The following is a 111,585-nucleotide window of genomic DNA, read 5'->3' on the forward strand; positions in this document are numbered from 1 at the left end:
CGTCATCAGCTGAGCCTTGAAGTATATACCGGTTTCCACCTCAAAGTCAAAAATCACGAAGAAATTTTGCTTTTGATCCCATCGCGCCTCCAGAGCGGGGCTTGGCTGCCGTGTCTACCCCTGTAAACAGGCACCCCGCTGACGGCTACCGCCACGACGAGTGGGCTCATGCCTGCTTGCGCGGCAGCGGCGCCAGCAGCCGCGACATCAGCAGTTCGTCGACATACTGGTCTTCGTCACCACGCTTGTACGCAGCACGCAGGCGCCCTTCCAGCTCAAACCCCTGCTTTTCATAGAAAGCGCGTGCCCTGGGGTTGTCCGCCTCCAGCATCAGTTCGACACGCAGCACACCTTCTGCCTGCAAGGTCTGAATGATCTGCTCGATGATCCTTCTGGCCAACCCCGAGCCTTGCGCGTCTGGTGCCACGGTAAACGTTCCTATATATGCCGTATGCGACGCGCGGCCTTCGTGCCGGCTCGCTCTGCAAATGCCCCTGACGCGCCCTTCGGCGTCCCAGACATGGAAGGACTGGCTGCGCACCAGCGCTTCAAACACTGGTTTGAATTCGTCGAGGGACATGGCGTCGCAGCCCAGATAGGGAACGACCGACTCGTGCATATAAATATGCGTGGACGGCGAGCAGATCAGAGCAGAGTGCAGGACGTAGCATGTGGTGGTGTAAATGGAGGTCCAGGCAACGCAGCGCTTGCGAAGCCCGCAGGCCAGATAGCTTATCCTGCCAAAGTACACAGAACCGGCCCAGCATCAGTGGCGCGAGCCACATCTACCTGAACGATGACATACCCTGCCTCACATTCAGAGACACGAACGTACGACAAAGGACTGGTATGGTTCCGGCGTGATTTGCGCGCCGAGGACAACGCCGCGCTGTATCAGGCACTTAAACAGTGCCGCAAGGTGTGGTGTATGTTCGTGTTTGACAAGGACATCCTGGCACCACTGATCGAGCGCGGTTTGCGGGCCGACCGGCGGGTTGAGTTCATCCGGGAGTCTCTGGTCGATCTAGACGAGCAGCTGCGAGCGCTTGGACGGTCCAACGGTGCCGAAGGGGTGGGCCTGATCGTGCGGCATGGGCATGCCGTGGAGGAGATCGCTGCACTGTCCCGCTCGCTTGGCGTGCAGGCGGTGTTTGCCAACCACGACGACGAACCGGCGGCGCAAAACAGGGATGCCAAGGCACTGGGGGCGCTGGCACACCAGGGCATCGTGCTGCGCACGTTCAAAGACCATGTCATTTTCGAACGGCGGGAGGTGTTGACACAGGCTGGAAGACCTTTCAGCGTGTTCACGCCATACCGGAACGCGTGGCTGAAGCAGATCACACCATTTCACCTGAAGGCCTACCCGGTGGAACGTTACGCGGACGCGCTCGCGCCATGCCCGGCGGCACAAGCGACGGCCGTGCCCGGCCTGGAGTCCCTGGGGTTTGAGGCGAGCAACCTGCGCGCCCTGCACATACGCACGGGCAGCCGTGGCGCCCGGGCATTGCTGGAGGATTTCGTCACACGCATCGAGCACTACCACCAGACGCGTGACTTCCCGGCGGTGAAGGGACCCAGCTACCTGAGTGTGCACCTGAGGTTTGGCACCATCAGCATCAGGCAGCTCGCGGGCCTGGCCTACCAGATGCACCTGCAAGGCATGGCGGGCGCAAGCACCTGGTTGAGCGAACTGATCTGGCGGGACTTTTACCACCAGATCCTGGCGAATTTTCCGCATGTGGTGGAAAGTTCCTTCAAACCGGAATACGACCGCATCCGCTGGGAGCACGGCAAGAATGCGCAGGCCTTGTTCCAGGCTTGGTGCGATGGCCGAACGGGCTACCCGCTGGTAGACGCGGCCATGCACCAGCTGAACCAGACGGGCTACATGCACAACCGCCTTCGCATGGTGACAGCCAGCTTCCTGAGCAAGGACCTGGGGTTGGACTGGCGCTGGGGTGAGCAGTACTTTGCCGACAAGCTGATCGATTTCGACCTGGCCGCGAACAATGGCGGGTGGCAATGGGCCAGTTCGAGCGGCTGCGATGCACAGCCCTACTTCCGCATCTTCAACCCGGTGAGCCAGAGCGAGAAGTTCGACCCGCACGGCAAGTTCATCAGGCGCTACCTGCCACAGCTGGCGGGCTTGCCGAACCACGCCTTGCACGCCCCCTGGCTGGCCAAGCCGGTGGAGCTGGATTCGGCAGGGGTCGTGATCGGGCGAGACTACCCCGCGCCCATCGTGGAGCATGCTGCCGCACGCGCAAAAACGCTGGAACGCTACGCGGTGGTCAAGAGCGGTTGATCAACCCGCGGCAGGCGCGAGCCGCGAATAGGCCGCCACCAGGGCAAGCAACTCCTCTTCAGAGTATGGCTTGCCCAGGTAATGGTCGACCCCGAGAGACTGTGCATGTTCGCGGTGCTTGTCGGCCAGCCGGGAGGTGATCATGACCACCGGCAAGTCCATCCAGCGCTGTTCGCCGCGCAGGTGGCGGACGAATTCGAAGCCGTCCATTCGCGGCATTTCAATGTCGCAAAGGACGACCACCGGCGCCTCCTCGCGCAGCCGTTCAAGTGCCTGTTCACCGTCGGTGGCCAGGGCCACGCGGTAGCCTTCACGCTTGAGCAAGCGCTGGGTGACGCGGCGCACGGTGATGGAGTCGTCCACCACGAGGACCAGCGGAGCCTGGCCGGTGCCCGCCTGACCGGCGGAGAGCACCGTGCGCCCCTGCGCCGCCTGAACCCGCTGGGACCGTGCCCACGCGCGGGCGGAATCACCATAGAGAGAAACCAGGGCGACAGGGTTGTAGATCAACGCGACGGCACCGGAAGCCAGCACCGTGGCCCCTGCGAGCCCTGGCAGCCGCGCGAGCTGAGGACCGAGCGGCTTGACAACCACTTCCTGGTGACCCAGGACCTCATCGACGTGCCAGGCCACCCGCTGCCCAGCACTTTGGAATTCCAGCACGGGCCAGCTCCGCGCCTCATGCGCCGCCGGGTCGTTGCTTTCAACCGAGAGTGCCAGCAAGGCACCAGCCCAGAAAAACGGCATGGCTGCATCGTCCGCCCCCCATTGCCCACTGCCGTAGGCTGCGGTCAGTTCGGGGGCATGGGCACGGCGGACCGCCTCGACCCAGGGAGCTGGTACACCGAAGATGAAATCGCCCACGCGCAGGAGCACCACCTGGGTAACTGCCGTGGTCAACGGAACCAGAATGCGGAAGCCCGTACCGCCGCTGGACGGCCGGAAGTATTCGATGCGCCCGCCTAGGCCAAGAACGTCGTTGCGCACGGCGTCCAGACCAATGCCGCGCCCCGCGAGTTCGGTGACGGACTCTGCCGTGCTGACACCAGGGGCGAATATGCAGCGGGAAGCCTCGCTGTCACCCAGCGGGCCATCAGGCAAAGGCACACCAGCCGCCATGGCCTTGACCCGAAGACGGTCCAGGTCCAGACCGGCGCCGTCGTCGGCAAAGGTCAGCTCGAGGTCGTTCCCGCTTTGCCGCAACACGATGCCGACATGCCCTTGGACGGGCTTGCCGGCCTGCTGCCGCTGGTGTGCGGGCTCGATGCCGTGCACGACAGCGTTGCGCAGCAGGTGTTCCAGCGCTGGTGTCAGGCGGTCGAGCACGCCACGGTCCACCTCGATGTCCGCACCTTCAATGTCGAGCTGAGCCTGCTTGCCAAGCGATTCCGCCGTCTGGCGCAGGACACGGTGCAGGCGCTCGGCAAGAGATTCGAATGCGACGAGCCGCGTGCGCAGCAGATCGCGTTGCAGGTCGCGCGTCTGGCGCGCCTGGGTGGCCAGGCTTCCCTCAGCGCCGTCGACGGCACGCTGCAAGTGGTGCTGGACCGTGGCCACGTCGTTGACCGACTCTGCCAGCAAGCGCGTCAACTCCTGCACACGGGTGTAGCGATCGAATTCGAGCGGATCGAACGTGGTCTCGCTTTCACGGCTTTGCACCAGGCGCGACTGCACCTGGGTTTCCGTCTGGATTTCCAGATCGCGCAGCTGGTGGCGCAAGCGTTCGATGTTCGCGCTCATGTCCTTGAAGGACTGACGCAGGGAACGGATGTCTGCCTCCAGGCGGTTGCGCGTGAGCATCACATCGCCCGTCTGGATCATGAGTTGGTCGAGGAGTTCGGCGCGCACGCGCACGGCAGGCTGAGGAACCGTCGCCACCGGCACCACAGGGGACAAAGGCGCTGGCTGATGGGCCACCGCAGGTTCCCTGGGTGCCACGGTGCCTTCCGGCGCCTGCCACAGCACACCTTCCACCCCAGGTGCAGGCGTGTGCTCCGGGGCGGCAAAGGTCGCGCGCAGGTCCTCGAAGCGTTCGACCATGGCGTCAAGCGCGGCCTGCAAGGGTTTGAGCAGCACGCTGTCACCCAGCAGATCGGGCAACGCCAGCACGTCGCTTTCGAGCTGGTGTGCCATGTCACCCAGACGAAGCGCTCCGGCCAGGCGCGCACTGCCTTTGAAGGTATGCAGATTGCGCAGGACCTCGGCGCGGGCGCCGGCGTTGTCCGGACGCCCAATCCACTGGCGCAATGCCGACGCCAGGCGGGGCAGCAGTTCCTGCGCCTCGTCCTCGAACACAGCAAAAAGGTCTGCGTCCAGACGATCGACTGCGGACGGCGCAGGCGCGGGAGGTTCCGGTGCAACCACTGCTGCGGATGGCCGGGGTGCCAACGCCAGCTGTGCCAGCGCATCCAGCGTCTCGGCATGCGGCTCACGCAGGAAGCCCGCAGCGAACTGGTGCAGCAGATGACGCGCCTCCTCTGCCGCCTTGAGCAGCACATCGGTATCTTCCGGCGACAGGCCATGGTGGCTTTGAGCCGATGGATTCGCGGCCATCCGGTCTAACGTGTGCTCGATGGCGCGCGCCAGCGACGACAGGCCGGTGTAGCCCACCGTGGCTGCGCCCCCGGCCAGGGAATGGGCCAGGGCCGATGCATGGTCGGGCAACTCGGCACCTGGTTCCAGCACCCACTCCGAAAGCGTCTGGCTGAGGCGGCGAGACCATTCGTCCGCTTCGTTGAGAAAAACGTTGTAAAGCTCAAGGTCGATGCACAGCGGACCGACGACCTTCACAGCCTCGTCCAACACGGGCGGCTCTGGCTCTGGCTCTGGCTCTGGCTCTGGCTCTGGCTCTGGCTCTGGCTCTGGCTCTGGCTCTGGCTCTGGCTCCGGTTCCGGTTCCGGTTCCGGTTCCGGTTCCGGTTCCGGTTCCGGTTCCGGTTCCGGTTCCGGTTCCGGTTCCGGTTCCGGTTCCGGTTCCGGTTCCGGTTCCGGTTCCGGTTCCGGTTCCGGTTCCGGTTCCGGTTCCGGTAGAACAGCATCCCCGGAAAGCGGCACATACTGCCCCTCCAGGCGCATGGCATCGGCACTGCGGCGGTAGGGCGCTGCCACGCCCGGTTCCGCCTGCCCGGCAGCGAGCGCATCAACCCACGCGGTCATGCCGTTCAACGCCTGGGTACACAAGTCCAGCAGTTGCGGCGTTGCAGCCTTCTGATCAGCAAGCCAGCTGTTGAGCAGTTGCTCCATGGCCCACGCAGCCTCGCCAAAGTCCGCGAGGCCCACCATTCGGGCACTGCCCTTGAGCGTGTGAAAACTTCTGCGTAACGCGGTCAGGTCGGCAAGACTCTGGGGCTCGGCCTGCAACGCACCCACTGCTTCTCGCATCTGGACGAACACGTCGCGAGCCTCGCCCAGGAAGATGTCCAGAAGCTCCAGCGCCTCGTCATCGGCTTGCGCCGCGCCGGCCAGCTCTTGTGGGTCAGCGGACATGGCGGCGTCGGCATGGGCGTTTCCAGCATCTGCCGGGCTCGCGGGCAGTGCAATCGGCTCGGACGCCTCGGACTGGAGCTGGGAGCGCAACAGGCGCGAAGCCTCGTCGAACTGAAACTGCTCGCGCGCCATGGCTGGCTGGCGGACGAAGGTCTCGAACAACCACCCCAAACCACCAAGATTGGTGGCCACGACGGTGGCAGCTTCTTTCAGCTCTTCCGGGGCAGGCGGGGCTGCCAGCGTGAGCCAGGCACGCACCTGGCGGCCGACCTCGTCAAGCGCGCGCGCCGCAGCTTGCAGCCCCAGCATGACCGCCACACCACGCATGGCATCGAGCCGATCCGGCACGTCTTTCAGGGAGCTCAGGGTGCTGGCGCCGGGCTGGCGGAAGAAAGCGTCCAGGATGGCTTCGTTCTCGGCACGCTCGGTCTGCAGCTGGGCGACCAGATGACCCAGCGTATCGCGTTCGCTGAGACTTTGGTAAATCTCTGTCATCCATGGTGCGGGTTCTGGCGCAGCCTGCCCCTCCATGACGCTGGACAGGCGCTGGGCCAGCTCGCAATGCCGCTGCACCAGCGTGGCATCCAGTGGGTCGAAATCGTTGATAGTGGCGCCCAGCACCAGCAGGCTGTTGGCAACTTCCAGCGCCAGAGCGGAAGAGACCAGTCCGCCACTGTCCTGGTCGATCAGCCTGGCCACCTGTTCCCACGCACTGGCCAGCAACTCACTGGGCGCATGCACTGCGCGCAGCGCTGCCGCCAGTTCGCGCAGACCGTTGCCTTGGCCGCGATCCGCCCCCTCGCCCTCCGTCCGAGCCATCCAGGCACGTTGGGCAGCGGCTATGGCATCACGCAAGCGGCCAAGCAACAGGGGATCGAGCGCCCCCAGCAGGGTGGACTGGTAGTCCCACACACCTGCGCGGGTCCAGCCAGATGCCCGCCAGAGCTCACTGAGGCAAGGGGTGAGCTCGTCTGCGCGAGATTCCGGCGGCACGGCCTGCGACGCGAAGAAACGAAGATCGTGCGTCAATTGGGCAAGGCCCTGCAGGTTGCCTTGCGCGAGCGCGGCGTACTGCAGAAGCACGCGCGAGGCTGCTCGCTTGACATAGAGGTCGGCGGGCAGCAGCCCCTGCGCCAGGGCTTCGAAATACGCCGCGGCAGCCAGCCAGAACTGCCGGACGGTGCCTTCGCCAGCGCCCCGGCAAAGACCAGCACTCAACTGCGCCAGGGGCACCGCGGCCTGGCGGTTGGCGTCCTTGACAACGTGCAACACCAGACGGTCCAGATGCGCGCGCACCTGTGTTCCAGGCAGGTAGGCCTTGCCTGCGGGAGGCTCGGCTTCGGCCTGCGGCGCGCCTTCGACCCACAGGTCGGCGGGATGAATACGGTCAGCCCCTGCCAGTGTCTGCCAGTCGCGGTAGGACGGGAACAGGGAAAGCGCAGGCAACGGGCGCTCACGCATCAAGCGTTCGAGGTAGTCACCCAGCGCCCGTGCACCACGCTCGATCTGCGCCGCCGCTTCCGGGGTAGCCGTCGCTGGCTTCTGGGCCATGCGCTGGGTCGCCATTTCAAGGGAGCGCAGCACCTGCGCGGCCTGCCCCAGGTCAACCATCTGCAGCGCGCCTACGGCCTGGTGCAACTGCTGGCGCACGACACGCAGAGAGGTGGTGTCGACCTCCGACAGATCGGTGGCCCGTGCCTGACCGTTGTCCTGCACATAGCGGCGGACCGCCTGCACGGTGGCCTGCAGTGTGCCGCGCAACTCGTCCATCACCCAAGCCAGGGGGCCGAGATCGCGGGAGGCGAAGGGCGCGCTCATGCGGGATCAGGCAATCTTGAAGCGGGCAACCGACTGGCGCAGCTCGTCCGCGACGCGCGCCAGTTCCCGCACCTGCTGAACGGTGGACCGGGTGCCCTCACCCGTTTGCTCGGTGACGGCGAAGATGTGCTGGATATTGCCAGCGGTCTGGCCCGCGAGCTCCGCCTCACGCGAAGCGGAGATGGCAATCTGCTCGATGAGCTCGGCCACCTGCCTGGAAAGGCGATCGATGTCGGCCAGCGCTGCACCCGCGTTGTCTGACAGGCGCGTTCCCTCCACCACCTCGCGGGTGGAGCGCTCCATGGCCAGCACGGCATCCTGGGTATCGGCCTGGATGGCCCGCACCAGGGCGGCGATCTGGCGGGTAGCGTCCCCGGAGCGCTCGGCGAGCCTCTGCACCTCCTCGGCCACGACCGAGAAGCCGCGCCCAGCCTCGCCAGCGGAAGCCGCCTGTATGGCCGCGTTGAGCGCCAGCACGTTGGTCTGTTCTGTGATGTCGGAAATCAGCTCGGTGATCTCGCCGATTTCCTGAGACGACTCGCCAAGCCGCTTGATGCGCTTGGCGGTTTCCTGGATCTGCTCCCGGATGGTGTTCATGCCGCCAATGGCGTCCTGCACGGCGCGCGCGCCCGATTCCGCCGCCTCCAGGGCCTGCCGGGAGGCATCGGCCGCCCCTTGCGCCTGGGCCGACACATGGGTGATGCGGGACGACATGTCCAGCACCGCCTGCCCTGTCTCGCGGATTTCCCGCAGCTGCTCGGTGGACGCGGCCAGGAGTTCGATAGACGTGTTTTCCACACGGCCGGTGGTGTCTGCCACACGTTTGGCAGTGCCCTGAACGTGGCCGACCAGGCTGCGCAGCTCTTCGACGGTGTAGTTGACAGAGTCTGCGATGGCGCCGGTCATGTCCTCGGTGACGGTGGCCTGCTGGGTGAGGTCCCCCTCCGCCACGAGTTGCAGCTCGTTCATGAGACGCAGGATGGCCGCCTGCGTGGCGTCGTTGACCCGTTTGGCCTCTTTCTCCTGTGCAACCGCATCGGCCCGGGCGCGCTCTGCCTCCAGCTGGCGCTGCCGCCCTGCCCGCGCGAAACCACCTGCCAATGCCAGCGCACATGCCAGCGCCAACGCCAGCGGCGCCATAGGGGCCCAAGGCAACCACATCGGCTCGTACCCCAGGCCAAACCACGCCAGCAGCAGTCCGACGGTCAGCAACACGAAGAAAAACACCCCTGCCAGCCACCACCGCTGAGAAGCTGCCAGCCCTGACGCGGTGGCCGTTTGCCCGGCCGAAGGCGCCGAACCAGCGGGCTGGCTTGGCGGCGTCAACGTGGAGGGAGAGGAAAGGCGGTCGCTGCCGTACTCGGACTCGCCCAGCGTGGAGACCATGTCGCTCGAAACAGAGTCGAACGTGGACGCCTGCGCATCCTGGCGAGGGCGCTTCCAGAGACGGCGCAATTGCTCAAACATCGGTGCTCCTCATGCGTGGGCCGGCGTTGCAAAGGCCGGCAGTCGAGGGTCGAGAAACTCGGGGGACTGGGCCATGACGACCAGATCCAGCTCATGCCAGGTCTGCCCTTTGCCATCACGCCACAACTGGCGCACGGCCGGGTGTGCCGGTGCTTGCGCGTCCATGTGGAAATCGGCAGGTCCGTGCAAACCCAGCAGATGGTCGGCGCACAGCGCGGCACCGACACCCAGCAGAGGGTTCAGGCTGACCCAGTAAACGGTTTCCAGTTCGGCCGGGTGCCATGTGTCCTGCGACGTCAGCCCCAGCAGACGCACCCAGTCCACCACCACACTCAAGCCGCCACGCAGGCTGGTCACGCCCAGGACCCATGACTGGGTGTGTGGCAAACGCTGCAAGGCCGAGGGGTTGAAGATTTCCCCGGCATGCGACAGCGGCAGCAACGCGTGCACACCCTGCCAGGCGATGCCCAGCCAGCCAGCGGACATGGGACGCTGCGTGGACTCGGCCAGCTTGCGGGCCAGCTCCGCCTGGAAGTCTGAAAGGGAGATTCGGGCTGCCATGCGCGCCTCAAACCCCGCGGAAACGCCCCGGCAGGGCAAGCGCCGTCCCGGACGGGGGCGGGCACAGCAAACGGGGGGACGGCACCATGTCAGACTATCGCCTCGATCTTGGCCAGCAGTTGCTCAGGGTCGACGGGCTTGGTGATGTACTCTCGCGCGCCCTGCCTCAAGCCCCAGACCCTGTCGGTCTCCAGGCTCTTGCTGGAACAGATGAAAACCGGCACCTTACCGTATTCCGGATGCTTCGCGATGGTGCGGGTCAACTGAAACCCGTTGGTGCCAGGCATGACGATGTCCATCAGGATCAAGTCGGGCAGCTGCATACCGATCTGCTGCAACGCCTGGTCGGCGTTCTCGGCGGTGCGCACACGGTAACCCTTGCGCGTGAGCACGCCCTTGAGAAAGACCAGTTCAGTGCGGGAGTCATCCACCACCAGAATGTCTTTGACAGCGCCCATGGGTATTGCGTCTTTCACGATGTCATGACAACGGGCTCACCCGCAGCCACCCCACCGCGCGCGAAACGGCGCACGGCCTGCAGGAGTTGCTCCTGGGTGAACGGCTTGGTCAGGTGATCGAGCGAGCCGACCATGCGCCCTCGGGCAATGTCGAACACCCCGTCCTTGGAAGAGAGCATCACCACCGGCACATGCGCGTGCCGGGCATTGCGTTTGATGATGGCACAGGTCTGGTAACCGTCCAGACGAGGCATCAATATGTCGCAGAAGACCAGATCCGGCTCGAACTCATGGATCTTGGCCAGGGCATCAAACCCGTCCTCGGCCAGCAGCACTTCGTACCGCTCCTGCTGCAGGAACAGTTGAGCGCTGCGGCGCACGGTCTGGCTGTCATCGACGACCAGAATCTTCAGTGGAGCCGTGTGGTTGTCAGTCATCGCGCTGCTCCTACTGGTGCGTGGATCGTGCCCTGCTGGCTGCGTCAGAGCTGAACCATCTCGAAGTCTTCCTTGCGGGCACCGCACTCGGGGCAGGTCCAGTTCATCGGGACATCCTCCCACTTGGTGCCCGGCGGGATGCCGTGGTCGGGGGCGCCGGCCTCCTCATCGTAGATCCAGCCACAAATCAGGCACATCCAGGTCTTGCTTGCACTCATCTTGGGAAAAACGCTTGTCTTAGAATGGGTTCATTGTATCGGGGCCGCCACGGCCCATCCCGCGAATGACCCCTTCCTTTGACATGCCGCCTCCGGGCGCGCCCGCCGCAGGCGACGCCGCCCCGGCCTCGCTGCCCTGTGTGATGAGCTTCAACGCCAACGACCCCAGCGGCGCGGGCGGTCTGGCAGCGGACCTGACGGCCATGAGCAGCGCCTCATGCCACGTGCTGGCCGTGACAACGGGAACCTATGTGCGCGACACGCGCAGCATTCACCACCACATTGCCCTGGACGAGGACGCCGTGGACGACCAGGCCCGCTGTGTGCTGGAAGACATGAGCGTGCAAGCCTTCAAGGTGGGTTTCGCCGGCAGCGCCGAAAACCTGAGCACCATCGCCGAAATCCTGTCGGACTACAGCGACGCCCCCGTCATCGCCTACATGCCCAACCTGGCCTGGTGGGATGAGGTGGACCTGGAGAACTACCTGGACGCCTACGCGGAGCTGCTGCTGCCGCAGGCCACGGTGCTGGTGGGCAACCACAGCACGCTGTGCCGCTGGCTGCTGCCCGACTGGGCAGAGGACCGCCCCCCAGGGCCCCGCGACGTGGCCCGGGCCGCCGCCGAGCATGGCGTGCCGTACACGCTGGTCACGGGCTTCAACGCCCCGGATCAGTTCCTGGAAAGCCACCTGGCCTCGCCTGAGACTGTGCTGGCCACCGCGCGCTACGAACGCTTCGAGGCCACGTTCACAGGCGCGGGCGACACACTGTCGGCTGCACTGTGCGCGCTGCTTGGCGGGGGTGCCGACCTGCAGACCGCCGTGGCGGAGGCCCTGACCTACCTGGACCAATGCCTGGACGCAGGCTTTCAACCCGGCATGGGCCACGCGGTGCCTGACAGGCTGTTCTGGGCACACGACGAAATCGACGACGACAACGAGCCCCCTGCCGCCGAAGGCATGGGGCATTTCCCCTTGGGTGAGACACCGCATTGACGCGGTACTTGCCGGCAACGACCCGAAAAGCAACACCATGACCGACCGCAACCAGACCCTGTTCGAACGCGCCAAGGCACTTATCCCGGGTGGCGTCAACTCCCCAGTGCGTGCCTTCAAGGCCGTCGGCGGCACGCCTCGCTTCGTGCAACGCGCCCAGGGCGCCCACTTCTGGGACGCCAATGGCCAGCGCTACATCGACTACATCGGCTCCTGGGGGCCGATGATCCTGGGCCATGGCCACCCCGCCGTGCTGGAGGCCGTGCAGAAAGCCGCGCTGGAAGGTTTCAGCTTCGGCGCCCCCACAGAGCGTGAAGTGGAACTGGCCGAAGAGATCGTCAAGCTCGTGCCGAGCATCGACATGGTGCGCCTGGTCAGTTCCGGCACCGAAGCGGGCATGAGCACCATTCGCCTGGCGCGCGGCGCCACGGGGCGCAAGAAGATCATCAAGTTCGAAGGCTGCTACCACGGCCATGCCGACGCGCTGCTGGTCAAGGCCGGCTCGGGCCTGGCCACCTTCGGCAACCCCACCAGCGCAGGCGTGCCGCCCGAGGTGGTGCAGCACACGCTGGTGCTGGAATACAACAACCTTGAACAGCTGGAAGCGGCGTTCAAGGAGCACGGTGACGACATCGCGTGCCTGATCATCGAGCCCATCGCGGGCAACATGAACTTCGTGCGTGCCAGCGTGCCCTTCATGAAGCGCTGCCGCGAACTGTGCACCCAGCACGGCGCCCTGCTGGCCTTTGACGAGGTGATGACGGGCTTCCGCGTGGCGCTGGGCTGCGCCCAGAGCGTTTACGCCGAGCTGATTCCCGGTTTCGAGCCCGACATGACGGTGATGGGCAAGGTGATCGGGGGCGGCATGCCGCTGGCAGCTTTCGGCGCCAAGCGCGCCGTGATGGAGCAGTTGGCACCGCTGGGTGCGGTGTACCAGGCGGGCACGCTGAGCGGCAACCCGGTGGCCACCGCCTGCGGCTTGGCCACTTTGCGCGAAATCCAGAAACCGGGCTTCTTTGATGCGCTCACGGCCCGCACCCAGAGCCTGGTGCAAGGCCTGACCCAGGCTGCCCAGGAAGCCGGTGTGCCCTTCTGCGGCGACAGCCAAGGGGGCATGTTCGGCTTTTTCCTGATGGACACGCTGCCTCAGAACTACGCCACGGTGATGAGCACCGATGGCCCCCGCTTCAACAAGTTCTTCCACGGCATGCTGGACCGTGGCGTGTACTTCGCCCCAGCACTGTACGAAGCAGGCTTTGTGAGCGCAGCGCACTCCGAAGCGGACGTGCAGGCCACTGTGGCAGCCGCACGCGAGGTGTTCGCGACACTCTGACCGCGCGCACAACGCCAACTAAAAACGGGCTGCAGAACAGCCCGTTTTTAGTTCAAGCCGCCACCGGCTCCAGCAAACGCGCCAGCAAGGCGCCCTCTACTGGGCCGCCCAGCGGCACGAACACGCGCACCGGGCTGCCCTGCGCCACCTGCACAGGCTGGCCGTCCAGGTTTTGCATCGCATCAAGCTGAACGATGCGGTTGCCGCTGGGGTGGATCACCTCGATGCGATCACCCACGGCAAAGCGGTTCTTGGTTTCCACCTCGGCCCAGCCGTCAGCACGCACACCGCGCACCTCGCCCACGAAGTGGCTTCGGTGCAGTTCGGAATGGCCGCTGATGTAGTTCTGGTAGTCCTGTGCCGGGCGGCGCTCCAGCAGGCCGCCGGTGTAGCCCCGGTTGGCCAGCCCTTCCAGCTCCATCAGCAGTTCCGGGTTGAAGGGGCGGCCCGCCATGGCGTCGTCGATGGCACGGCGGTACACCTGTGCCGTGCGCGCCACGTAGTACAGGCTCTTGGTACGCCCCTCGATCTTGAGGGAATCGATCCCGATCTTGCACAGCCGCTCCACATGCTCCACGGCACGCAGGTCCTTGCTGTTCATGATGTAGGTGCCGTGCTCGTCTTCCATGATGGGCATCAGCTCGCCGGGGCGGCCCTTTTCCTCGATCAGGTAGACGCGGTCCGCTGCCGGGTGGCGCTGGCCGCCGCCGCAGGTGGAGAAGGCGGTTTCGGCTTCGGTGCGCGCTTCGGCAAAGTTGAAGTCCGAACCCATGCGCTCCACCGGCACGGCTTCGCCGGTCACGGCGTCTTCCGTCGCGGCCTGGGTGCCGTATTCCCAGCGGCAGGCGTTGGTGCAGGTGCCCTGGTTGGGGTCGCGCCGGTTGAAGTAACCGCTGAGCAGGCAGCGCCCGGAATAGGCAATGCACAGCGCCCCGTGCACGAACACCTCCAGCTCCATGTCCGGACACTCGTTGCGGATGGCCTCGACCTCGTCCAGGCTGAGTTCGCGGGAAAGGATGATGCGCGTGACGCCCACCTTCTGCCAGAACTTCACGGTGGCCCAGTTGGTGGTGTTGGCCTGCACGGACAGGTGGATGGGGACTTCCGGCCACTTCTCTCGCACCTGCATGATCAGGCCAGGGTCGGCCATGATGAGCGCGTCGGGTTTGAGTTCGATGATGGGTTCGATGTCACGCAGGTAGGTGCGGACCTTGTCGTTGTGGGCAATGAGGTTGCTGGTAACGAAGAGTTTCTTGCCGCGCGCGTGGGCTTCCTGAATGCCCTGGGCGAGTTGCTCCAGGCGGAATTCGTTGTTGCGCGCGCGCAGGGAGTAGCGCGGCTGGCCGGCGTAGACGGCGTCGGCGCCGAAGTCGTAGGCGGCCCGCATCTTGTCCAGCGAACCGGCGGGCAGCAGCAGTTCTGGGGATTTCATGGCCCGTATTGTCGATGGTTTGGCCGCACAACGCAGGATGGCCCCGCCGCCGTCCTGCCAACACCTTACCCGTGGTAAGGTATTTCGCGTGATGCGGCGCCACACCTTCCTGAAACTTCTGTCGACAACGGCCCTGGCGGGGTACCTGCCCGGGCCTGCGCGGGCCGCTGCGCCTGCGCTCAGGCTGTTCATACCTGCAAACGCAGGCGGCGGCTGGGACACCACCGGACGGGAACTGGGCAGCGCGATGGTCCGCGCGGGGCTCGTTGCGTCGGTGAGTTTTGAGAACCGCGGCGGTGCGGCGGGAACGATCGGGCTGGCGCAGTTCGCCACGAACTACAAGGGGCGCGCCGATGCCCTGATGGTCATGGGCTCTGTCATGCTGGGCGGCATCATCACGGGCCGCCCGCCCGTGGGCCTGGAGCGTGTGCAGCCTCTGGCCCGGCTGACGAACGAATACAACGTGTTCGTCCTGCCTCCCGGCTCTCCCTTTGGCAGCATGAAGGAAGTGCTGCAGCAATTCCAGGCCAACCCTTCCAGCATCAAATGGGGCGGGGGCTCACGCGGTTCCACGGAGCACATTGCCATCCACATGGTGGCGCGTGAACTGGGCGTGGCGGCGAGGCACATCAACTACGTGCCCTTCAGGGGCGGCGGCGAGGCAGCCGCCGCCATCATGGGTGGCCATGTCAGCGTGGGGGGCAGCGGCTACAGCGAATTCATGCCCCATATCCGGTCCGGGCGGATGAAAGCGGTGGCGGTGACCTCACCCCACCGCCAGACGGGCATGGACACGCCCACCTTGAAGGAACTGGGCCTGGACATCGAAATCGGCAACTGGCGCGGCCTTTGCGCGGCCGGAGGCCTGCTCCCCGCCCAGCTGGAGCACCTTCAGCGCCTGGTGGAGCAAACCCTGGCCATGCCGGCATGGCAGGAAGCGGTACGCAGACACGGCTGGCTCCCGGAGCCCCTGATCGGTGCCCCTTTCGAGGCGTTTGTAGCTCGCGAATTCGACGCCATGCGCCAAGTCCTGCAACGGGCCGGTCTGGCCTGAAACGACCACGCCAGCCGTCACGCGGCGGGCGCAAGTGGCAGCGTCACCTGAACTGTCACGCCACAGTCACCGCCCAAGCCGCCGTCGCTCCAGTCGTTCACCCTGATCCTGCCGCCCAGCGCCTCGACAATGTTGTGGCAGATCGCCAGCCCCAGACCGGCTCCCTGCTGACCGCCCGCAGCCACAAAGGGCTCGAACAGGCGTTGGCGCAACGCTTCCGGAATGGACGGACCGTCGTTGCTGACGGCAAATACCGCTTGCTGCCCGCCCCCGCCGGCTGGTGCTGGATGGACAAGCACATGCATGCGTTTTCCCGGTGGCGTGTGTTTGATGGCGTTGTGCAACAGGTTGCGCGCCAGCTCCGTCAGCATCCATTCATGCGCCCGGACGACTGCCCCCTCCGTGGATATCTCGAAATCGATGTCCCGCTCGGCAATCAACGGTGCCAGGTCCAAGGCCACGTTGCGCACACAGACGTCCAGACGGTTGTTCCGTTCCATGGCCTGCTCGCGCAATTGCTCGACCTTGGCCAGCGCCAGCATCTGGTTGGCCATGCGCGTGGCGCGGTCCACCGTATGGAGGATGTCTTTCAGGGCCTGTTCCGGCACCTGGTCCCCACGCATGGCGGACTGCACTTGCGTTTTCAAGACGGCCAATGGCGTTCGCAACTGGTGAGAGGTGTCACGCACAAACCGTTTCTGGTGTTCCAGCAAGTGAGACAACTTGCCCATGACGACATTCGTTGCACGGATCAGTGGCCGCAGTTCGCCCGGCGCGTCGTCGGCCGCCAGCGGGGTCAGATCGTTCTCCGGACGCCCTTCGAGCTGCTCCGACAGGCGGCGCACCGGCCGGGTCACACGCTGAACCACCCAGACCACGACAGCCGCGATGACCAGCACCAGCAAGCCCTGGCGCCAAAGGGTGTCAAACAGGATTTCCCGCGCTAGCGTCTGACGCAACTCCAGGGTCTCCGCCACCTGGATCAGAACGACGCCCCGGCCTTCGGGGCTGGCCACCGGCTGCAGCACCGCCGCCACGCGGACCGGCTGCTCCCGGTAGGTGTCGTTATAGAAGTCGACCAGCGCCGCGTACGCCGGGCGCATGGGAACCTTGCCGGTCCAGGGCGGGAGGTCCTCGTATCCGGAAACAGGCTGTCCCGCCAGCGTGGACACCTTGTAATACAGACGGCTCTGGTTGTCCGTTTCAAAGGCCTCCAGCGCGGCGTAGGGAACCCTCACCCCGAAATGGGCGGCCTCATCGTGGCCATGCACCTCGATCTGCTCACTGATGGCCTTGGCAGACGCCAGCAGCGTGCGGTCGTACGCCGTGTTGACGGCGGCAAGTGCCTCCCGGTAGAGGCTGACCGTGTTGACGGCAATCAGCACCAGGACGGGCAGCATGATGCCCAGCAGCAACTGCTGCCGCAAGGACACGCCGCTGACCAGCCAGCGCATCACGCAGAGGCCTCCTTGAGAATGTAGCCCAGCCCACGCAGGGTCGTCAGCGCCACACCCGTGTCGGCCAGTTTCTTGCGCAAACGGTAAACAACCACCTCGATCGCCTCGTACTGGACATCCTGCTCACCGGGAAACACCAGGGTGAAAAGCTGTTCCTTGGACACGGCCCGCCCTGGCCTTGCCATCAAGGCCTGCAGCAAGGCCAGCTCGCGCGGCGGCAGTTCCAGCACCTGGTCCCGGCAGTAGACTGCGCCGCTGTCGCGGTCCAGCCGGAGTTCGCCCAAGGACGCCGTGAACCCCGTCGTGTCCGGTGCATCCCTGGCTGGCGTGAACCTTCTGGCCAAGGCGCGCAGGCGGGCTTCCAGCTCGTCAAGATCGAACGGTTTGGGCAGGTAGTCGTCGGCACCAGTGTTCAGCCCAATGACCCGGTCCCCCACCGTGCCCCGGGCCGTCAGGATGAGCACCGGAGCGCGCCACCCCCTCTGTCTGGCCCGCTCCAGCACCTGCAGGCCGTCCAGGCCTGGCAGCGTCAGGTCCAAAGCGACAACGTCTGGCTGAACCTGGCTCCAGACATCAAGCGCCTTGCCGCCATCGCCGCAGGTAGTGACGGCAAACCCTCTGCGCGACAGGCTGCGCGTCAGGGTGATCTGCAAGGCAGGGTCGTCTTCGATCAGCAGCAACTTCATCACATCCTCGGGTTTACCCGTATTTCAAGGACAGCCGTTTGACAGGTCGGAGGCCAATCATCGCAGCGTGGCACCGGTACCGTCTGCCATTGAACCGGCAGGGACTTGCATTTTGCTGTCAAGCCTGTGCCAGATTGAAACCTTCCGCTGTCGTGGCGGCAACCCCAAGGAGACCCTGATGGAAACAAAACGTCCTCTTTCCCGCTGGCTTTCGGGCGCAGGCGCAGCCCTCGTCATGGCAGCCGCACCAGCCTGGGCCTTTCAGCCTGGCAACACCGAGTGCATCGCGCCCGCAGGCGCTGGCGGCGGCTGGGACATGACCTGCCGCCTGGTCGGCAAGGCGCTGCAGGACCAGAAGCTGATTCCCGGCACCATGCAAGTGACCAACAAGGCTGGCGGCGGCGGCGGCGCTGCCTACGCGGAAGTGGTCACCAAGCGGAGCACCGAAAACAACCTGATCGTCGCTGCGTCGTCCTCGACGGCAACACGCCTTGGCCAGAACGCCTACCCCGGCAACACCATGGACCAGGTGCGCTGGGTGGCGTCCGTGGGCGCTGACTACGGCATGATCGCCGTGGCCGCCGACTCCCCTATCAAGACCCTTCCCGAACTGCTGGCCAAGGTCAAATCCGACCCCACGTCCGTGGCTTTCGCCGGAGGCTCGGCAGTGGGTGGCTGGGACCACCTGAAGGTGCTGATCGCCGCGAAGAAGGCCGGCATTGCCAACCTGCGTGGTGTGAAGTACGTGGCCTTTGATGGCGGCGGCGAAGCGGTAACCCAACTCCTGGCTGGCAAGGTGCAGGCCTTCACCGGCGACATCTCTGAAGCCAAGGGGTTCGTCGACGCGGGCAAGATCAAGGTCCTGGCCGTGCTGGCCCCGGAACGCCTGAGCGGTGACTTCGCCAAGTTCCCCACCGCCAAAGAACAAGGTCTCGATGCCGTGGGCGCCAACTGGCGCGGTTTCTATGCCCCCGGCAAGATGAGCGACGAGGCGTACAACTACTGGGTCAAGAGCGTCGGCACCGTCTACGACTCCAAGGAGTGGAAGGAAGTCATGGCCAAGAACGGCATGGCTCCGCTGAACCTGCGCGGTGATGCCTTCCAGAAGTTCGTCAAGGAATCCGTGGACGAGATCCAGGCGCTTTCGAAAGAGATCGGCATCATCAAGTAACTTGTGCCGCAAGACAGGCCTGCCCGCGTGAAAGCGAGCAGGCCGTTTTTGCAGCCAGTCACCTTTCGCCATACCGAGGTACACCATGAGCGACCGGATTTTCGGCAGCATTGCATTGGCTGTTGCGCTGATGATGATGTGGGCCACCACACTGATCGAAGAAAGCTTCATACAAGACCCCCTGGGCCCCAAAGCCTTTCCCCTGGTGATTGCGGGCGTCATGGCCATCGCGGGCGTGGTCATGCTCTTCAAGGCCGACGCAGAACCAGAATGGCCTGGGCTGTTCAAGCTGCTCGAACTTCTGGTGACGCTCGGTGTGCTCGTCGCCTATGCGCAACTGCTTCCCATCGCTGGCTTCGTGGTCAGCACGGCATTCCTGTCCGCGTTTCTGTGCTGGCGTCTGGGGGCCACGCCCCGCCAGTCACTGCAAGGCGGCTTGATCATTTCCTTGGGTGTCTATGGGCTCTTCCAGCACCTGCTTGGCCTGAACCTGGCCACCGGCCCCTGGGGCTTTTGAACCCCTGAAAGGACTACACCATGGAAAGTTTGCAAGCACTGGCCGATGGCTTCGCCATCGCCTTGACCTGGCAAAACCTGCTGCTGGCACTCGTCGGCTGCTTCCTCGGCACGATGATCGGCGCGCTGCCCGGCCTGGGGCCGTCGAACGGCGTCGCCATCCTCATACCCGTGGTCTTCAGCATGGGGCTCGGAGCCACACCCGCACTCATTCTGCTCACCAGCGTCTACTACGGCGCCATGTATGGCGGCCGCATTTCGTCGATCCTGCTGAACATTCCCGGGGACGAGCCAGCCCTGATGACCACGCTGGACGGCTACCCCATGGCACGCCAGGGCAAGGCTGGTGAAGCGCTGGCCATCTCCGGCATTGCCTCGTTCGTGGGTGCCTTCTTCGCCACCTGGGGCCTGGTGTTCCTGGCGCCGCAACTGGTGGACGTGGCCCTGCTCTTCGGCCCCGCCGAATACTTTGCGATGTTCACCCTGGCCTTCGCCACCCTCGGCGGCGTCACCAGCGCCAACCAGGCCAAAGCGGCTTTCGCCGCCGCGCTCGGATTGGCCCTGGCCTTCATCGGCGTTGACGGACAGACCGGCGTGCCCCGCTTCACCTTCGGCAACGTGCACTTCTACGACGGCATCGACTTCCTCATCGCCATCGTGGGCATGTTCGCGCTGTCCGAGGTCCTGGTCTTCATCGAAGAACGGGGCAAGGCCAACAGCCACACCACCGCGCCGGTCAGCGACATCGGGAAAGTGCTGCCGCCAGCGAGCATGCTGAAGGAAACCGCGCCGTCGATGGGCCGCGGCACCCTCCTCGGCTTCATCGCAGGCGTGCTTCCCGGCGCAGGTGCGTCGCTGGGCTCCTTCCTGGCTTACACGCTCGAGAAAAAGGTCGTTGGCAAGAAGGGCCGCTTCGGCAAGGGCGATCCGCGTGGCGTGGCCGCCCCGGAAGCCGGCAACAATGCCGCCGCCGGTGGCGCGCTGGTGCCCATGCTGGCGCTGGGTGTGCCTGGCTCCGGGACCACTGCGGTGCTGCTGGCCATGCTGATGTCGCTGGACATCACGCCCGGCCCGCTGCTGTTCACGAACAACCCGGACGTCGTCTGGGGCCTGATCGCGGCGCTTTTCATCGGCAACATCATGCTGCTGGCCTTGAACATCCCCATGGTGGGTCTGTTCACGAAGGTCTTGCGCATACCGGCCTACTACCTGATGCCGGCCGTGGCCGTCATCTCCTTCATCGGCATCTATGCGCTCACCAACTCCACGTTCGACCTGATGCTGATGATCGGGTTTGGTGTGCTGGGCTGGGTTTTCCGCAAACTGAGCATTCCGATGGTGCCCGTGATCCTCGGCATTCTGCTGGGTGAGCTGATGGAGAAGAACCTGCGCCGCGCGCTGACCATCTCCGATGGTGACCTGTCGATCCTGTATGGCTCCCCGCTGGCCGTGAGCTTCCTCGCCCTGGCTGTGCTCGGGTTCGTGCTGCCGATATTCATTGGCAAGTTCGTGCGGCCCAAGCGCGTCGTGGAGGAGGCGCACAACGATGGCACGTCAGATTGATGCCCGGCACGCCATCTGACGGTTGGATGGCTTGAACGTCCCGAAAAAAAACGGCCCCGAGGGGCCGTTTTTGTTTCAGGTCACTGGCGGCATCAAACCGTCACGCCCTTGGCCGTCTCTGCGTACTCTTCGATCTGGTCGAAGTTCATGTACTTGTAGACGTTGGCGGCGTCCTTGTTGATGATGCCCACGGCTTCCTGGTACTCGGCCACGGTCGGAATGCGACCCAGCTTGGAGCACACTGCAGCCAGTTCCGCGCTGGTCAGGAACACATTGGTGTTCTTGCCCAGGCGGTTCGGGAAGTTGCGGGTCGAGGTGGAAACCACGGTTGCCCCCTCGCGCACCTGCGCCTGGTTGCCCATGCACAGCGAGCAGCCCGGCATCTCGGTGCGGGCACCGGCTGCGCCGAAGTTGGCGTAGTGGCCTTCCTTGATCAGCTCGCTCTCGTCCATCTTGGTCGGCGGTGCCACCCACAGCTTGACGGGGATGTCGCGCGCGCCGCCCAGCACCTTGGATGCTGCGCGGAAGTGGCCGATGTTGGTCATGCAGGAACCGATGAAGGCTTCATCGATCTTGGTACCCGCCACTTCAGACAGGAACTTGGCGTCGTCCGGATCGTTCGGGCAGCAGACGATGGGTTCCTTGATCTCGTTCAGGTCGATCTCGATCACGGCCGCGTATTCGGCGTCCTTGTCGGCTTCCAGCAGGTCCGGCTTGGCCAGCCAGGCTTCCACGGCCTTGATGCGGCGCTCCAGCGTGCGCTTGTCCTGGTAACCGTCGGCGATCATGTTCTTCATCAGCACGATGTTGCTGGTGAGGTATTCCTTGATCGGCTCGGGGTTGAGCTTGATGGTGCAGCCCGAAGCGGAACGCTCGGCCGACGCGTCGGACAGCTCGAACGCCTGCTCCACCTTGAGATCAGGCAGACCTTCGATTTCCAGAATGCGGCCCGAGAAGATGTTCTTCTTGCCCGCCTTGGCCACGGTCAGCAAGCCAGCCTTGATGGCGTACAGGGGGATGGCATGCACCAAGTCACGCAGGGTGACGCCAGGCTGCATCTGGCCCTTGAAGCGCACCAGCACCGACTCTGGCATGTCCAGCGGCATCACGCCAGTGGCGGCACCGAAGGCCACCAGGCCAGAGCCTGCGGGGAAGGAAATGCCGATGGGGAAGCGGGTGTGAGAGTCACCACCGGTGCCGACCGTGTCGGGCAGCAGCAGGCGGTTCAGCCAGGAGTGGATCACACCGTCGCCCGGGCGCAGGGCAACACCGCCGCGGTTGCTGATGAAGGCCGGCAGCTCGCGATGGGTTTTCACATCCACGGGCTTGGGGTAGGCAGCAGTGTGGCAGAAGGACTGCATCACCAGATCGGCACTGAAGCCCAGGCAGGCCAGGTCCTTCAGTTCGTCACGGGTCATGGGGCCAGTGGTGTCCTGGCTGCCCACGGTGGTCATCTTGGGCTCGCAGTAGGTACCGGGGCGAATGCCCTTGCCTTCCGGCAGGCCACAGGCACGGCCGACCATCTTCTGAGCCAGCGTGAAGCCCTTGCCGGTGTCCTTGGGAGCCACAGGCAGACGGAACGCGGTGGAAGCGGGCAGGCCAAGGAATTCACGTGCCTTGCCGGTCAGCGAGCGGCCGATGATCAGGTTGATACGGCCACCAGCGCGCACCTCGTCCAGCAGCACGTCGCTCTTCAGAGCAAACTCGGCCACGGTCTGGCCGTTTTTCAGGATCTTGCCTTCGTAGGGCAGCACGTCGATCACGTCGCCCATTTCCAGCTTGCTCACATCCACTTCAATGGGCAATGCACCGGAATCTTCCTGCGTGTTGAAGAAGATGGGAGCGATCTTGCCGCCCAGGGTCACGCCACCGAAGCGCTTGTTCGGCACGAAGGGAATGTCTTCACCGGTTGCCCAGATCACGCTGTTGGTAGCGGACTTGCGGCTGGAACCGGTGCCCACCACGTCGCCAACGTAAGCCACCAGGTGACCCTTTTTCTTCAGGTCCTCGATGAACTGCATCGGGCCGCGCTTACCGTCTTCCTCGGGCTTGAAGGCCGCGTCGGGACGCGTGTTCTTCAGCATGGCCAGGTAGTGCATCGGGATGTCCGGGCGGCTCCAGGCGTCGGGTGCGGGCGACAGGTCGTCGGTGTTGGTCTCGCCAGGCACCTTGAACACGGTCACGGTGATCTTCTTGGCCACTTCCGGGCGGCTCAGGAACCACTCGGCGTCGGCCCAGCTCTGCATCACTTCCTTGGCCTTGGCGTTGCCCGCGTTGACCTTCTCGGCCACGTCGTGGAACGCGTCGAACATCAGCAGGGTCTTCTTCAGACCAGCAGCAGCCACATCGGCCACTTCTGCATCGTCCAGCAGGTCGATCAGGGGCTTGACGTTGTAGCCGCCCACCATGGTGCCCAGCAGTTCGGTGGCCTTGGCCTTGCTGATCAGGGCGACCTGGATGTCGCCATGCGCCACGGCAGCCAGGAAGCTGGCCTTGACTTTGGCGGCGTCGTCCACACCCGGGGGCACGCGGTGCGTCAGCAGGTCCAGCAGAAAAGCTTCCTCGCCAGCGGGCGGGTTCTTGATCAGCTCGATGAGCTCTGCCACCTGCTGTGCGGACAGCGGCAGCGGGGGAATGCCCAGCGCAGCGCGCTCGGCAGCATGTTCACGGTAGGCTTGCAACATCATTGGCTCCAGAAAAAACGAAAGAAATTCAACGCGACGGGCTTTGCGCCACGTCAAGCAAAGACGGTGCCGGGTTGAGTCTGAGCTGCTCGGCGGCGGCCTGCTGCATCGGGCTCATGCATTCATCTGCCAGGCGGCGGCCCTGCTTCTGGTGCATCAGCATCGACTTGTTGAGCAGCTGTATCCACACGGCCCCCTGCAATCTGTCCTCCAGCCGCACGGCGCCTGTACTGGTTTCCACGGGGCGCACCCGGAAGCGCTGGCCCTTGAGCTGCAGATGGAAGTAACCAGGTGCCTGCGGGTCGGGCTGGATGCTCACGGTCTGCCCCAACTCGCAGGGCAGCGCGCCCACGTGCACGTTGGCGGCAATGGCGAGCTCCGCCGGGGACAGGGGCTCCTCTGCCGGCGCCCCCGCCTGCACGGGCGCCACCTTGCGGCCAGCCGACTGCGCTTGCGCTTGGCCGCCCACGGTCAGCAAGGCGGCCGCCAGTAGACACACACCCGGCAAGGGCGGGAAGGAAAAGCGGGTCAACGGGTTGGCAGCCATCTCTGTCTCCTCAATGGGCCGTGGGCTCGAAGTAGGAACGGACACTGTCGGGCATCTTGCAGCCCGTCTGGCGCGCACGCTCCAGCACCTGCCAAAAATAGCGGTAACTGGCCCTGTCGTGCAAATGCCCCTCATGGGATATCGGCGCCCAGTCGGCCTCCACAGCAGCCAGCACGATGGCCGCTGCCTTGTCCACCTCCTGCGCCTCGGGGGCAAAAGCCTCCAGGATCGGCTCGATCTGGTCGGGGTGGATGCTCCACATGCGGGTGTAGCCCAGCTCTCGCGCTGCGCGCTGTGCCGCCTGCCGCAGGGCTGCCGTGTCCTTGAACTCGGTCACCACGCAATGCGAGGGCACCTTGCCATGGGCATGGCACGCGCTGGCAATCTCAAGCTTGGCCCGCAACACCAGCGGGTGGCTGAACTGCCCCGCCACACCCATGCCACCGGAGGGGATGGCCCCGCCGTGGGCCGAGACAAAGTCCATCAGGCCGAAACTCAGCGACTGCACGCGCGGGTGAGCCGCGATATCGAAAGCCCGGTGCACCGCCAGGGGCGATTCGATCAGCACATGCAGGGGCAAGTCGGCACCGCCAGCGGCGTCCAGCGCATGCGCGGCACGCGCCACGTCGTCCACGGACTCGACCTTGGGCACCATCAAGTGCGACAGATGCGGCCCGGCCGTGCCCACAATGTGCGCAACGTCAGCCTCAAAAGCTGGGTGGTCCACCGGGTGAACCCGCACGCCCACGCGCTGGCGCACCGGAGCGTCGGGCTTTACCCCGCGCGCCAGCTCAGCCACCAAGGCAGCATGTTCGGCCTCACCGCCCACGGGCGCGCCGTCCTCGCAGTCCAGTGTCACGTCGAAGACGCACGCACCGAACCGCTCGATGTAACCCGCCTGTAACTCCAGGCTCTTGCGCATGCGCGCCTCCACGCCGCTGTAGTGGTCACACACCGGGAGCGTCACCGCCCCGGCCTGTGCGCCCAGCAACACCTGACGTGGATGCTTGCCCATGCCAGCGGCTTACAGCAGGTGGGCGACGCCAGCCTGCTCGTCGGTCAGCTCTTTCAGGGTCTTGTCGATGCAAGCCTGGCTGAACGCGTCGATTTCCAGGCCTTCGACGACCTTGTACTCACCGTTTTCGCAGGTGACGGGGAAGCCGAACATGACATCCTTGGGAATGCCGTACCATCCCTGGGACGGGATGCCCATGGTGACCCACTTGCCGTTGGTGCCCAGGGCCCAGTCGCGCATGTGGTCGATGGCAGCGTTGGCTGCGGAAGCGGCGGAAGACAGACCGCGCGCCTCGATGATGGCGGCACCACGCTTGCCCACGGTCGGCAGGAACACGGTTTCGTTCCACACTTGGTCGTTGATCATGTCCTTGACGGATTCGCCGTTGATGGTGGCGAAACGGTAGTCGGCGTACATGGTGGGCGAGTGGTTGCCCCACACGCACAGTTTCTCGATGTCCTTGACGGCCTTGCCGGTCTTGGCGGCGATCTGGGAAGCAGCGCGGTTGTGGTCCAGGCGCAGCATGGCGGTGAAGTTGCCCGGCTTCAGGTCCGGTGCGCTCTTCATGGCGATGTAGGCGTTGGTGTTGGCGGGGTTGCCCACCACCAGCACTTTCACGTTGCGCGAAGCCACGGCGTTCAGGGCCTTGCCCTGGGCGGTGAAGATCTGGGCGTTGGCGGCCAGCAGATCGGCGCGCTCCATGCCAGGGCCACGAGGACGGGCGCCGACCAGCAGGGCGTAGTCGGTATCCTTGAACGCGGTCATCGCGTCAGAGTGGGCCTCCATGCCAGCCAGCAGCGGGAAAGCACAGTCTTCCAGCTCCATCATCACGCCCTTGAGCGCCTTCTGGGCCTTTTCGTCAGGAATTTCGAGCAGCTGCAGAATGACCGGCTGGTCCTTGCCCAGCATTTCGCCGGAAGCAATGCGGAACAGCAGGGCATAACCGATTTGACCTGCGGCGCCGGTGACGGCCACGCGAACGGGCTTCTTGCTCATGAAAACACTCCAGAGTGGGTACGGTTGAAAGAAAACAGATCCCGCCAAGTGTACTCTGGTAAACCCTCAAACGTCAATTTGTCTTATGTCTTATATAAGATATGATTGACGCTTACAAATCATGAGCCAGCCCCCCCTCCAATCCAACACCGCGCCTTCCGCCGCCGGGGCCGAAAACCCCGGGCAGGCAGGCGCGCCCACGCCGGCGTTCAGTCCGCTGTACCAGCAGATCAAGACGCTCATCCTGCAGAGCCTGCAGGCCGGCGAATGGAAGCCTGGAGACCTGATACCCAGCGAGCTGGAACTGGCGGCACGCTACCGCGTGAGCCAGGGCACGGTGCGCAAGGCCATTGACGAGCTGGCGGCCGACAACCTACTCGTGCGCCGCCAGGGCAAAGGCACCTTCGTTGCCACCCACGCGGAACAGCACATCCAGTACCGCTTCCTGCGCCTGCACCCCGACGTCGGCTCCCTGGCCAACGAGGGCCCCAGGGAGCGCCGCATCATTGAATGCCGCCGCCTGCGCGCGCCCACCGAAATCACCCACCTGCTCGGGCTGCGCAGCGGCGAGCCGGTGATCCAGGTGCACCGGGTGCTGTCCTTCCAGGGCACCCCCACCATTCTGGAAGACCTGTGGCTCCCGGGCGGGCCGTTCAAGGGCCTGACGCTGGAAACACTGGCCCAGCACCAAGGGCCGATGTATGCCCTGTTTGAAACCCAGTTTGGCGTTCGCATGGTTCGCGCCGAGGAAAAGATCAAGGCCGTGGCCGCCGACGCACAGGCCGCCGAGCGGCTGGGCGTGCCTGCGGGCTTCCCCTTGCTCAGCGTCGAACGCGTGGCCTACACCTACAACGACATCCCCATGGAGTTGCGACGCGGCCTCTACCGAACAGACCACCACCACTACCGCAACGAGCTGAGTTGAGACCTCAAACATTCACCGAACACAGATAGACACATGTTGCGTTGCAATAGAATTCGACAGTTAACCGTCAGGGTCGTGCCGCACAGTTACGCGCCGGTTACCAACCCTCCGTCCTCAAGCCAACCGAAAGTCCTCTCATGACAGAGCTGAGCAAAAAGCGGCCAGAGTTCCGCAACATCAATGCCTTCAAGGACCTCACCACCTACCGCCTCCCTGCGGCCGGGTGGGTGTCCATCCTGCACCGCGCCAGCGGTGGCCTGATGTTCATCCTGCTGCCGTTCATCGTCTGGATGTTCGACACGTCGCTTTCCTCGGAACTGTCGTACGACACCTTCACCTCCGCCTTCAGCGCGGGTATCGGCTTTGTGCCGGGCTGGTTCGTCAAGCTGGTCTGCCTGGGCCTGATCTGGGGCTACCTGCACCACTTCATCGCTGGCGTGCGCCACCTCTACATGGATGCCACCCACTCCGTCACCAAGGAGTTTGGCAAGTCCTCCGCCGTCGTCACCCTGGCTCTCAGCCTGGGTTTGACGGTCGTGCTCGGCGCCAAGCTGTTCGGCCTGTACTGATTCAACCGCCCGGAGTAGAAAAATGTCCGTCAACTACGGCTCCAAGCGCGTCGTCACCGGCGCCCACTACGGCACCCGCGACTGGCTGGTCCAGCGCGTCACCGCCGCCCTCATGGCCCTGTTCACCATCGTGCTGCTGGCACAGGTGATCTTCTCCAGCGGCCCCATCGGCTACGAAACCTGGGCCGGCATCTTCGCCGCCCAGTGGATGAAGTTCCTGACCTTCGCTGTGATCGTCGCCCTGGCATGGCATGCATGGGTGGGCATCCGCGACATCTGGATGGACTATGTCAAGCCCGCCGGCCTGCGCCTGGCACTGCACGTTTTCACTCTGGTCTGGCTGGTGGGTTGCGCCGGTTGGGCATTTCAAGTTCTCTGGAGGCTCTGATTCATGACCACCACCGCATCTCTTCCCAAGCGCAAGTTCGACGTGGTCATCGTCGGAGCCGGCGGCTCCGGCATGCGCGCCTCGCTGCAGCTGGCCCGTGCAGGTCTGAACGTGGCCGTGCTCTCCAAGGTCTTCCCCACCCGCTCGCACACCGTTGCAGCACAGGGCGGCGTGTCCGCTTCCCTGGGCAACATGAGCGAAGACAGCTGGGAATTCCACTTCTATGACACCGTCAAGGGCTCCGACTGGCTGGGTGACCAGGACGCCATCGAATTCATGTGCCGCGAAGCACCGAAGGTCGTCTACGAACTCGAACACTTCGGCATGCCGTTCGACCGCAACCCCGACGGCACGATCTACCAGCGTCCGTTCGGCGGCCACACCGCCAACTACGGCGAAAAGCCCGTGCAACGCGCCTGCGCCGCTGCTGACCGCACCGGCCACGCCATGCTGCACACGCTGTACCAGGCCAACGTGTCGTCGCGCACCACCTTCTTCGTGGAGTGGATGGCTCTGGACCTGATCCGCGACGCCGACGGCGACGTGGTGGGCGTGACCGCCCTGGAAATGGAAACCGGCGACACCTACGTGCTGGAAGCCAAAACCGTGCTGCTGGCCACCGGTGGTGCAGGCCGCATCTACCAGTCGTCCACCAACGCCTTCATCAACACCGGTGATGGCCTGGGCATGGCCGCGCGCGCTGGCATTGCACTGCAAGACATGGAATTCTGGCAGTTCCACCCCACCGGCGTGGCTGGCGCGGGCGTGCTGCTGACCGAAGGCTGCCGTGGCGAAGGCGCGATCCTGCTCAACAGCAACGGCGAACGCTTCATGGAGCGCTACGCGCCCACGCTAAAGGACCTGGCGCCGCGTGACTTCGTGTCCCGCTGCATGGGCCAGGAAATCCTGGAAGGCCGTGGCTGTGGTCCCAACAAGGACTACATCGAGATGAAGCTCTCGCACCTGGGTGCAGAGACCATCCACAAGCGCCTGCCCTCGGTGTTCGAGATCGGTGTGAACTTCGCCAACGTGGACGTGACCCGCGAGAACATCCCCGTGGTGCCCACCATCCACTACCAGATGGGCGGTATCCCCACCAACATCCACGGTCAGGTGGTCGAGCGCGTCAACGGCGAAGACAAGCCCGTCAACGGCCTGTACGCGGTGGGCGAATGCTCCTGCGTGTCGGTGCACGGCGCCAACCGCCTGGGCACCAACTCCCTGCTGGACCTGCTGGTGTTCGGCAAGGCGGCGGGCAACCACATCATCGCCAACGTCAACCCCAAGCAGGAACACAAGGCCCTGCCCAAGGACGCCGCAGACAAGACGCTGGCGCGCCTGGCACGCCTGGACAACTGCAAGGACGGCGAGTACGCCCAGAACGTGGCCAACGACATGCGCGCCATCATGCAGGCGCACGCTGGTGTGTTCCGCAGCCAGGAGGTCATGAACGAAGGCGTCAAGAAGATTGCCGCCCTGCGTGAGCGCGTGGCCAACATCGGCCTGAAGGACAACTCCAAGGTCTTCAACACCGCCCGCATCGAGGCGCTGGAAGTCGAGAACCTGATGGAAGCCGCGCAAGCCACCATGGAAAGCGCCGCCGCCCGCACCGAATGCCGTGGCGCCCACCTGGTGCGCGACTACGAGCACGACGTGACCCACCCCACCTGCCCGCTGGGCCGCAACGACGCCGAGTGGATGAAGCACACCCTCTGGTACAAGGATGGCAACCGCCTGGACTACAAGCCCGTGCGCATGAAGCCCCTGACTGCCGAGACGGTGCCCCCGAAGCCCCGTACCTTCTGACCGGAACGCGCGAGAAAAAGGAACCTGAAAAATGGCACAACGCACTTTCAAGATCTACCGCTACGACCCGGACAAGGACGCCAAGCCCTACATGCAGACCATCCAGGTCGAACTGGACGGCTCCGAGCGCATGCTGCTCGACGCCCTGGTCAAGCTCAAGGCGGTGGACCCCACCCTGTCGTTCCGCCGCTCCTGCCGCGAGGGTGTCTGTGGCTCTGACGCCATGAACATCAACGGCAAGAACGGCCTGGCCTGCCTGACCAACCTGAACACGCTCAAGGGCGACATCGTCCTCAAGCCGCTGCCCGGCCTGCCGGTGGTGCGCGACCTGATCGTGGACATGACCCTGTTCTTCAAGCAGTACCACAGCATCAAGCCCTACCTGATCAACGAGACCCCCGCCCCCGAGCGCGAGCGCCTGCAGAGCCCGGAAGAGCGCGAGGAACTCAACGGTCTGTACGAGTGCATTCTGTGCGCCAGCTGCTCCACGAGCTGCCCGAGCTTCTGGTGGAACCCCGACAAGTTCGTCGGCCCCGCCGGTCTGCTGCAGGCCTACCGCTTCATCGCCGACAGCCGTGACCAGGCGACCAGCGAGCGACTGGACAACCTGGAAGATCCGTACCGCCTGTTCCGCTGCCACACCATCATGAACTGCGTCGATGTCTGCCCCAAGGGTCTGAACCCCACCAAGGCCATCGGCAAGATCAAGGAAATGATGGTCCTGCGCTCCATCTGACCCGCAAGACAAGGCCATGGACGACACCGCCCTGCTCGACGAACGCGCCCTGAGCAAGCTCAAGTGGCGGTGCCGCCGTGGCCTGCTCGAAAACGACTTGTTCATCGAGCGCTTCTTCGCCAGGCACGAATCTGGCATCACCGTCCGTCAGGCACGCGCCCTTGACGCTCTCATGGACCTGCCCGACAACGATCTCCTGGATCTGCTGTTGCGCCGGACCGAGCCCAAGGATGCGCTGGCCACAGAGGAAGTCGTGGAATTGCTGACCCTGCTGCGCACGGGCCAGCCATCCGTTCAAGCCCACTCCTAATTCAAGGAAAACGAATGAAACTCGTAGACAACAAAGCCACCCTGTCCTTCAGCAACGGTGCGCCGAGCGTTGAACTGCCCGTTTACGCAGGCAGCATCGGCCCGGACGTGATCGACATCCGCAAGCTGTACGCGCAAACCGGCATGTTCACCTACGACCCGGGCTTCCTGTCCACAGCGTCGTGCCAGTCGGCCATCACCTACATCGATGGCGACAAGGGAGAGCTGCTGTACCGTGGCTACCCCATCGAGCAACTGGCAACCAGCTGCGACTACCTCGACACCTGCTACCTGCTGCTCAACGGCGAACTGCCCAACGAGAAGGAGCGCGGCGACTTCCACAAGCTCGTGATCAACCACACCATGGTCAACGAGCAGATGCAGTTCTTCCTGCGCGGCTTCCGTCGTGACGCGCACCCCATGGCTGTGTTGACCGGCCTGGTGGGCGCGCTTTCGGCCTTCTACCACGACAGCACCGATATCAACAATCCGGAGCATCGCCGCATCGCCGCGATCCGCCTGATCGCCAAGATGCCCACGCTCGTGGCCATGGCCTACAAGTACGGCATCGGCCAGCCCTACATGTACCCGCGCAACGACCTGTCCTACGCCGGCAACTTCCTGCGCATGATGTTCGGCACCCCCTGCGAGGAGTACAAGGTCAACCCGGTGCTCGAGCGCGCCCTGGACCGCATCTTCATCCTCCACGCCGACCACGAGCAGAACGCCTCCACCTCCACGGTGCGCCTGTGCGGTTCGTCAGGCACCAACCCCTTTGCCGCCATTGCTGCTGGCGTGGCCTGCCTGTGGGGCCCCGCCCACGGTGGCGCCAACGAGGCCTGCCTGAACATGCTGGAAAACATCCAGGCCAACGGCGGCGTGGCCAAGGTTGGCGAGTTCATGGAGAAGGTCAAGGACAAGAGCTCCGGCGTCAAGCTGATGGGCTTCGGTCACCGCGTCTACAAGAACTACGACCCGCGCGCCAAGCTCATGCAGGAAACCTGCAACGAGGTGCTGTCCGAACTGGGCCTGGAAAACGACCCCCTGTTCAAGCTGGCCAAGGAACTGGAAAAGATCGCCCTGGAAGACGATTACTTCGTGCAGCGCAAGCTCTACCCGAACGTGGACTTCTACTCCGGCATCGTGCAGCGCGCCATCGGCATCCCCGTGAACCTGTTCACCGGTATCTTCGCCCTGGCCCGTACCGTGGGCTGGATCGCCCAGCTCAACGAAATGATCGGCGACCCCGAGTACAAGATCGGCCGTCCCCGTCAGCTGTTCACCGGTTCTGCCCGCCGCGACGTGCCCCCTCTGGCACAGCGCTGATCACCGGCTGAAACCGCAGCCCGCCGCACGGCAACGTCGGCGGGTTTTTTTCTTCCACAGCATATTGCCCGGCATGCAACGCATTCACTCCGCCAAAGACTTGCGCGATCTGCTTGCCCAGGCTCAGCCCTCGCGCGCCTGCACCTGCACGGCCGGTGCGTGCGCAGGCTGGACCAGCCTGACCGAGGAGCGCTGGCCAGCCACGCAAATGCAGGCTGTGGCGTCGCTGCGCGACCCAGAGCTGTACGAGCCAACGTTCGAGGAAGTTCACCCACGGGGTACACGCTACGAATCCCCGGACGCCCCGGTGGCCGTGCAGCACTTTCCCTACAACCGCTGCGACATCTGGCAATGCACCCAGTGCCACAGGCATCTTCTGCGCTACACCGAGTTTGGCGGTTACTACGTGGACCACCGGATCCGCGAACTCTCCCCCACCCTCGACATCCTCGACTGAACACACACCCGGCCATCCGCATAAAATGATGGATTGCCAAGGAATGACCCATGGGACGCACCCTCTACGACAAGATCTGGGACGAGCACGTCGTCCACACCGAGGAAGACGGCACCGCGGTGCTCTACATCGACCGCCACCTGGTTCATGAAGTGACCAGCCCCCAGGCCTTTGAAGGCCTGCGCGTGGCCGGACGCAAGGTCTGGCGCATCAGCTCGGTGGTTGCCACCGCCGACCACAACACGCCGACAACCGGCTGGGAACTGGGCTACGACGGTATCGCCGACCCCATCAGCAAGGAACAGATCACCACGCTCGACGCGAACATCGCCGAGTTCGGTGCCGCGGCGTATTTCCCCTTCCTGTCCAAGCGCCAGGGTATCGTCCATGTGATCGGCCCCGAAAACGGCGCGACCCTTCCGGGCATGACCGTGGTCTGCGGTGACTCTCACACGTCCACGCACGGCGCCTTTGGCGCGCTGGCCCACGGCATCGGCACCTCCGAGGTGGAACACGTCCTGGCCACGCAGACACTGCTGGCCAAGAAGGCCAAGAACATGCTGGTCAAGGTCGAAGGCACGCTGCCCAAGGGATGCGGTGCCAAGGACATCGTGCTGGCCATCATTGGCAAGATCGGTACCGCAGGAGGCACCGGCTACACCATCGAATTTGGCGGCAGTGCCATCCGTGCCCTCAGCATGGAAGGCCGCATGACGGTCTGCAACATGGCCATCGAAGCGGGCGCACGCGCGGGTCTGGTGGCTGTGGACGACAAGACCATCGACTACGTCAAGGGCCGCCCCCTGGCCCCCAACGGCTTGGAATGGGACCAGGCCGTGGCTTATTGGAAGACGCTGCACTCCGACGCCGATGCCAGCTTCGACACCGTGGTCGAACTGGATGCCGCGCAGATCCTGCCGCAGGTCACCTGGGGCACCTCGCCCGAGATGGTGCTGCCGGTAACCGCCTCGGTACCCGACCCCGACAAGGAGAAGGACCCCAACAAGCGCAACGCCATGGAGCGCGCCTTGACCTACATGGGGCTCGAACCCGGCAAGCCACTGGCCGACATCCACGTCGACAAGGTTTTCATCGGCTCGTGCACCAACAGCCGCATTGAAGACATGCGCGAGGCAGCGGCGGTCGTCAAGAAGCTCGGTCAGAAGGTGGCGCGCAACGTCAAGCTGGCCATGGTGGTGCCCGGCTCGGGCCAGGTGAAAGACCAGGCCGAGCGCGAAGGGCTGCATGAAATCTTCAAGGCCGCGGGCTTTGAGTGGCGCGAACCGGGCTGCTCGATGTGCCTGGCCATGAACGCCGACCGGCTGGAGCCCGGCGAACGCTGCGCGTCCACCAGCAACCGCAACTTTGAAGGCCGCCAGGGCAATGGGGGGCGCACCCATCTGGTCAGCCCGGCCATGGCGGCTGCGGCAGCCATTCACGGTCACTTTGTCGACATCCGTCAATTCGCCTGATCGCAAGGAAAGGAAGCTCACCATGAAAAAGCTGTTCACCCTGCTGATTGCCACGCTGAGCCTGACCCTCGTGGGCTGTAACACCTGGTCCGGCGTCAAACAGGACGCAAAGGAAGTTGGCAGTGCTGCTGGCCGAGGCATAGAAAAAGCCGGCGAAAAAATTCAGGACATCGCCAAGTAATCAAGCGAAAAAGTCTTCATGCAAAAATTCACCGTGCACAAGGGCCTGGTGGCCCCCATGGACCGGGAAAACGTCGACACCGACGCCATCATCCCGAAGCAGTTCCTGAAGTCCATCCGCAAGACGGGCTTCGGGCCGAACCTGTTCGACGAGTGGCGCTACCTGGACCCTGGCTACCCTGGCCAGGACCCGGCCAGCCGCAAGCCCAACCCCGAGTTCGTTCTGAACCAGCCGCGCTACCAGGGCGCCTCCGTCCTGCTGGCACGCAAGAACTTCGGCTGCGGCTCCAGCCGCGAACACGCGCCTTGGGCCATTGAGCAATATGGCTTCCGCGCGCTCATCGCCCCCAGCTTTGCCGACATCTTCTTCAACAACTGCTTCAAGAACGGCCTGCTGCCCATCGTGCTGCCCGAGGCCACGGTGTCGCAGCTGTTCGACGAGGTCCACGCATTCCCTGGCTACCAGCTCACCATCGACCTGGAGCGCCAGGTGATCGTGCGCCCGCAGGGCGAGGAGATTCCTTTCGACGTGCAGCCCTTCCGCAAGTACTGCCTCATCAACGGGCTGGACGACATCGGTCTGACGCTGCGCCACAAGGACAAGATCCAGGCCTACGAAGCCGAACGCTTGGCCCAGAAGCCCTGGCTGGCACACACGATGCTGAGCTGAACGTCAGTCCACCGAGCGCAACCTCACTTTCAAGGGCGCTGAAGCGCCCGCACCGCACATGAAAATCGCAGTTCTTCCTGGTGACGGCATCGGCACCGAAATCGTCGCTGAAGCCGTCAAGGTTCTCAAGGCCCTCGACCTCAAGTTCGAAATGGAACAGGCCCTAGTGGGCGGCGCCGCTTACGAGGCGCATGGCCACCCGCTGCCGGAATCGACCCTGAAACTGGCCATGGAAGCCGACGCCGTGCTGTTCGGTGCGGTGGGCGACTGGAAGTACGACAAGCTGGACCGCCCTCTGCGCCCCGAGCAGGCCATTCTGGGCCTGCGCAAGAACCTGGGGCTGTTTGCCAACTTCCGCCCGGCCATCTGCTACGAACAACTGGTCGGCGCGTCCAGCCTCAAGCCTGAACTCATCGCGGGCCTGGACATCCTCATCATCCGAGAGCTCACCGGCGACATCTACTTCGGCCAGCCGCGCGGACGCCGCGTGGCCACCGACGGCCACTTCCCCGGTGCCGAGGAAGCTTTCGACACCATGCGCTACTCCAAGCCCGAGATCGAGCGCATCGCCCACGTGGCCTTCCAGGCGGCACGCAAGCGCAACAAGAAGGTCACCAGCGTGGACAAAGCCAACGTGCTGGAAACCTTCCAGTTCTGGAAGGACGTGGTCACCGAAGTACACGCCCAGTACCCCGACGTGGAGCTGCAGCACATGTACGTGGACAACGCCGCCATGCAGCTCGTCAAGGCCCCCAAGGCGTTCGACGTGATCGTGACGGGCAACATGTTCGGCGACATCCTGTCGGACGAGGCCTCCATGCTGACCGGCTCCATTGGCATGTTGCCCTCGGCCAGCCTGAACAGCAAGAACCAGGGCCTGTACGAGCCCAGCCATGGCAGTGCACCCGACATCGCGGGCAAGGGCGTGGCCAACCCGCTGGCCACCATCCTGAGCGCGGCCATGATGCTGCGCTTCAGCCTGAACCAGCCCGAGGCGGCTGCCCGCATCGAGGCGGCTGTGCAGAAGGTGCTGGCACAAGGTCTGCGCACCCCTGACATCTGGAGCGAAGGCACCACCAAGGTGGGCACCGCACAGATGGGTGACGCCGTGGTGCAGGCGCTGTAAGCGCCGCACAAGGCTCCTTCGGCTACAATACAGGGATGTTTGCCGCCCGCCCGTTCGCCCTGAACCTGACACCTGCCGCCCTGGCAGGTGTGGCTGCGCGCGCAATCTCCACCAAAACCACGACCATTAAGGGCTGATCCAGCCTGGTTCGTCGTGCGCCCTCCCCGGCCTGACGAGCCGGGCAAACCGGTCCGGTCTGGCACCGTTTGTTTTACTTGAAAGGGCGTTTGAAATGAGCAAGTTGGTAGGTTTGGTCGGCTGGCGCGGCATGGTCGGCTCGGTGTTGATGGACCGCATGGTGGCCGAAGGTGACTTCGACCACATCGAGCCCATTTTCTTTTCCACATCGAATGCCGGCGGCAAGGCACCCGCACAGGCGAAGCAGCACACTGCACTGCAAGACGCGAACGACATTGCAGCGTTGGCGAAGTGCGACATCGTGATCACCTGCCAGGGTGGCGACTACACCAAGGAAGTCTTCCCCAAGCTGCGCGCCTCCGGCTGGCAAGGCCACTGGATCGATGCCGCCTCTTCCCTGCGCATGGAAAAGGACGCGGTCATCATCCTCGACCCCGTCAACGACAACGTCATCCGCAAGGCCCTGGCCGCTGGCGGCAAGAACTGGATCGGCGGCAACTGCACCAACTCCATACTGCTGATGGGCCTGGGCGGTCTGTTCAAGCAAGGCCTGGTCGAGTGGGTCAGCTCCATGACCTACCAGGCGGCATCCGGCGGCGGCGCCAACCACATGCGCGAACTGCTCAAGGGCATGGGGGTAGTGCACGGCGCCGTGGCCGATGAGCTGGCCACCCCCGCTTCCGCCATCCTGGAGATCGACCGCAAGGTGGCCAAGGCCATCCGCGAAGACGTGCCCACCGAATTCTTCGGCGCCCCCCTGGCTGGTGGCCTGATCCCCTGGATCGACGTGCAGCTGGACAACGGCCAATCGAAGGAAGAATGGAAAGGCCAGGCCGAAGTCAACAAGATCCTGGGCACCGAGGCCACCATCCCCGTGGACGGCCTGTGCGTGCGTATCGGCGCCATGCGCTGCCACAGCCTGGCGCTCACGCTGAAGCTAAAGAAGGATCTGCCGCTGGCCGAGATCGAGTCCATCATCAAGAGCGGCAACCCGTGGGTGAAGTGGGTGCCGAACGACCGCGCCATCACCGTCAAAGAATTGACGCCAGCAGCCATTACCGGTGGCCTGGAAGTAGGTGTGGGTCGCGTGCGCAAGCTCAACATGGGCCCTGAGTACGTGTCGGCTTTCGTGATCGGCGACCAGCTGCTGTGGGGTGCTGCTGAACCGCTGCGCCGCATGCTGCGCATCCTGCTTGAGGCCTGAGCGGATATATTCGCCACTTGGCGAACAGAGGGAGCACGCCTGACAGCGTTGTGGATGCGCAACGCTCTGCTGCTCCCGTCTGTCCGGCAAAGCCACTGCCGCGACTCAAGCGGCTTATGAGCTTGTCACCATAACTGCTTGATGTTATGGTGTTTTCTCGAAAACAGGTTGAGGTCTACGTGCAGCACATACCATCCGACACTTCGGGAACGTCCCGTCACCCTGCCCCATTCGCCACAGCCACGTCTTTTGGTCTTGGCCTTCGCGCGGTGGCGGCGGCAGTGCTGCTCACATCTTCTTTTGTTGCCACCGATGCCCTGGCTCTTGCCTTGGGGCGGGTATCTGTGCAGTCCCAGCTCGGGCAGCCGCTGCGCGCCGAGATCGACGTCCCCAGCATCACCGATGAAGAAGCCGGTTCGTTGCAGATCGGCATCGCACCGGAAGACGCCTTCCGCGCGGCAACGATGCAGTTCAACCCCATTCTCAACAGTGTGCGCATCAGGCTGGAACGGCGGCCCAACGGGCGAGCGGTTCTCAGCTTGACAAGCGAACAGGCCGTCACAGAACCTTTCCTGGACATGGTCATACAGGCCAACTGGAATGGCGGGCGGCTGGTGCGCGGGTACACCATGCTGTTCGATCCACCGAACCTGCGCCCCGCTCCGGCTCCACTGCTGCCTTCGACCAACGGACGGACGCCCCCCCCGCCCGCAGCCGTGCCACAGGCACCAGCTGCGTCGGCTACACCCGCTGCGCCAGCTGCAAGCGCCGCTGCACCGGCAACCCCGGCACGGCCTGCGAGTGCCGCTGCAGCGGCCGCAGCGCCAGCTCAGGTCACCGTTCGTGCCGGTGACACCGCCGGACGGATCGCACTCGCCCACAAGCCACCAAGCGTCTCGCTGGAACAGATGCTGGTTGGCATCCTGCGCGCCAATCCGCAGGCCTTCATGGGCAACAACGTGAACCGGATGAAGGCTGGGGTTGTTCTCAACCTGCCGCCTGCGGCAGAGGTCGAACAGATCGAGGCGGCAGAAGCCCGCCAGCTGATCACAGCGCAGAGCCGCGACTTCAACGAATACCGCCGCCGCCTGGCTGCCATGGCACCAGGCCAGGGCAGCGAAGCCGGGGGCCGGGCCGCCACGGGCACGGTGCAAGCCGAAGTCAGCGAGGCCAAGCCGGATGCCCCCGCCGCCGACAAGCTGACGCTGTCCAAGGGAACGGTGGCGGCAGCCAATGCCCAGGAAGAACAGATTGCCCAGCAGCGCCAGCAGGAAGACAACAGCTCGCGCACAGCCGAGCTGTCCCGCAACCTGGAAGAACTGCAGCAGTTGAGCCAAGCCGCCAGCGAGACGGCCCCAAGTCCCGCAGCAGCCGCCCCCGCCGCCGAGCCAGCCGCCCCGGCAGCGCCCACGCCGCCGACCGCCGACCCGGCTCCCGCACCCGGCCCCGCCTTGCCAGCGCCTGTGCCAGTTCCGGCGCCCGCGCCCGCAGCCGCACCGGCCGGCGCTTTCGTCCAAGAGCTGATGGACAACCCTGTAGCGCTGCCTGCCGCAGGCGGATTGGCCGTTCTGCTGGGCGCGCTGGCGTTGCTCCGCATCCGCAAGCGCCGTGCCGAAAAGGCCGGCGCGCTGACAGACGAAGACGACTCCCGCTTTGAACCGGCCGGCGGTCAATCGGTCGACACCAGCGAGGAAGGTGCGCCGTCGTCGATGATGTATTCGCCGAGCCAGCTTGACGCCGGGGGCGACGTCGACCCCGTGGCCGAAGCCGACGTTTACCTCGCCTATGGACGGGACAAGCAGGCTGAAGAGATCTTGACCGACGCGTTGCGTTTGCACCCTGACCGCCTGGCGATTCACCTCAAGCTGCTCGAAATCTATGCCCAGCGCAACGACGCGAAGGCCTTTGAGGACGTGGCAGCACAGGTCTTTGACCTGACGGAAGGCCGCGGCAACGAATGGGAAGAAGCTAGGCAACTGGGCTATGCGATGGACCCGCAGAACCCCATGTATCAGCCCGCCCAGGAACGGGCCGAGGCCCCTGCGGCGGCGCCTATCGCAACGGAGGTTCCAGACCTCGATCTTGAACTGGGAACACCCGGTGACGCCGCACCGACGCAGACCCAGGCAGCATCGCTATCTGACCAGAGCGAGACAGCAGACAACGGCCTGGACTTCGACCTCGACCTGGACAGCCCGGAGCAGGTACAGGAAAAAACCGCCGACGCTCCTTCTCCGGCGATGGAAACCGACGCGTTCGAGCTGGACCTGGATCTGGGCGGCGAAGAACCCCAGACGCCTGCCCCCGCCCCGGCCAGTGCCCCGCAGGCCGATCAGGGCCTTGATTTTGACCTGGACCTCACGGACGTGCAGACCGAGGAGGCGCCTGCGCCTGAAGCGCAAAGCATCCCGCCGGAATTGGACGAGCTGTCGCTGGACCTGCAGGCCGAGGCCGCCCCTGTCGAGGAAGCTTCCAACCCCGATCTGGACGCGCTCTCGCAGATGGAGGTCGACGAAGGACTTGGCGGCTCAGACCCTCTGGAGACCAAGCTGTCGCTGGCCCGAGAGTTCGAGGCCATCGGCGACACCGAGGGGGCGCGCTCACTTGCCGAGGAAGTGGAAGCCGAGGCCAGCGGAGCCCTGCGTGAACGTGCCCGGGCCTTCCTGTCCCAGCTTTCCTGAAGCCACCACCGTCCGGCAGAAACGACTTGAGGATCGCGCTCGGCATCAGCTACCAGGGTGGCAGCTACCAGGGTTGGCAAAGCCAGCCCAGCGGGCAGACGGTGCAGGACCGGCTGGAGGCTGCCCTGGCCGAGTTCAGCGCCTTGCCTTCGGTCAACACACTCTGCGCGGGCCGAACCGATGCAGGCGTGCACGGCCTGATGCAGGTGGTGCACTTCGACACCGAACTGCAGCGGCCCATGAACTCGTGGGTGCGCGGCACCAACCGCTTTCTGCCGCACGACATCGCCGTGCAGTGGGCCCACCCGGTCCCTGATGCCTTCCATGCCCGTGCCAGTGCCGTGGCGCGCCGCTACGCCTATGTGCTGCTCGAATCGCCGGTACGCCCCAGCTTCGAGTCGGGCCGTGCGGGCTGGGTGTTCCGCCCGCTGGACCAGGCTGCCATGGAGGCAGCCGCTGCGCACCTGATCGGCGAGCACGACTTCACATCTTTCCGCGCGGCCCAGTGCCAGGCCTTGTCGCCCATCAAGGACTTGCGCCGCATCAGCATCAGCCGCAGGGGCGCCTACTGGCGCTTCGACTTCGAGGCCAACGCCTTCCTGCACCACATGATCCGCAACATCATGGGCTGCCTGGTGGCCGTGGGGCAGGGGCTGCGTCCACCCGAATGGATGGCTCAGGTGCTGCAGGCACGCAGCCGGGAGGTGGCCGCCCCCACCTTCTCACCAGACGGGCTTTACTTCGTCGGCCCGCTTTATGATGCGCAGTGGGGCCTGCCCGACACTGTGCCGGGGCTGGACTGGCTCCCCTGAATGCTCCCCGCCATGCCTCGTACACGCATCAAGATCTGTGGCCTCACGCGTGAAGAAGACGTGCGCCACGCCGTGCATGCCGGAGCGGACGCCATCGGCTTCGTGCTCTACCCGCCCAGCCCGCGCGCCGTCTCACCCCAGCGTGCCGGTGAGCTGGCCCGCATGCTGCCCCCCTTTGTCACACCGGTGCTGCTGTTCGTCAACGCCACCGCCGAAGAAGTGCGGGCGGGTGTGGCAGCGGCACCCAACGCGCTGCTGCAGTTTCATGGCGACGAGACGCCCGCCGAATGTCTGCTCCATGGCCGCCCCTACATCCGCGCTGCCCGCGTGCCCACGGGCGATGGCGCGGCGGGCTTCGATCTCCTAAAATACGCTGAACAGCACGCCGCCGCGCAGGCCATCCTGCTCGACGCCCACGTACAGGGCTACGGTGGCGGCGGAGTTTCCTTCGACTGGACAGCCTTCAATTGGTCACACCCGCAACTAAACGCCAGCGCTCGCCTCGTTTTGTCTGGTGGACTCACACCTGCAAATGTGACCGCTGGCGTCCGTCTCGTGCGCCCCTGGGCGGTTGACGTCAGCTCCGGCGTGGAAAGCGCCAAGGGCATCAAGAGTCCCGAGCTGATCGACCGCTTCATCGAGGCCGTGCGCCTGGCCGACGCGTCCTGACACCCCTGCGGCCGAACACTTGCCCCGGCAACGTTCGGCTCCCTGGCGAGGTCTGTCTGGAAGGGGCCTTCAGCCACGCCCTCCCTGCGCCCAGCCTGTTCCCTTCAGGCCCGGCACCCCGGCACCCAACGAATCAAAAGCCATGTACGAATACCACCAACCCGACGCACGCGGCCACTTCGGCCCCTATGGCGGCAGCTTCATCAGCGAAACCCTCACCCACGCTATCAACGAACTGCGCGAGGCTTACGCCAAGTACCAGCACGACCCCGAATTCCTGCGCGAATTCCGCTACGAGCTGGCGCATTTCGTGGGCCGCCCCTCGCCCATCTACCATGCGGCGCGCACCAGCCGCGAACTGGGCGGGGCACAGATTTTCCTCAAGCGCGAGGACCTCAACCACACCGGCGCCCACAAGATCAACAACGTGATCGGCCAGGCCATGCTGGCCAAGCGCATGGGCAAGCCGCGCATCATTGCCGAGACCGGCGCGGGCCAGCACGGTGTGGCCACCGCCACCATCTGTGCCCGCTATGGGCTGGAGTGCATCGTCTACATGGGCGCCGAGGACGTGAAACGCCAAAGCCCCAACGTCTACCGCATGAAGCTGCTGGGTGCCACCGTGGTGCCGGTGGAAAGCGGCAGCAAGACGCTGAAGGACGCGCTGAACGAAGCCATGCGCGACTGGGTGACGAACGTGGAGAACACCTTCTACATCATCGGCACCGTGGCGGGCCCGCACCCCTACCCCATGATGGTGCGCGACTTCCAGAGCGTGATCGGCGAGGAATGCCTGACGCAGATGCCCGAGATGCTGGCCGACCTGAAGCTGCCGGGTAACGGCAGCGAGCTGCAACCCGACGCGGTGGTGGCCTGTGTGGGCGGTGGCAGCAATGCCATGGGCATTTTCTACCCTTACATCGCGCACGAGACAACCCGCCTGATCGGCGTGGAAGCAGCCGGTGAAGGCATGGACACGGACAAGCACTCGGCATCGCTGCAAAAAGGCAGCCCCGGCGTGCTGCACGGCAACCGCACCTACATCCTGCAGGACGACAACGGCCAGATCACCGAGACGCACAGCGTCAGCGCGGGCCTGGACTACCCCGGCGTGGGCCCAGAACACGCCTGGCTCAAGGACATCGGCCGCGCCGAGTACGTCGGCATCACCGACAAGGAGGCACTCGAAGCCTTCCACCATCTGTGCCGCACCGAAGGCATCATCCCCGCGCTGGAGTCCAGCCACGCCCTGGCCTACGCCATGAAACTGGCCAAGACCATGCGCACGGACCAGTCCATCCTGGTGAACCTATCGGGCCGGGGCGACAAGGACATCGGAACCGTGGCCGACCTGTCGCAAGCCGACTTCTACTGCCGCCCCAGTTGCCGTGGCCAGTCCGTCAAGGGCGGCGAGCAGCCGGTGAACCTGATCAAAGCCGGAGCCGGAACCGAGCAATGAGCCGCATTGAAAACACCCTGAAGAACCTGAGCCAGCAGGGCCGCAAGGCCCTGATCCCCTACGTCACCGCTGGCTTCCCGTACGCGGACGTGACCCCCGAACTCATGCATGCCATGGTTCAGGCCGGTGCCGACATCATCGAGCTGGGCGTGCCGTTTTCCGACCCCATGGCCGATGGCCCGGTGATCCAGAAGGCGGGCGAGAAGGCCCTGACCTTTGGCATTGGCATGACCCAGGTGCTGGACATGGTGCGCACCTTCCGCCAGACGGACGCTGCCACCCCGGTGGTGCTGATGGGCTACGCCAACCCGGTGGAGCGCTACGAACTGAAACACGGCCAGAACGCGTTCGCGCGTGACGCCGCCGCTGCCGGTGTGGACGGCGTATTGATCGTGGACTACCCGCCTGAGGAGTGCGAGGCATTCGCCGCCACGCTGAAGGCCAACGGGCTGGACCTGATCTTCCTGCTGGCCCCCACCAGCACGGACGAACGCATGGCCCAGGTCGGGCGCATTGCCAGCGGCTACGTGTACTACGTGTCGCTCAAGGGCGTCACCGGCGCGGGCCACCTCGACACCGGCGCTGTGGAAGCCATGTTGCCACGCATCCGCCAGCACGTGAATACCCCGGTGGGCGTGGGCTTTGGCATACGCGACGCCGCCACAGCCTGCGCGGTTGGCCGAACGGCCGACGCCGTGGTCATCGGCACGAAGCTGATTCAGGTCATCGAGAACGAGCCGCGCACGGGCGTAGCACCTGCCGCGGCCGCCTTCCTGGGGGGAATCCGGCAGGCACTGGACGGCTTGGGCGCATAATGTCGCCCATTCAAGAGCGCCCCGCCCCTGGCGGCGGCTGGCGCTGCCTTTGACCAGCAAGGAGAAACCATGTCCTGGCTTGAAAAACTGCTACCCCCAAAAATTTCCCCCACCGACCCGACCGAACGCCGCAGCGTGCCCGAAGGCCTGTGGATCAAGTGCCCCAGCTGCGAGGCCGTGCTCTACAAGAGCGATCTGGAGAAAAACCAGAACGTGTGCCCGCATTGCGCGCACCACCACCGCATTGGTGCCCGTGCGCGGCTGGACGCCTTCCTTGACGCGGAAGGCCGCTACGAGGTGGGCCAGGAGGTCATCCCGGTCGATGCACTGAAGTTCAAGGACAGCCGCAAGTACCCCGAGCGCCTGAAGGAGGCCCTGGAGGCCACGGGCGAAACCGACTCGCTCATCGTCATGGGCGGCTCGGTCATGAGCATCGAGATCGTGGCCGCGTGCTTCGAGTTCGACTTCATGGGCGGCTCCATGGGCTCCGTGGTGGGCGAACGCTTCGTGCGCGGCGTGGAAACTGCCATCGAACAGAAGGTGCCCTTTGTGTGCTTCACCGCCACGGGCGGCGCCCGCATGCAGGAAGGCCTGCTGAGCCTGATGCAGATGGCCAAGACCAACGCCGCCCTGACGCGCCTGGCCAAGAAGGGGCTGCCCTACATCAGCGTGCTGACCGACCCCACCATGGGCGGCGTGAGCGCGGGCTTTGCCTTCGTGGGTGACGTGGTGATTGCCGAGCCGAAGGCGCTGATCGGCTTTGCCGGCCCGCGCGTGATCGAGAACACCGTGCGCGTGAAGCTGCCCGAGGGCTTCCAGCGTGCCGAGTTCCTGCAGACCAAGGGCGCAGTGGACTTCATCTGCGACCGCCGCGAACTGCGTGGCACCGTGGCCAACGTGCTGGCCATGCTGCAGCGCCAAAGCGCCGACGCCGTCGCCTGACGGCACGCCTTGCGGGCCCGCTGCGTTGAACATCCCCCTGTTCCCGCTGGGCACCGTCCTCTTCCCGGGCGGCAGCCTGCCCCTGCAGATCTTCGAGGTGCGTTACCTCGACATGGTGCGGCGCTGCCACCGCGAAGACGTACCCTTCGGCGTGGTCTGTCTGACCGAAGGCAGCGAGGTGCAGCAGCCCGACACCGGCAGCGGCGGCTTCCTGCGCGAGGGCTTCCACGACATCGGCACGCTGGCCAGCATCGTGGAGTTGGAGCAGCCCCAACCCGGGCTGATCCTGATAGCCTGCGAGGGACTGCAGCGGTTCCGCGTGACGCACAGTGAAAAGCGCCCGCACGGCCTGTGGGTGGCCGACGTGGACCTGCTGCCCGCCGACAACCCCGTCCCCGTGCCGCCCGAGCTGCAAGGCATCCCCCGGATGCTGCGCCAGCTCCATGAACGCCTGCAGGCCGAACAACCGGGCGCCATCGCCCCTTACCCCCCGTACCAGCCCGACCAAGGCCCCTGGCAGGACGCTGGATGGGTGGCCAACCGCTGGGCGGAGCTGCTGCCCTTGCCGGCCGATATCAAGCAGCGGCTGCTGACGCTGGACAGCCCCCTGCTGCGGCTGGAGCTGGTGGGCGATGCGCTGGAGCAGTTGGGCATCGCAACGTGAAGGCCCGCTGGCCGCTCACTCCTGCATGAACCTTTCCACCAGGTCACGAACGATCTGAAGCCCGGGCACCTCGGCACGGTTGTCCAGGGTCACCAAACCGAACCGTGCTGTTGCGTTGAGCGGAGGCACCGTCTCCAGCCGGACCAGGCCGCGTCCTGCCGCATTGATCGTCAGAACGATCGCATCGCAGTCTCGCGCCACGTCCACCAGGGTCTGGGTATCGTCACACCGCAACGAAACCATGTCGTCGGGATTGGCGGCGGGGCCATAGCGTTCGGTGAGGATGCGCGCCACCTCGTCGCTCAGCGGTGTTGACGCGATGGGGTAGGCCAGCAAGGCCTCAAAGGGCACCGGGCTGCCCCTTACCTGCAGGGGATGCCCCTGCCGGCACAGGAAACTCGCCGCCATTTCGGTCTGCAAGGAAACCCGCAGATCTGAGGCTGGGCGCATCGCCCGGATATCCACCACCACGGCGTCCAGACGCCTTGCGCGCAACGCATGGATGAGCAGTTCCGTGTGGCCCCTGGAAATCTCCAGATGCAGCTGCGGATGGTGTTGCGCCACGTGCAGCAACATGGGTGCGGACAGCAGCGCCCCCGGGCCGGAACTCAACCCCAGCCGCACCGTACCTGCAAAGCCCGCCTGCATCTGCCGCCCCAGGGTCTTGAGCGACTCCGCCTCCTGAACCAGGATCTTGGCCCTGGGTAGCAACTGCTGCCCGACGACGGTCAATTCGATGCGGCGCCCCACACGGTCAAACAAGGCCTGGCCCAGCTCGTCCTCAAGCGCCTGGATGCTCCTGGACAAGGCGGGCTGCGTCAGAAACAGCGCCTTCGACGCCCTGGCGAACGAGCCGCATTCCGTCAGCGCGATGAAGTGCCTGAGCTGGACAAGAGTCATCGGTGATCAATGAGTTTGAATTATCAATAAATATACAACAATGCATTGGACTTCAATTCACCGAATTCCTAACATGCAGCAAAGTTCATGTTTTTGGGTTTTCAGCAGGATTGTTCGTCATGCCCTCTTCGTCCGTATTGTCCGCCCCACCCCGGCCCGTGGCCTCCCTGGATGCGTCCGTCGTCCAGGAGTGCATTGAAATCCGCCGCGACATCCACCGCCATCCGGAGATGGCATTTGACGAGCACCGCACCGCCAACCTGGTGGCAGACCGTTTGCGCTCCTGGGGCTACCAGGTCACTTCGGGGCTGGGCGGCACTGGCGTGGTGGGGCAGCTGGTTCGTGGGCATGGCACCAAGCGGATCGGCCTGCGTGCCGACATGGATGCCTTGCCGATTCTGGAGAACAGCGGCAGGCCTTGGAGCAGTTGCCACCACGGCGTCATGCACGCCTGCGGGCACGACGGCCACACCGCCATGCTGCTGGCTGCGGCGAAGCATCTGGCGCTCCACGGCAAGTTCAACGGAACCCTCAACGTCATCTTCCAGCCCGCAGAAGAAGGGGCCGGCGGTGCATTGAAGATGATGGAGGACGGCCTGTTTGAGCGTTTTCCGTGCGATGCCATTTTTGCCATGCACAACATGCCGGGCTATCCCCAAGGGCAGCTGGTGTTCCGCAACGGTCCCACCATGGCGTCGTCGGACTACGTCACCGTCACCGTTCGCGGACGCGGAGGGCACGGGGGCATGCCCCACCGCGCCGACGACCCGCTGGTGGCAGCGGCATCCATGGTGATGGCCTTGCAAACCATCGTGTCCCGCAACACCGACCCCATGCAGCCGGTGGTCATCACCGTCGGGGCGCTCAACGCCGGGCACGCCAACAACGTCATCCCCGACACAGCGACGCTGGAAATCGGCGTTCGCGCGCTGGACCCCCAGGTGCGCAAAGACACCGAGCGGCGCCTGAAGGCGCTGATACGGGCGCAGGCCGAAAGCTTCAACGTGCTGGCCGACATCGACTGGCGCCCGGGTTACGCGGTGCTCGTCAACAGCGCGCGCGAGACCGAGCAGGCGCTCGACGTGGCACGCCGCCATTTCGGCGAAGACCGCGTCAATCCCAACGGCGCCATGCTGACAGGCAGTGAGGACTTCGCGTTCATGCTGGAACGGGTACCTGGCTGCTACCTGTTCATTGGCAACGGCACCGACGGCGAGCCGGGCGGATGCATGGTGCACAACCCGGCCTATGACTTCAACGACGACAACGTTGCCGTAGGCGCAGCCTATTGGGCAGCCCTGGTGCAAGACCTGCTGGCTGCCTGACAGACCGTTTTCCCCACCACCTCAAAACCACCCAAGAAGGAGACAACATGAACCCGCGCACACCCCTTCCTCGCCTGGCCGCCGCGCTTGCTGCCACCGTGCTGGCCGCAGGCGCCGCACAGGCCCAAACCACCACCCTCACGCTGTCCAGCTGGGTGCCACCAACCCATTACGTGGTGAAAGACATCCTGCAGCCGTGGATGGAGGACGTGAAAAAGGCCACCGATGGCCGCGTGGTCATCAACCTGCTGCCCAAGCCTGTCGGCGCACCGGCCCAGCATTGGGAGCTGGCCCGAAAAGGCGTGGCCGACATCACCTGGGGCAACTTCACCTACGAGCCGGAGCGCTTCAAGCACGTGTGGTTTGCCGAACTGCCGATGATGGGTTCGAACGCGGAGGCCACCTCGGTGGCGCTCTGGCGCACCTACACCCAGTTCCTCGCAGGCAACGAGGCCTTCAAGGGTGTCGTCGTGCTGGGTACGGGCATGCTGGGCGGCGGCCAGTTCCACCACCCGGGCAAATCGATCCAGATGCCCGACGATCTCAAGGGGCAGAAGGTCCGCATGGGCGGCCCCATCCAGAAGCGCCTGCTCGAGGATCTGGGCGCCGTGCCTGTGTCCGGCCCGGGCACCAAGGCCTACGAACTGCTGGAAGGCGGGGTCATCGACGCTTCACTGCATCCGTTGGAATCGGTGGTGAACTTCCGGCTGGATGGCAAGCTCCGGCACCACACCATCGTGCCCGAAGGACTGTACGACGCAGCGTTCTTCATTGCCATCAACGAAGGCAAGTTCAAGAGACTCAGCGACGCCGACCAGCAGGCAGTGCTGAAGGTCTCGGGTGAGGCATTGGCGCGGCGCTGGGGGCAGGAATTCGACCGGCAGAACCGGGCCGCTGAAGCCCGCATGCGCAGCGACGGGCATGTGTTCACCCAGCCCAACGCAGCCCTGCTGGAACGCATCCGCAAGGTGCGCACCGAACTGCTCAAGGAACTGGCAGCCGATGCACCCAGCTTCGGTGTCAAGGACCACAACGCCATGGTCACCTTCTACGAAAACGCCTACAAGGCACAGACCAAGTAAACCGGTGGCCCACACGTTTTCAGAAGGCGGACCATGCACCACCTGCTCAACATCGCCCACCGCTTGGTCAGCGCGCTGCTGGTTTCAATGCTCAGCGCGATGGTCATCCTCAACTTCACTGACGTGCTGGGCCGGCGCCTGTTCAACACCCCGGTGTTCGGCGCCAACGATCTCACCGAGCACCTGATGGCCATCATCATCTTCGCCGGGCTCCCGCTGCTCACTGCCCGGCGCGGACACCTCAGCATCGACCTGTTCGACCGCTGGCTGCTCCGCCCCCGCTGGCGCCTCTGGCACAAAGCGGTGGACGTGCTCGTGGCTGCGGTGCTGGGCCTGATCGCCTACGAGTATTACCTGGCGATCGAAGAGGCGCAGGCCATCAACGAAATCAGCCCCGCGCTGACCATTCCACGCTACTGGATGTACACATTCATCGCCGCGACCACGGCCTTGGCAGCGGTGGCTGCCCTGTTCGTGCAGGCCCCACACTCCGAACACACTCACGAGGAGGCGGCATCATGACCGCTGGACTGATCTGCCTGGGCGCCGTGCTGCTGCTGGCCTTTCTGCGCGTGCCACTGGGCATCGCATTGCTGGCGGTTTCGGTCGGAGGCATTGCGTTCCTCAACAGCTTCGAGGTGGCACGCACCTTGATCCCGATGACGTTGACCGAGGCCGCGTTCTCCTACGAACTGGCAGTGGTTCCTCTGTTCATCCTCATGGGCAACGTGCTGTCGCGAACAGGAATCTCTGAAGACCTGTTTCGCGCAGCCAATGCCTTCCTGGGCGCCGTTCGCGGTGGCCTGGCCTTGGCCACCATGGTGACCTGCGCTGGCTTCAGTGCTGTCTGCGGCTCCAGTTTCGCCACGGCGGCCACGATGGCCAAGGTGGCCTACCCCAGCATGCAGAAGTACGGCTACTCCGACCGCCTGGCCTCCGCGACCATTGCCGCCGGTGGCACGCTGGGCATACTCATCCCCCCGTCGATCATCCTCATGATCTACGGCATCCTGACCCAGCAGAACATTGGTGAGCTGTTCATTGCAGGCGTGCTGCCGGGCCTGCTGGGTCTGGCCCTGTACATGGGTGCCATTTACGCGATTGCCTGGTTCCGCCCGGAACATGCCCCGCGCGCCGAGAAGACACCCATGGCGCAGCGCTGGCGTTCCCTGGCAGGTGTGTGGCCGTTTCTGCTGCTGTTCCTGCTGATCATCGGCGGACTCTACCTGGGCTGGTTCACTGCCACCGAGGCGGGCGGCATTGGCGCAGGTCTGGCCTTGCTGGTCGCGATGGCGCAGGGACGGCTGGGCTGGCAGCGCTTCTACGAGGTCATGCGCGAAACCGCCATGACTTCCGTGATGCTGTACGTTGTGCTGTTCGGGGCCATGCTTTTCTCCCAGCTGATCACGTTCTCGGGGCTGGCGGACGAACTGCTGGCGCTGGTGCAGGGATCCGGGCTGTCAAGGACCGGAATTCTCCTGGCCATCCTGGCCGTGTTTCTGCTCCTCGGCTGCGTCATGGACGCCATGGCCATCATCCTCATCTTCGTGCCGCTGTTCACCCCCACTCTGGTGGCCCAGGGTTTTGACCTGGTGTGGTTCGGTATTGTCGTGGTGGTGCTGACCGAGATCGGCCTGATCACGCCGCCCGTCGGAATGAACGTGTTCGTGCTGAAGGCGAACCTGCCCCGGGTGCCGGTCGGCGCCATCTTCCGTGGACTGGTTCCGTTCATCGCGGTGGACGTCCTTCGTCTGGGTGTGCTGGTTGCGTTCCCGTCCATCAGCCTGGTGTTGGTGCACTTGATGAGGTAGACACCCCTGACTAGAATGCTGGACATCGATCGGGAGAGACTGGCCCTCAGCGGCCAGCGCCGAAGGAGCAACCGCCCCGGAAACTCTCAGGCCAAAGGACCGGTCGAAGTTGGATGAAACTCTGAAGAGAGGCTGGTGTCGTCACCCAGCCCACCGCAGGAGCAAGTGCACCCGCCACGGGGGCATGAATCTCTCAGGTTCCAAACAGAGGGGGCGTACATCCCGCATGGTGCGGGCTGTACCCATTCCCTTCGACGTTTGGAGCCTGCCTCATGAAATCGATCGCCGTCATCGGCGGTGGCATCACCGGTGTCACCACGGCCTACGCGCTGGCCAAGCGCGGTTTTTACGTCACCCTGTTTGAACAGAACCGCTACGCGGCCATGGAGACATCGTTCGCCAACGGCGGACAGCTTTCCGCATCCAACGCGGAGGTGTGGACCCACTGGTCCACCATACTCAAGGGCTTGAAGTGGATGCTGAAGAACGACGCGCCGCTGCTGGTCAACCCCAAGCCGAGCTGGCACAAGATTTCGTGGTTCCTGGAGTTCATCGGCAACATTCCCCACTACGAACGCAACACCACCGAAACGGTCAAGCTGGCCATCGCCGCGCGCGAGCATTTCTTTGCCTGGGCCCAGGCCGAGGGGCTGGACTTCAACGTGGAAAAGCGCGGCATCCTGCACATCTACCGCGACAAGAAAGGTTTTGACCACGCGGCGAATGTGAGCCGCCTGCTGGCGGCAGGCGGACTGGAACGCCACCCCGTCACACCAGAGGAAATGCGCGCCATCGAACCCACGCTGGCAGGCACCTACTACGGCGGTTTCTACACCGAGAGCGACTCCACCGGCGACATCCACAAATACACCGTAGGTCTGGCCGCCGCTGCCGAACGTCTGGGCGTGACCATTCGCTACGGGCAACAGGTGCGCGATCTGCGCAGCGATGGCGAAACTGCCTTTGTCACGGCACACGAGGATGGACAAGAGCAGACTCACTGCTTTGACGGGCTCGTGGTCTGCGCCGGGGTGGCCAGCCGCAGTCTGGCTGCGCAACTGGGCGACCGCGTCAACATCTACCCGGTCAAAGGCTATTCGATCACCGTCAATCTGATGGACGAACAAAGCCGCGAGGCCGCCCCCTGGGTGAGCCTGCTTGACGACGAAACCAAACTCGTCACCAGCCGGCTCGGGCCGGACCGTTTCCGCGTGGCCGGAACAGCCGAGTTCAACGGTTACAACAAGGACATCCGCGCCGACAGGATCAAGCCTCTCGTCGACTGGGTGAACCAGTGCTTCCCTGGAGTCAACACCCGGCAGGTGGTGCCATGGGCGGGCCTGCGCCCCATGATGCCCGACATGATGCCGCGCGTGGGACGCGGCAAAAAGCCCAACGTGTTCTACAACACCGGGCACGGGCACCTGGGCTGGACCTTGAGCGCCGGGACCGCCGATCTGATCGCGGACGTGGTGGGCGACAGCTACCACAAGCCCGTGCTGGGCGCGGCACCGGCAGCTGCCATGGCCCGGGTCTGACGCGCCCTCGTGGGCGGCACCCGGGACGGCACCGCCAGCGGTGCCGTCAGGGCAGCAGGCCCAGCGCGTGCATGTAACGCGCGTCCACCATCAGTTCGTCCCAGGGCTGGGCGGCGCCCAGCGGCAGCAGGTCCAGGCGGCGCTGCTCGCTGGCGCCACGCGGTTGCCAGCGGCCCTTGATCTGCGCTTCGCTCAAACCGTCGATCAGTTCGTCGATAGGGGCGCCGTCATCCACCACGCACTGGTTGCACAGCAGCACCAGATCGCAACCCGCCTCCAGGGCGGTCACGGCGGCTTCGGTGTAGCTCACTTCCTTGCCATCGATCTGGCGGGCACCGGCCATGCTTAGGTCATCGCTGAAAATCGCGCCTGTAAAGCCCAGGCGGCCGCGCAGGATGTCGTTGAGCCAGCGCGAGGAAAAACCCGCAGGGCGGCCATCCACCTTGGGGTAGATGACGTGCGCGGGCATGACACTGTTCAGGCTCGCGCTCAGCCAGCCATAGGGAGCGGCATCTTCGGTCAGGATGGCCTGGAGGCCGCGTTTGTCCACGGGAATGTCCACGTGGGAATCGGCCTTGACGAAACCGTGCCCCGGAAAGTGTTTGCCACAGTTGCGCATGCCGCTTTGCAGCAGCCCGTGCATGAGCGCCTGCGCCAGCAGGGACGTGACCCGCGCATCGCGCGCAAAGGCACGGTCGCCAATGACGGTGCTGCCGCCGTAATCCAGGTCCAGCACCGGGGTGAAGCTGAAGTCCACCCCGCAGGCACGCAGCTCCGCCCCCAGCACGTAGCCTGCCGCCGTGGCCGCGTTGCAGGCCGCCAGGGCGGCATCGCTCTCCTTGCCAAGCTTGCCACCGAACCACATGTCGCCCAGGGCGCGCATGGGTGGCAGGTGGGTGAAGCCGTCGGTGCGGAAACGCTGCACCCGCCCGCCTTCGTGGTCCACGCAGATCAGCAGGTCGGCGCGCACCTTCTTGATCTGGCGGCACAGCTGGGTGAGCTGCTCGCGGTTCTCCCAGTTGCGGGCAAAAAGGATGACGCCACCCACCAGCGGGTGGGCCAGGCGCTGTTTGTCCGTCTTGCTCAGGCGGGTGCCTGCAACGTCGATGATCAGGGGAGCGTGTTGGGTGTAGGGTGTCATGGCATGCGAGCGTGGGGGTGCTCAGGTTTTTCTACCACCACAAAGCTGGCGGCGTAATCGGTTTCATCGGTGACGCTGACGTGGGCCGTCAGCCCCTGGGATTCAAACCAGTCCTTCAGGCCCCGGTGCAGCACGATGACGGGCTGCCCGCTGGGGAGTTTGTCGATTTCGCAGTCGCGCCAGGTCATGGGCATGCGCATGCCCATGCCGATGGCTTTGCTGAAAGCCTCCTTGGCCGAAAAACGCGTGGCCAGATAGCGGAGGCCCCGTTCCGGCCAGCGCGCGCTGCGCTGGCGCCAGGTGGCCAGCTCCTTGTCGCCCAGCACCTTCTGGGCAAAGCGGTCACCGTGACGCGCCAGGCTCTCGCGGATGCGTCGCACGTCGCAGACGTCGGTGCCTATGCCGTAGATCATGCGCGCGTCAACCTTGCGCGGCTGCGATGCAGCGCAGGTAGTCCTGCACCGTGGCCGCATAACCCATTTCAAGTGCGTCGGCGATCAGCGCGTGGCCGATAGACACCTCGCTGATGCCTGGCACCACACGCAGGAAGTCGGTTAGGTTGTCGCGGTTCAGGTCATGCCCGGCGTTGACGGCCAGGCCCGCGTCCAGGGCCGCCTGGGCAGCAGCGGCAAAACGATCCAGCTGCTGCTGGCGGGCGGCACCGCCTTGCGCGTAGGCTGCGGCGTAGGGCTCGGTGTACAGCTCCACACGGTCAGCGCCCACGGCACGGGCGGCCGCCATCTGGGCAGGTTCGGCATCCATGAACAGGCTGACGCGTACGCCCATCGCATGGGCCTGCCCGATGAGCGGTCGCAACCGCTCAGTGTCTTCGGGGAAGCGCCAGCCGTGGTCGCTGGTGAACTGGCCCACGCTGTCCGGCACGAAGGTGAGCTGGTGCAGCGGCAGGCCGCGCGCCTTCACCTCGCGTGCCACGTCCATGAGGTTGTGGAAAGGGTTGCCCTCGATGTTGTATTCGCGGTCTGGCCACGCCTGCAGCAGCTCTGCCAGGTCGAACACATCGTGACGGCGAACGTGCCGCTCGTCGGGCCGAGGGTGCACGGTGATGCCTTGCGCCCCTGCCTGCAGGCACAGCATGGCCGCGCGGGTGACGCTGGGTATGCCCAGGTGGCGGGTGTTGCGCACCAGCGCGACCTTGTTGACGTTGACGGACAGCGCCGTGCGGCTGGAGGGGACGATAGAAGTCATGGACGGACAGGGGTGGGTTCGGTGGCGGAAGCGCTCATCTGCTGGATATCCACCATCAACTGGCGTGTCTGGAACGTCCGCACACCGCTATGGTAGTGCAGCAGATTGCGCAATTGCTGGCGCAGCGCACCACCGCGATCATCGGCACAGCACTCCAGCAGCGCATTGAAGGAGTGTTCGGCATCCAATGCCTCTTGCAAACGCAGCCAGTGGCTGCCTTCGCAGGCAAGCGTTTCCGGGTGCCGCACCAGACGCAAGCCAGCTTCGGGCACCAGCTCGTAGCGCGCCTGCGGCCGCAAACGGGCCAGGCTCGCGCCCTCTTCGTCCAACGCAGGCAGAAAACCGGCGTCACGCAGCAGCAACAGCTCAAAGGCACGCAAGACGGCGCCCTGCGCGTCGCCGCGCGCCAGCGCCGCCACCGCGCTGGCGTAATGGTCGAACAGCACCGGGTGCGGATCGTCCCGCGCCAGCAGTCGCATCAACAGCTCATTCAGGTAATAGCCCGACAGCAGCGCGTCACCCACCGGCATCACGTGACCGCCTTGCCAGTGCGCCGCCTTGAGGGTGCGCACCTCGGCGTCACCCCCCCAGGACAGGCGCAGCGGCTGCAGGGGCAGCAACACAGGGCGGAACTGGGACGTCGGGCGTTTGACGCCCTTGGCCGCGAGCACCACGCGCCCATGCTGGCGGCTGAACACCTCCAGGATCAGGCTGGACTCGCTCCAGTCGTGCCGGTGCAGCACGAAAGCGGGCTCGTCGTGCACGCGCGGCTGCTTGGCCGGAGGCATGGGGTGCGGGGTTCGCTTACTCGTAACCGAAGGAGCGCACGCGGGCTTCGTCGTCGGCCCAGCCGGAGCGCACTTTCACCCACAGCTCCAGGAACACCTTGCAGTCCCAGAGCTTTTCCAGTTCCTGGCGCGCCTCGGTGCCGATACGCTTGAGCTTCTCGCCCTTTTCGCCGATGACCATGCCCTTGTGCCCATCGCGCTCGACGACGATGGTTGCCGCGATGCGGCGCAGCCTCCCCTCCTCTTCGAACTTGTCGATGACGACAGTGGACGTGTAGGGCAACTCGTCGCCGGTCAGCCGGAACAGCTTCTCGCGCACCATCTCGGCCGCCATGAAGCGCTCGCTGCGGTCGGTCAGCTCGTCCGCGTCGTACATCCACGGCTGCTCGGGCAGGTACTTTTCAACGATGGCGTAGAAGCGTTGAACGTCTTTCGTGTTCTTGGCCGACATGGGCACGAACTCGGCAAACGCGTGCCGCTCCTGCATGCTGCGCAGCCAGGGGGCCAGCTCACCGCGGCGGTGCACCATGTCCAGCTTGTTGGCCACCAGAATGACGGGGATGTTCTTGGGCAGCAGATCCAGCACCTTGGCGTCGGCGAGGTTGAAGTTGCCCGCCTCCACCACGAAAACGATGACGTCCACGTCTGACACGGCGCCCAGCACGGTCTTGTTCAGCGACCGGTTCAAGGCGTTGCCGTGGCGCGTCTGGAAGCCCGGCGTGTCCACGAACACGAACTGGGTGGCCCCCACGGTGCGCAGGCCAGTGATGCGGTGGCGTGTGGTCTGCGCCTTGCGCGAGGTGATGCTGACCTTCTGGCCCACCAGCGCATTGAGCAACGTGGACTTGCCGACGTTGGGCTTGCCGACGATGGCAACGAAACCGCAGCGTTGCGGCCCCTGTGCCTCAGCACGCTCATCAGCGGCATCCGGCGAAGGCTCTGCAACGGGCTTGTGCAAAGCGCGGGAGAGCATCGCCTCCAGATCGTCGTTCGACTGGGGCTGGGGCTTGGGCGTGGCGGACTTGGCGTTCATGGCTTGCGGCTCTTGAGGTATTGCAGCATGGCCGCTGCGGCGGCCTGCTCGGCGGCGCGGCGGGAGGCACCGCTGCCACGCTCTTCGTGGCCGGTTTCGATCTGGCAGACCACTTCAAAGGTCTGGCGGTGGGCTTCACCCGTGGTTGCTGCCACGCGGTAAGCGGGAAGCTTCATTTTGCGGCCCTGCAGCCACTCCTGCAAGGCGGTCTTGGCGTCCTTGCCCTGCACGCTCTGGCCGGGGCTCAGGTCCACCGACTGGTACAGGCGGCGAACCAGGGCATTCGCGGCATCGAACCCGGCGTCCAGGTACACGGCGCCCAGAATCGCCTCAAGGGCATCGGCCAGGATGGACGGCCGCTCGCGCCCGCCGGAACGGATCTCGCCCTCTCCCAGGCGCAACAGCGGCGCGAGCTTGAGCACATCCGCCAGGCCATGCAGCGTGTCCTGCTTCACCAGATTGGCACGGATGCGTGAAAGATCGCCTTCTGGCTGGCTGCTCAACCGCTCGTAGAGCAGGCCCGAAACGGCCAGGCTCAGGACGGAGTCGCCCAGGAATTCCAGGCGTTCGTAATGGTCGGCAGAGAAACTTCGGTGAGTCAGGGCACGTTCGAGCAGCCGCAGATCGGCGAAGCGGTGCCCTAGGCGCTCTTGCAGCGCCAGCAATTCGGGTTTCAAATCAGGTGTGTCCGGTCATTTGGTGCGGCCACGGTACTTCATGACGAGGTAGGCCGGGCCTGCCAGGTGGATTTCCTTGTCATAGGCAAATTCCACCACGATTTTGTCGTTTTCCTTGCTGATCTCGAGATCGCGGCCACTGATGGCCTCAAAGTAATCGACCGCCTTCGATTTGTCGAACGAGCTGCGGATCTCGCCAACCGTGCTGCCGGATTCCGCGGCACGCTGGGCGGCTTTCATGATCGACTGATATTCCAAGACGGTAGGCGCCACCTGGGCCGCCACCACGGCCACCACGGCCACGAGCGCACCCACGAACGCCAGCCCCAGGATGGTCACGCCGCGCTGTTTTTGTTTCATCTGCCCCGCTCCAAGCTTTGATACGACCAAGCTACATCTTAATTCGTAGCCAGCGGACCGGCCATCATTCGAAGGCGCCGATGCGCTTGAAGTCGCCAAAGTTCATCCAGACGAAGAAGGCCTTGCCCACGATGTTCGCTTCGGGCACGAAGCCCCAGTAGCGCGAATCCAGTGAGTTGTCGCGGTTGTCGCCCATCATGAAGTAGTGCCCCTCGGGCACCTTGCAGGCCACCCCTTCAACGGTGTAGCGGCAATGTTCCTTGCCCGGGAAATCGCTGGCCCCGGGGATGAACGCCGGCCGGTCATCGTCGTTGAGGGTGTTGTAGTGCTTGCCGTTCAGAACCTCGCCGAACTGGCGCGAGTAGCGCATGCTGTCCGAATCGTAGAACTCGGGCCTGGCCACCTTCTCGACCGGCTGGCCGTTGACGAACAACTGCTTGTTCAGGTAGGCCACCTCGTCGCCCGGTACGCCCACCACCCGCTTGATGTAGTCCAAGCTGGGCTGGGGCGGGTAGCGAAACACCATCACGTCGCCGCGCTGGGGCTCGTTGTTGCTGATGATCTTGGTGTTGGCCACCGGCAGGCGCACGCCGTAGTGGAATTTGTTGACCAGGATGAGGTCACCCACGCGCAGTGTCGGGATCATGGAGCCCGAAGGAATCTTGAATGGCTCGAACAGGAAGGAGCGCAGGACGAAGACCACGAGAATCACCGGGAAGAGCCCGGCGGTCCAGTCCAGCCACCAGGGTTGCATGAGCAGCCTCTCGCGGGACGCCTGGATGTCCACGTTGTCACCCTTGACACCCATTCTGTCCAGCTCGGCCTGGCGGCGTGCGTGCTCCGCCACAAGGGCGTCCGCTGCGCGCTGGCGCTGCGGCAGGAAGTAAAAACGCTCGGCCAGCCAGTACACGCCGGTGACCACCACCGCCAGCAACAGCAACAGGGCAAAGTTGCCTTCGATCATGCCCAGGTACCACGCGCCGCCGTAAGCGGCAAAGGCACCCAGCACCAGCGCGGTCAGCGCGCTCATGTTCTGGTTGTTCATCATTCCTCCACTTGCAGAATGGCCAGGAAGGCCTCCTGGGGCACTTCCACCGAGCCGATCTGCTTCATGCGCTTCTTGCCCGCCTTCTGTTTTTCCAGCAGCTTGCGCTTGCGGGTGATGTCACCACCGTAGCACTTGGCCAGCACGTTCTTGCGCAGGGCCTTGACCGTTTCGCGCGCGATGATGTTGGCACCGATGGCGGCCTGGATGGCCACGTCGAACTGCTGGCGGCTGATGATTTCGCGCATCTTCGCCACCACGGCACGAGCGCGGTACTGCGACTGGCTGCGGTGCACGATGATGGACAGGGCATCGACCTTGTCGCCGTTGAGCAGGATGTCGACCTTCACCACGTCGGACGGGCGGTACTCCTTGAACTCGTAGTCCATGGAGGCATAGCCCCGGCTGACGGACTTGAGCTTGTCGAAGAAGTCGAGCACGATCTCGCCCAGCGGCAGTTCGTAGGTCAGCATGACCTGCTTGCCGTGGTAGGCCATGTTCATCTGCACGCCGCGCTTCTGGTTGGCCAGCGTCATCACCGCGCCCACGTACTCCTGCGGCATGTACAGGTGCACGGTGACGATGGGTTCGCGGATTTCCTGAATGCGCCCCTGCTCCGGCATCTTGGAGGGGTTCTCGACCATCAGCACTTCGCCGTCGCCCTTGACCACCTGGTACACCACACTGGGCGCGGTGGTGATGAGGTCCTGGTCGAACTCGCGTTCCAGGCGCTCCTGCACGATCTCCATGTGCAGCAGGCCCAGGAAGCCGCAGCGGAAGCCAAAACCCAGTGCCTGCGACACCTCGGGTTCGTAATGCAGAGCCGCATCGTTGAGCTGCAGCTTTTCCAGCGCGTCGCGCAGGGCATCGTATTCGCTGGCCTCGGTGGGGTACAGGCCAGCAAACACCTGGGGCTGCACTTCCTTGAAGCCCGGCAGCGGGTCGGTGGCGAAGGCCAGGTTGGCACCGCTGCTGGTCTTGACGGCCGTGATGGTGTCGCCCACCTTGGCTGCCTTCAGTTCCTTGATGCCCGCGATGACGTAGCCCACCTCACCGGCGTTCAGCGCGTTGCGCGGCTCGTTGTGCGGCGTGAACACGCCCAGCTTCTCGGCGTTGTACTGGGCCTCGGTGGCCATGAGCTTGATCTTGTCGCCCTTGTTCAGGCGGCCGTCGACCACACGCACCAGCATCACCACGCCCACGTAGTTGTCGAACCAGCTGTCGATGATCATGGCGCGCAACGGCCCTTCGGGATTGCCGCGCGGCGGCGGCACCTTGGCCACCACCAGCTCTAGAATCTCCTCGATGCCCATGCCCGTCTTGGCGGAACAGGGGATGGCGTCCGTCGCGTCGATGCCGATGACGTCCTCGATCTCTTGCTTGGCGTTGTCGGGGTCGGCCTGGGGCAGATCCATCTTGTTCAGCACGGGCAGCACTTCCACGCCCAGGTCCAGAGCGGTATAGCAGTTGGCCACCGTCTGAGCCTCCACGCCTTGGCTGGCGTCCACCACCAGCAGCGCGCCCTCGCAGGCCGACAGCGAACGCGAAACCTCGTAGGAAAAGTCCACGTGGCCAGGGGTGTCGATCAGGTTGAGGTTGTAGGTCTTGCCGTCCTTGGCGGTGTATTGCAGCGCGGCGGTCTGCGCCTTGATGGTGATGCCGCGCTCCTTCTCCAGGTCCATGGAGTCGAGCACCTGCTCGCTCATCTCGCGGTCGCTCAAGCCCCCGCAACGCGAAATGAGGCGGTCGGCCAAGGTGGATTTGCCATGGTCGATGTGGGCAATGATGGAAAAATTTCGAATGTGATTCATCACTAACGTTCAAACACGGTGTACGGCATGGTGCCAAGACGGCTGCACGGACGCCGCCACCGGCAGAAACCCCGGTGAGCTACAAAAAAAGGCGCGTCAGCGGCTGACGCGCCTGGAACCAACAATCTGGCAACTGCGATGGTTGGAGCTAGATTGTAGGCAAAAATGGATTTTCAGCGGCCGTTTGGCCGGATCAGGGCGTACTGCGCCCATTCACCCCGGCGAATCAGAACGCTCACGGGCCGTTTTTTGTCCAGGCTGGACAGCACACGTTCAAAATCCTTAAGTGTCCCTATCTGCTGGTTGCCCAAGGCGACGATCACGTCATCCTCACGCAGCCCGGCGCGTGCCGCAGCACCTTCGGCACTGGCCACGAGCACACCGCCTTGCACCTTCAGTTCCTGCTTCTCCGCAGCGGTCAGGTCGCGCACGGCCAGCCCGAACGCCTGTGCTGCGTCCGAGGCCGGGGGCACCTGGCCAGGGGACGATGATTCACCCTGCGCGACCTGCTCGGGCTCTAGGGCGGCAACCGTGACCCGCAAGTCCCGGAACCCGCCACGGCGCCACACGGTCACCGTCGCGTTGGCACCGGGAGCGGTGTTACCCACAATACGAGGAAGGTCAACCGACTTTTCGACAGCCTTGCCGTCGAACTTCACGATGATGTCGCCCGGCTCGATACCGGCCTTTGCAGCCGGGGAGCCGTCTTCCACACCCCGCACCAGTGCGCCCTCGGCCTTCGACAGCCCCAGGGAGTCCGCAAGATCCTTGCTCACGGTGTCGATGGCCACACCGATGCGACCGCGTGTCACCTTGCCGCTGGTGCGCAGCTGCTCCGACACCCGCACCGCCTCGTCGATCGGGATGGCGAAGGAAATGCCCTGGAAGCCGCCGGAGCGCGAGTAAATCTGGCTGTTGATGCCCACGACCTCGCCACGCAGGTTGATCAGCGGTCCGCCGGAATTGCCTGGGTTGATGGCGACATCGGTCTGGATGAAGGGCAGGTAGTCGCCGGTGTCTCGCTGCTTGGCGCTGACGATGCCCGCCGTCACGGTGTTTTCAAGGCCGAAGGGCGAGCCGATCGCCATCACCCATTCGCCCACGCGCAGCCTGTTGACGTCCCCGATGCGCACAGCCTTGAGGCCCGTCGCCTCGATCTTCACCACGGCCACGTCGGTGCGCTTGTCGGAGCCCACCACCTTTGCCTTGAATTCCCGCTTGTCGGTCAGCGTCACGACCATCTCGTCCGCCCCATCAACCACATGCGCGTTGGTCATGATGTAGCCGTCGCTGCTGAGCACGAAGCCAGACCCGACACCCCGGGGGCGCTCGGCATCAGGGCCACGGTCCGGGCGCTGCGGCCCGCGCGGCGTAGCGCCCGGGGGAACAGGTATGCCAAACCGGCGGAAGAACTCCAGCATCTGCTCGTCGGGGCTGGCAGGGCCGCTGCGCTGGCGCACGCGCTCCACGGTGCGGATGTTAACCACGGAAGGCCCCACCTGGTCCACCAGAACGGTGAAATCGGGCAGGCCCGTGACCAGCGGCGCCGGGGCCGCCGGCGCCGTCTGCGCGACCACCGGTGTATGCCCGGCCGACCAGAGCGCGGCGGACAGCGTCACCACGGCGGCGGCAACCAGCACATAACGTTTCAAGCGACGATCAATGGCAATACCTGTTTCCATGGAAACTCCAAAAAACCATCTACGCAAGCAGGGAGAAGAACGTCAGCGGGTGCGTTCCAGCGCTTCGACAAACTGGCGCAAGGTGCCCAGCGGCACTTCGCCCATGGCGGTTACCCAGTGGTCTCCCAGGCGCCTCGTCAAAGAATGCGTCGCTCCAGCCGACACGGCTTGTTCCTTGGTGTGCCTTTTCGGGTCAAAGGTTTCCAGGAAAAGCGACACCGACGCCAGGCCGTCGGAAAACACCCACTGAACGGCAGAGGGCGAACGCGCCTCGGCATCGGAACGGGTGTGACAGCTCATGGACTGAAAGCCTTGCACCGGCTGGCTCAGGCGCCAGCCTTCCGCCTCAGGGGTGGTCTTGCGCAGCAGAGGCTTGATCAGCTGGTAGCCCTTGGGAACGTCCATCTGCCGCGCCAGCGCGTCCATCTTCACCGGCGCATCGAATTGCAGTTCGGTGAAAGCCACCTGCTCCATCACCTGCCCAACCGCATCACGGGTCTGCAGCTTCATGACCAAGCCCGTCTTTTTCTCGGACCAGACACGGTAGCCGTATCGCAGATCGTCCTTGGGCAGGAAATCCACGACCACGGCGTCATACCCGGCAATACGCTCCGAGCCAACCGTGCGGGCGGCGTAAAGATTCTCGATCTGCTGCCCGGGGGCCTTGAGCAGATCGGGGAACAAGCGCAAAGCCTCGCGCTTTTCCTTCAAGGCCAGCTTCGCATCGGGCACCAGCGTCAGGACTTCGTCGTTGCGGCGAAGCGTTGTGCGTGCGGTGCCGGTCAAGGTCTCGATGCGCTCCATCTGCTGCACGCCGTCGCAGACGTGCCAGATCTTGGAAGCAGCAATCTCGGGACCGGCGGAGACGACAAAGGTGCCGATGTAGGCCCGGCGGCGCGATGCCTCATGCAGGCGCTCAAGCCACTGGTGGATGCTCAGTTCCTGGGTGGCGCTGAATGCAGCCGCTGGCGTGGCTTTGGCTGGCTCGCCCGCCCACGCGGGCAAGGCAAAACAGACCAGCGCGGCGGACACCACGCCGACACCTGCACGGGCTCTGGCTACGGGAAACATGCTCATCGTGGATTCAGCGCTGCGGCGACTCGTAAGTGGCGTTGCGCAGGAAGCCAGCTGGCATCTGCAAGGCAGACATGCCACCGTACTGGCGATGCGCGGCCAGCAATTCCTCCAGTTGCGGATCACGGATGACCACGCCACGTTCGGTGATGACAGCCTGGACACGGGGTTGCTCGCCAGAGGCGAGCTGAACGGCGGCCGCAGGCTGGGGCGACTGGGCCAGCTGCGGACCGGCCAACGGCGCCACCGCCACCTGCCAGGCCACCGCCGCCACGGCGGCAAGAGTGGCCACGCCAGCCACCATCTTCCAGCGGAAGACGGCATCGTTGGCTGCAGGCAGCGTGACCGGGATGGCCGCCACCGGCTCGTCCAAGACCCGTCGCGGCACGGCAGTCTGCGGCTCTTCCACGGCAAGCCGAGCCATCACCCCGGCGACAAAACCCGCGTCGGCAGGCGCCGGTGCGTGGTCACCCGCCCGCAGCGCCTCGCCCACCCAGTGGTAATCGCTCCACGCCTGTCGCAAGAGGGGGTCGTCGGCATAGGCCTGGCTCAGGCCCGCCCAATCCGTGCCACCGGCGGGTGCGTGCCCGTCCATCAGCGCAGAAAGTTGCTCGCGCAGGAAGGCTCCGTCATGCGCAGGCTCAGCCCCCTGGAGCTGCTCCATCGCGCCCACGGCTGTTTGGGTGTCTGACTTGGTCTGCATGATCTTTTCGCTTCCTGTTCACGTTCGCGGGTCACCAGCGCTTGCCGGTCTGCCGTTCGAGCATCGGCTTGATACGGGCAGATATGGCTTCTCGGGCCCGAAAAATCCGTGACCGCACAGTTCCGATCGGGCAATCCAGCGCCTGTGCGATTTCTTCGTAGCTGAGTCCTTCGATCTCCCGCAGCGTGATGGCCTGCCCCAATTCCTTGGGCAAGGCCTCCATCGCCGCGTTCACGGCCTCGGCGATTTCCTTGCTCGCCAGCACCGCTTCCGGGGTCTCAGTGTCTGCCACCTGTGCGTTTAGTTCGTGTTCCAGACCGGAAGTTTCATCGTCTTCCGCCGATTTGAGCGAACTCATGAGGACAAGCGGATCCCGCTTGAGCTCCATCAACTGTTTTTTGGCCGTGTTGACGGCGATGCGGTAGAGCCAGGTGTAGAACTGGGCCTCGCCACGGAACTGCCCGAGCGCCCGGTAAGCCCGGATGAACGTCTCCTGGGCGATGTCCTGGACGAGGTCGGTGTCACGGACCATGCGGCCGATCAGGCGCTCTACCCTGCGCTGGTACTTCACCACCAGCATCTCGAAGGCGCGCATGTCCCCTGCCAGCGTGCGCTGCACAAGCATGGCGTCGCTGTCCGGTGCGGGAGGGGAAGGATGGGAGGTGGGATCGGTCATAGAAGGGTTCAGGCGGGCAAATATACCCGAAGGTTCCGGACACACGGCCACAGGGTCAGGACTGGTGGGCTTTGAGAGCCCGCCGCAGGTCATCCCAGACGCCCGGATCGAAGGAGCGCTCCAGCCAGACCCACCACGACAAACCCGCGGCATTGCGCAGGCGCAGCAGCACCATGCCCTGCAGATCCCACACCCATTCCACCCTATCCAGCGGCGTGCCGTGCCGGTAGGCAGCACTGAACCACTGCCAGGCTCCTGCCTGACCATCTCCGGCCCCAGCAGACCCCGCGGCGGGCGGCACCCAGTGCAACCTGCCCTGCGGGGGTTGCTTCAGGCGCCAGTAGCCCCACACCGCCAAGAGCAGACCGGCACCCGCCGAGAACCACCAAGCCCCAGGCCAGGGATTGCCAGTCAGGGACACCGCCCACAGTACCTGCCCCAGAAGCCAGGCCGATACCAGCACAAGAAAAACGCCTTGCGCAAAAACGCTGCGCCCCACCGGGTATTCCACCGAAGGGGCGCAGTGCATGGGAAAAAGCCTGATACGGCGGATCAGACCCGCTTGAACACCAGCGTGCCGTTGGTGCCGCCGAAGCCGAAGTTGTTCTTCACGGCAACGTCGATCTTCAGGTCACGGGCAATGTTAGCGCAGTAGTCCAGGTCACACTCGGGGTCCTGGTTGAAGATGTTGATCGTCGGCGGGCTCTTCTGGTGGTGCACCGCCAGCACGGTGAACACGCTCTCGATGCCCCCGGCACCGCCCAGCAGATGGCCCGTCATGGACTTGGTGGAGTTCACGACCACATTCTTGGCGTGGTCGCCCAGTGCCGCCTTGATCGCGTTGGTCTCGTTGACGTCACCCAGTGGGGTGGAAGTGCCGTGCGCATTCAGGTAGTTCACCTGGTCGGCGTTGACGCCGGCGTTGCGCAAGGCATTGAGCATGGCTCGGCGCGGGCCGTCCATGTTCGGCGCCGTCATGTGGCCTGCATCGGCACTCATGCCGTAGCCGCCCAGTTCGGCATAGATCTTGGCGCCACGCGCCTTGGCGTGCTCGTACTCTTCAAGCACCATCACACCAGCGCCCTCGCCCAGCACGAAGCCGTCGCGGTCCTTGTCCCAGGGGCGGGAAGCCGTCTTGGGGTCGTCGTTGCGGGTAGACAGGGCGCGCATCGCGGCAAAGCCGCCAATGCCCAGCGGCGAGACGGTCGCCTCCGCGCCGCCTGCAACCACCACGTCGGCGTCGCCGTATTCAATCTTGCGAGCGGCCTCACCAATGCAGTGCAGGCCGGTCGTGCAGGCAGTGACCACAGCCAGGTTCGGCCCCTTGAAGCCGAAACGCATGGACACGTGCCCGGAAATCATGTTGATGATCGAGGCCGGCACGAAGAAGGGCGAAATGCGGCGCGGGCCGCGGTTCGTCAGTTCGGCGTGGGTTTCCTCGATCATCGGCAGGCCGCCGATGCCGGAACCGATGATGCAACCTATCCTGCAGGCTTCTTCCTCACCCAGCGCCTCGCCCACAGGCAGGCCAGCGTCAGCCACGGCCTGGACGGCAGCAGCAATGCCATAGTGGATGAAGGTGTCCATGGTCCGCGCCTCTTTGGGCGGAATGTAGGAACCCAGGTCAAAGTCCTTCACCTCGCCCGCAATCTTGCACGCGAAGTTGGAGGCATCGAACTTGGTGATGAGATCGATGCCGGACTGACCAGCCAGCAGGGTGGCCCAGGCTTGCTCCACCGTGTTGCCCACGGGGGAAATGCAGCCCAGACCGGTCACGACGACACGGCGGCGGCTCATCGGCTATCAGGCCTTCTGGTGTGCGACTGCGTAGTCGATGGCGTTTTGCACCGTGGTGATCTTCTCGGCGTCTTCATCGGGGATCTCGATACCGAATTCGTCTTCGAGAGCCATCACCAGTTCCACGGTGTCGAGCGAGTCGGCGCCCAGATCGGCCACGAAAGCCTTCTCGTTGGTCACCTGGGACTCTTCCACGCCGAGTTGTTCGGCAATGATTTTCTTCACACGTGCTTCGATATCGCTCATATTTCCCTCTGAGGGTGGTTGATTTGCAAGGCCGCCATTTTAGCCGGGGCGGGACCAGATGCCTAAAAGCTTGTCCTGGCCGTCCCCGGCCCCCGAGGCGGGCGTTCGGGGGCCGATGTTAGCGCATGCGCGCCAACAGCAGGAAATCAGGCCATGAACATGCCGCCGTTGACGTGCAGTTCCTGGCCGGTAACGTAGGCCGCCTGCGGGCTGGCCAGGTAGGCCACCGCATGGGCGATGTCTGCCGGTTTACCCAGGTGCCCAAGGGGAATCTGGCCCAGCAGGGCCTTTTGCTGCTCCTCGGGCAGGCTGGCGGTCATGTCGGTTTCGATGAAGCCCGGCGCCACGCAGTTGACGGTGATGTTGCGGCTGCCCAGTTCGCGCGCCAGCGCGCGGGTCATGCCAGCCACACCCGCCTTGGCGGCGGCGTAGTTGGCCTGGCCGGGGTTGCCAGACGCACCCACCACGCTGGTGATGCTGATGATGCGGCCGTAGCGCTGCTTCATCATGGGGCGGATGACGGCACGGCTCATGCGGAAGACGGCCTTGAGGTTGGTGTCGAGCACCGCGTCCCAGTCCTCGTCCTTCAGGCGCATGGCCAACATGTCGCGGGTGATGCCGGCGTTGTTGACCAGAACGTGCAGGGCACCATGCTCCTTGACGATGCCGTCGATGAGCGCTTCGGCTTCGGCGGCGTTGTTCACGTCGAGCTTGGCCCCCTGGCAACCCTCGAAATGGGCCAGCGCCTGAGATATCTTGGCAGCCCCGTCCTCGGTGGTGGCGGTGCCGACGACCTTCAGCCCCTTGCGGGCGAGTTCCAGAGCGATGGCGGCGCCAATGCCGCGCGATGCGCCGGTGACCAGGGCCACCTGGCCGGAAAAAACGTTCTCGGTCATGCTCTCTTCTCCTCTCGTTCAACCCAGCAGGGTCTTGACTTCCGCCAGCGTGGCCGGATCGTACAGGGCTGCGCTGGCCAGTTCCGCGTCAATGCGCTTGACCATGCCGGCCAGCACCTTGCCCGGGCCGCATTCCACCACAGTGGTGATGCCGCGCGCCTTGAGGGCGCGAACGCTCTCCACCCAGCGCACCGGGCCGAAGGCCTGGCGGTACAACGCATCGCGGATAGCGTCGGCATCGGTCTGCACGGCAACGTCGATGTTGTTGAGCACGGGAATCTGCGGCGCGGCCAGCACCGTGGCCGCCAGCTTCTCCTTGAGGCGCTCGGCGGCCGGTTTCATCAGGCTGGAATGGAACGGCGCCGACACCGGCAGCGGCAGGGCACGCTTGGCGCCGTTGGCCTTGAGCACCTCGCAAGCCTTTTCCACGGCAGCCTTGCTGCCCGCGATCACCGTCTGGGCCGGATCGTTGAAATTGACCGCTTCCACGACCTCGCCGCTGCCTGCAGCAAAGGTGGCCTGCGCCTCGGCGCAACCGGCCTTGACCTTGTCGGCCTCCATACCCAGGATGGCAGCCATGGCGCCCGTGCCCACGGGCACGGCGTCCTGCATGGCCTGTGCGCGGAAACGCACCAGGGGCGCGGCCTGGGCCAGCGTCAACACGCCAGAAGCCACCAGCGCCGAGTATTCGCCCAGCGAATGGCCGGCAACGGCCGCTGGCAGCGCGCCGCCTTCGGCACGCCAGACGCGCCACGCCGCCACCCCAGCCACCAGCATGACGGGCTGGGTATTGGTGGTCAGTGCCAGGGCCTCCTTCGGGCCTTCGTGGATCAGCCTGGCCACGTCTTCGCCCAGCGCATCGGACGCTTCACGAAGCGTTTCGGCGACGACAGGGTGATCGCCCCAGGCGTCGAGCATGCCAACGGACTGGGAACCCTGCCCAGGAAAAACGAATGCGAATGTAGTCATGAGAAAGTTCTCCTGTGTGAAGGCGCCATCCGGGAGGCGCCTGGATGAACGTGACCGGGGCGGCGCGGTGCCGCCCTCGGCGGGCGTGCTGCGTCAAAGGCGAACCAGCACCGCGCCCCAAGTGAAACCGCCGCCCACGCCTTCGAGCATGAGGTTCTGGCCAGGGCGGATCTGACCATTGCGCACGCCATGGTCGAGCGCGAGCGGAATGGACGCCGCAGACGTGTTGCCGTGCTGGTCCACCGTGACGATGACCTTGTCCATCGGCAGCTTGAGCTTGCGCGCCGTGCTCTGCATGATGCGGATGTTGGCCTGGTGGGGCACCAGCCAGTCGATGTCGGCGTCGGTCTTGCCCGCCTTGGCCAGGGCCGCGCGGGCGGCGTCCTCCAGCAAACCGACGGCCAGCTTGAAAACCGCCTGACCATCCATCTTGAGGAGCGGGTCACCCAGAACCTGGCCACCACTGACCGTGCCAGGCACGCAGAGGATGCCTGTGTGGCGGCCATCTGCGTGGATGTCGCTGGCCAGCACGCCCGGGCCACTGCCGTCGTGCTCGCAGGCTTCCAGCACCACGGCGCCAGCGCCGTCGCCGAACAGCACGCAGGTGGTGCGATCGTTGAAGTCGAGGATGCGCGAGAACACCTCGGCACCCACCACCAGGGCGCGCTGCGCGGCGCCGGTCTGGATCATGGCGTCAGCCACGGTGAGCGCGTAGATGAAGCCACTGCACACGGCCTGCACGTCGAAAGCCGGGCCACCAGCCGCGTCGGCCAGCCCCTGGGCTGCAGCGTGCTCCGACAGCTTGCGCTGCAGGATGGTGGCCGTGGAGGGGAACACCATGTCCGGCGTGGACGTGGCGACAATGATGAGGTCGATATCCCCCACCTGGCGGCCAGCGGCCTCCAGCGCCTTCAGGCAGGCCTGCAGCGCAAGATCGCTGGCGTTGACGCCGCCATCCACGTAGTGGCGGGCACGGATGCCGGTGCGCTCGACGATCCATTCGTCGCTGGTCTCGATGCCGCGCTCGGCGAGCAGCGCGACCATGTCGGCATTGGTCAGGCGGCGCGGCGGCAGATGGCTGCCCGTGCCTGTGATGCGGGAATAACGTCTCATGTGATCTGACTTGGCGAAAGAAGCCCTCAGGCCTCCATGACGGACACGTCGGGCTCTGCTCCGGCGGAGCCGCTCATCAGCGGCGCGGCCTGGGCGATACGGGCTTTGACATTGTCCAGCAACTGGTTGTGTGCCGCATCATACGCGCGCGCCAGCGCCGCCTGGAACGCGAACGCGTCGGCGGACCCATGGCTCTTGAAAACCAGACCGCGCAGGCCCAGCAGCGCCGCGCCGTTGTAACGGCGATGGTCCACCCTCTTTTTGAAGGACGACAGCACCGGATACGCTGCGATGGCGGCCAGCTTGGTGAAGATGCTGCGCGAGAACTCCTCACGGATGAAGCCGCCGATCATGCTGGCCAGACCTTCGCTGGCCTTGAGCGCCACGTTGCCGACAAAGCCATCGCAGACGACGATGTCGGTGGTGCCCTTGAAGATGTCGTTGCCTTCGACGTTGCCGTGGAAGTTGAGGTCGCCGGCTGACGCGGCCTGCCGCAACAGCTGCCCCGCCTGCTTGATCACGTCGTTGCCCTTGATGACTTCCTCACCAATATTGAGCAGACCGACAGACGGCGATTCCTTGCCTGTGGCGGCCACCAGCGCGGACCCCATCACGGCAAACTGCAGCAGGTGCCCGGCCGTGCAGTCGACATTGGCGCCCAGGTCCAGCACCGTGGTGGCGCCGCCTTTTGCATTGGGCATCTGCGATGCGATGGCGGGGCGGTCGATGCCTTCCAGCGTCTTGAGCACATAGCGGGCTATGGCCATGAGCGCGCCCGTGTTGCCTGCAGACACAGCCGCTTGCGCCGCGCCATCCTTGACCTGTGCGATGGCCACGCGCATAGACGAATCCTTCTTGCGGCGCATGGCTACTTCCACGGGGTCGTCCATGGAAACCACCTCGCTGGCCGGCACCACCGTGCAGCGCGTGGCGTCGAGCCCGGAAGGCAGGCTGGCCAGAGCTTCCGGGCGCCCCACCAGCAACAGCCGTGCATCAGGGTGGTTCGACAGAAAGGCCGCACACGCAGGCAGGGTCACTGAGGGACCGTGGTCTCCCCCCATGCAATCGACGGCGATGGTGATCATGCAGGCAACCTCTCAGGAATACGCCGGGTCACGCGAGACCATGCCCCCTAATGGGGGCCGGAAACACGCTGTCAGCATGCCAGAAACACCCGGCAAGCAGACGGTTTTGGCAGAGACCCAGACGAAAAAAGCCCGCATGGACCATGCGGGCTTGGCTTCGGACCCGGTGAGTCAAGACGAAGCGCCAAGGCGCGAATCAGGCCTCGGACTTGTTCTTCAGCACCTGGCGGCCACGGTAGAAACCGTTGGGGCTGATGTGGTGGCGCAGGTGCATTTCACCGGTGGTGGGCTCCACGGCAACGCCCGGAACGGTCAGGGCGTTGTGCGAACGGTGCATGCCACGCTTGGACGGGGACTTTTTGTTTTGCTGGACGGCCATGGTCGGCTCCTATCGATGTGTCAAGAATCTGTGCGGTGGACCGGCGGCGCCAGCCCTCTTATGCCAACCCCTCACGACTGGCTCGACCGGTTTCACCCAGGCCAAGCCCACAAGGCCAGCGCTAAACATCGCATTATAGCTGGACCTTTGGTTTCGTATCAAGTACCGTTTTTGCCGCCCTGCTGCCCGTCCTTGCGAAGTGAGGCCAGCGCGGCGAAGGGGTTGGGCTTCTCAGGGGCGGAATCCTCAGGCAGTTCACCGGCACTCATGCGCACCGGCTCGGGGCAGACGTCGTGCATGGGAATCAGCGGCAAGGCCAGCAGCAGCTCATCTTCTATCAGCGCATGCAGATCAAAGCGGGGCTCCATCACCAGCACGTCCTCCTCACTCTCGTCGTCTTCTGCGGCGGCGGTTGCCTCATCAGCCACGAAGCGGAACCAGCGGTCGACCGCCACCGGCTGCGCAAAGGGCCCAAGGCAGCGCTGGCAGACCTGAGGCACCTGCGCCTGCACCTCCAGGTGCAGCCAGAGCTGGCGCGCCGGGGCAAGCTTGCCCTTGAGCTCCGCTGCCACGGCGTCGGAGACCTGCTGCCGCCACTCAGCCTGGGCACGCCAGATCACTGGCCCCAAGGCTGCGGCCACGGCGGGCTGCTCGGACGAAAGGCGCTCATAGGCAGCCAGAGGCGTTTCGCCGCCCAAGGGACGGCCTTCGTTGGCCAGTTGGCGCAGGTCCACGGCGGTGGACGGGGAAGTGGAATTCATTGCTCGGGTATGGATAATGCTTGTGGATTTTAAAGGCCGAACCCGTCAGCGATGAACGAGCCCCGCTGCTCACAGAGGATGTTGCACACCGCCCTGGACGAGTGGCTGTCCATGGGCGCGAGGGATCTTTGGCTTTTTGCTTATGGCTCGCTGATCTGGAAAGCCGACTTTCCCGTGGAGGAGCGCCGCCTGGCCACCGTGCATGGCCACCACCGGGCACTCAAGATGTGGAGCAAGGTGAACCGGGGCACGCCGGAGCGCCCTGGCCTGGTTTTTGCGCTTCTCTCTGGCGGCAGCTGCCAGGGCCTGGTCCTGCGCGTGCCAGCCACCGAGGTGCCCCGCGTGCTGCCCGTGTTGTGGGAGCGCGAGATGCCGAACCCAGTGTACGACCCCAAATGGCTGCGCTGCCGCACAGCGGCCGGCTGCGTCACCGGCCTGGCGTTCACCCTGTCCCGGCGCAGCCCGAACTTCACGGGAGACCTGAGCCTGGACCAGTACCGCGCCATCTTCGAGCAGGCCCGGGGAAAGTACGGCAGCACGCTGGACTACGCCTTGCAGACACACCGCCAGCTGGAGGCCTTGGGCATCAAGGACATGACACTGGCACGGCTCATGCGCCTGGCCTGCCCGCGGCAGGCCACTGACGGCGTGCCATACTCACAGGCATGAACATCGCCGACCTGCGCAAGAGCTACGAGAAGGCCGAACTGAGCGAGGAAGCGTCGCACGCCGACCCGATGCGCCAGTTCGACCAATGGTTCAACGAAGCCCTGAAGAGCGAGCTGCCCGAACCCAACGCCATGACCGTGGCCACTGTGGGCAGCGACCTTCGGCCCAGCACCCGCGTGGTGCTGATCAAGGGTTACGACGAGCGCGGCATTGTCTGGTACACGAATTACGACAGCCGCAAGGGCCAGGAGCTGGCGGGCAATCCGTGGGCGGCGCTGCAGTTCCACTGGGTGGAGCTTGAGCGAGTGGTGCGCATCGAAGGCCGCGTGGAAAAGGTGAGTCCCGAGGAAAGCGATGCCTACTTCAAGAGCCGGCCGCTGGACAGCCGCATAGGCGCATGGGCCAGCCCCCAGAGCCAGGTGATCGCGGGGCGTGGCGTGTTGGTGGCGAACGCTGCCAAGTACGGCGCGCAGTTCATGCTGAACCCGCCACGGCCGCCGCACTGGGGTGGTTTCCGCCTGGTGCCCGACCGCTGGGAATTCTGGCAAGGCCGCAAGAGCCGCCTGCACGACCGGCTGCGCTACCGTCTGGAAGGCGGCGAATGGCTGCGGGAGCGTCTGGCGCCCTGAGCGCCGCTCGGACCCTTAGGCAGCAGCAGGCAGGCGCTCGATGGCCTGCCCGGCGACAGCCTGCAGTGCCTGCGCCGGCACACGCCCGGGCGCCAGTTCCGCCAGCGGCACCAGCACAAAGGCGCGCTCCCACATGCGGGGGTGCGGCACGGTCAGGCAGGGGGAATCGATACGCCCTTCGCCATAGAGCAGCACATCCAGGTCCAGCGTGCGGGGCGCGTTGACATAGGGCCGCTCCCGGCCAGCGGCCAGTTCCAGCGCCTGCAGTTCGGCCAGCAGCGCGGGCGCGCTCAAACCGGTTTCCAGCTCGGCCACGGCGTTGATGAAATCCGGTCCGCTAGCCTCCCAGGGGGCGGTGCGGTACAGGCTGGAAGCACGCGTCACGCCGGTGTGCGGCAAACGGCCCAGAGATTGCAGCGCGGAAATCACCGCTGCCCGTGCGTCACCCAGGTTGGCCCCCAGGGCGACGTAGGCAACGACGCTCATTCCGCAGCGGGCCCCGGCTCGGCCGGGCCAGCGCCACCGCCCGCAGGCTTGCGACGGCGGCGGCGGCGCTTCTTGGCGGGAGCGGCGCCCTCGTCGGCACCCTCCAGCGCCTCTTCTGGAAGCACGGCCTCTGCGGCCAAGTCCTCCTGAGGCTCCGCCGGTGCACGGAACACACGGCCGCCGCCAGAACGCCCGCCTTTGCCCTCGCCCTTGCCAGACGTGCGGGATTTGGCCCGCTGCTGCGCCAGGCGGATTTCGTCGACCATGTCGCGCCGCACCGGCTCGCTGGCCGTGCTGAAGGTTTCCCACCAATGGGCCAGTTCTTCGTCCAGTTCACCCACCAGGGCGCGCAGGCGCAGGAAGTCGAAGCCAGCACGGAAGCGCGGCTGCTCCACCAGCGAGAACGGCGACGAGCCAGTGCGCTTGTCGAAGCGCGGCTGCATGGTCCAGATCTCGCGCATGTCGGCACCCAGCTTGCCCCGGCCGGAAACGTCGCCGATGCGAGACTCGAACACCTCGTCCACCGCCTCGTGCAAAGCCGGGAAAGGCGGCACACCCGCCTTCTGGCGGCGCTGCCAGCCCTCGCGCACGTCGCTCCAGAGCACGCAGGCCAGCAAGAAGCTGGGCGCCACGGGCTTGCCCTCTCCCACGCGGCGATCGGTGTCCAGCAGAGCGGAGCGCACAAACGGGTCCTGCGCGCGCTGCACCACCAGGTCCAGCAGGGGGTAGATGCCTTGCGCCAGTCCGGCGGCCTGCAACTGTTCGATGCTGGCCAGCGCATGGCCGGTCTGCAGGAGCTTGAGCATCTCGTCGAACAGCCGGCTCTGCGGGATGTCGGCCAGCAGGCCCAGCGACGCGGCGATGGGCGCGCGCGTTTTGTCTTCCAGCTTGAAGCCGACGCCGTTGAGCTTGGCCGCGAAGCGCACGGCGCGGATGATGCGCACCGGGTCTTCACGGTAACGGGCAGCCGGGTCGCCGATCATGCGCAGCAGGCGCTTCTTGGCGTCGCGGATGCCATGGTGGAAATCGACCACGGTCTCGGTTTCCGGGTCGTAATACATGGCGTTGATGGTGAAGTCGCGGCGCGCGGCGTCCTGCTCCATCGGCCCCCAGACGTTGTCGCGCAGCACGCGGCCACTGGCGTCCACGGCGTGCTTCATGCCCGCCAGCTCGCTCTTGGAGGTGCGCTCGTTGCCGCTGACCTGCTCGGCGTCGGCACTGTCCAGGTAGGCCCGGAAGGTGGAAACCTCGATCACCTCGTTCTCACGCCCACGCCCGAAGACAACGTGCACGATGCGGAAACGCCGCCCGATGATGAAGGCGCGGCGGAACAGGTTCTTAACCTGTTCGGGCGTGGCATTGGTGGCCACGTCAAAGTCCTTGGGCCGCAGGCCGAGCAACAGGTCGCGCACGGCACCGCCGACGATGTAGGCCTCGAAACCCGCGCGCTTGAGGGTGTGCACCACGTCCAGCGCGCGGCCGTCCACCAGGGAAGGGTCGATACCGTGCACCGTGGCGGGCACGTCTTCGCGCTTGCCGAAGTTGGGACCTTTGGCCTTGGGTGCCTTGCCCAGCAGTTTGTCGATGAATTTCTTGATCATGCGTGTTCGGGGAACAGGTCCAGGATGCGCCAGCCGCGTTCCTGGGCAATGGCGCGCAGCCCGGCGCCGGGGTTGGTAGCCACGGGCACGTGTGCCTTTTCCAGCAGGGGCAGGTCGTTGGTCGAGTCGGAATAGAAGGTCATGTCCACGTCGTCCCAGCCCAGGCCGCGCTCGGCCAGCCACTGGCGCAGCCGTGTGACCTTGCCTTCGCGGAAGGAGGGGGTGCCGCGGATCTCGCCGGTAAACCAGCCATCGGGGCCGCGCTCCAGCTCAATGGCCAGCAACTCGTCCACGCCAAAGGCGTGGGCGATGGGCCGGGTGACGAATTCGTTGGTGGCGGTGATGATCATCACCTGGTCACCCGCCGCACGGTGGCTGTCGACGAGTTCACGCGCCTGGGGCAGCAAATTGGGGCCGATCACCTCGGCCATGAACTGCTCGTGCGCGCGGGCGGCGGCCTCGGGGCCCTGCTGGCGCACGGCCTCGATGGCGAAGCGCACATAGGCGTGCACGTCGAGCGCTCCCGCCTGGTACTGGGCAAAGAACTCGTCGTTGCGGCGCGTGAAGTCCACCGGATCGGTCCAGCCGATGCGGGTGGTGAACTGGCCCCATGCGTAGTCGGAGTCGATGGGCAGCAGCGTGTGGTCCAGGTCGAACAGGGCCAGTTTCATGCGGTTGGGTCGTCTTTCAGGTGTTCGTGGCGGGCAGTGTCTGGCCGGGCGGCGCTCATTCGTTTTCCAGCATGGCCTTGATGAGCGGGATGGTGATGGCGCGCTGGGTGCGCAGCGCATAACCGTCGAGGCGCTCCAGCAGGAGCATGAGACTGCTGAGGTCGCGCGAGAAACGGTTGAGCATGTAATCCATCACCTCGTCGCCCAGGAAGACGCCTCGCTCGTCGGCGGCGCGGCGCAGCACGGCCCGCCGCTCCGACTCGCCCAGCGCATGCAATTGGAACACATGTCCCCAGCCCAGGCGCGTGCGCAGGTCTTCGCGCAGCACCAGATCGGCCGGCGGCGAGTCGCCCGCCGCCAACACCCAGCGCGCCGGGCCGCTCACCGGCGTCTGCGCGTTGACAAACCAGTTGAAGGCCGCCGCCTGCTGCGCTGCGGTGTAAAGGTGGCATTCGTCCAGGATGACGATGCCCCAGCGGTCGTCGAACTCGGGCGGGGCCAGTGTGCTGGCGTCGAGCCAGCCCACGCCTGCTCCCTGCCCCAGTACGATGTCGCGCACGGCCTGCAGCAGGTGCGTCTTGCCGCTGCCCGACTCGCCCCAGAGGAACGTGGGCACCGGTGACCGCATGGGGTTGCCAGCCCACAGCCGCAGGTGTTCCAGGGCGTCGGCGTTGCCATCGGGCATGAAGTTGTCCAGCGACGGCCGGGGCGCCAGCCCCATGTCAAGTACGAGTTGCTGCATCTCAGTCTCCGCCGAGCCGTCTCAAGGAGACTGAAGCCCCCTCGGGGGGCAGCGAACAAAGTGAGCGTGGGGGCAGTTTCACTTCAACCCCTCTCATCTTCAATCTGGCTGACCGGGGCTGCGGTGCCGTGGGTGTACAAAGGGCTCCCCATGTAGAAGGCCTGCAGCCGGCGCACCGCCACCAGCAGCACCGCGCTGGCGGGCAATGCAATCAGCACGCCGACGAAGCCCAGCACGTGGCCGAACGCCATCAGTGCGAAGATGACGGCGATGGGGTGCAGCCCGATACGTTCGCCCAGCAGACGGGGCGTGAGGTAGAGGCTTTCGACCACCTGCCCGACCGCGTAGACCGCGCCCACCGCCAGCACACCCCACAGCGCCTGGAACTGCAGCAGCGCCGCCAGCAGGCCGAGCACAAGGCCAACGCCGAAGCCCAGGTAGGGCACGAAAACCGCCAGCCCGGTGAACACGCCGATGGGCAGTGCCAGCTTGAGCCCGACAGCAGCCAGCGCAACGGTGTAGAGCACAGCCAGGATGCCCATGACCAGCAACTGGCCACGCAGGTACTGGCCGAGCACTTCGTCGGTTTCGTCGAAGAAGCGCTGCACGCTGTCCTGCCAGCGTGGCGGAACCAGGGCCTTGGCCCGTGCCACCAGGCCGCTCCAGTCCAGCAGCAGGTAGTACGCGACGATGGGCATGAGCACCAGGTTGCCCAGCACGGCGGCCGCAGCGCTGCCGCCAATGCGCAGAGAGGCCAGCACACGCTGCAGGAGTTCGCCCTCGTGGCCTGACACCATGCCCCGCAACAGATCGCGCACCAGGTTGATGTCGATCTGCGCGTCAACCCCCATTCGTGCCATCCAGGGAGCCAGCCAGCGGTTGAACTGCTCCAGCAACGCAGGCACCTGCTCGCGCAACAGCGGCAACTGCTGCGTCACGACCGGCACGATCATCAAGGCCACGGCAAGCAAGACCAGCATCAGCAACGCGATCGCGACCCCGGCCCCCAGCCAGCGGGGCACGTGCCGGGCGTGCATGCGCTCCACCACAGGGTGCAGGGCGTAGGCCATCACCGCAGCCACCACGAAAGGCATGAGCACGGGCGCCAGCAAGTCCAGCAGCCACCACACCGCCACGGCAAGGGCCAGCCAGGCCAGGGCGCGGGCTTGTGTGGGGGTCAGGGACATAGGGAAAAAACCTTGGACATGGCGGAGGCCCGTAAAATCACGCAAATTCTATCGGTCTATCGGCCCACCCTCTCCTATGACAACGACTCCCCTCTCCTACAAAGACGCCGGCGTGGACATCGACGCGGGCGACGCCCTGGTTGAACGCATCAAGCCGCTGGCCAAGAAAACCATGCGCGAAGGGGTGCTGGCCGGCATTGGCGGCTTCGGCGCGCTGTTCGAAGTGCCCAAGCGCTACAAGGAACCCGTGCTGGTGAGCGGCACCGACGGTGTGGGCACCAAGCTGAAGCTGGCTTTCGAGTGGAACATGCACGACACCGTGGGCATCGACCTGGTGGCCATGAGCGTGAACGACGTGCTGGTGCAAGGTGCCGAGCCGCTGTTCTTCCTGGACTACTTTGCCTGCGGCAAGCTGGACGTGGACACGGCCGCCGCCGTGGTGGGTGGCATTGCCAAGGGCTGCGAGCTGAGCGGCTGCGCCCTGATCGGCGGCGAAACCGCCGAAATGCCCGGCATGTACCCGGCGGGCGAATACGATCTGGCGGGCTTTGCCGTGGGCGCGGTAGAGAAAAGCAAGATCCTGACCGGCCAGAACGTACAGGCAGGCGACGTGGTGCTGGGCCTGGCCTCGGCAGGCGTGCATTCCAACGGCTTCAGCCTGGTGCGCAAGTGCATTGAGCGTGCCGGTGCCAGCCTGCCCGCCACACTGGACGGGCAGCCTTTCAAGCAAGCCATCATGGCGCCCACCCGCCTATACGTGAAGAGCGTGCTGGCCGCGCTGGCGCAGCACCCCATCAAGGCCCTGGCCCACATCACCGGCGGCGGCCTGCTGGAAAACATTCCCCGCGTGCTGCCCGAAGGCCTGGCCACCCACCTGACAAAGGGCAGCTGGCCGCAGACCGAACTGTTCGCGTGGCTGCAAAAGACCGCTGCCATCGACGACATCGAGATGAACCGCACCTTCAACAATGGCATTGGCATGGTGGTGGTGGTGGACGCTGCCAACGCAGAGGCGACCGCAGCCACGCTGCGCGCCCAGGGCGAGACGGTCTACGCCATCGGCACCATCACCCAGCAAGGCAGCGGCGCCCAGGTGGTCGTGTCCTGATTTGACCGGTTCCTGTCCGGCAACGGCCGGACGGCCGGGCAGCAGCCCGGCACCATGAGGGCTCCTAACCATTTCAGGAGCCCTCATGAAAACAGCTCTCATCGTCATCGACGCCCAGGCGTCCTTCCAGCACCGCCCCTACTACACCGAACGCGACGTGGGTGACTACCTGCGTGCCCAGAACGCGCTGATCGAGGGCTGCGTCAGCCGTGGCGTGCCGGTGGTGCGCGTGCTGCACAGCGACGGTCCGGAAACGCCCGACAACCCTTTTGCCATGGCATCCGGCCACGTGCGCCCGATGGACGGCCTGGCCGACTTCGACGCCGCAGCCACCTTCCTCAAACACCGCCACAGTGCCCTGGTGGGCACAGGGCTGGACGTCTGGCTGGTGGAGCATGGCATTCAGCGCCTCGTCGTCAGCGGCATACGCACCGAGCAGTGCTGCGAGACGACCACGCGACACGCGTCGGACCTGGGTTGGCGCATAGACTACGTGACCGAAGCCACCCTCACCTTTGACATGACCCAGCCCAATGGCCAGCCCTTGTCCGCCGCGGACATCAAAGCCCGCACCGAGACCGTGCTGGCCGGGCGCTTCGCAACCGTGTGCACGGTGGAGCAGGCCCTGACGCGCCTGGCCTGACGGGAAACACGGCCCCTATGTCACACCCCACCCTTTCCACGCGCCAATGGCTGATGGCCCTGTGCATCGTCACCATATGGGGGCTGAACTTCGTCGTCATCAAGGAGGGGCTGAGCGGTGGCGTGCCGCCTTTCCTGCTGGGCTGCCTGCGCTTTGTGCTGGTGTTCTTCCCCGCCGTGTTGTGGGTGCCACGCCCGAAGGTGGATTGGCGCTGGCTGCTGGCCTATGGGTTGACGATCAACCTGGGCCAGTTCGCACTGCTGTTCTGGGCCATGTCGGTGGGCATGCCCGCCGGATTGGCGTCGCTGGTGCTGCAGGCACAGGTGCTGTTCACGCTGGGCCTGTCGGTGCTGCTGTGGCGCGAGCGCCTGCATGCGGTGAATGTGACGGGGTTGCTCATTGCGATTGGGGGATTGTGGCTGCTGGGGGCACAAAGCCTCACACAAGCCCCGGCTGGCAGCCAGATGACGCTGGCGGGCTTGGTGCTGACGCTGGGCGCGGCGTTCAGCTGGGCATGCGGCAACGTCATCAGCAAACGCATGATGAGCACACAACCCCAGGGCGGAGGCGCGCAGGCGCTGCTGGGTGTGGTGGTGTGGAGCGCGGCCGTGCCGATTCTGCCCTTCGCGCTGCTGTCGTGGTGGTTCGAAGGCCCGCAGCGGCTGGCAGCGGTGTGGACAGACCTGCAATGGGGCACGGTGCTGGCCGTGGCCTACCTGGCATATGCCGCCACCATCCTGGGTTACACCCTGTGGGGCACGCTGCTCACCCGCCTGCCCACCAGCACGGTAGCGCCGCTCACGCTGCTGGTGCCCGTAGTGGGCCTGAGCAGCGCCTGGCTGCTGCTGGGTGAGCAACTGTCCTTGCTGCAGTTCGTGGGTGCGGCCACCATCCTGGCTGGTCTGGCCATTCACGTGTTCGGGCGCCGCCTGCTGGCCATCTGGAGCCCACCTGCCCCTGCGGTACAAGGCCATGATTGACGTGCACTTCCTGCTGCTGCCTGGCAGCCTGATCATGGACTGGGCAGGCCCGGCAGAGGCGCTGCGCATTGCCAACCAGTGCCTGCGCGCACGCGGGCAGGCCGAATTGTTCCGCCTGCATTACGTGGGCCCGCAGGCGCAAGCCGAAAGCTCGGTGGGCGCACAGATCAGCGGCCTGCAGCCCCTGCCCGACGCCGACCGCCTGCACGCTGGCGGCCAGCGCTGGATTGTGGTGGTGGGACAACCGGGTGAGCGCGTGGTGCTGGACACCCCGGCCATGCGCGACGCCCTGCACTGGCTGCGCGGCCTGCGGCTGGCCCCGGGCCGCGTGGAACTGCTGTGCGTGTGCGCGGGCACCATCATCGCGGCGCATGCCGGTTTGCTGAGTGGCCGGCACGTGACGACCCACCACCAGCACCTGGAAGAGCTGCGCCAGAGCGACCCGCACTGCCGGGTGCTGGACAACCGCGTCTTCGTGACCGACGGGCCGGTATGCACCAGCGCCGGGGTGACGACGGGCATCGATCTGTTCCTGCACCGCATCTCGGCGCTGGCCGGGCCGGCCCTGGCCGCCCAGGTGGCGCAGGGCATGGTGGTGGCGCTGCGGCGCGGCCCGGGGGACCCGGAACTGTCGCCCTTCCTGAACCACCGCAACCACTTGCACCCCGCCCTGCACCGCCTGCAGGATGCGATTGGCGAGCAGCCGCAGGCCGACTGGCCGGTGGCACGCATGGCCGAGGTGGCCTGCACATCGCCAAGGCACCTGACCCGTCTGTTCCTGACGCACGCGGGCATTGCCCCCTTGCGTTACCTGCAAGGCATACGGCTGGGCTTGGCGCAGGCGGCCCTGCGGGCAGGCATGAGTGTGACGAAGGCGGCAGAAACGGCTGGCTTCAGTTCCGACACGCAACTGCGCCGCACCTGGCGCCAGCACGGTCTTCAGGGCTCGCCTGCCAGCGCACAACCCTAAGTTGCACTGGGGAGAGGGTCAGCTCAACTCGCGGCGCAGGGCGCGCAACCGCTCAGAGATGGCGTCCGCGTCGAGCGGATCTTCCGCGTGAGCCAGATAGGCTTCCAGATCGGGCACGGCCCGGGCAGGCTGGCCCAGTTCGGCCAAGGCGAGGCCACGGTCACGAACGTCGGGCCAGGCGTCTGGCTGGAGAACGACCAGGCGGTCGAGCACCGCTACCAGGCGCGGCCAGTCTTCCTGCGCGTTGTGGATTTCCTTGAGGTTGCGCAGCACCCTCGCCAGGATGTCGCGCGGCTGGGCGGATTGGAGGTACAGGCCCACCGGCACGTCGAAATCGTCCACCAGCCCGTTGCGCCGCTTGAAAGGCTCCAGGCGCTCCGACAGGTCCTCACGGCTGAGGGATTGACCAGTGAAGGGGTCGATCACCACCTGGCCCTGCGGCAGGTTGACCTTGACCATGAAGTGCCCGGGAAAATTCACCCCCCGCGCCTGCAACCCCAGGCCCACGGCCAGCTCCAGCCAAAGCACGGCCAACGTGATGGGAATGCCACGGCGCGTGCGCAGCACCACGTTGAGGTAGCTGTTGTCGGGGTCGTAATAGTGGTTGACGTTGCCGCCAAAGCCCAGGTCCTGGAAGAAGAACTGGTTGAGCATGCGCAGGCGCTGCAGCGGCCCAGCATCGGCTGGCAGGCGGCGGCGCAGGCGGGCCAGCAGCTGGTCCACGTCGCCGAGCACCGTCTGCACGTCAAGCTCGGGGTACTCGTCCATGGCCACTGCGGCCGTGGCCTCCAGCAAGGGGAAACCGTCGTCCTCGCGCACCAGGGCGGCAAAGTATTCCAGCGGAGACGGCGCCTGAAAAGAAAAAGCCATGCCTTACTTTCGCACAAACTGGCGCAGTTGCACACCCGCCAGCAACAGCACGCCGAAATACACCACCACCGCGCCCAGCACGATGGCCGCGAGCGTGAGGATGCGGCGCCAGGCGTCCACGGCGTTGACCCAGTCCACGCGCCCACCCGCCCAGAGCAGGAACACGGCCAGCAAGGCGGCGGCGGCCACCACCTGCAGCCCAAAGCGCGCCCAGCCAGCCTGCGGCTTGTACGCCCCCCGCCGCACCAACCCGACCAGCAGCCAGCCCGCGTTGAGCAGCGCCCCCAGGCCGATGGCCAGCGCAAGCCCCGCGTGCGCCAGATGGGGCACCAGCAGGAAGTTCATGGCCTGCGTGAACAACAGCACCGCGATGGCAATGCGCACCGGCGTGCGGATGTCCTGCCGCGCATAGAACCCCGGCGCCAGCACCTTGATGGCGATCAGCCCCAGCAAGCCCACGCCATAGCCCATGAGGGCCAGCGAGGTCTGGCGAACGTCCGCTGCGGTGAAAGCCCCATAGTTGTAGAGCACGGCCACCAGCGGCTGCGCGAAGGTGAGCAGTGCCACGGCACACGGCACGGCCAACAACACCACCCAGCGCAAGCCCCAGTCCAGCAGGCCGCTGTAGCGGTCCGGGTCATTCGCCGCCTGGGCGGCGGACAACTGTGGCAGCAAAACCACGCCCAGTGCCACCCCCAGCATGGCTGTGGGGAACTCCATCAACCGGTCTGCATAGGTGAGCCAGCTGACGCTGCCCGTGACGAGGTGAGAGGCGATCTGCGTGTTGATGAGCAGGGAGATTTGCGCCACGCTCACCCCCAGCAAGGCGGGCAGCATGAGCGTGGTGATGCGCTGGGTACCTGGATGCGCCCACGCCGCGCGCAGTGCCTTCCAGGACATACCGATGCGCGGCAACAGGCCCAGACGGTGCAGCGCAGGCAATTGCACGCCCAGTTGCAGCATGCCGCCCACCATCACTCCGCCCGCCAGCGCGTAGATGGGCTCGATGCCGAGCGAACCGAACCACGGCGCCCCCCAGGCGGCCGCGCCGATCATGGCCACGTTGAGCAGCACGGGCGTGGCGGCGGGCACCGCAAAACGCTTCCAGGTGTTGAGCACACCGGCCGCCAGGGCCACCATCGACATGAAGCCGATGTAGGGGAACATCCAGCGGGTGAGCACCACCGCCGTGTCGAACCCCTGCGGGTTCTGCTGCAAGCCGGCCGCCATGGCCCACACCAGTAAGGGCGCGGCCAGAATGCCCAGCACGCACGTCAACGCCAGCGCCCAGGCCAGCACCGTGGCCACCTGGTCGATCAGCACCTTGGTGTCGGTGTCGCCATGCTTTTCGCGGTTGGCGGCCAGCACCGGCACAAAGGCCTGACTGAAGGCCCCTTCGGCGAACAGGCGGCGCAGCAGGTTGGGAATGCGGAAGGCGACGTTGAAGGCGTCGGTCAGGGCGCTGGCGCCGAATGTGGCGGCAATGAGCAGTTCACGCACCAGCCCCGTGATGCGGGAAGCGAGCGTAAGCAGCGAGACGAGGGAGGCGGATTTGAAGAGCGACACGGCGACAGAGTGTAGCGGGCATGCACGCGCGAAGACCCGCAAGGGCAATGTCCACAAGGCCCTGCGCGCGCAGCCCGACCCCCTACAATGGGTCAGCCATGAGCATACTGAACGCTGATCTGCACTGCCACTCCATCATTTCCGACGGCACTTTGACGCCTGAGGCCCTGGCGGCACGGGCCAAGGCCAACGGGGTAGAGTTGTGGGCGCTGACCGACCACGACGAAATCGGCGGGCAGCACCGCGCCATGGCCGCTGCCAAGGCGCACAGCCTGCCCTACCTGACAGGCACGGAAATTTCGGTGACCTTCGCCAACGTGACCGTGCACATCGTGGGCCTGGGTTTTGACCCCGACCACCCGGCCATGGCCCAGGGGCTGGCGGCCACCCGCGGCGGACGCGGTGAACGCGCCCGGGAAATGAGCGACCAGCTGGCCAAGGCAGGCATACCGGGGGCGTACGAGGGCGCGCTCAAATACGTGGGCAACCCGGAACTCATCTCGCGCACCCACTTTGCGCGCTACCTGGTGGAAGCTGGCGTGTGCAAGGACACGAACGAGGTATTTCGCAAATACCTGACCGAAGGCAAACCCGGCTTCGTGCCGCACCGGTGGGCCAGCCTGGGCAACGCGGTGCGCTGGATCCGCGAAGCAGGCGGTGTGGCCGTGATCGCCCACCCGGCGCGCTACGACCACAGCCCCTCGCAGGAATATGCGCTGTTTTCCGAGTTCAAGGCCCACGGCGGCCAGGCGGTGGAGGTGGTCACCGGCAGCCACAGCCCCAGCGAGTACGTGAAATACGCCGACATGGCTCTTGAATTCGGCCTGGCGGCATCGCGTGGCAGCGATTTCCACAGCCCGGAGGAAAGCCACTGCGACCTCGGCTCGCTGCCCTTCCTGGAAGGGCGGCTCACGCCGGTGTGGGAACTGCTGGCCGACCGCATCCACTGAGCGGTCATGCCCCACCACTACACCCGCCCGCTACAGGGCATCATGTTCCTGGTGCTGGCCGTGGCCTGCTTCGCCCTGCTGGACACGACGGTCAAAGTGCTCAGCGCTGCCGTGTCCGTGCTGATCGTGGTGTGGTTCCGCTACATGTTCCAGGCCGTGGTCATGGCGGCGGTGGTGCTGCCCACCCGGGGCTGGCGTTCGCTGCGCACAGCCCACCCGGGCCTGCACGCCCTGCGCGGCCTGCTGCTGCTGGCCACCAGCACCCTGGGCTTCGCCAGCCTCATCTACATGCCGCTGGGGGAATTCACGGCCATCATCATGCTCACGCCGCTCATGGTCACCCTGCTGGCGGCGGCGTTCCTGCGCGAACGCGTCAACCTGCTGCGCTGGCTGCTGGTGCTGGGCGGCTTCAGCGGCGCGTTGCTGGTGGTGCAGCCTGCCGGCTCGGCCATCGGGTGGGCGGTCGCCCTGCCGCTTTCGCTGGTGGTGGTCTACGCCCTGTTCCAGATCCTCACCAGCCGCATGGCACGCACGGAAGATGCCATGACCATGCACTTCTACACCGGGTGGTCGGGCGCGCTGCTCATCAGCCTGGTGCTGCCCTGGATCTGGCATGCCATACCGGACCTGCGTTCCTGGGTGCTGCTGTGCATGGCAGGGCTGTTCGGCACGGTGGGCCACTTCCTGCTGATCCAGGCGTTTGCCCGCACACCTGCCGCCACCCTGGCGCCTTACCTGTACGCACAGATCGGCTTTGCCATGGTGGCCGGGTGGCTGGTGTTCGACCACATACCAGGCAAGCTGGAACTGTGGGGCATCGCGCTGATCGTGGTGTGCGGCGCCAGCACCGCCTGGCTAGCGGCGCGCGCGCCCCGCATTGAGGTGGGCAGCAGCTGAGGGCACCGCCCTGGCAGTGGTGGGAGAATCAGGGCATGTCGCAATATTTCGAGGTCCACCCCGACAACCCGCAGCCCCGTCTGCTGAAACAAGCCGCCCAACTGCTGCAGAAGGGCGGTGTGCTGGCCGTGCCCACCGATTCCAGCTACGCCCTGGTCTGCCACCTGGACGACAAGGCCGCCGCCGACCGGCTGCGCCGCATCCGCCAGGTGGACGACAAACATCACCTGACGCTGCTGTGCCGCGACCTGAGCGAACTGGCCAGCTACGCCCGCGTGGACAACCGCCAGTACCGTCTGCTCAAGCTGGGAACGCCCGGGGCTTACACCTTCATCCTGGAAGCCAGCAAGGAAGTGCCGCGGAGGGTGAGCCACCCGTCGCGCAAGACCATCGGCCTGCGCGTGCCCGACCACAAGACACTGCAGGAGCTGCTGGCGCACCACGGTGCGCCGCTGCTGGCCACCACGTTGATCGCCCCGGGCGAAACCGAACCGATGAACGACGCCCACGAGATACGGGAACGATTCGAGCACGACCTGGCCGCCGTCATCGACGCGGGCGCCTGCGCGCTGGCCCCCACCACCGTGATCGACCTGACCCCCATGGGCGACGGCAGCGACCCCGAGGTGCTGCGCGAAGGCCAGGGTCCGCTGAGCGCCCTGGGCCTGTGAAACCACTCCCCTGAGACAATAACGCCCCATGGACTTTGCCCAGATCATCCAGACCGTGGCGATCTACGCCATCCCGGTCCTCTTCGCCATCACCGTGCACGAGGCGGCCCACGGCTACGCCGCGCGCCACTATGGCGACAACACCGCCTACATGCTGGGGCGCATCACGCTCAACCCGATGAAGCACATCGACCCGCTAGGCACCATTGCCATGCCGCTGTTGCTGTACTTCGCCACCAGCGGCGCCTTCCTGTTCGGCTATGCCAAACCTGTGCCGGTGAACTTCGGGCGGCTGCGCCACCCCAAGCGCGACATGATCTGGGTGGCCCTGGCCGGGCCGGGCGCCAACCTGGTGCAGGCCGTGCTGTGGGTGGTGCTGGGTTACCTGCTGCTGGCCGTGGGCGTGGAAGAGCGCTTCTTCCTGGAAATGGCGCGCGCGGGCCTGATGGTCAATCTGGTCATGTTCGCCTTCAACATGTTCCCGCTGCCTCCGCTGGACGGCGGCCGCATTCTGGTGGGGCTGCTGCCTATGCGCGCAGCCGTCGGCCTGTCGCGCGTCGAGCCCTACGGCTTCTTCATCGTGCTGGCACTGGTGATCAGCGGCATCGTGGGCAACCTGTGGCTGCGCCCGTTGATGAACGTGACCGCCGGGCTCATCGAGCTGCTGCTGTCACCCCTGCGCTGGCTGCTCTTCTGAGCCTACCGTCCCTTTTTTTGAACGATACATCCTGCGTCAACCCATGAGCAAAGTGCGCGTCCTCACCGGCATCACCACCTCCGGCACCCCCCATCTGGGCAACTACGTCGGGGCCATTCGCCCCACCGTTCGGGCCAGCCGCCTGGACAACGTCGAGAGCTTTTTCTTCCTGGCCGACTACCACGCCCTCATCAAGATCGATGACCCGGCACGCATCCAGCGCTCCACGCTCGAGATTGCGGCGACCTGGATTGCCTGTGGCCTTGACCCGGCCAAGGTCACGTTCTACCGCCAGTCCGACATCCCCGAGATTCCCGAACTGACGTGGTTTTTGACCTGCGTATGCGGCAAGGGCCTGCTCAACCGCGCACATGCCTACAAGGCCATGCTTGACAAGAACGCCGCCGCTGGCGCCGAGCCCGATGACGGGGTGACCGCAGGCCTGTTCATGTACCCGGTGCTGATGGCCGCCGACATTCTGATGTTCAACGCCCACCAGGTGCCCGTGGGACGCGACCAGGTGCAGCACATCGAGATGGCGCGTGACATGGCCTCCAGCTTCAATCACCTGTACGGCGAGCACTTCACCCTGCCCGAGGCGGTGATCGAGGAAAGCGTGGCCACCCTGCCCGGCCTGGATGGCCGCAAGATGAGCAAGAGCTACGACAACACGATTCCGCTGTTCGTGCCGCGCGAGCAGTTGAAGAAGCTGATCATGGGCATCTTGACGGACTCCAAGGCGCCGGGCGAGCCCAAGAGCACCGAAGGCTCTGCCCTGTTCCAGATCTACCAGGCCTTTGCCACACCCGAGGAAACCGCCGCGCTGGCCCAGGCCTACGCCGACGGCATTGCCTGGGGCGACGCCAAGCAGATGCTGTTCGAGCGCATTGACCGCGAGATTGCCCCCATGCGCGCCACCTACGACGAGTTGATGGCCCACCCCGAAAAGGTGGAGGCCATGCTGCGCGCTGGCGCCGCGAAGGCCCGCGCGGTGGCCACCCCGTTCACGGCCAAGGTGCGCCATGCCGTGGGCCTGCGCCCGCTGCAGGCTGCCAGCGAGGCCAAGGCAGCCAAGGTGGAGAAGGCAGCGCTACCCACCTTCAAGCAATACCGCGAGAAGGACGGCCTGTTCTACTTCAAGCTGGCCGATGCCAAGGGCCGCGTGCTTCTGCAGAGCCTGGGCTTTGCTTCGCCCAAGGACGCGGGCCAGGCCATTGCCCGCCTGAAGGGCGAAGGCTACGCCGCCTGTACGGATCTGCACGCGCTGGCGCCTGTGGCGGCAGACGCCAGTGCCCCCGAAGTGGAGGCCGCGCTCCAAGCCTTGCGCGAGGCAGACTGACGGCCACGACAGGCTGGCAGCGACCTCCCGAAAGCCGTCTGCAAGCCTGCTAGAATCCGAGTTTCGACACACGGAGAGATGGCAGAGTGGTCGAATGCGCCGGACTCGAAATCCGGTATACGGTTTCTACCGTATCGAGGGTTCGAATCCCTCTCTCTCCGCCAAGATGAACCCCAAGCGACAAGCTCTCTTGGGGTTTTTTCGTTCTTGAGCACACAACCCCAAACCTGACCTGCTTATTCAGCAGGGATTCCGGGGAGCTTCAATACACCTGCGGCCAACGCCCCAAGCCGTCTCGCTGCCTCTGAGAACCGCGCATCCACCGGATGCCCCACGTTCAGCCGCAGGTGGTGCGTGAACCGCCGATCGGCCGAGAACAGCGCGCCGGGCGCGGTGCTGATGGAATGCGCCATGGCTTGCTGGTCAATGGCAAGTGCATTGACGTTGCGCGGAAGCTCCAGCCAGACAAAGTAACCGCCTTGGGGCTCCGTCATGCGCGTGCCTGATGGAAAGTGCCGTTGTATCAAAGCCCTGGCGGCCCGGTGCTGGGACTCCAGTTCGCCTCGCAAATGGCGCAGGTGCCGGTCATAACCGCCCTGCACCAGGTATTCGGCAATCGCCAACTGGGAGGGAATGGATGTGGCCAGTGAGGTCATCATCTTCAAGCGCTCGACATGACGGCTGTAACGGCCGGCCGCAGCCCACCCCACCCGGTAGCCCGGCGCCAGGCATTTGGAGAATGAGGAGCAGTGCAGCACCAGCCCTTCCCGGTCAAACGCCTTGGCAGGCAGGGGACGGCGCGGCCCAAAGTGCAGCTCGGCATACACGTCGTCTTCGATCAGCGGAACCTGATACCTCGCCAACAACTGCACCAAGGCCTCCTTGCGAGCGTTGGACATCAACGCCCCCAGGGGGTTCTGGAACGTGGGCATGAACCAGCACGCCGCCACTTTCTGGCGTTTCAGCAAATCCTCCAGGGCATTCAGATCAACACCTTCAACGGGATCGGTGGCCACTTCCACGGCGTTGAGGTGCAAACGCTCGAGCGCCTGCAAGGCGGCATAGAACGTGGGGGACTCCACCACCACCACGTCGCCAGGCTGCGTCACCGCTTGCAGACACAGGTTCAGCGCCTCCATGGCACCGTTGGTGATGATGGGCTCGTCGTCTTGCAGCGGAACCCCATGCAGGGCGTAACGGCGCCGGATCTGCCCTCTGAGCGTTTCGTCACCAGCCGTCAAGGCCCCCGACACCTGCGCGGGCAACAATCGCCGCATGGCACGTGCGCCGCTGCGTGCCAGTTCGGCAAAAGGAAACAACTCGGGCGCCGGAAAGGCGGACCCGAGGGGCACCACATCCACATCCCGGGTAGAGCCCAGCAAGTCGAACACGAGCTCGCTGATGGCAACTGGCGTGACCCGGTCGGTTGTCGGGGCCGCCTTCATTGAACGGCTGCGCAGTGCCCGCTGGGGCCGAACAAAGTGACCCGAGCGCGGACGGGCTTCGACCAGGCCTTGAGACTCCAGGTGCGCGTAGGCCTGGAAGATGGTGGACGGACTGACCCCGCGCTGGCGCCGCAGGTCGCGCACCGAAGGCAGGCGATCGCCCGCGCGCAGCGTCCCGGCCCGGATGCTTTCCGCAAGCTCTTCGGCCAACTGGTGGTAGCGGGTCAAGCGCACAGCGGTCATCTGTTCAAGCTCCATCAGGCTTGAACTGGATGATATCGGCTGCTCAGCCAGTACCACAGTCAGCCCCGGTCTCACCATCGCCACCAGAGCCCCATCAGCAATGCGGTCAGCAACGCATTGCCGCACATGCCTGCAATCGCAAAATGCTGCCACTGCGGGCTGTCTGCCTGCACCCGCACCAAGCCAATCGCATGGGCACAAGCCCCGAGTGTGAAGGCATGCACCGGACCTGGCTGAACGCCGCAGAAACGCAAAACCCACGGAATCCACAGCGCACCAGCCAAGCCGGTGATCACGACCGACAGGGTGGTGAGGTGAACGTTGGCGCCGCCCTGCGCCGTCAGCCCGAGCGCGACCGGCATGGTGGCAGCTTTGGGCAGCAGCGCCGCTGCCACCCCCGGAACGACGCCTAGCCCATGGGCCAACAACACGATACAAGCCATGGAGCCCAAGCCTGCAGCCAACAACCCAAGCAGCCACGGCGCCGGCTGGCGCATCAACGCGCGGCCTGCAACGTGAAGCGGTATAGCCATGGCCACCACCGCCAGGTCCATCAGGTAGCGCAGGCCCGACATCTGCGCCAACAGCGTCTGGGGATTCAACCTCAGCAACGCAACCGCCATCAGCAGCATGGCTGTGCCGGTCAGCAGGGGCAAGGCCAGCACATGCCTGCCAGACCAGGCAAACCCTCGCCGTGCCAGCCCGTAGCAAGCCAGCACGAGCCCGTTCGACAGCAGGAATTCAGTCATCCACAGGCTGCCTCACAGACCCGCGCTGCAACCGCTGCACCAACATACCAGCGCCCAATGCCGACACCAAAGTGCCCCCCACGCAACCCAGCACAAGAAACGGCCACAGCGAACGGTCCAGGTTGAAGGCAACAACCGTCGAGAACAACGCGGGTATCAAGAACAGCGGCAAGTGAGACAGAAGCCATGCGGCGGGCCGCTGCAATGCCTCGGGAACATCTCGGAATACACCCAGCGCCAGGGCCAGCAAAAGAAATCCGGCGACGCTCCCCGGCAGGCCCAAGCCCAGCTTTGCCGACAACAACGCCCCCAAGCGCTCAAACACCACCAAAGCGGACATACCCAGTGCAGCGCAAACAAAGCCTTTCATGCGGCCAAGTATTGAACGGCCAATGCGCCACACACGGTATCAGCCCTGCGGATAAATCACCGTATCAGTCACCCCATCTGATACGGTCACTTATCAACAAAACTGCAACTTACCAACCAGAGGCCGCATGGACATCATCAAGGCATGTCTCTCGCCACACCAGTCACCTCTGCAGCCCCGCCCGTCGCCGCTGAACTGGACCGCTGGATGGCGGCAGCCCAGCAGTCAGCCGGTCACCCGTGAGCAAACCATGCAAAAAGTCATTCCCATCCACCCGGCCACATCCTGGCAGCTGACGGACAAAATCCAGGCACGCGAAGTCAGCGGCCGGTTTGCGCGCTGGCGCTGGACGTTCTTCTGGCTGACCCAGGTGTTTTTCTATGGCATGCCCTGGCTGAACTGGAACGGGCGCCAGGCCGTGCTGTTCGATCTGGCGCACCAGCGCTTCTTCCTGTTCGAAGCGGTGCTCTTTCCACAGGACCTGATCTACCTGGCTGGGCTGCTGGTGGTGTGCGCCTTGCTGCTGTTCTTTGCCACCGCCGTTGCTGGCCGCGTGTGGTGCGGCTTTGCCTGCCCGCAAACGGTTTACACATCGCTGTACATGTGGATCGAAAACCGCTTTGAAGGCAGCCACCAGAACCGCAAACGGCTGGACCAAAGCGGCTGGACGATGGAGAAACTGTGGCGGCGGGGCGGCAAGCACCTGGCGTGGCTGGGTGTGGGGTTGTGGACCGGGCTGACCTTCGTGGGCTACTTCACACCCATGCGCGCATTGGGCAGCAACGTGCTGCACCTGACGGCTGGCTTCTGGCCCATGTTCTGGACAGTGTTTTATGGCGTCGCCACGTACCTGAATGCCGGGTTGGTGCGTGAAAAGGTGTGTTTGCACATGTGCCCCTATGGACGGTTTCAGGGCTCGCTGATGGACGACCGCACCCTCAACGTGGCCTACGACCACCGCCGTGGAGAGCCAAGGGCCAGCCTGCGCCAAGACGGCAGCAAGAACATATCGGCGGGGCACTGCATCGACTGCACACTGTGCGTTCAAGTCTGCCCCACCGGCATCGACATTCGCCAGGGCTTGCAGGCGGCATGCATCGGTTGCGGGCTGTGCATCGACGCCTGCAACCAGGTCATGGACAAGGTGCGTGCCCCGCGTGGCCTGATTCGCCTGGCGTCCTTGCGCGAACTGGCCGGGCGGGATGCGGCTCGCACGCTATGGCATGCACTGCGACGCCCCCGGGTGGCCGTGTACGCAACGTTGCTCATGCTGTGTGTGGGTGCATTGGCGTGGTCGTTCACACAGCGGCCAGACATTCGAATGAACGTGATGCGAGACCGTGCGGTGATGGCGCGCATCGTCGAGCAAGGCCACATCGAGAATGTGTACCGGCTGCAGTTGATGAACGCCACCGACCACCCCCAGTCCCTAGCGATCGATGTCACGTCCACGCTGCACGCACAATTGGTCGATCCGCCCCGGGTGGAACTGGCTCCTGCCCAAGCCGTCACGGTCGCACTCACGGTGAGGGTGCCCAACACCATCGCGGCCGCCCATGCCGGGCAGATCGTGCCTCTGGTGTTTACCGTGGCGTCTGGCCTGTCACTCCAAGCACCAGAGGTGACCGAAGCCTCCACTTTCGTACTGCCGAGGTAACTTCAAGCGGTGAACTCAGAAGTGACAGGTTGAAAACCCGCTGGGTGCATTTTTTGTGCTCATCGACGGCGGCGCACCAAATGCCGTGGCCCGAGCTCTGCACAGCCCGACACGCCCAGCATGGCGAGGTTGCGGTCCACCTCGTCGCGCAGCAGGCCGATGGCATGTGCGACACCGGCTTCGCCCGCCACGGCGGCGGCATAGTTGAACGGGCGCCCGACGAAGACCATGCGCGCGCCGAGCGCCAGCGCCTTGAGCACATCGGAGCCACGCCTGAAGCCGCTGTCGATCAACACCGGGTAGCCGGGGTCAACCGCTGCCACCACGGCTTCCAACACGCGCATGGGTGAAACTGCGCCATCGAGCTGGCGGCCCCCATGGTTGGAAAGCACAATGCCGTCGGCACCCACACGCTGTGCTTGCAGCGCATCCTCCACGCTCAGAATACCCTTCACGACCAGGGTACCTCTCCAGCGGCGGCGAATAGTTTCGATGTGGCGCCAGCTCAAATGATCCCGCCCCGAAAAATCGCGCAGCACGTTGGACGACAGGATTGGCGCACCACGGGTCGCGAAGGAATTCTCGAAATGCGGCATGCCGTGGCGCAGCAGGGTGCGCACAAAGGTGCCCAACACCCACCGCGGCCGAACCAAGCCATCCCAGGCCAGACGCATGCTCGGCCGCAGCGGTGTGGAAAACCCCGCCCGGATGTTGTTCTCTCGGTTGGCCGAGATAGGAATGTCCACCGTCACGACCAGCGTACTGAAGCCCGCGCGCTCCACCCGGTCGATCAGCGCATCCATGCGCTCCTGGTCACCTGGCAGGTAAGCCTGAAACCAGGCCGAAGGACTTTCCTGGGCCACTGCCTCCATGGGAATGAGCGAGGTGCCGCTCATGATGGAAACGATGCCTGCGAGTTGTGCGGCACGGGCCAACACCAGGTCGCCACGGTACGTGGACAACGCATTCAGGCCCATTGGCGCAATGCCAAATGGACTGCTGTAGCGCTGGCCGAACAGCTCGACGGACTGAGTGCGCTGCGAGACGTCCTGCAACACACGGGTGGCAAAACCGTACTCATCAAACACCTCCCGGTTGTCCTGCAGGGACGCGCCGTCCTCAGCCGCCCCCGCGATGTAGCCGAAGATGGGGCGAGGCAGCCGTCGACGCGCTGCGCGCTCAAAGTCGTGCAACGAGAGCATGTTGCGCAACGCAACGGGCAGGTTCACTTTTGAAGGTTCAGCGTAGGAGGCCATGGTGTCGATGCGAACAGGGCAAAGGAATCGCGGCAACTTTATGGCCGAGCCATCTAGAGAAAAAGCGAAATATTTAGAATTATTCATTTCGCTTTTTTGAAACAAATTCCACATACCCATGCCATCCATCAAGCAGCTTGAAGCCTTCTGGTGGGCGGCCACCTGCACCAACTTCGCCACGGCGGCTCAGCGCGTGCACCTGTCGGTGTCGTCGCTGTCCAAGCGCATCACGGAACTGGAGGCTGCGCTGGGCCATCCGCTGTTCGATCGCAGTGGTCATCGCGCGGTGCTGACGGAAGAAGGTCAGCGGCTGCTGCCAGCGGCGCTGAATGTTCTCAACGCCATGGCGGCGCTGAGTCAGACGCTTGATGCGCGTTCAGCGCTCATTGGCAGATGCCGCTTTGGTGTGGGCGATCTGTCTGCGCTGACCTGGCTGCCCAGTTTCGTGGCCGCTGCGCGGCAGAAACATCCGCAACTGGAACTGGAACCCTTGGTGGACGTTGGCGGCGCGTTGGAGCAACGTCTGGCGGCAGGCGAGCTGGACTTTGCCGTGATTGCAGGCCGCAGTTCACGCAGCGAACTGCTGTCGCAGCCGGTCGGAGCGGCGCACTTTGGCTGGGCTGCGGCCCCATGTCTGGCGGACGCCCACCACCTGGATGTGGCCGGCCTGTTGCAGCGTTTCCCTTTGGTGACGCTGCCGCAAAGCGCTGGCACAACCCGGCTGCTCGACGAATGGTTGATGACGAACCATTGCGCAGTGAATGAGCGCGTTCTGTGCAACAGCTGGGGCGCCGTTGCGGGCATGTTGCGCCTGGGGGTGGGCGTGGGGTTTCTGCCATCAGACTGGGTCGCGAAGTTGAACCTGCGGCCCCTGCCATCGCAAACACCGTTGACACCCCTGCGCTACACCTTCCAGTGGCGGCGGGGTGACACAAGGACGCTGATCACCGAGATTCAAGCCTTGGTGCAGGGAAGCGTGGATTTTGGACATCCCCCCTTCATCACCTGAGTTGAATCATTCGGAAAACGCCTCAAAGGCACGAGCAGGTGCTTGAGCCCGTTGTGGTCAATCGTCTGCATCAAGGCCAGCAGGCGGCCAAGCTCGCCCTTGGGAAACCCCTCACGGGCAAACCAGTTCAGGTAGTGACCGGGCAGGTCGGCCAACACCCTGCCTTCGTATTTGCCGAACGGCATCTTCATGGTGACCAGCTTCAGCAGCTGCTCGGGGCTGGCGTCAACGGGCTCTGACATGGGGCGTTGCAATGGGGGGGATGGGCACAGATGCCATGCCTAAAAACCGGGCAAAGGATGTCTGATCCATACCGGACAACACCTTAGCGCTCTTGTGCCGATGTTATCCACAGGATTGCCCCCGGCATCTGGGGATGGGCCCGCCCGGGTGAATCTGAGCCCGTTCGACTTTGATGTAGAGTCCATCGACACCCCTGCGCACCGCACCCATCGCCAGCTTGCCCGCCATAAAGGCCTGGGCCTGACGGTCTTTCTCGCAAAAACCAAAGATCATGACCGGGCCCCAGACAGCAACACCCGCCACGCCAGACACCGCGCCCGCCGAAGTCAGCTTCTGGCAGGCCTTCCTGTTCTGGCTCAAGCTTGGCTTCATCAGCTTTGGCGGCCCCGCCGGGCAGATTTCCATCATGCACCAGGAACTGGTGGAGCGCAGGCGCTGGATTTCGGAGCGGCGCTTTCTGCACGCACTCAACTACTGCATGGTCCTGCCCGGCCCCGAGGCCCAGCAGCTGGCCACCTATATCGGCTGGCTGATGCACCGCACCTGGGGCGGCATCGTGGCGGGCGGCCTGTTCGTGCTGCCCTCGCTGTTCATCCTGATCGGCCTGTCGTGGGTCTATATCGCCTTTGGCGAGATGCCCTTGGTCGCGGGCCTGTTCTACGGCATCAAGCCCGCAGTGACGGCCATCGTGGTGCAGGCCGCACACCGCATCGGCTCGCGCGCCCTGAAGAACCGAATGCTCTGGGCCATCGCGGCGGCTTCCTTCGTTGCCATCTTCGCGCTCAATGTGCCGTTCCCGGCCATCGTGGCCGCCGCGGCGGTCATCGGCTACGCCGGCGGGCGGCTTGCCCCTGCAAACTTCAAGGCCGGTGGCGGCCATGGCAAGGCAGACCCCTCGTTTGGCCGTGCACTGATCGACGACGACACACCGGTGCCGGCACACGCCCAGTTCACGTGGAGCAAACTGGCCAGGGTGGCCATCATCGGTGCGCTGCTGTGGTTCGTGCCCATGGCCATGCTGACGGTCAGCCATGGCTGGGACCACACCCTGACGCAGATGGGCTGGTTCTTCACCAAGGCCGCGTTGCTGACTTTTGGTGGCGCCTATGCGGTGCTTCCCTACGTGTATGAGGGCGCTGTCGTGCACCACGGCTGGCTGACGCCGACGCAGATGATTGACGGCCTGGCGCTGGGCGAAACCACGCCCGGCCCGCTCATCATGGTCGTCACCTTTGTCGGCTTCGTTGGTGGCTACGTCAAGGCCGTCTTCGGCCCGGACAGCCTGTTTCTGGCGGGCGCAGCCGCTGCCATCCTGGTCACCTGGTTCACCTTCCTGCCGTCGTTCATCTTCATCCTGACCGGCGGCCCCTTCATCGAGACGACCCACAACGACCTGAAGTTCACCGCACCGCTGACGGCCATCACCGCTGCAGTGGTGGGCGTCATCCTGAACCTGGCCGTGTTCTTTGGCTACCACGTTCTGTGGCCGCAGGGCTTCGAGGGTTCGTTCGAATGGGGCTCGGCGGTCATCGCCGCTGGTGCTGGCGTGGCGCTGTTCCGCTTCAAGGCGAACGTCATCCACGTCATCGCCGCATGCGCCGTCATCGGATTTTTGGCGAAGGTGGTACTGCAGCTTCCCTGAACGGCGCGCCTGGCGCTGCAACCGTCGATCCGCACAGGCACCAGCGCCCCCGGCTGGGTCAAACCCGCCGGGGGCGCGGCTCACATCAATCAGGCCGTGCCGTTCAACGCAGGCTGGCCGACTTCTGGTCCGCCACGGGTTGCCCAGCCGCAGCCCGGACCTTGCCAATCTCGCTGGTGAAGGCGTTGACCACATCCGCGCCGATTTCGCGGGTGAACTTCTCGATCACCGGCTTGACCATTTCACGCATGCGTGCGCGCTCGGCCGGTGCCACTTCGGAAACCGTCACGCCTTTCGACTTGACCGACGCAATGGACTTCTGCTCCATCTCGCGCGACACGCGACGCTGCTCGATCCGCGTCTCGCTCGCAGCGGACATCAGAATCTCTCTTTCGGCGGCGCTCAAGCCGTCCCAGGCTTTCTGGCTCAAGAGGACGATCAGGGGGTTGTAGACGTGGCGCGTGAGCGAAAGATGGCGTTGAACCTCGTTGAACTTGTTGGTTTCGAAGGCCACGATGGGATTGTCCTGCCCGTCCACAGCCCGGGTTTCCATCGCCGTGAAGAGTTCCGTGAAGGACAGCGGCACCGCGTTGGCGCCCAGCGCGTTGAAGCTTTCGATCATCAAGGGCGTCTGCACGACGCGGAGCTTCAAACCTTTGAAGTCATCGGCCTTGACGATGGCCTGCTTGCTGTTCGACACATTGCGGAAGCCGTGGTCCCAGTACGCCAGGCCCACCAGTCCGGCAGGCGCCTTTTCCAGAAAGCGCTTGCCCACTGGGCCGTCCAGCACGGCGTCAGCCTCGCGGAAGTCGTTGAACAGGAAAGGCAGGTCGAATGCGCCGTACTCCTTGTTCAGGCCAACCAGCAGGCTGGGCGGCATGGTCGTCAGTTCGATGGTGCCGCCCTGCAAAGCAGACACCGTCTGCAGGTCACCGCCCAAGGTTCCGCTGGGGAACAGCCTCACCTTGATCTTGTTGCCGCTTTTCTGCGCCACCAGGTCGGCGAACACCTTGGCGCCATAACCCATGTGGCTGTCCGCCGGCTGGACGAACGAGAACTTCAATGTCCGTTCCTTGATGTCGGTCGACTGGGCAGCGCAGGCAAGTGCGGCGGACGCCAGCAGGCCGATGACCGTCTTGTGAATCAATGTCTTCATGTTGTCTCCTGTGATTGGAATGGAAATGGGACTTCACCGGGCAAACCACTGCGCCGGAACCGTCACCAGGGATGGGAAAAGAATCAGCAGAGCCAGAACCGCCAGCTCTGCCAGAAGGAACGGCAGCACGCCCTTGACGACGTCTTCGAGGGACAGCTTGGATACCCCCGCCACGACGTTGAGCACGCTGCCGACAGGCGGTGTGATGAGTCCGATGGAACAGTTGATGATGAACAGGACGCCGAAGTAGATCGGGTCGATGCCTGCCGCCTTCACGACGGGCAACAGCACCGGGGTCAGGATCAGGATCGAAGGCGTCATGTCCATCGTCGTCCCCACGGCAATCACCAGAAGCATCATGGCGGCCAGAAGCAGCAGGTGGTTGCCCATCAGCGGCTCCAGCAGCTCCACCATCACACCAGGCAGATCGGCCACGGTGATCAGCCAGGCGGCCACCAGTGCGGCAGCGATCAGGAACATCACCACGGCAGAAGTTTTTGCGGTGGCCAGAAAGACGTCGTAGAGGTCCGGGAACTTGAGCTCACGGTAGACAACGACGGCAACGAACAGCGAGTACACCACCGCCACCACGGCCGCCTCCGTCGGCGTGAACACGCCCAGCTTCAGGCCCAGCACAATGATCACGGGCAGCATCAGCGCCCATAGCCCCGCCAGCACGGCCTGCAACCTTTGCGCCCCGCTTTGCTTTGGTGCCGTGGCAGCCGGCTCCTTGCGGACCACGAACCACCACGCCACGCACAGCGCCAAGCCGATCAGAAGCCCAGGCACGATACCCGCGAGAAAGAGCTTCGTGATCGACAGGCCACCGGCCACGCCGAAGATGATGAACCCGATCGACGGGGGAATCACCGGGCCGACGCACCCTGCGGCCGCGACCAGGCCAGCGGAACGCTTGATGTCGTGTCCCGCCCGCACCATCATGGGCACCATCAAGGCACCCAGGGCGGCGGCATCGGCCACCGCAGAACCCGACAGCGCGGCCAGCAGGCACCCGGCAAGGATGGCCACGTAGCCAAGGCCACCCCTGTAGTGCCCGACCAGCGACATCGCCACGTTGACGATGCGCCGCGACAGACCACCGGCGTTCATGATTTCGCCTGCGAGCAGGAAGAAGGGAACGGCCATGAGCGGGAAGCTGTCCGCGCCATTTGTCAGGTTCTGCGCAATGATCTGCGCGTCAAACATGTCCAGGTGCACCATGAGCGCCACGCCGCACAGGATCAAGGCGAACGCAATGGGCACGCCGATGCCGATGCTCCCGACGAGGGATGCAAGAAATACTGCGAATGTCACGACGGTCTCCGGGCGAGGGCCAGTTCCTGCGTTGTGGGGTGGCCTTCACCTGCGCGGTCACGTTCCGCATGCAGCTGCGCGGCGTCCGTTGCGTCGCGCCCCAGCACCGCGATGTAAAGGTCGTACAAGACGATCAGCGCTGCGGAAACGCTGAAGATCAACCCGGCGGCGTAGACCACGCCAACGGACAGCCCGGTCACGGGCATCTTGACGCTGGTGTTGATGAGCACCTGGGCCCAGCTGCCCTGGATCACCAGCACACAGCAAAACAACATCAGTGCAAGACTGCTCACAAGGCACAAGCGCTTGCCCAGCGCTGGCAGGCGCCGGGTCAGCGAATCCACGCCCAGGTGCAGGCGCTCGCGCATGGCAACCGTGGCCCCCAGGAACGTGCAATAGAGGAACAGCAGCCGCGACACTTCCTCTGCCACGGTGATGCCGGAGTTGAATACGTAACGCAGGACGACGTTGCCGAAGACCAGTATGACCATGCCCGCCAGGCAGAGCACCACCGTCAACTTCAGCAGTCCGAAATAACTGTCGACAACCCTTTTCATGTGTCTCCTCGTGTGGGGTGTGCCGGCACAGGCAAAGCGCTGCCCAGGCGGCCTTCGGGCCGCCGGTCAAAGCCATGCGCTGCGCAGGGGTGTGACGCGGTAACGCGTCAGGCAAACATGTCGGGCTGTGTCTTGGCCAGGCGGCTCCAGATGGGCTGGAAGTGCAGCCATCCGATGTAATCGCTGCCCACGTGCTCGCGGCTGTAGCGCGAACGCTCGACCGGCACATGCACGGGCGTGGAACCCGTGGCCTCGACCATCAGCTGCTGGCGGCAGCAGCGCTCAAGGGCGATGAACCAGAACGCGGCCGACTCGATGCTGTGGCGGCTGGCCGTCAGCAGTCCATGGTTCTGGTGGATGGCGGCTTTCACGCCCTTGAACCAGTCCGCAACCTTGGGGCCGGCCTTTTGCTCCACGGCCACCTGGCCAGCCTCGCTCTTGATGACGACGTGGTCTTCAAAGAACGCAGCAGCGTCTTGCGAGATCGGCTCCAACGGGCGGCCCAGCGCTGCAAACGCTGTGCCGTACACGGTATGCGCGTGGCACATGGCCACGATGTCGGGGTGCGCTTCGTGCACCGCTGCATGAAGCACGAAGCCCGCCCGGTTGACGGCGTAGTCACCCTGGCGAACCCGTCCGTCGTGATCGACCAGGATCAGGTTGGACATGTTCACGTCTGCGAAGTGAACAGCCATCGGGTTGGTCCAGTACAGTTCGGGATGCTCGGGGTCGCGCACCGTCAGGTGCCCGGCAAACCCGTAGTCAAAGCCCTCCAGCGCGAAGGCGCGGCAGGCGGCCACCAGGCGCTGCTTGCGGTAGGTGCGCTCTTCGGCCACGGACGCAAAGTCCGGGATTTCCGGGAAGATCAGGCCAGCCTGCTCCGGCTGGTAGATCGAGATTCGCTTGGTCTTGTCCAACATGTCTGTCTCCTTGTGGTTGATCGGCACGGAGAAATTCTCGCTTTGCGTTTTATCAAGGACAAACGATCTTTTTTCGCGTAGGGGTGAATTGAATTCACCCATAATGGGCGGCATGCGCAACCTCCCCCCCTTGTCGGCGCTGATCGCTTTTGAGGCCGCAGCGCGCCACGTGAGCTTCCAGGCGGCGGCGCATGAATTGCACATCACCCCCTCTGCCGTGAGTCACCAGGTGAAGAACCTGGAAGCCTGGTGCAAGCGCCGCCTTTTCGTACGCGCCACGCGGCGCCTCTCGCTGACCGAGGATGGCCGGCGTTTGCTAGGCGAACTCGGCCCGGCGCTGGACGCCATCCACGAAGCCTGCTCGGCGTTGCGCCCGCCCAACCGGCGTGAACATTTGGCGGTGCACTGTGCGCCCAGCTTTGCCTCCAAGTGGCTGGGCCCGCGCCTGCCGCAGTTCATGCAGGCGCATCCGTCGGTCACCATCAGGCTGTCGTCCAGCCCCGACCCCATCGACCTGAACAAGAACATGGATGTGGACGTCCACATCGCGTATGGCGCCATCCCGAGTGCGCCGGGCATTGCCGTGGAAGACCTAGGCAAGGAAATCACGGCCCCGCTGTGTTCGCCCCGCCTGCTTCCTGCAGACGGCCGCCCCCTGCGCGACTGGCTGGGTGAAGCCACCCTGATCGAATCGCAGCTCAATCCCGTGCGGTGGGCAGACTGGTGCAAACGCAACGGGGTGAAGCCCGCCGAGCGGCCGCGCCCGTCCTTCGACCGCGGTTCCCTGGCGGTGGCCGCCGCGGTGGATGGCCTGGGCCTGGCGCTGGAAACGCTGCGCTTTGCCGAAGCCGAATTGCAACGGGGCGAACTTGTGGCGCTTGCCGGGCCAGAATTCGTGGCGATTGCGCGCCCGCTGCACTTCCTGTGCTACAGGGAGGCAGACCGGAACCACCCAGGGCTGCGCGTGTTCGTGCAGTGGCTGAAGGAGCAGATGCGAGAGCAGCGTCCGCACCAGACGGACACCGTGCGCTGAACACCAGCCGTCAGGGCGTCGCGTTGCGCTCCGCCTCAAGGCGCTGGATCATGAAGTTGGCCGCTTCCAGGATGTGCTGGCGGGCCAGCGCCTCGGCGCGAGGGCCGTCGCCTGCGCACACGGCTTCCAGCAGCGCCTCGTGCTGATCCCAGATGTCGCGGGGCTTGTCGTCACGCATCAACACCTCGCCCATCACGCGCTGCGTCTGGGTCCAGTGCGTTTCCATGGCAGGCGCCACCAACGGGTTGCCAGACAGCTCATAGATGAAGTCGTGGAACGCCATGTCGGCGGCAATCATCGCGCCGAAGGACTGGGTGGCCACCGCTTTGCGCCCGGCGCGTATCAGGGCCGGGCCGCGAGCTGCCGCCAGGGCCGGGTTGTTCTCGGCGGCCTTGCGGAAGGCCAGTCCCTCGATCACGGCGCGCACGTCGTACATGTGCCGCACATGCTCCAGGTTGAGTGGCGCCACCTGCAAGCCACGGCCAGGCGCGTCTGACAGCACGCCCTCCTTGCGCAGCAGGGTCAGGGCCTGCTGGACGGGTTGCCGGGACACGCCCAGCTCCTGCGCCAGCTGTTCCTGGATGATGCGCGCCCCCGGCGGCAGGCGCCCGCCAGCGATTTCGGCGAGGAGGGTCTTGTGCACCTGCTCGACCAGGCTGGGGGCAACTTGCAGTGTCTTCATGCAGACAATACTACCTTGTCAGTGGCGCCCGCCCCCCGCCGCGCTGGCCTTCAGGGGTTGGCGCGCCAGCGCGCCTCGGCCTCGTCCCACGCGGCCAGGGCTTGCAGGTCCGGCACCCAGGCCAGGCCGGATTTGGCATCGGACGAAGCAGCATCCGGGGTGACCACCACGTCCAGCAACGCAGGCCTGTTGGCCAGGGCCCGCTCGATGGCGGCAGGCAATTCTTCAGCGGAGGTAACCCGCTCGGCGTGCATGCCAAAGGCCCGTGCCATGGCCGCGTGGTCGGCAAACTGAAGGTGCGTGCCCACCACCTTGCCGTGGGTTTCCTGCTGGTCGCGGACTTCGATCGCCCACGAGCCGTTGTTGGCCACCACCACCAGAACGGGCGCCTGGTGACGCACGGCGGTGTCGATCTCCATCGCGTTGAAGCCGAACGCGCCGTCGCCCGTGGCCACCACCACGGTGCGGTCAGGGCACGCCAGGCTGGCCGCGATGCCGAACGGCGTGCCCACGCCAATGCACCCCAGCGAGCCTGGGTCCAGATAGGTCGACGCGGGCAGTCCGACGCGGGCAAAGCTCAGGAAGTCGCCGCCGTCGGCCACTACGATGGCGTCATCGGGCAGGGCTTCGCGCAACGCCGCCAACACGCGGTTGGGGTGCATGCGGCCATCGCTGCCGGGCGGGGCGTTTTTCATGCTCTGCTGAAGCTTGGCCGACCGCTGCAGATGCTGTTCACGCAAACCTGTCAGCCAGGCCGCGTCGCTGCTGGGCGGGGTGGCAGGCGCGGCGTCGAGAATGGCTTGCACCGCCAATGCCGGGTTGGCAAAGATTTCCACCACGCCGCGCCGGTTGTCGCGCAACTCACCGGCGCCATCGGCAATGCGCAAGAACTCCGCCTCCCCGAACACGGCCGGTGAACCGTACGCCAGCTGGAAGTCCAGGCGCCTGCCCACGGTGACCACCAGGTCCGCCTGCCCCATGACGGTGCCGCGCATGGCCACCACCACGCTGGGATGGTCGTCGCTGACCAGACCCCGGCTCTCACCGGTGTCCAGGTAGGCCGCCCCGAGACGGCTCAGCAAGGCCTCCAGCGCAGGACCGGCGCCGCGGGCACCGCGCCCTGATATGAACAACGGGCGCTTGGCCGACCAGAGCTTTTTCACGGCGGCCTGCACCGCCTCCGCAGGCGGAATCATGGGCTGCACCGCCGGGGGAGAGAAGCATTCGGGCAGCTGCATTGCCACCGATACCTCGGCCCGGAGCGTGTCGACCGGGAAGTCCAGGTACACCGGGCCAGGCTCGCCCCCCTCGCCCATCGCCCGGGCCGTGGCCTCGGCAAGTTCCTGCGGCACCAGATCGGGGTGGCGCACCGTGCGCGCGTAGCGGGTCAGGCTGCGCACCAGGTCCGTGTGCACGATGTCCTGCAGCGCGCCCCGGTTCTCCTGCGCGCTGGGCGGCAACCCGGAAAGCACCAGCACCGAAGCACGTGCCACGTGCGCGTTCGCGATGCCCGTCATCGCGTTGGTCACGCCCGGTCCGGCGGTGACCAGCGCCACCCCCAGTCCGCCCGTGAGCTGCGACTCAGCATGCGCCATGTAGACGGCGGCGCGTTCGTCACGCACATCGACGATGCGGATGCCCTCGGCGTCGAGCCGCATCCAGATCGGCATGATGTGCCCCCCGCACAAGGCATAGACGCGGCGAACGCCCCTGGCCTTGAGGAAGCGGGCAATGACGGCGGCGGCGGACTGATCGCTGATGGGAGGGGGGGCCATGGGAGTCTCCTGGGTTTGGGGGTATTGACGTTTTATGTATTCTGAATTCAGAATTCCAAAAAAGCAAGCGCAGCCAGAGTCCCCTTCCATACAACGCCCCGGAGCCCCACATGATTCACCCGCCCACGTTCGCCGATGCCGTTGCCACACACGCCCGGCTCAGGCCGCAGAAACTCGCCGTTCGCGACTCGCGGCGCCGCCTGACCTACGCCGAGTGGGACGCGCGTTCCACCCGCCTGGCGTGCGCGCTGCGCGGCCGGGGCTTGGCCAAAGGCGACCGCGTCGGCGTGGTCGCCTACAACTGCCTGGAATGGATGGAGCTGTACGCCGGCCTGGGGCGCGCGGGGCTGGTGGTGGTGCCCTTGAACTTCCGCCTGAGCGGCCCGGAGATGGCGTACATCCTGGAACATGCCGAAGTCACCGCGGTGGTCTGCGGGCCCGAGTTCTGCCCGGTGATCGACAGCATCCGCAACCAGCTTCCGCTGCCGGCAGACCGCTTCTTTGTGCTCGACAGTGCCCCGCCGTCCGGCTGGCAGGCCTACGAAACCCTGCTGGCGGGGGCCGACCTCTCGACCCCGCTCGACCCCGTAGGCGCAGACGACTGCTGCGCCCTGATGTACACCTCGGGCACGACAGGCCGGCCCAAGGGCGCCATCCGCAGCCACGGCGGCAGCACCCTGATCGCGCTGGCCACGGCACTGGAGATGGGTTTCACCGAGCGTGACACGGCCTTGCTGGTCATGCCCCTGTGCCACGCCAATTCGCTCTATTTCGGCACCACCTTCGTGCACATGGGGGGCACCTGCGTGATAGACGACCGCCGCAGCTTCGACCCCGAGGCCTTGCTGAAAACCCTGGCCGACGACCGCGTCACCTTCACCTCCCTGGTGCCCACCCACTACATCATGCTGCTGGCTCTGCCCGATGCCGTCAAACAGCGCTACGACCTGAGCGCGGTGGGCAAGCTGATGATCTCGTCGGCCCCGGCACGGCAGGAAACCAAGCGCGGCATCCTGGAGCTGTTTCCCAACGGGCAACTCTATGAACTTTACGGCTCCACCGAAGCGGGGTGGGTCACGCTGCTGCGGCCCGACGAACAACTCTGCAAACTGGGCTCGGTAGGCCGCGAGTGGGCAGGCAGCGGCCCGATACGGCTGCTAGACGAAAACCGGCAGGAAGTTCCCGATGGCGCCGTCGGGGAGTTGTACTCGCGCACCGCCTACGTTTTTGACGGCTATTGGAAGAACCCGGAGAAGACGGCCGAGGCGTTCGACGGCATTTGGTGCTCGGTCGGCGACATGGCCCGCCGCGACGAAGATGGCTACATCTGGCTGGTAGACCGCAAGAGCAACATGATCATCAGCGGCGGGGAGAACATCTACCCGTCTGAGGTAGAAGCAGTGCTGGGCCAGAACCCCAAGGTGCGGGACGTTGCCGTGATCGGCGTGCCCCACGACAAATGGGGCGAGACCGCCAAGGCGGTGGTGGTGCTGCACCAGGGGCAGGACGCCACCGAGGCAGAGCTGCGCGAGTGGTGCCGCCAGCGGCTGGCCGGCTTCAAGTGCCCGAGCACGATCGACTTCATCACCGAGGAACAGATGCCGCGCACGGCGACCGGAAAAATCCTCCACCGCATCCTGCGGCAACACCATGCAGACACCCCTTCAACGTGAACACGGCTTGCACGCGGGCGCAGGCGTAAAAAAGGCAAGTGCCCCCGGGTAAACTCCTGCTGTCTCAGGCCCCATCTACCCCTACATGCACAGTTGGACACTCCTGCTCGCCAGCACCATCATGCTTGGATGCGTGAACGGTCTGGCCGTCGCGGTGTGGTTCTTCAACCGGCACATCCCGGGGCTGCTGGCCTGGATCGCGGCTTTTTCCTGCGCCTTCCTCGCCTCGCTGAACTACCTGGTGCGGCCCCACCTGCAGGAAACCTTTGCCCTGGTAAGCATCACCGTGCTCACGCTGGGCACGGCCTACTTCAACGTCCATGCGTGCCGCCAGCACCTGGGGCTGAAGATATGGCGGTTGCGCTACGGCACGGTAGCGCTGCTGGTTGCAGGCGTGCTGGTATGGTCGGTAGAAACGCTGCGCACCAACCTGCCTTTGCGCTTCTTGCTGCTGAGCCTCATTTCCGGCGGTCTGTTCCTGTACGCCGGGCGGCTTCTGACGCGCGCCGGGCATCACGGGCAAACCTTTCGCCACCTGTTTGGCTGGACTTGCACCGTGCATGGCTTGCTGCAGATGTTGCGCCCCGTGCTGCTCCTGTGGAACACCGGCGCACCCGGCAGCTATGAGGAGGCGCTGGATCGCGCACTGCCGATCATGGTGGAAACGTTGGTCGCCATGCAGATCATGTCTTTCGGCGTGCTGATGCTGGTGAACGAGCACCTGCGCACCGAACTGGTCCGGCTGGCCCAGATGGACCCGCTGACGGATGTGTTCAACCGCCGTTCGTTCCTGACGCTGCTGGACAAAGCCGTGAGCCAGGCACAGCGCCGCCGGGCGTCCGTGCCTTTGCTGCTGATCGACTTGGACCACTTCAAGACCATCAACGACACGCACGGCCACTTTCAGGGCGACAACGCGCTGCGGCACTTCGTCGAGGTGACGCAATCGGTGATCCGCCATCAGGATGTGCTGGGGCGCCTGGGTGGCGAGGAGTTTGCGGTGTTTCTGCCCGAGACGGGTCTGGCGGAGGCTGCCGACGTGGCAGAGCGGCTGCGCGAGGCCGTGGCCGCGTCGGTTCTGGAGGTACAGGGGCACCGCATTCCCTTGACGGCCAGCATTGGCGTGGCGGAATGCCGGGAGCACGGAGACATTGAAGCCGCGCTGCACCGCGCGGACGAGGCGATGTACCGCGCCAAGGCCCAGGGCCGCAACCGGGTGGTGCTGGCCCCCGTCACAGCCTGACGCCCCGTTGACGCGATCAGCGCTGCGGCACCACGCGCAGCAGTTGCCCGTCGTTTTCGTCGGTGAGCAGGTAGAGCAGGCCGTCAGGCCCCTGGCGCACGTCACGCACGCGCTGGCCGAGTTGCGGCAGCAGACGTTCCTCCCGCACCACACGGCCACCCTGCAGCTCCAGGCGGGCCAGGTAACGGAACTTGAGCGATCCCACGAACAGGTTGCCCTGCCAGGCGCTGCCGTAGCGGTCACTGCCCAGGAAGGCCATGCCAGAAGGCGCGATGGACGGTGTCCAGTGGTGCAGAGGCTGCTCCATGCCGGGCTTCGCGGTCAGGCCGTCGCCAATGGCGCCGCCACCGTAGTTCTCCCCGTAGGTGATGACCGGCCAGCCGTAGTTCTTGCCCGCCTCGGGGCGGTTGATCTCGTCACCGCCCTGGGGGCCATGCTCGATCACCCACAGGCGGCCGTCCGGCCCCCAGGTGGCAGCCTGCGGGTTGCGGTGCCCCCAGCTCCAGATCTCGGGCATGGCGCCGCTGCGCCGCGCCAGCGGGTTGTCTGCGGGAGAGCTGCCGTCCTTGCGCAGCCGCACGACCTTGCCGTGGTGGTTGTCGAGGGTCTGGGCGTCGCGCATGCGCTGGAAGCGTTCACCCAAGGCCAGGAAGAGGTTGCCGTCCGGCGCCTCCACAATGCGGCAGCCGAAGTGCAGGCGGCTGGCCACCTTGGGCACCTGGCTGAAGATCACCCGCACCTGCTCCAGCCGCCGGCCGTCGTCCGACAGGCGCGCGGTGGCCAATGCGGTGGAATTGCCGCTGCCCGATGCGGCAGGCTCGGCGAAACAGAAATAGATGCGCCGGTTGCGGGCGAACTCGCTGTCGGCCACCACATCCAGCAGGCCGCCCTGCCCCACGGCATCGACGCGCGGCACGCCTTCGATGGGCGGCCCCACGCGTCCGTCCGGCTCGATCAGGCGCATGCGGCCCGGCCGTTCGGTCACCAGCATGCGCCCGCCATCGACAAAGGCCAGCGCCCAGGGATGTTCCAGCCCCCGCGCCACCACTTCTGCACGCACGGCAGATGGAACGGTCTGGGCCTGGGCAACAACGGCCAGTCCAGCAGCAAAAGTGGCCATGGCCCAGGCCAGCCAGGGTTTGACAGGTGCTTTCATGTGGGTGCCTCCGCTTGCAGTCTGAATCCACGCCGAACCCAAGGTTCCGTCCGCGTTCACGGCCTGCGAAAACCTTCGCCGTATCACCCGGCTGGGGTCACTGCGGGCCGTCTCCGCCTGCGGGCTGCAGCCGCAAGGGGCGCTCCTCGAACTCGGTGTTGAGCACAACGGTGCTGGTGGTGCGGGCCACACCGGGAATGGCCTTGATCTGGTAGAGCACGTCCTCCAGCCGGCGGGCGTGCGTGGTGCGTATCTTCGCCAGGAAGTCGTACTCCCCCGCCACGCTGTGCAGTTCCAGCACCTCGGGCATCTCGCGCAGGCGGGGGGCAACGTCCCGGCAGTGCGCCCCGCCATCGTTGCGTATGGCCACGTAGGCGGTGAAGTTCAACCCGATCTTCTCGGGGTCCACCCGCAGCGAGAAGCGTTCGATCACACCGCGCTCGACCATTTTCTTCACCCGCTCGTGCACCGCTGCGGTGGACAAGCCCACTTCAGCCGCCACATCAGCGTAAGAACGCCGGCTATCAACGCTCAAGGCCGAAAGAATTCTTCCATCAACCTCATCAATCTGTATATTTGCTTGCATTCTGGCAATGTTCAGGGTAAAGTCCAGAAAAATCACTTAACACAGGAAATTTTCTGGAAAGCAAGTCATCATGCCGGGCATTTTCAACCAATTAACCAAAAACGGCAAAACCCTTCAGTTAACGATGGCTTTGCTGATCGTCTACGTGGTGTGGGGCACTACCTACTACGCGCTGGGCGTGGCCATGAAAGGGCTGCCCCCGCTGTTGATGAACGGCGCCCGCTTTGTGGTGGCGGGTGCGGTGATGCTGGCCGTGGCCCGCTGGCAAGGCGTGGCATGGCCCACCCGGCAGCAGTGGCGCAATTCCGCGCTGGTGGGGGCCTTGATGGTGTTTGGCGCCATGGGCCTGGTGGTGCTGGCGCAGAAGCTGGGTATAGGCTCCGGGTTGATGGCCACGGTGGTGACGACCATGCCCATGTGGCTGGCGCTGTGGACGCACTGGGGCGGCGAGCGTGTGCCCGCCACCAGTTGGGTGGGCCTGGTGCTGGGCATGGGTGGCGCCTTGTTGCTGGCCATGGAGGGGGACTTCACCGCCACCTGGCTGGGCACGCTGTGCGCCTTCGGAGCGCCCTTGTGCTGGAGCATCGGCTCCTACGCCTCGCGCAAGCTGACGCTGCCCGCACCAGCCATGGCCTCTGCCGCGCAGTGGCTCACGGGCGGGGCGCTGGGGCTGGTGGTGTCGCTGCTGGTGGAGCCGGGCGCGCGCAGCGGTGCCTGGTGGCACGAGGCCACGGCCGCCTCCTGGCTGGCCTGGGCTTACCTGGTGGTGATGGGCACGCTGGTCACGCTCAACGCCTACCTGTGGCTGTTGCAGAACACCTCGGCAGCGCTGGCGGGGAGCTATTCCTTCGTGAACCCGGCCGTGGCCCTGTGGGTGGGCGTAACACTGGGCGGCGAGCGCCTGACCGGCTGGGTGTTCGCGGCCATGCCGCTGATCCTGGCGGCGCTGGCCCTGATTCTTTACGGACGGCAGGCCGCTGCCTGGGCCGCGCGTGTGCTGTCTGTCAGCCAGTGGCTGGCCCAGCGCAGGGCGGCGTCCAGCCGCTGACGGGCACCGGGCGACACGGGCTCGCCCAGGCCCCATGCCTGGCCCGGAATGGTGAGCAGCCAAGCGGGCGGCGGCGGCTGGCGCTGCACGTCGGCAAACACCTGCAGCACGGCCTCGGGCCGCAGGGCGTGGGTGGTGTGGCTGGGCAGGTGTTGGGGCACCAGCAGGCTCAATTGGAAGGGCTGCGCGTCTTCCAAGCAAGGTTGCACTGACGCATCCACGAACAGCACCCGCTCGCGGCCCAACAAGTCCAGCGCGTGCTCCACCTGCAGCTGAAAATCCGTCAGCACATCCACTCCGGGCAGGCGCAAGGCCTCCACCGCTTCGGCGAACAGGGGGCCCAGGGCATCGTCACCCCGGCTGGGGTTGCCCCAGGCAAACACCAGTGTGGGGGCAGGCATGTTCAATCGCGGACCTTGCGGTCAAGCTCCTGGCCGTCGGCGTCCAGCAGCACCACTTCCAGCGGCATCTTGCCCAGGGCGTGGGTGGCGCACGACAGGCAGGGGTCGAAAGCGCGGATGGCCACTTCGATGTGATTGAGCAGCCCCTCGGTGATTTCCTGCCCATCCAGATACTGCCGCGCCACATCGCGCACGGCTTCGTTCATGGCCTGGTTGTTGTTGGTGGTGGAAACGATGAGGTTGGCCATGGTGACGAGGTCGTCGTCGCCCACCTCGTAGTGGTGGAACAGCGTGCCACGCGGCGCTTCGATGACGCCGATGCCACTGCGCTGGCGTTCGCCACCCGCCATCAGGTCGGTGCCTTCCAGGTCGTCGTCCTGCAGCAGGGCTTCGATGGTTTCGGCGGCGCTGAGCATCTCGATCATGCGCGCCCAGTGAAAACCCAGCGAGCCGTGCATGGGCCGCCCGCCCGCATGGGCCAGCAGGTGCTGGCGTTCCTCTTCGGCCTGTGGGGTGGGCATGCGGTCGGCGTTCTGCACGCGCGCCAGCGGGCCTACCTTGTACCAGCCTTGCTCCGGCCCCCGCGCGGTGAAGTAGGGAAACTTCATGTACGTCCAGGGTTTCACGGCTTCGGTGATGAGGGTGTCGTAGCCGCGCACGTCGAACTGGTCGAACATGATCTGGCCTTCGGCGTCACGCGCGCGCAAGGCGCCGTCGTACAGGTCCAGGCTGCCGTCGGGGGCCACCAGGCTCATCATGCTGGACGGCACGTGGCCGAAGCGGTCGTAGAGCGCCGGGTGCTGCTCATGCATGGCTCGCACGATGCGCACCGCATCGCGGCTCCAAGCCACGGTTTGCGCCACGTCGCGCTGCAGTTCCAGCCGCTCTGCCCCGCTGAGCGAACGGTTCACGCCGCCGGGCACCGAGCCCGTGCCGTGCACGCGCTTGCCCGCCGTCAGGCGGATCACCTCCTGCCCGTACTTGCGCAGCAGAATGCCTTGCCGCGCTATGTCGGGGAAGCGCTGCGCCACGCCCACGATGTTGCGGCGCGCCACCTCGCTGTCAAAGCCGAACAGCAGGTCGGGCGACGACAGGTGAAAGAA

The 111,585-nt window shown here is 65.1% G+C and carries 108 protein-coding genes, 1 tRNA gene, 1 pseudogene and 2 riboswitches (1 of these 112 only partly in view); of the genes and pseudogenes, 51 read left to right on the plus strand and 59 right to left on the minus strand.

Annotated features, from left to right (window positions below; translation table 11 throughout):
- Positions 1 to 166 precede the first annotated feature (166 nt).
- Positions 167 to 619, minus strand: coding sequence for a GNAT family N-acetyltransferase (locus tag ACYVHH_RS01030; RefSeq protein ID WP_460563139.1), 453 nt, complete (start codon positions 617 to 619; stop codon positions 167 to 169).
- Positions 620 to 796: 177 nt separating this feature from the next.
- On the opposite strand from ACYVHH_RS01030, the gene ACYVHH_RS01035 reads away from it, so the two are divergent.
- Positions 797 to 2,308 carry a cryptochrome/photolyase family protein gene (locus tag ACYVHH_RS01035; RefSeq protein ID WP_460563140.1) on the plus strand — a complete coding sequence of 504 codons (1,512 nt, stop codon included), beginning with the start codon at positions 797 to 799 and terminating at the stop codon, positions 2,306 to 2,308.
- Here the strand turns inward: ACYVHH_RS01035 and ACYVHH_RS01040 are convergent, their stop codons facing one another.
- From ACYVHH_RS01040 to ACYVHH_RS01065, 6 genes and pseudogenes are all read right to left on the minus strand, one after another.
- Positions 2,309 to 7,612, minus strand: coding sequence for a hybrid sensor histidine kinase/response regulator (locus ACYVHH_RS01040; protein WP_460563141.1), 5,304 nt, complete (start codon positions 7,610 to 7,612; stop codon positions 2,309 to 2,311).
- A 6-nt stretch (positions 7,613 to 7,618) separates the two neighbouring features.
- Positions 7,619 to 8,731 (minus strand): annotated as a pseudogene (locus tag ACYVHH_RS01045) (methyl-accepting chemotaxis protein); the annotation flags it as partial.
- A 357-nt stretch (positions 8,732 to 9,088) separates the two neighbouring features.
- Positions 9,089 to 9,640: a chemotaxis protein CheW gene (locus ACYVHH_RS01050; RefSeq protein ID WP_460563142.1), complete on the minus strand. Its 552-nt coding sequence runs from the start codon at positions 9,638 to 9,640 to the stop codon at positions 9,089 to 9,091.
- Positions 9,641 to 9,729: 89 nt separating this feature from the next.
- The gene (locus tag ACYVHH_RS01055) at positions 9,730 to 10,098 is read right to left on the minus strand and encodes a response regulator (protein ID WP_460563143.1); all 369 of its coding nucleotides are present in this window, start codon (positions 10,096 to 10,098) and stop codon (positions 9,730 to 9,732) included.
- 14 nt (positions 10,099 to 10,112) lie between these two features.
- On the minus strand, positions 10,113 to 10,535 hold the full coding sequence (locus ACYVHH_RS01060; RefSeq protein WP_460563145.1) for a response regulator: 423 nt from the start codon (positions 10,533 to 10,535) through the stop codon (positions 10,113 to 10,115).
- 44 nt (positions 10,536 to 10,579) lie between these two features.
- Positions 10,580 to 10,753 carry a rubredoxin gene (locus tag ACYVHH_RS01065; protein ID WP_460563146.1) on the minus strand — a complete coding sequence of 58 codons (174 nt, stop codon included), beginning with the start codon at positions 10,751 to 10,753 and terminating at the stop codon, positions 10,580 to 10,582.
- Positions 10,754 to 10,818: 65 nt separating this feature from the next.
- Between ACYVHH_RS01065 and thiD the strand changes: the two genes are divergently transcribed.
- Together thiD and hemL are read left to right on the plus strand one after the other, a co-directional pair.
- Positions 10,819 to 11,748, plus strand: coding sequence for a bifunctional hydroxymethylpyrimidine kinase/phosphomethylpyrimidine kinase (gene thiD, locus ACYVHH_RS01070; protein WP_460563147.1), 930 nt, complete (start codon positions 10,819 to 10,821; stop codon positions 11,746 to 11,748).
- A gap of 37 nt (positions 11,749 to 11,785) precedes the next feature.
- Positions 11,786 to 13,081, plus strand: coding sequence for a glutamate-1-semialdehyde 2,1-aminomutase (gene hemL / locus ACYVHH_RS01075; RefSeq protein WP_460563148.1), 1,296 nt, complete (start codon positions 11,786 to 11,788; stop codon positions 13,079 to 13,081).
- A gap of 52 nt (positions 13,082 to 13,133) precedes the next feature.
- On the opposite strand, the gene trhP is transcribed toward hemL, so the two are convergent.
- Positions 13,134 to 14,513, minus strand: coding sequence for a prephenate-dependent tRNA uridine(34) hydroxylase TrhP (gene trhP / locus ACYVHH_RS01080; protein WP_460563149.1), 1,380 nt, complete (start codon positions 14,511 to 14,513; stop codon positions 13,134 to 13,136).
- A gap of 91 nt (positions 14,514 to 14,604) precedes the next feature.
- Here trhP and ACYVHH_RS01085 point away from each other — a divergent pair, with 91 nt between their 5' ends.
- The gene (locus ACYVHH_RS01085) at positions 14,605 to 15,567 is read left to right on the plus strand and encodes a tripartite tricarboxylate transporter substrate binding protein (RefSeq protein ID WP_460563150.1); all 963 of its coding nucleotides are present in this window, start codon (positions 14,605 to 14,607) and stop codon (positions 15,565 to 15,567) included.
- A gap of 17 nt (positions 15,568 to 15,584) precedes the next feature.
- On the opposite strand, the gene ACYVHH_RS01090 is transcribed toward ACYVHH_RS01085, so the two are convergent.
- Both ACYVHH_RS01090 and ACYVHH_RS01095 read right to left on the minus strand, forming a co-directional pair.
- Positions 15,585 to 17,021 (minus strand): sensor histidine kinase, encoded by a 1,437-nt coding sequence (locus ACYVHH_RS01090; RefSeq protein WP_460563602.1) that lies wholly within the window; start codon positions 17,019 to 17,021, stop codon positions 15,585 to 15,587.
- Positions 17,021 to 17,710 (minus strand): response regulator, encoded by a 690-nt coding sequence (locus ACYVHH_RS01095; protein ID WP_460563151.1) that lies wholly within the window; start codon positions 17,708 to 17,710, stop codon positions 17,021 to 17,023. The genes ACYVHH_RS01090 and ACYVHH_RS01095 overlap by 1 nt, the downstream gene beginning before the upstream one ends.
- A 178-nt stretch (positions 17,711 to 17,888) precedes the next feature.
- Between ACYVHH_RS01095 and ACYVHH_RS01100 the strand changes: the two genes are divergently transcribed.
- The 3 genes from ACYVHH_RS01100 (at position 17,889) to ACYVHH_RS01110 (ending at position 20,960) form a co-directional block, all read left to right on the plus strand.
- Entirely contained in the window at positions 17,889 to 18,881 is a 993-nt protein-coding gene (locus ACYVHH_RS01100) for a Bug family tripartite tricarboxylate transporter substrate binding protein (RefSeq protein WP_460563152.1), read from the plus strand.
- A gap of 85 nt (positions 18,882 to 18,966) precedes the next feature.
- Positions 18,967 to 19,398 (plus strand): tripartite tricarboxylate transporter TctB family protein, encoded by a 432-nt coding sequence (locus ACYVHH_RS01105; RefSeq protein ID WP_460563153.1) that lies wholly within the window; start codon positions 18,967 to 18,969, stop codon positions 19,396 to 19,398.
- Positions 19,399 to 19,418: 20 nt separating this feature from the next.
- Positions 19,419 to 20,960, plus strand: a complete 1,542-nt coding sequence (locus tag ACYVHH_RS01110) for a tripartite tricarboxylate transporter permease (protein WP_460563154.1) — start codon at positions 19,419 to 19,421, stop codon at positions 20,958 to 20,960.
- Between the two features lie 92 nt (positions 20,961 to 21,052).
- Here ACYVHH_RS01110 and acnB read toward each other — a convergent pair whose 3' ends face one another.
- Genes acnB through ACYVHH_RS01130 form a run of 4 tightly spaced genes read right to left on the minus strand, consistent with a single transcriptional unit; the run spans position 21,053 to position 26,202 of the window.
- Complete coding sequence (acnB, locus tag ACYVHH_RS01115) at positions 21,053 to 23,644, minus strand: bifunctional aconitate hydratase 2/2-methylisocitrate dehydratase (RefSeq protein WP_460563155.1); 2,592 nt, start codon at positions 23,642 to 23,644, stop codon at positions 21,053 to 21,055.
- A 28-nt stretch (positions 23,645 to 23,672) separates the two neighbouring features.
- The gene (locus ACYVHH_RS01120) at positions 23,673 to 24,191 is read right to left on the minus strand and encodes a hypothetical protein (protein ID WP_460563156.1); all 519 of its coding nucleotides are present in this window, start codon (positions 24,189 to 24,191) and stop codon (positions 23,673 to 23,675) included.
- Positions 24,192 to 24,201: 10 nt separating this feature from the next.
- Positions 24,202 to 25,206 (minus strand): HpcH/HpaI aldolase/citrate lyase family protein, encoded by a 1,005-nt coding sequence (locus tag ACYVHH_RS01125; protein ID WP_460563157.1) that lies wholly within the window; start codon positions 25,204 to 25,206, stop codon positions 24,202 to 24,204.
- A gap of 9 nt (positions 25,207 to 25,215) precedes the next feature.
- Positions 25,216 to 26,202: a malate dehydrogenase gene (locus tag ACYVHH_RS01130; protein ID WP_460563158.1), complete on the minus strand. Its 987-nt coding sequence runs from the start codon at positions 26,200 to 26,202 to the stop codon at positions 25,216 to 25,218.
- Positions 26,203 to 26,323: 121 nt separating this feature from the next.
- Between ACYVHH_RS01130 and ACYVHH_RS01135 the strand changes: the two genes are divergently transcribed.
- From ACYVHH_RS01135 to ACYVHH_RS01230, 20 genes are all read left to right on the plus strand, one after another.
- Positions 26,324 to 27,127, plus strand: a complete 804-nt coding sequence (locus tag ACYVHH_RS01135) for a GntR family transcriptional regulator (RefSeq protein WP_460563159.1) — start codon at positions 26,324 to 26,326, stop codon at positions 27,125 to 27,127.
- A 137-nt stretch (positions 27,128 to 27,264) separates the two neighbouring features.
- Positions 27,265 to 27,696: a succinate dehydrogenase, cytochrome b556 subunit gene (gene sdhC, locus ACYVHH_RS01140; protein ID WP_460563160.1), complete on the plus strand. Its 432-nt coding sequence runs from the start codon at positions 27,265 to 27,267 to the stop codon at positions 27,694 to 27,696.
- A 22-nt stretch (positions 27,697 to 27,718) separates the two neighbouring features.
- Complete coding sequence (gene sdhD, locus ACYVHH_RS01145; RefSeq protein WP_460563161.1) at positions 27,719 to 28,084, plus strand: succinate dehydrogenase, hydrophobic membrane anchor protein; 366 nt, start codon at positions 27,719 to 27,721, stop codon at positions 28,082 to 28,084.
- Between the two features lie 3 nt (positions 28,085 to 28,087).
- Positions 28,088 to 29,890, plus strand: coding sequence for a succinate dehydrogenase flavoprotein subunit (sdhA, locus tag ACYVHH_RS01150; protein WP_460563162.1), 1,803 nt, complete (start codon positions 28,088 to 28,090; stop codon positions 29,888 to 29,890).
- A gap of 31 nt (positions 29,891 to 29,921) precedes the next feature.
- Positions 29,922 to 30,626, plus strand: coding sequence for a succinate dehydrogenase iron-sulfur subunit (locus ACYVHH_RS01155; protein ID WP_460563163.1), 705 nt, complete (start codon positions 29,922 to 29,924; stop codon positions 30,624 to 30,626).
- A 16-nt stretch (positions 30,627 to 30,642) separates the two neighbouring features.
- The gene (locus tag ACYVHH_RS01160; protein ID WP_460563164.1) at positions 30,643 to 30,936 is read left to right on the plus strand and encodes an FAD assembly factor SdhE; all 294 of its coding nucleotides are present in this window, start codon (positions 30,643 to 30,645) and stop codon (positions 30,934 to 30,936) included.
- Positions 30,937 to 30,950: 14 nt separating this feature from the next.
- Positions 30,951 to 32,261: a citrate synthase gene (locus ACYVHH_RS01165; RefSeq protein ID WP_460563165.1), complete on the plus strand. Its 1,311-nt coding sequence runs from the start codon at positions 30,951 to 30,953 to the stop codon at positions 32,259 to 32,261.
- A gap of 73 nt (positions 32,262 to 32,334) precedes the next feature.
- Complete coding sequence (locus ACYVHH_RS01170; protein WP_460563166.1) at positions 32,335 to 32,718, plus strand: hypothetical protein; 384 nt, start codon at positions 32,335 to 32,337, stop codon at positions 32,716 to 32,718.
- A 50-nt stretch (positions 32,719 to 32,768) separates the two neighbouring features.
- Entirely contained in the window at positions 32,769 to 34,190 is a 1,422-nt protein-coding gene (gene leuC / locus ACYVHH_RS01175; protein WP_460563167.1) for a 3-isopropylmalate dehydratase large subunit, read from the plus strand.
- Positions 34,191 to 34,212: 22 nt separating this feature from the next.
- Positions 34,213 to 34,371 carry an entericidin EcnAB gene (locus ACYVHH_RS01180; protein ID WP_460563168.1) on the plus strand — a complete coding sequence of 53 codons (159 nt, stop codon included), beginning with the start codon at positions 34,213 to 34,215 and terminating at the stop codon, positions 34,369 to 34,371.
- 18 nt (positions 34,372 to 34,389) lie between these two features.
- The gene (gene leuD / locus ACYVHH_RS01185; protein ID WP_460563169.1) at positions 34,390 to 35,040 is read left to right on the plus strand and encodes a 3-isopropylmalate dehydratase small subunit; all 651 of its coding nucleotides are present in this window, start codon (positions 34,390 to 34,392) and stop codon (positions 35,038 to 35,040) included.
- A gap of 58 nt (positions 35,041 to 35,098) precedes the next feature.
- The gene (gene leuB, locus ACYVHH_RS01190; RefSeq protein ID WP_460563170.1) at positions 35,099 to 36,166 is read left to right on the plus strand and encodes a 3-isopropylmalate dehydrogenase; all 1,068 of its coding nucleotides are present in this window, start codon (positions 35,099 to 35,101) and stop codon (positions 36,164 to 36,166) included.
- A gap of 232 nt (positions 36,167 to 36,398) precedes the next feature.
- Complete coding sequence (gene asd / locus ACYVHH_RS01195; protein WP_460563171.1) at positions 36,399 to 37,508, plus strand: aspartate-semialdehyde dehydrogenase; 1,110 nt, start codon at positions 36,399 to 36,401, stop codon at positions 37,506 to 37,508.
- A gap of 146 nt (positions 37,509 to 37,654) precedes the next feature.
- Complete coding sequence (locus ACYVHH_RS01200) at positions 37,655 to 40,189, plus strand: FimV/HubP family polar landmark protein (RefSeq protein WP_460563172.1); 2,535 nt, start codon at positions 37,655 to 37,657, stop codon at positions 40,187 to 40,189.
- A 26-nt stretch (positions 40,190 to 40,215) separates the two neighbouring features.
- Positions 40,216 to 41,001, plus strand: coding sequence for a tRNA pseudouridine(38-40) synthase TruA (truA, locus tag ACYVHH_RS01205; protein ID WP_460563173.1), 786 nt, complete (start codon positions 40,216 to 40,218; stop codon positions 40,999 to 41,001).
- Between the two features lie 12 nt (positions 41,002 to 41,013).
- The gene (locus ACYVHH_RS01210) at positions 41,014 to 41,670 is read left to right on the plus strand and encodes a phosphoribosylanthranilate isomerase (RefSeq protein ID WP_460563174.1); all 657 of its coding nucleotides are present in this window, start codon (positions 41,014 to 41,016) and stop codon (positions 41,668 to 41,670) included.
- Positions 41,671 to 41,812: 142 nt separating this feature from the next.
- Positions 41,813 to 43,129, plus strand: coding sequence for a tryptophan synthase subunit beta (gene trpB, locus ACYVHH_RS01215; protein ID WP_460563176.1), 1,317 nt, complete (start codon positions 41,813 to 41,815; stop codon positions 43,127 to 43,129).
- Positions 43,126 to 43,944, plus strand: coding sequence for a tryptophan synthase subunit alpha (trpA, locus tag ACYVHH_RS01220; protein WP_460563178.1), 819 nt, complete (start codon positions 43,126 to 43,128; stop codon positions 43,942 to 43,944). Before trpB ends, trpA begins: the two co-directional genes overlap by 4 nt.
- Positions 43,945 to 44,013: 69 nt before the next feature.
- Positions 44,014 to 44,886 carry an acetyl-CoA carboxylase, carboxyltransferase subunit beta gene (accD, locus tag ACYVHH_RS01225; RefSeq protein WP_460563179.1) on the plus strand — a complete coding sequence of 291 codons (873 nt, stop codon included), beginning with the start codon at positions 44,014 to 44,016 and terminating at the stop codon, positions 44,884 to 44,886.
- A gap of 25 nt (positions 44,887 to 44,911) precedes the next feature.
- Positions 44,912 to 45,550 (plus strand): LON peptidase substrate-binding domain-containing protein, encoded by a 639-nt coding sequence (locus ACYVHH_RS01230; RefSeq protein ID WP_460563180.1) that lies wholly within the window; start codon positions 44,912 to 44,914, stop codon positions 45,548 to 45,550.
- A gap of 15 nt (positions 45,551 to 45,565) precedes the next feature.
- On the opposite strand, the gene ACYVHH_RS01235 is transcribed toward ACYVHH_RS01230, so the two are convergent.
- Positions 45,566 to 46,450, minus strand: coding sequence for a LysR family transcriptional regulator (locus ACYVHH_RS01235; RefSeq protein WP_460563181.1), 885 nt, complete (start codon positions 46,448 to 46,450; stop codon positions 45,566 to 45,568).
- 119 nt (positions 46,451 to 46,569) lie between these two features.
- On the opposite strand from ACYVHH_RS01235, the gene ACYVHH_RS01240 reads away from it, so the two are divergent.
- The 5 genes from ACYVHH_RS01240 (at position 46,570) to ACYVHH_RS01260 (ending at position 52,206) form a co-directional block, all read left to right on the plus strand.
- The gene (locus tag ACYVHH_RS01240) at positions 46,570 to 47,775 is read left to right on the plus strand and encodes a M20 aminoacylase family protein (RefSeq protein ID WP_460563182.1); all 1,206 of its coding nucleotides are present in this window, start codon (positions 46,570 to 46,572) and stop codon (positions 47,773 to 47,775) included.
- A gap of 47 nt (positions 47,776 to 47,822) precedes the next feature.
- Entirely contained in the window at positions 47,823 to 48,857 is a 1,035-nt protein-coding gene (locus ACYVHH_RS01245; RefSeq protein WP_460563183.1) for a TRAP transporter substrate-binding protein, read from the plus strand.
- 33 nt (positions 48,858 to 48,890) lie between these two features.
- The gene (locus tag ACYVHH_RS01250) at positions 48,891 to 49,379 is read left to right on the plus strand and encodes a TRAP transporter small permease (protein WP_460563184.1); all 489 of its coding nucleotides are present in this window, start codon (positions 48,891 to 48,893) and stop codon (positions 49,377 to 49,379) included.
- Complete coding sequence (locus ACYVHH_RS01255) at positions 49,376 to 50,668, plus strand: TRAP transporter large permease (protein ID WP_460563186.1); 1,293 nt, start codon at positions 49,376 to 49,378, stop codon at positions 50,666 to 50,668. The genes ACYVHH_RS01250 and ACYVHH_RS01255 overlap by 4 nt, the downstream gene beginning before the upstream one ends.
- Before the next feature lie 20 nt (positions 50,669 to 50,688).
- Positions 50,689 to 50,780, plus strand: a riboswitch (glycine riboswitch).
- 1 nt (position 50,781) lies between these two features.
- Positions 50,782 to 50,886: riboswitch (glycine riboswitch) on the plus strand.
- Positions 50,887 to 50,940: 54 nt separating this feature from the next.
- Positions 50,941 to 52,206, plus strand: coding sequence for a D-amino acid dehydrogenase (locus ACYVHH_RS01260; RefSeq protein ID WP_460563188.1), 1,266 nt, complete (start codon positions 50,941 to 50,943; stop codon positions 52,204 to 52,206).
- 46 nt (positions 52,207 to 52,252) lie between these two features.
- Here ACYVHH_RS01260 and nagZ read toward each other — a convergent pair whose 3' ends face one another.
- The 22 genes from nagZ to ACYVHH_RS01370 all read right to left on the minus strand — a co-directional run bounded on the left by nagZ (position 52,253) and on the right by ACYVHH_RS01370 (position 71,648).
- Positions 52,253 to 53,347, minus strand: a complete 1,095-nt coding sequence (gene nagZ / locus ACYVHH_RS01265; RefSeq protein WP_460563189.1) for a beta-N-acetylhexosaminidase — start codon at positions 53,345 to 53,347, stop codon at positions 52,253 to 52,255.
- Positions 53,344 to 53,760 carry a holo-ACP synthase gene (gene acpS, locus ACYVHH_RS01270; RefSeq protein WP_460563190.1) on the minus strand — a complete coding sequence of 139 codons (417 nt, stop codon included), beginning with the start codon at positions 53,758 to 53,760 and terminating at the stop codon, positions 53,344 to 53,346. The genes nagZ and acpS overlap by 4 nt, the downstream gene beginning before the upstream one ends.
- 7 nt (positions 53,761 to 53,767) lie before the next feature.
- Positions 53,768 to 54,553, minus strand: coding sequence for a pyridoxine 5'-phosphate synthase (locus ACYVHH_RS01275; RefSeq protein WP_460563191.1), 786 nt, complete (start codon positions 54,551 to 54,553; stop codon positions 53,768 to 53,770).
- Complete coding sequence (gene recO, locus ACYVHH_RS01280; protein WP_460563192.1) at positions 54,550 to 55,341, minus strand: DNA repair protein RecO; 792 nt, start codon at positions 55,339 to 55,341, stop codon at positions 54,550 to 54,552. The genes ACYVHH_RS01275 and recO overlap by 4 nt, the downstream gene beginning before the upstream one ends.
- 16 nt (positions 55,342 to 55,357) lie before the next feature.
- Entirely contained in the window at positions 55,358 to 56,374 is a 1,017-nt protein-coding gene (gene era, locus ACYVHH_RS01285) for a GTPase Era (RefSeq protein ID WP_460563193.1), read from the minus strand.
- The gene (gene rnc, locus ACYVHH_RS01290) at positions 56,371 to 57,051 is read right to left on the minus strand and encodes a ribonuclease III (protein WP_460563194.1); all 681 of its coding nucleotides are present in this window, start codon (positions 57,049 to 57,051) and stop codon (positions 56,371 to 56,373) included. The genes era and rnc overlap by 4 nt, the downstream gene beginning before the upstream one ends.
- A 15-nt stretch (positions 57,052 to 57,066) precedes the next feature.
- Positions 57,067 to 57,411: a DUF4845 domain-containing protein gene (locus ACYVHH_RS01295; protein ID WP_460563195.1), complete on the minus strand. Its 345-nt coding sequence runs from the start codon at positions 57,409 to 57,411 to the stop codon at positions 57,067 to 57,069.
- A gap of 64 nt (positions 57,412 to 57,475) precedes the next feature.
- On the minus strand, positions 57,476 to 58,441 hold the full coding sequence (gene lepB, locus ACYVHH_RS01300; RefSeq protein ID WP_460563603.1) for a signal peptidase I: 966 nt from the start codon (positions 58,439 to 58,441) through the stop codon (positions 57,476 to 57,478).
- A gap of 14 nt (positions 58,442 to 58,455) precedes the next feature.
- Positions 58,456 to 60,267, minus strand: coding sequence for a translation elongation factor 4 (gene lepA, locus ACYVHH_RS01305; protein ID WP_460563197.1), 1,812 nt, complete (start codon positions 60,265 to 60,267; stop codon positions 58,456 to 58,458).
- A gap of 173 nt (positions 60,268 to 60,440) precedes the next feature.
- Entirely contained in the window at positions 60,441 to 61,949 is a 1,509-nt protein-coding gene (locus ACYVHH_RS01310) for a DegQ family serine endoprotease (protein WP_460563198.1), read from the minus strand.
- 42 nt (positions 61,950 to 61,991) lie between these two features.
- On the minus strand, positions 61,992 to 63,026 hold the full coding sequence (locus ACYVHH_RS01315) for a MucB/RseB C-terminal domain-containing protein (protein WP_460563199.1): 1,035 nt from the start codon (positions 63,024 to 63,026) through the stop codon (positions 61,992 to 61,994).
- Between the two features lie 7 nt (positions 63,027 to 63,033).
- The gene (locus ACYVHH_RS01320) at positions 63,034 to 63,726 is read right to left on the minus strand and encodes a sigma-E factor negative regulatory protein (RefSeq protein WP_460563200.1); all 693 of its coding nucleotides are present in this window, start codon (positions 63,724 to 63,726) and stop codon (positions 63,034 to 63,036) included.
- 31 nt (positions 63,727 to 63,757) lie between these two features.
- The gene (rpoE, locus tag ACYVHH_RS01325; protein WP_460563201.1) at positions 63,758 to 64,402 is read right to left on the minus strand and encodes an RNA polymerase sigma factor RpoE; all 645 of its coding nucleotides are present in this window, start codon (positions 64,400 to 64,402) and stop codon (positions 63,758 to 63,760) included.
- A gap of 55 nt (positions 64,403 to 64,457) precedes the next feature.
- Positions 64,458 to 64,931 carry a hypothetical protein gene (locus ACYVHH_RS01330; RefSeq protein WP_460563202.1) on the minus strand — a complete coding sequence of 158 codons (474 nt, stop codon included), beginning with the start codon at positions 64,929 to 64,931 and terminating at the stop codon, positions 64,458 to 64,460.
- A gap of 23 nt (positions 64,932 to 64,954) precedes the next feature.
- Complete coding sequence (gene fabF, locus ACYVHH_RS01335) at positions 64,955 to 66,199, minus strand: beta-ketoacyl-ACP synthase II (protein ID WP_460563203.1); 1,245 nt, start codon at positions 66,197 to 66,199, stop codon at positions 64,955 to 64,957.
- Positions 66,200 to 66,205: 6 nt separating this feature from the next.
- Entirely contained in the window at positions 66,206 to 66,445 is a 240-nt protein-coding gene (gene acpP, locus ACYVHH_RS01340) for an acyl carrier protein (RefSeq protein ID WP_123299754.1), read from the minus strand.
- A 146-nt stretch (positions 66,446 to 66,591) separates the two neighbouring features.
- Positions 66,592 to 67,341: a 3-oxoacyl-ACP reductase FabG gene (gene fabG / locus ACYVHH_RS01345; RefSeq protein ID WP_460563204.1), complete on the minus strand. Its 750-nt coding sequence runs from the start codon at positions 67,339 to 67,341 to the stop codon at positions 66,592 to 66,594.
- A gap of 18 nt (positions 67,342 to 67,359) precedes the next feature.
- Positions 67,360 to 68,310 carry an ACP S-malonyltransferase gene (gene fabD, locus ACYVHH_RS01350; protein ID WP_460563205.1) on the minus strand — a complete coding sequence of 317 codons (951 nt, stop codon included), beginning with the start codon at positions 68,308 to 68,310 and terminating at the stop codon, positions 67,360 to 67,362.
- A gap of 93 nt (positions 68,311 to 68,403) precedes the next feature.
- Positions 68,404 to 69,423 carry a beta-ketoacyl-ACP synthase III gene (locus ACYVHH_RS01355; protein ID WP_460563206.1) on the minus strand — a complete coding sequence of 340 codons (1,020 nt, stop codon included), beginning with the start codon at positions 69,421 to 69,423 and terminating at the stop codon, positions 68,404 to 68,406.
- Positions 69,424 to 69,449: 26 nt separating this feature from the next.
- The gene (plsX, locus tag ACYVHH_RS01360) at positions 69,450 to 70,508 is read right to left on the minus strand and encodes a phosphate acyltransferase PlsX (protein WP_460563207.1); all 1,059 of its coding nucleotides are present in this window, start codon (positions 70,506 to 70,508) and stop codon (positions 69,450 to 69,452) included.
- A gap of 196 nt (positions 70,509 to 70,704) precedes the next feature.
- On the minus strand, positions 70,705 to 70,887 hold the full coding sequence (rpmF, locus tag ACYVHH_RS01365; protein ID WP_460563208.1) for a 50S ribosomal protein L32: 183 nt from the start codon (positions 70,885 to 70,887) through the stop codon (positions 70,705 to 70,707).
- A 158-nt stretch (positions 70,888 to 71,045) separates the two neighbouring features.
- A complete protein-coding gene (locus tag ACYVHH_RS01370; protein WP_460563209.1) occupies positions 71,046 to 71,648 on the minus strand; it encodes a YceD family protein in 603 nt (200 codons plus the stop codon).
- Between the two features lie 78 nt (positions 71,649 to 71,726).
- On the opposite strand from ACYVHH_RS01370, the gene ACYVHH_RS01375 reads away from it, so the two are divergent.
- Together ACYVHH_RS01375 and pdxH are read left to right on the plus strand one after the other, a co-directional pair.
- A complete protein-coding gene (locus ACYVHH_RS01375) occupies positions 71,727 to 72,317 on the plus strand; it encodes a gamma-glutamylcyclotransferase (RefSeq protein ID WP_460563211.1) in 591 nt (196 codons plus the stop codon).
- Positions 72,314 to 72,946: a pyridoxamine 5'-phosphate oxidase gene (pdxH, locus tag ACYVHH_RS01380; RefSeq protein WP_460563212.1), complete on the plus strand. Its 633-nt coding sequence runs from the start codon at positions 72,314 to 72,316 to the stop codon at positions 72,944 to 72,946. The genes ACYVHH_RS01375 and pdxH overlap by 4 nt, the downstream gene beginning before the upstream one ends.
- A gap of 15 nt (positions 72,947 to 72,961) precedes the next feature.
- Here the strand turns inward: pdxH and folK are convergent, their stop codons facing one another.
- The 5 genes from folK to ACYVHH_RS01405 form a co-directional block, all read right to left on the minus strand.
- Positions 72,962 to 73,432 carry a 2-amino-4-hydroxy-6-hydroxymethyldihydropteridine diphosphokinase gene (folK, locus tag ACYVHH_RS01385; protein WP_460563213.1) on the minus strand — a complete coding sequence of 157 codons (471 nt, stop codon included), beginning with the start codon at positions 73,430 to 73,432 and terminating at the stop codon, positions 72,962 to 72,964.
- Entirely contained in the window at positions 73,429 to 75,033 is a 1,605-nt protein-coding gene (gene pcnB / locus ACYVHH_RS01390) for a polynucleotide adenylyltransferase PcnB (RefSeq protein ID WP_460563214.1), read from the minus strand. Before pcnB ends, folK begins: the two co-directional genes overlap by 4 nt.
- Positions 75,030 to 75,704 carry a histidinol-phosphatase gene (locus ACYVHH_RS01395; protein ID WP_460563215.1) on the minus strand — a complete coding sequence of 225 codons (675 nt, stop codon included), beginning with the start codon at positions 75,702 to 75,704 and terminating at the stop codon, positions 75,030 to 75,032. Before ACYVHH_RS01395 ends, pcnB begins: the two co-directional genes overlap by 4 nt.
- 55 nt (positions 75,705 to 75,759) lie before the next feature.
- Complete coding sequence (gene hda, locus ACYVHH_RS01400; RefSeq protein ID WP_460563216.1) at positions 75,760 to 76,446, minus strand: DnaA regulatory inactivator Hda; 687 nt, start codon at positions 76,444 to 76,446, stop codon at positions 75,760 to 75,762.
- A gap of 83 nt (positions 76,447 to 76,529) precedes the next feature.
- Positions 76,530 to 77,633, minus strand: a complete 1,104-nt coding sequence (locus ACYVHH_RS01405; RefSeq protein ID WP_460563218.1) for an AI-2E family transporter — start codon at positions 77,631 to 77,633, stop codon at positions 76,530 to 76,532.
- A gap of 76 nt (positions 77,634 to 77,709) precedes the next feature.
- Here ACYVHH_RS01405 and purM point away from each other — a divergent pair, with 76 nt between their 5' ends.
- The 4 genes from purM (at position 77,710) to ACYVHH_RS01425 (ending at position 81,334) form a co-directional block, all read left to right on the plus strand.
- Positions 77,710 to 78,741, plus strand: coding sequence for a phosphoribosylformylglycinamidine cyclo-ligase (purM, locus tag ACYVHH_RS01410; RefSeq protein WP_460563219.1), 1,032 nt, complete (start codon positions 77,710 to 77,712; stop codon positions 78,739 to 78,741).
- Between the two features lie 85 nt (positions 78,742 to 78,826).
- Positions 78,827 to 79,384: a cysteine hydrolase family protein gene (locus tag ACYVHH_RS01415; RefSeq protein ID WP_460563220.1), complete on the plus strand. Its 558-nt coding sequence runs from the start codon at positions 78,827 to 78,829 to the stop codon at positions 79,382 to 79,384.
- A 17-nt stretch (positions 79,385 to 79,401) separates the two neighbouring features.
- Positions 79,402 to 80,364 (plus strand): EamA family transporter, encoded by a 963-nt coding sequence (locus tag ACYVHH_RS01420; RefSeq protein WP_460563221.1) that lies wholly within the window; start codon positions 79,402 to 79,404, stop codon positions 80,362 to 80,364.
- Positions 80,357 to 81,334 carry a GlxA family transcriptional regulator gene (locus ACYVHH_RS01425; protein ID WP_460563222.1) on the plus strand — a complete coding sequence of 326 codons (978 nt, stop codon included), beginning with the start codon at positions 80,357 to 80,359 and terminating at the stop codon, positions 81,332 to 81,334. The genes ACYVHH_RS01420 and ACYVHH_RS01425 overlap by 8 nt, the downstream gene beginning before the upstream one ends.
- Before the next feature lie 18 nt (positions 81,335 to 81,352).
- Here the strand turns inward: ACYVHH_RS01425 and ACYVHH_RS01430 are convergent, their stop codons facing one another.
- The gene (locus tag ACYVHH_RS01430; protein ID WP_460563223.1) at positions 81,353 to 82,204 is read right to left on the minus strand and encodes a SirB1 family protein; all 852 of its coding nucleotides are present in this window, start codon (positions 82,202 to 82,204) and stop codon (positions 81,353 to 81,355) included.
- Positions 82,205 to 82,207: 3 nt separating this feature from the next.
- A complete protein-coding gene (murJ, locus tag ACYVHH_RS01435; protein WP_460563224.1) occupies positions 82,208 to 83,770 on the minus strand; it encodes a murein biosynthesis integral membrane protein MurJ in 1,563 nt (520 codons plus the stop codon).
- A 98-nt stretch (positions 83,771 to 83,868) separates the two neighbouring features.
- Here murJ and ACYVHH_RS01440 point away from each other — a divergent pair, with 98 nt between their 5' ends.
- The 6 genes from ACYVHH_RS01440 (at position 83,869) to ACYVHH_RS01465 (ending at position 88,488) form a co-directional block, all read left to right on the plus strand.
- Entirely contained in the window at positions 83,869 to 84,720 is an 852-nt protein-coding gene (locus tag ACYVHH_RS01440) for a 3',5'-nucleoside bisphosphate phosphatase (RefSeq protein ID WP_460563225.1), read from the plus strand.
- A gap of 6 nt (positions 84,721 to 84,726) precedes the next feature.
- On the plus strand, positions 84,727 to 85,617 hold the full coding sequence (locus ACYVHH_RS01445; RefSeq protein WP_460563227.1) for a DMT family transporter: 891 nt from the start codon (positions 84,727 to 84,729) through the stop codon (positions 85,615 to 85,617).
- 35 nt (positions 85,618 to 85,652) lie between these two features.
- Positions 85,653 to 86,288 carry an L-threonylcarbamoyladenylate synthase gene (locus ACYVHH_RS01450; RefSeq protein ID WP_460563228.1) on the plus strand — a complete coding sequence of 212 codons (636 nt, stop codon included), beginning with the start codon at positions 85,653 to 85,655 and terminating at the stop codon, positions 86,286 to 86,288.
- Between the two features lie 28 nt (positions 86,289 to 86,316).
- Positions 86,317 to 86,985, plus strand: a complete 669-nt coding sequence (locus tag ACYVHH_RS01455) for a site-2 protease family protein (RefSeq protein ID WP_460563229.1) — start codon at positions 86,317 to 86,319, stop codon at positions 86,983 to 86,985.
- A gap of 43 nt (positions 86,986 to 87,028) precedes the next feature.
- A complete protein-coding gene (locus tag ACYVHH_RS01460; protein WP_460563230.1) occupies positions 87,029 to 88,324 on the plus strand; it encodes a tryptophan--tRNA ligase in 1,296 nt (431 codons plus the stop codon).
- Between the two features lie 72 nt (positions 88,325 to 88,396).
- Positions 88,397 to 88,488, plus strand: a tRNA-Ser gene (locus ACYVHH_RS01465).
- A 72-nt stretch (positions 88,489 to 88,560) separates the two neighbouring features.
- Here ACYVHH_RS01465 and ACYVHH_RS01470 read toward each other — a convergent pair.
- The 3 genes from ACYVHH_RS01470 to ACYVHH_RS01480 all read right to left on the minus strand — a co-directional run bounded on the left by ACYVHH_RS01470 (position 88,561) and on the right by ACYVHH_RS01480 (position 91,131).
- Positions 88,561 to 90,012, minus strand: a complete 1,452-nt coding sequence (locus ACYVHH_RS01470) for an aminotransferase-like domain-containing protein (protein WP_460563231.1) — start codon at positions 90,010 to 90,012, stop codon at positions 88,561 to 88,563.
- 71 nt (positions 90,013 to 90,083) lie between these two features.
- A complete protein-coding gene (locus ACYVHH_RS01475) occupies positions 90,084 to 90,761 on the minus strand; it encodes an LrgB family protein (protein ID WP_460563232.1) in 678 nt (225 codons plus the stop codon).
- On the minus strand, positions 90,754 to 91,131 hold the full coding sequence (locus tag ACYVHH_RS01480) for a CidA/LrgA family protein (protein WP_460563233.1): 378 nt from the start codon (positions 91,129 to 91,131) through the stop codon (positions 90,754 to 90,756). Before ACYVHH_RS01480 ends, ACYVHH_RS01475 begins: the two co-directional genes overlap by 8 nt.
- A 250-nt stretch (positions 91,132 to 91,381) precedes the next feature.
- Here ACYVHH_RS01480 and ccoG point away from each other — a divergent pair, with 250 nt between their 5' ends.
- A complete protein-coding gene (gene ccoG / locus ACYVHH_RS01485; protein WP_460563234.1) occupies positions 91,382 to 92,788 on the plus strand; it encodes a cytochrome c oxidase accessory protein CcoG in 1,407 nt (468 codons plus the stop codon).
- Between the two features lie 59 nt (positions 92,789 to 92,847).
- On the opposite strand, the gene ACYVHH_RS01490 is transcribed toward ccoG, so the two are convergent.
- Positions 92,848 to 94,044 carry an alpha-hydroxy acid oxidase gene (locus ACYVHH_RS01490; protein ID WP_460563235.1) on the minus strand — a complete coding sequence of 399 codons (1,197 nt, stop codon included), beginning with the start codon at positions 94,042 to 94,044 and terminating at the stop codon, positions 92,848 to 92,850.
- A 112-nt stretch (positions 94,045 to 94,156) separates the two neighbouring features.
- Here ACYVHH_RS01490 and ACYVHH_RS01495 point away from each other — a divergent pair, with 112 nt between their 5' ends.
- Complete coding sequence (locus ACYVHH_RS01495) at positions 94,157 to 95,053, plus strand: LysR family transcriptional regulator (protein WP_460563604.1); 897 nt, start codon at positions 94,157 to 94,159, stop codon at positions 95,051 to 95,053.
- Here ACYVHH_RS01495 and ACYVHH_RS01500 read toward each other — a convergent pair.
- Positions 94,999 to 95,295: a DUF3820 family protein gene (locus tag ACYVHH_RS01500; RefSeq protein WP_460563236.1), complete on the minus strand. Its 297-nt coding sequence runs from the start codon at positions 95,293 to 95,295 to the stop codon at positions 94,999 to 95,001. The two genes, ACYVHH_RS01495 and ACYVHH_RS01500, sit on opposite strands and share 55 nt — an antisense overlap.
- 272 nt (positions 95,296 to 95,567) lie before the next feature.
- Between ACYVHH_RS01500 and chrA the strand changes: the two genes are divergently transcribed.
- Positions 95,568 to 96,938 (plus strand): chromate efflux transporter, encoded by a 1,371-nt coding sequence (gene chrA, locus ACYVHH_RS01505; RefSeq protein ID WP_460563237.1) that lies wholly within the window; start codon positions 95,568 to 95,570, stop codon positions 96,936 to 96,938.
- A gap of 103 nt (positions 96,939 to 97,041) precedes the next feature.
- Here chrA and ACYVHH_RS01510 read toward each other — a convergent pair whose 3' ends face one another.
- From ACYVHH_RS01510 to ACYVHH_RS01525, 4 genes are all read right to left on the minus strand, one after another.
- A complete protein-coding gene (locus ACYVHH_RS01510) occupies positions 97,042 to 98,094 on the minus strand; it encodes a TRAP transporter substrate-binding protein (RefSeq protein WP_460563238.1) in 1,053 nt (350 codons plus the stop codon).
- 33 nt (positions 98,095 to 98,127) lie between these two features.
- A complete protein-coding gene (locus tag ACYVHH_RS01515; protein ID WP_460563239.1) occupies positions 98,128 to 99,408 on the minus strand; it encodes a TRAP transporter large permease subunit in 1,281 nt (426 codons plus the stop codon).
- Entirely contained in the window at positions 99,405 to 99,965 is a 561-nt protein-coding gene (locus ACYVHH_RS01520) for a TRAP transporter small permease (RefSeq protein ID WP_460563240.1), read from the minus strand. The genes ACYVHH_RS01515 and ACYVHH_RS01520 overlap by 4 nt, the downstream gene beginning before the upstream one ends.
- A gap of 107 nt (positions 99,966 to 100,072) precedes the next feature.
- Positions 100,073 to 100,885 carry a class II aldolase/adducin family protein gene (locus tag ACYVHH_RS01525; RefSeq protein WP_460563241.1) on the minus strand — a complete coding sequence of 271 codons (813 nt, stop codon included), beginning with the start codon at positions 100,883 to 100,885 and terminating at the stop codon, positions 100,073 to 100,075.
- 112 nt (positions 100,886 to 100,997) lie between these two features.
- On the opposite strand from ACYVHH_RS01525, the gene ACYVHH_RS01530 reads away from it, so the two are divergent.
- The gene (locus ACYVHH_RS01530) at positions 100,998 to 101,918 is read left to right on the plus strand and encodes a LysR substrate-binding domain-containing protein (protein WP_460563242.1); all 921 of its coding nucleotides are present in this window, start codon (positions 100,998 to 101,000) and stop codon (positions 101,916 to 101,918) included.
- A gap of 10 nt (positions 101,919 to 101,928) precedes the next feature.
- Here ACYVHH_RS01530 and ACYVHH_RS01535 read toward each other — a convergent pair whose 3' ends face one another.
- Both ACYVHH_RS01535 and ACYVHH_RS01540 read right to left on the minus strand, forming a co-directional pair.
- On the minus strand, positions 101,929 to 102,600 hold the full coding sequence (locus ACYVHH_RS01535; protein ID WP_460563243.1) for a GntR family transcriptional regulator: 672 nt from the start codon (positions 102,598 to 102,600) through the stop codon (positions 101,929 to 101,931).
- A gap of 50 nt (positions 102,601 to 102,650) precedes the next feature.
- A complete protein-coding gene (locus ACYVHH_RS01540) occupies positions 102,651 to 104,375 on the minus strand; it encodes a thiamine pyrophosphate-binding protein (protein WP_460563244.1) in 1,725 nt (574 codons plus the stop codon).
- Positions 104,376 to 104,485: 110 nt separating this feature from the next.
- Between ACYVHH_RS01540 and ACYVHH_RS01545 the strand changes: the two genes are divergently transcribed.
- Together ACYVHH_RS01545 and ACYVHH_RS01550 are read left to right on the plus strand one after the other, a co-directional pair.
- Positions 104,486 to 106,048, plus strand: a complete 1,563-nt coding sequence (locus ACYVHH_RS01545) for a class I adenylate-forming enzyme family protein (protein ID WP_460563245.1) — start codon at positions 104,486 to 104,488, stop codon at positions 106,046 to 106,048.
- Positions 106,049 to 106,133: 85 nt separating this feature from the next.
- Positions 106,134 to 107,291: a GGDEF domain-containing protein gene (locus ACYVHH_RS01550; RefSeq protein ID WP_460563246.1), complete on the plus strand. Its 1,158-nt coding sequence runs from the start codon at positions 106,134 to 106,136 to the stop codon at positions 107,289 to 107,291.
- Between the two features lie 16 nt (positions 107,292 to 107,307).
- Here the strand turns inward: ACYVHH_RS01550 and ACYVHH_RS01555 are convergent, their stop codons facing one another.
- On the minus strand, positions 107,308 to 108,447 hold the full coding sequence (locus ACYVHH_RS01555; RefSeq protein WP_460563247.1) for a PQQ-dependent sugar dehydrogenase: 1,140 nt from the start codon (positions 108,445 to 108,447) through the stop codon (positions 107,308 to 107,310).
- Between the two features lie 97 nt (positions 108,448 to 108,544).
- Positions 108,545 to 109,033, minus strand: a complete 489-nt coding sequence (locus ACYVHH_RS01560) for an Lrp/AsnC family transcriptional regulator (RefSeq protein ID WP_460563248.1) — start codon at positions 109,031 to 109,033, stop codon at positions 108,545 to 108,547.
- A gap of 124 nt (positions 109,034 to 109,157) precedes the next feature.
- On the opposite strand from ACYVHH_RS01560, the gene ACYVHH_RS01565 reads away from it, so the two are divergent.
- Positions 109,158 to 110,081 carry an EamA family transporter gene (locus tag ACYVHH_RS01565; RefSeq protein ID WP_460563249.1) on the plus strand — a complete coding sequence of 308 codons (924 nt, stop codon included), beginning with the start codon at positions 109,158 to 109,160 and terminating at the stop codon, positions 110,079 to 110,081.
- Here ACYVHH_RS01565 and ACYVHH_RS01570 read toward each other — a convergent pair.
- Both ACYVHH_RS01570 and ACYVHH_RS01575 read right to left on the minus strand, forming a co-directional pair.
- Positions 109,994 to 110,482 (minus strand): hydrogenase maturation protease, encoded by a 489-nt coding sequence (locus ACYVHH_RS01570; protein ID WP_460563250.1) that lies wholly within the window; start codon positions 110,480 to 110,482, stop codon positions 109,994 to 109,996. The two genes, ACYVHH_RS01565 and ACYVHH_RS01570, sit on opposite strands and share 88 nt — an antisense overlap.
- A gap of 2 nt (positions 110,483 to 110,484) precedes the next feature.
- Positions 110,485 to 111,585: the 3' portion of a Ni/Fe hydrogenase subunit alpha gene (locus ACYVHH_RS01575; RefSeq protein WP_460563251.1), read on the minus strand. Its footprint extends 366 nt past the window's final position; the window shows 1,101 of its 1,467 coding nt (coding positions 367-1,467); the start codon falls outside the window, past its right edge — the gene reads right to left on this strand; the stop codon is at positions 110,485 to 110,487.

The organism is Hydrogenophaga aquatica, assembly GCF_054780915.1.

Coding starts and splice junctions, on each gene's coding strand:
- sdhA (WP_460563162.1), top strand. CDS start 28,088: ATGACCACCACCGCATCTCTTCCCAAGCGCAAGTTCGACGTGGTCATC.
- ACYVHH_RS01255 (WP_460563186.1), top strand. CDS start 49,376: ATGACCGCTGGACTGATCTGCCTGGGCGCCGTGCTGCTGCTGGCCTTT.
- rpmF (WP_460563208.1), bottom strand. CDS start 70,887: ATGGCCGTCCAGCAAAACAAAAAGTCCCCGTCCAAGCGTGGCATGCAC.
- rpoE (WP_460563201.1), bottom strand. CDS start 64,402: ATGACCGATCCCACCTCCCATCCTTCCCCTCCCGCACCGGACAGCGAC.
- accD (WP_460563179.1), top strand. CDS start 44,014: ATGTCCTGGCTTGAAAAACTGCTACCCCCAAAAATTTCCCCCACCGAC.
- nagZ (WP_460563189.1), bottom strand. CDS start 53,347: ATGACACCCTACACCCAACACGCTCCCCTGATCATCGACGTTGCAGGC.
- leuB (WP_460563170.1), top strand. CDS start 35,099: ATGAAAATCGCAGTTCTTCCTGGTGACGGCATCGGCACCGAAATCGTC.
- ACYVHH_RS01425 (WP_460563222.1), top strand. CDS start 80,357: ATGATTGACGTGCACTTCCTGCTGCTGCCTGGCAGCCTGATCATGGAC.
- asd (WP_460563171.1), top strand. CDS start 36,399: ATGAGCAAGTTGGTAGGTTTGGTCGGCTGGCGCGGCATGGTCGGCTCG.
- ACYVHH_RS01310 (WP_460563198.1), bottom strand. CDS start 61,949: ATGGAAACAGGTATTGCCATTGATCGTCGCTTGAAACGTTATGTGCTG.
- acpP (WP_123299754.1), bottom strand. CDS start 66,445: ATGAGCGATATCGAAGCACGTGTGAAGAAAATCATTGCCGAACAACTC.
- ACYVHH_RS01450 (WP_460563228.1), top strand. CDS start 85,653: ATGTCGCAATATTTCGAGGTCCACCCCGACAACCCGCAGCCCCGTCTG.
- ACYVHH_RS01330 (WP_460563202.1), bottom strand. CDS start 64,931: ATGCACTGCGCCCCTTCGGTGGAATACCCGGTGGGGCGCAGCGTTTTT.
- ACYVHH_RS01320 (WP_460563200.1), bottom strand. CDS start 63,726: ATGCAGACCAAGTCAGACACCCAAACAGCCGTGGGCGCGATGGAGCAG.
- ACYVHH_RS01235 (WP_460563181.1), bottom strand. CDS start 46,450: ATGACTCTTGTCCAGCTCAGGCACTTCATCGCGCTGACGGAATGCGGC.
- ACYVHH_RS01355 (WP_460563206.1), bottom strand. CDS start 69,423: ATGAGACGTTATTCCCGCATCACAGGCACGGGCAGCCATCTGCCGCCG.
- ACYVHH_RS01275 (WP_460563191.1), bottom strand. CDS start 54,553: ATGACTTCTATCGTCCCCTCCAGCCGCACGGCGCTGTCCGTCAACGTC.
- ccoG (WP_460563234.1), top strand. CDS start 91,382: ATGCAAAAAGTCATTCCCATCCACCCGGCCACATCCTGGCAGCTGACG.
- ACYVHH_RS01520 (WP_460563240.1), bottom strand. CDS start 99,965: ATGAAAAGGGTTGTCGACAGTTATTTCGGACTGCTGAAGTTGACGGTG.
- ACYVHH_RS01160 (WP_460563164.1), top strand. CDS start 30,643: ATGGACGACACCGCCCTGCTCGACGAACGCGCCCTGAGCAAGCTCAAG.
- sdhD (WP_460563161.1), top strand. CDS start 27,719: ATGTCCGTCAACTACGGCTCCAAGCGCGTCGTCACCGGCGCCCACTAC.
- ACYVHH_RS01370 (WP_460563209.1), bottom strand. CDS start 71,648: ATGAATTCCACTTCCCCGTCCACCGCCGTGGACCTGCGCCAACTGGCC.
- ACYVHH_RS01250 (WP_460563184.1), top strand. CDS start 48,891: ATGCACCACCTGCTCAACATCGCCCACCGCTTGGTCAGCGCGCTGCTG.
- ACYVHH_RS01395 (WP_460563215.1), bottom strand. CDS start 75,704: ATGAAACTGGCCCTGTTCGACCTGGACCACACGCTGCTGCCCATCGAC.
- ACYVHH_RS01165 (WP_460563165.1), top strand. CDS start 30,951: ATGAAACTCGTAGACAACAAAGCCACCCTGTCCTTCAGCAACGGTGCG.
- ACYVHH_RS01475 (WP_460563232.1), bottom strand. CDS start 90,761: ATGACTGAATTCCTGCTGTCGAACGGGCTCGTGCTGGCTTGCTACGGG.
- acpS (WP_460563190.1), bottom strand. CDS start 53,760: ATGATCTACGGCATAGGCACCGACGTCTGCGACGTGCGACGCATCCGC.
- ACYVHH_RS01480 (WP_460563233.1), bottom strand. CDS start 91,131: ATGAAAGGCTTTGTTTGCGCTGCACTGGGTATGTCCGCTTTGGTGGTG.
- ACYVHH_RS01260 (WP_460563188.1), top strand. CDS start 50,941: ATGAAATCGATCGCCGTCATCGGCGGTGGCATCACCGGTGTCACCACG.
- fabG (WP_460563204.1), bottom strand. CDS start 67,341: ATGACCGAGAACGTTTTTTCCGGCCAGGTGGCCCTGGTCACCGGCGCA.
- ACYVHH_RS01110 (WP_460563154.1), top strand. CDS start 19,419: ATGGAAAGTTTGCAAGCACTGGCCGATGGCTTCGCCATCGCCTTGACC.
- ACYVHH_RS01440 (WP_460563225.1), top strand. CDS start 83,869: ATGAGCATACTGAACGCTGATCTGCACTGCCACTCCATCATTTCCGAC.
- trhP (WP_460563149.1), bottom strand. CDS start 14,513: ATGAAATCCCCAGAACTGCTGCTGCCCGCCGGTTCGCTGGACAAGATG.
- ACYVHH_RS01510 (WP_460563238.1), bottom strand. CDS start 98,094: ATGAAGACATTGATTCACAAGACGGTCATCGGCCTGCTGGCGTCCGCC.
- purM (WP_460563219.1), top strand. CDS start 77,710: ATGACAACGACTCCCCTCTCCTACAAAGACGCCGGCGTGGACATCGAC.
- ACYVHH_RS01055 (WP_460563143.1), bottom strand. CDS start 10,098: ATGGGCGCTGTCAAAGACATTCTGGTGGTGGATGACTCCCGCACTGAA.
- ACYVHH_RS01090 (WP_460563602.1), bottom strand. CDS start 17,021: ATGCGCTGGCTGGTCAGCGGCGTGTCCTTGCGGCAGCAGTTGCTGCTG.
- ACYVHH_RS01240 (WP_460563182.1), top strand. CDS start 46,570: ATGCCCTCTTCGTCCGTATTGTCCGCCCCACCCCGGCCCGTGGCCTCC.
- trpA (WP_460563178.1), top strand. CDS start 43,126: ATGAGCCGCATTGAAAACACCCTGAAGAACCTGAGCCAGCAGGGCCGC.
- ACYVHH_RS01455 (WP_460563229.1), top strand. CDS start 86,317: ATGGACTTTGCCCAGATCATCCAGACCGTGGCGATCTACGCCATCCCG.
- trpB (WP_460563176.1), top strand. CDS start 41,813: ATGTACGAATACCACCAACCCGACGCACGCGGCCACTTCGGCCCCTAT.
- ACYVHH_RS01170 (WP_460563166.1), top strand. CDS start 32,335: ATGCAACGCATTCACTCCGCCAAAGACTTGCGCGATCTGCTTGCCCAG.
- ACYVHH_RS01470 (WP_460563231.1), bottom strand. CDS start 90,012: ATGACCGCTGTGCGCTTGACCCGCTACCACCAGTTGGCCGAAGAGCTT.
- ACYVHH_RS01105 (WP_460563153.1), top strand. CDS start 18,967: ATGAGCGACCGGATTTTCGGCAGCATTGCATTGGCTGTTGCGCTGATG.
- ACYVHH_RS01030 (WP_460563139.1), bottom strand. CDS start 619: ATGCACGAGTCGGTCGTTCCCTATCTGGGCTGCGACGCCATGTCCCTC.
- plsX (WP_460563207.1), bottom strand. CDS start 70,508: ATGATCACCATCGCCGTCGATTGCATGGGGGGAGACCACGGTCCCTCA.
- sdhC (WP_460563160.1), top strand. CDS start 27,265: ATGACAGAGCTGAGCAAAAAGCGGCCAGAGTTCCGCAACATCAATGCC.
- acnB (WP_460563155.1), bottom strand. CDS start 23,644: ATGTTGCAAGCCTACCGTGAACATGCTGCCGAGCGCGCTGCGCTGGGC.
- leuC (WP_460563167.1), top strand. CDS start 32,769: ATGGGACGCACCCTCTACGACAAGATCTGGGACGAGCACGTCGTCCAC.
- ACYVHH_RS01130 (WP_460563158.1), bottom strand. CDS start 26,202: ATGAGCAAGAAGCCCGTTCGCGTGGCCGTCACCGGCGCCGCAGGTCAA.
- ACYVHH_RS01530 (WP_460563242.1), top strand. CDS start 100,998: ATGCGCAACCTCCCCCCCTTGTCGGCGCTGATCGCTTTTGAGGCCGCA.
- ACYVHH_RS01490 (WP_460563235.1), bottom strand. CDS start 94,044: ATGGCCTCCTACGCTGAACCTTCAAAAGTGAACCTGCCCGTTGCGTTG.
- ACYVHH_RS01430 (WP_460563223.1), bottom strand. CDS start 82,204: ATGGCTTTTTCTTTTCAGGCGCCGTCTCCGCTGGAATACTTTGCCGCC.
- fabF (WP_460563203.1), bottom strand. CDS start 66,199: ATGAGCCGCCGCCGTGTCGTCGTGACCGGTCTGGGCTGCATTTCCCCC.
- ACYVHH_RS01535 (WP_460563243.1), bottom strand. CDS start 102,600: ATGAAGACACTGCAAGTTGCCCCCAGCCTGGTCGAGCAGGTGCACAAG.
- ACYVHH_RS01555 (WP_460563247.1), bottom strand. CDS start 108,447: ATGAAAGCACCTGTCAAACCCTGGCTGGCCTGGGCCATGGCCACTTTT.
- ACYVHH_RS01085 (WP_460563150.1), top strand. CDS start 14,605: ATGCGGCGCCACACCTTCCTGAAACTTCTGTCGACAACGGCCCTGGCG.
- ACYVHH_RS01375 (WP_460563211.1), top strand. CDS start 71,727: ATGTTGCACACCGCCCTGGACGAGTGGCTGTCCATGGGCGCGAGGGAT.
- ACYVHH_RS01135 (WP_460563159.1), top strand. CDS start 26,324: ATGAGCCAGCCCCCCCTCCAATCCAACACCGCGCCTTCCGCCGCCGGG.
- hemL (WP_460563148.1), top strand. CDS start 11,786: ATGACCGACCGCAACCAGACCCTGTTCGAACGCGCCAAGGCACTTATC.
- ACYVHH_RS01525 (WP_460563241.1), bottom strand. CDS start 100,885: ATGTTGGACAAGACCAAGCGAATCTCGATCTACCAGCCGGAGCAGGCT.
- ACYVHH_RS01180 (WP_460563168.1), top strand. CDS start 34,213: ATGAAAAAGCTGTTCACCCTGCTGATTGCCACGCTGAGCCTGACCCTC.
- ACYVHH_RS01415 (WP_460563220.1), top strand. CDS start 78,827: ATGAAAACAGCTCTCATCGTCATCGACGCCCAGGCGTCCTTCCAGCAC.
- ACYVHH_RS01095 (WP_460563151.1), bottom strand. CDS start 17,710: ATGAAGTTGCTGCTGATCGAAGACGACCCTGCCTTGCAGATCACCCTG.
- recO (WP_460563192.1), bottom strand. CDS start 55,341: ATGCCTCCGGCCAAGCAGCCGCGCGTGCACGACGAGCCCGCTTTCGTG.
- ACYVHH_RS01125 (WP_460563157.1), bottom strand. CDS start 25,206: ATGGGCAAGCATCCACGTCAGGTGTTGCTGGGCGCACAGGCCGGGGCG.
- chrA (WP_460563237.1), top strand. CDS start 95,568: ATGACCGGGCCCCAGACAGCAACACCCGCCACGCCAGACACCGCGCCC.
- lepA (WP_460563197.1), bottom strand. CDS start 60,267: ATGAATCACATTCGAAATTTTTCCATCATTGCCCACATCGACCATGGC.
- ACYVHH_RS01065 (WP_460563146.1), bottom strand. CDS start 10,753: ATGAGTGCAAGCAAGACCTGGATGTGCCTGATTTGTGGCTGGATCTAC.
- era (WP_460563193.1), bottom strand. CDS start 56,374: ATGAACGCCAAGTCCGCCACGCCCAAGCCCCAGCCCCAGTCGAACGAC.
- ACYVHH_RS01295 (WP_460563195.1), bottom strand. CDS start 57,411: ATGAAACAAAAACAGCGCGGCGTGACCATCCTGGGGCTGGCGTTCGTG.
- ACYVHH_RS01120 (WP_460563156.1), bottom strand. CDS start 24,191: ATGGCTGCCAACCCGTTGACCCGCTTTTCCTTCCCGCCCTTGCCGGGT.
- ACYVHH_RS01200 (WP_460563172.1), top strand. CDS start 37,655: ATGGTGTTTTCTCGAAAACAGGTTGAGGTCTACGTGCAGCACATACCA.
- fabD (WP_460563205.1), bottom strand. CDS start 68,310: ATGACTACATTCGCATTCGTTTTTCCTGGGCAGGGTTCCCAGTCCGTT.
- ACYVHH_RS01245 (WP_460563183.1), top strand. CDS start 47,823: ATGAACCCGCGCACACCCCTTCCTCGCCTGGCCGCCGCGCTTGCTGCC.
- ACYVHH_RS01540 (WP_460563244.1), bottom strand. CDS start 104,375: ATGGCCCCCCCTCCCATCAGCGATCAGTCCGCCGCCGCCGTCATTGCC.
- ACYVHH_RS01040 (WP_460563141.1), bottom strand. CDS start 7,612: ATGAGCGCGCCCTTCGCCTCCCGCGATCTCGGCCCCCTGGCTTGGGTG.
- ACYVHH_RS01210 (WP_460563174.1), top strand. CDS start 41,014: ATGCCTCGTACACGCATCAAGATCTGTGGCCTCACGCGTGAAGAAGAC.
- ACYVHH_RS01545 (WP_460563245.1), top strand. CDS start 104,486: ATGATTCACCCGCCCACGTTCGCCGATGCCGTTGCCACACACGCCCGG.
- ACYVHH_RS01060 (WP_460563145.1), bottom strand. CDS start 10,535: ATGACTGACAACCACACGGCTCCACTGAAGATTCTGGTCGTCGATGAC.
- ACYVHH_RS01560 (WP_460563248.1), bottom strand. CDS start 109,033: ATGCAAGCAAATATACAGATTGATGAGGTTGATGGAAGAATTCTTTCG.
- leuD (WP_460563169.1), top strand. CDS start 34,390: ATGCAAAAATTCACCGTGCACAAGGGCCTGGTGGCCCCCATGGACCGG.
- pcnB (WP_460563214.1), bottom strand. CDS start 75,033: ATGATCAAGAAATTCATCGACAAACTGCTGGGCAAGGCACCCAAGGCC.
- pdxH (WP_460563212.1), top strand. CDS start 72,314: ATGAACATCGCCGACCTGCGCAAGAGCTACGAGAAGGCCGAACTGAGC.
- folK (WP_460563213.1), bottom strand. CDS start 73,432: ATGAGCGTCGTTGCCTACGTCGCCCTGGGGGCCAACCTGGGTGACGCA.
- lepB (WP_460563603.1), bottom strand. CDS start 58,441: ATGAGCGCGCTGACCGCGCTGGTGCTGGGTGCCTTTGCCGCTTACGGC.
- ACYVHH_RS01100 (WP_460563152.1), top strand. CDS start 17,889: ATGGAAACAAAACGTCCTCTTTCCCGCTGGCTTTCGGGCGCAGGCGCA.
- ACYVHH_RS01050 (WP_460563142.1), bottom strand. CDS start 9,640: ATGGCAGCCCGAATCTCCCTTTCAGACTTCCAGGCGGAGCTGGCCCGC.
- ACYVHH_RS01315 (WP_460563199.1), bottom strand. CDS start 63,026: ATGAGCATGTTTCCCGTAGCCAGAGCCCGTGCAGGTGTCGGCGTGGTG.
- ACYVHH_RS01445 (WP_460563227.1), top strand. CDS start 84,727: ATGCCCCACCACTACACCCGCCCGCTACAGGGCATCATGTTCCTGGTG.
- ACYVHH_RS01155 (WP_460563163.1), top strand. CDS start 29,922: ATGGCACAACGCACTTTCAAGATCTACCGCTACGACCCGGACAAGGAC.
- hda (WP_460563216.1), bottom strand. CDS start 76,446: ATGCAGCAACTCGTACTTGACATGGGGCTGGCGCCCCGGCCGTCGCTG.
- thiD (WP_460563147.1), top strand. CDS start 10,819: ATGACCCCTTCCTTTGACATGCCGCCTCCGGGCGCGCCCGCCGCAGGC.
- ACYVHH_RS01405 (WP_460563218.1), bottom strand. CDS start 77,633: ATGTCCCTGACCCCCACACAAGCCCGCGCCCTGGCCTGGCTGGCCCTT.
- ACYVHH_RS01500 (WP_460563236.1), bottom strand. CDS start 95,295: ATGTCAGAGCCCGTTGACGCCAGCCCCGAGCAGCTGCTGAAGCTGGTC.
- ACYVHH_RS01420 (WP_460563221.1), top strand. CDS start 79,402: ATGTCACACCCCACCCTTTCCACGCGCCAATGGCTGATGGCCCTGTGC.
- ACYVHH_RS01570 (WP_460563250.1), bottom strand. CDS start 110,482: ATGCCTGCCCCCACACTGGTGTTTGCCTGGGGCAACCCCAGCCGGGGT.
- ACYVHH_RS01565 (WP_460563249.1), top strand. CDS start 109,158: ATGGCTTTGCTGATCGTCTACGTGGTGTGGGGCACTACCTACTACGCG.
- ACYVHH_RS01460 (WP_460563230.1), top strand. CDS start 87,029: ATGAGCAAAGTGCGCGTCCTCACCGGCATCACCACCTCCGGCACCCCC.
- ACYVHH_RS01035 (WP_460563140.1), top strand. CDS start 797: ATGACATACCCTGCCTCACATTCAGAGACACGAACGTACGACAAAGGA.
- ACYVHH_RS01550 (WP_460563246.1), top strand. CDS start 106,134: ATGCACAGTTGGACACTCCTGCTCGCCAGCACCATCATGCTTGGATGC.